The organism is Bacillus sp. BC08 (assembly GCF_054326875.1).
In genome coordinates this window covers 115344-211356 of record NZ_JBTGPA010000028.1, presented here as the reverse complement: position 1 = coordinate 211356, position 96013 = coordinate 115344, and the positions used below count along the sequence as shown (strand labels likewise).

Sequence of the window (96013 nt, the reverse complement as noted above, 5' to 3'; positions counted from 1 at the left end):
GTAGCTCGTCGGGCTCATAACCCGAAGGTCGCAGGTTCAAATCCTGTCCCCGCAACCAAATGGTCCCGTGGTGTAGTGGTTAACATGCCTGCCTGTCACGCAGGAGATCGCCGGTTCGACCCCGGTCGGGACCGCCATTTTAATAAGGCTCGGTAGCTCAGTCGGTAGAGCAGAGGACTGAAAATCCTCGTGTCGGCGGTTCGATTCCGTCCCGAGCCACCATTTATCTTAATAATATACGCCGGCTTAGCTCAATTGGTAGAGCAACTGACTTGTAATCAGTAGGTTGGGGGTTCAAGTCCTCTAGCCGGCACCATGTAAGTTTCGGAGGGGTAGCGAAGTGGCTAAACGCGGCGGACTGTAAATCCGCTCCTTCGGGTTCGGCAGTTCGAATCTGCCCCCCTCCACCATTTACATAGGGGCATAGTTTAAAGGTAGAACTGAGGTCTCCAAAACCTCCAGTGTGGGTTCGATTCCTACTGCCCCTGCCAAATATATTTACACAACATGGCGGTTGTGGCGAAGTGGTTAACGCACCGGATTGTGGCTCCGGCATTCGTGGGTTCGATTCCCATCAGTCGCCCCATTTTTATTTTAAAAATTACAAATAATCTAATGGATACTTACATATAATTAAGTAAGAAATCGATGGGCTATAGCCAAGCGGTAAGGCAACGGACTTTGACTCCGTCATGCGCTGGTTCGAATCCAGCTAGCCCAGCCATTTTTGCGGAAGTAGTTCAGTGGTAGAATACAACCTTGCCAAGGTTGGGGTCGCGGGTTCGAATCCCGTCTTCCGCTCCAATAAAATTTCATATGGCGGCATAGCCAAGTGGTAAGGCAGAGGTCTGCAAAACCTTTATCACCGGTTCAAATCCGGTTGCCGCCTTTTCTTTTGTGCCGATGTGGCGGAATTGGCAGACGCGCACGACTCAAAATCGTGTTCCTTCGGGAGTGTCGGTTCGACCCCGACCATCGGTATCATGAACGGCATAAAAAAACTCTATACTAACTGTATAGAGTTTTTTTATATTTTCTTCGCGTGACAAAATAAGCACAAAAAGTGTGCGAATCCAGCTTGTTTACATTTTAAAAGATAAGTATAAAATTTTTCTCTATCAAAGCCCATGTGATAAAGTTGGAGTAAATTGCGAAACAATAAGAGGATAAAAATGTCAGCAGAATATTGTATATACAATATTCTCTTTAAGCACTCTAGAGAGAACCTCTCCAGCCTGGTGACATGAAGTTAAATCCGACACCACCAGTAGATATTAGGACATTATCAGCTGTTAATTTTGTAATTTCTAAAAACTTCTTTTCAAACTTTTCTCTGTTGTACTTATACATAGTTGAGTGGCACGCCCACATTTGCGTTGAAGTACTTAACCAGTCTCCTAATTCCTTTAATTCAGGAAACGACTCAAATTGAATTGGTTCATCTAATTTCATAAATCTTACTTGATAGATAGTTGGGTTTAACTTCTCTCCGATTCCTTTAAGCCCATGTGCTTTTTTCTCATTTGAATGTGTCATAATTCTCCCCTATCTTCCCTTCAAATTTTTTCCTATTTTAATTATACAACGATAGAAAGTAATTATGGGAATATTATGGAAGAAACGTGGGGATCGATATCGTCTTTTTTGTTAAATTATACTATGTGCTTCTAAAATTCGTAATAAACGTAGGAATTCATGTATAATATAACTTGTCGAAAGAACAAAATGATAGTGATTTATATTATGTCTGTAATATGAATCAAAAATGAACTTTTTATATTTCTTTTAAAAATGTGTTGAATACACATTATATTTCATATTAATATTTTTATGTAGATTTAAAACGGGAAAGAGAGTGGAAAGTATGGGTCGTAAATGGAATAATATTAAGGATAAAAAAGCATCAAAAGATGCAAATACAAGCCGTATATACGCGAAATTTGGACGTGAAATTTATGTGGCAGCAAAACAAGGTGAGCCAGATCCAGAATCAAACCAAGCGCTTAGAGTCGTATTAGAACGTGCGAAAACATACAATGTGCCAAGAACAATTATTGATCGTGCAGTTGAAAAAGCAAAAGGCGGTTCAGAAGAAAATTATGACGAGCTTCGTTATGAAGGATTCGGACCAAATGGATCTATGGTAATTGTAGATACACTTACAAATAACGTAAATCGTACTGCAGCAGATGTACGAGCTGCATTTAGCAAAAACAGTGGTAACATGGGTGTAAACGGTTCTGTAGCTTACATGTTTGATGCGACAGCTGTTATCGGTCTTGAAGGTAAAACATCAGATGAAGTTCTTGAAATTTTAATGGAAGCAGATGTAGATGCACGTGATATTCTTGAAGAAGAAGATGCTGTTATCGTGTATGCTGAACCTGATCAATTCCATTCTGTACAATCTGCACTTAAAGATGCTGGTGTTGAAGAATTCACAGTTGCAGAATTAACAATGCTTGCACAAAGCGATGTAGAACTTCCTGAAGATGCTCAAGTACAATTTGAAAAAATGGTTGATGCATTAGAAGATCTAGAAGATGTGCAACAAGTTTACCACAACGTAGACTTAGGAGAATAATACGATAGAAGCCCCCTGTTCGTTTAACGGATAAGGGGCTTTTTTTATGCGGTTAATTAAGTTGATGAATGAGTAAAGGGATTTTGTTGTAGACAGGGAATATGCTTATAGGGATATATGAAATAATCATTATTTCTAGGAGGTTTAATATGGAACATAGAACACCGAAGCATATCGTTGCCGTAGCGGGCTATTTAACAAATGAAAAAGGTGAAGTGTTATTGGCTAAAGTACATTGGCGAGCGGATACGTGGGAGTTACCAGGAGGACAGGTGGAAGAAGGAGAAGCGCTCGATCAAGCAGTTTGTAGGGAAATGTTTGAGGAAACCGGTTTAACTGTGAAGCCTATCGGTATTACAGGAGTTTATTATAATGCTTCCATGCATATTTTATCTGTTGTTTTTAAAGTCGCATATGTGAGCGGTGAAATACAAATTCAGCCTGAAGAAATACAAGAGGCTAAATTTGTTGCTTTAAATGAAGGGAACATAGATGAGTACATAACGCGTCCTCATATGAAATCTAGAACGCTTGATGCGATGAGAGCAACACATTTTATTCCATACGAAACGTGGGAAGTGCAGCCATATAATTTAATAGGTAGATTGTAAAGAAAAGAGTAGGTGGTTTGAGATACAATCAAATCACTACTCTTTTTTGTATACTGTTTAAGAAAAAGGTCAAAATAATAATAGTGCTAATATTGATTTTAGGAACATTTGTTCTGTATAATGTATGATATATTGTATACATTTAGATTACTAGATACTTACAAATATATATATTTGTAGATGATATAATGAAAATAGGGTGTTTTAATAGGGTAGTATAGGCTTAAGGTATACTCTACTATTGGTTTAGCATACTCTATATTCAATATTTCAGATGAATAGTAGATAAAAAAAGACTGTGATACAATACTTTTTTACCCCGTTATTTGCCGGACAGCCTGATTGGGGAGGGCTGATTCAAGTTTCACTTTATACCTTACAATGATGTAAGGTACGTGTAAGAGAAATCGATGGGATGTTTTTTTACAACAAGGTATTCTTAAAGTAAGAGTTATACGCTGTGTGGAAAAGAGGTGTTCAAGATGAAAGAACGAGTATTATCTAGGGTGAACTATCATCAAAAAGTTGCATTAAATCCAATGACTAAATTCTTTTATAAAGCCATTATTTTATTATTATTGTTAAGTTGTACGTTATTATTCGTTGGAAATGTAATGATTGAGCAAAGTGATATTAGTAAATTACATGTACCGGCTAAGTTAGAGGTGCCAGAATCATTAACACATGCATTTATTGCGACAGAAGATAAAAGGTTTTATCATCATAACGGTTTAGATTATATAGCGATTGTCAGAGCGTCTGTTGAGAATATAAAGGCTGGTGGTGTTGTGCAAGGCGGAAGCACAATTACACAGCAGTTATCCAAAAATGCTTTTTTAACAAATGAACGTACATTTTCTCGTAAGTGGAAAGAGATTTTCTATACGAAAAAAATTGAACGCACATTTACGAAGGATGAAATTTTAAAATTGTATGTAAGCAATATTTATTACGGAGAAGGAGCATGGGGAATTGAAAAAGCGGCAAACCTTTACTTCGGTAAAAAAGTAAGCCAATTAACGCTGGCTGAAAGTGCGATGATGGCTGCTGTAGTAAAAGCACCTGCTTATTACTCACCTGCACAAAATTATGATAAGGCCGTAGAGAGACGAAATGTCGTTTTGAGATTGATGGAGAAAGAAGGCTATATCAATCATGATGAGTATGTGCAAGCAGTTAGTGAGAAATTAGTCATTCGTCATGATATAAAAACAGAGCAATCGATGTTAAATAATGCGCGTGAAAAAGCAGTAAGCTAAAGGAAGTTCCTACATAGGTGCTTCTTTTTTTTGAATAAATTGTGACAAATTGTGACACAATATCGTCACAATTATTGTATTTTTGTAATTTATGTGAGCGTGTTCATTGCGTGACGTATATAAGTGTTGATATTATGTGTATTGTGTACAATGCTGTATACAGAATATGAATTTAAAGAGGAATGTATATGAAATCAAATAAACTCATGGCTCTTGGTATAGTTTTTTCTATCGCAGTATTGATTGTAATCGGAACAATTGCGTATAGCATCATAAATGACAAAAAAGATAAAGGGAATGAGATGTTTGCTTATTCTACACAACAATCTTTAGGGAAAGATGATGCACCAGTTAAGGTAGTTGAATTTGGAGACTTCAAATGTCCTGCTTGTCGTACTTGGGATGTAACAGTATTACCACGATTAAAAGAAGAGTATATTGATAAAGGTAAAGTGCAGTTATATTTTATTAACTTCCCGTTTATCGGAAAAGACTCTGATTTAGGCGCAGCGGCTGGTGAAGCAATTTATAAACAAGATCAAGATTCATTCTGGACGTTCTATGATGAGATTTATCAAAGTCAAAAGAAAGACACGGAAGAGTGGATTACAGAAGAATTACTTCTTAACATTGTGAAAGAGAAGCTTCCGAAAGTTGATGTAGAACAATTTAAGAAGGATTTACACAGTAAAGAAATAAAAGAAAAAGTACGTAAAGATTCAGATCGTGCTCAAAAATTAAAAGTTCAAGGTGCTCCTTCAGTATATGTAAACGGAAATCTTGCAAACCCTGATTTCGATAGTATGAAGAAGGCGATTGATAAAGAATTGAAAAAGTGATGAGTTACTCATCACTTTTTCGACTTTTTTCGATAAAATTCTTGCTTCCGTTTTTTTAACATGCTATACTATTTTACATAAGTTATTCTAATATCTTATATTTATTTCATATTTGCGGGTGTAGTTTAGTGGTAAAACAAGAGCCTTCCAAGCTCTGGTCGAGAGTTCGATTCTCTTCACCCGCTCCAAATTTTATTAAATGTTTTTCTATAAATTGTGATCAACGCAGTGTTTCGTTTCTAAGATAAACGAGGCATTGCGTTTTTTAATGTTTGAAAAAGATAATTGTATGCGAAAATAGAAGTAAAGAATAGTATTCCAAAAGTGAATTACTAACCAATATAGTCGTTACATAAGGGATGGATTCATCTGAGGAGGCGATTAGGAATGGATTTTGAACAATTAAAGCAAGATGTAATTGCGTATAGTAAAACAATTGGTATAGATAAAATAGGCTTTGCTAGTGCTTCACCATTTGAGGAATTAAAGCAGCGCTTAATTCAGCAGCAACAATTAAATTATCAATCTGGATTCGAAGAGCCTGATATAGAAAAAAGAACGAACCCACAGCTTCTACTACCTGGTGCAAAATCAATTATTGCGATTGCATTAGCGTATCCTTCAAAATTAAAAAATGCACCATTAAGTAAGCGTGGAGAACGCCGCGGGATTTTTTGTCGTGCTTCTTGGGGACAAGATTATCACCTTGTTTTACGAGATCGTTTGCAAAAATTAGAAGCATATTTAATTGAAAAACTTCCCGATATAGAAGTTAAGTCAATGGTTGATACTGGTGAATTAAGTGATCGAGCTGTTTCGGAGCGTGCCGGTATTGGGTGGAGCGGTAAGAATTGCGCTATTATTACACCTGAGTTTGGTTCGTATGTATATTTAGGAGAAATGATTACAAACGTTCCATTCCCACCAGATCAACCAATAGAAGATCAATGTGGAAGCTGCACGAAATGTATTGATATTTGTCCTACAGGTGCTTTAATACAAGGAGGACAGTTAGACTCGAAGAAATGTATTGCATTTTTAACACAGACGAAAGGATTCCTACCGGAAGAATATCGTGACAAAATAGGAAACCGTATATATGGATGTGATACATGTCAGACTGTTTGTCCAAAAAATAAAGGAATGGATTTTCATAACCACCCTGAGATGGAACCAGATCCTGAGTTAGTTAAGCCTTTATTAACACCACTTTTAACAATTAGTAATCGTGATTTTAAAGAGAAATATGGAATTATGTCTGGTTCATGGAGAGGTAAAAAGCCGTTGCAACGAAATGCAATTTTGGCACTTGCTCATTTTAAAGAGGCATCAGCAATTCCTGATTTAATAGGTGTTATGAAAGATGATCCAAGACCAGTACTTCGCGGAACTGCAGCATGGGCACTTGGAAAAATAGGTGGAGATGGCGTGGGCGAAGCCATTGAAAAAGCAATGCAACGTGAGAAAGATGAAGAGGTTCTTCATGAAATGAATCGCGGACTTGAATTGTTAGCGCAGAAAAAAGAGTAGATAATATCTCCCTTTTTCATATTGTAATATGGGAGGGAGACGAAATGGTTGTAAAAATAAATATTGAAAAGCAAGTACAACAATTTTTAGCATATATAACAGAAAAAAGAACAAATGTAGAGGGGATTGCTGAAGATTTATTCCAGGTAGCGCAGAGAAAGAAACAATTGTTCCAAAAGCGTAATGCACATATAGTGAAAGCAACTGCGGACGTTTCTTTCATGAGACAATTAAATAATAGCAATCATCAAGAAATTGATTATCAAATACATTTTAAATATTTAATTAAGCATAAAGAATTATTTTATATCGAAGAGGAACAACTAAAACGAAGAGTTTGTTTAAATAATAGCCGGGTAATAGGTGATTATGCTATTGAAGTGCCAGAAGCAGTTGGAATGAGTGAGACGTTAGAAAGGGAAGTTATAAAAGAGAAGTATGGTTCTTATCAGTATAACCGTTTAGAGGCAGTTAAATATGCAGAGCGTTGGTGGGATGATCGAAACCCTGTATATCGTAATTTCCCTGATAATTGTACGAATTTTATTTCTCAATGTCTTCATACTGGAGAAGTACCAATGAATGGATATCCTAATATTCGTAAAGGATGGTGGCAAAGGGAGAATCAGTGGAGTTGGAGCTGGGCTGTCGCACACTCTTTTTATTGGTATTTGTCAGGTGCTACAACAGGGCTTCGGGCAGAAGCGGTAGAAAGGCCAGAAGACCTTATTCTTGGTGATGTCATCGCTTATGATTTCGAGGATGATGGTAGATGGAATCATACGACGATTGTAGTAGCAAAAGACGCAGATGGTATGCCACTTGTAAATGCACATTCAGCGAATAGCCGTCGGCGTTATTGGAACTATGAAGATTCTAGTAAATATACACCACAAATGAAATATAAATTCTTTCACATTATTAATGGGTAGAGATTTTTCGCTCAAGTGGTATAATACGTAGTAGACAAAAAACAGAGGTGAATATCGCGTGGGAGTACATGTTGTTTTATATCAACCAGAAATTCCAGCAAATACAGGGAATATTGCTCGTACTTGTGCAGCAACTGGAACAGAATTACATTTGATTAGACCGCTTGGATTTTCAACGGATGATAAAATGTTAAAGCGTGCAGGATTAGATTATTGGCAGCACGTGAAAGTTACGTATTATGATTCAATTGAAGAATTTTATGAGAAAAATAAAGATGGTGAATTCTTCTATTTAACAAAGTATGGCGAGAAAGCTCATACAGCGTTTGATTATAGCAAGCGTGAGAAGGATTACTATTTTGTATTTGGAAGAGAAACAAACGGCTTACCAGCTAATGTAATCGAAGAAAATTTCGATCATTGTTTACGTATTCCAATGACTGATAAAGTGCGCTCATTAAATTTATCTAATACAGCAGCTATTTTAATTTATGAAGCATTCCGTCAACAAAATTATCCAGGATTAGATTTAGAAATTGTTTATTAAAAGTCGCCATATGGCGACTTTTTTTCTAAAAATAAAAATAATATGTAATCATACATTTAAAAAAGGGTACATATTCATATAGAATGGGGATATATGAATAAAAATAGATTAGACGGGTTGAGATAAATATGAAGGAACGATATAGTAATCAAAATACCTTTTTAAGTATGATAGATATGGATTTAATAAGAAGAGGATTATTACATGCTATTCAAGATTTAGTATTTATTGTGAAAGTTATGGATGATGAAACCTTTAAATATATTTATGTAAATAAGATAGGTATGGATTATGCGAAGCTAAGCGAAGAATGTTATGGAAAAACGTTCGCTGAAGTATTACAGGAAGATACGGCGGAAATATTACAAGTGCAATATGCAAAAGTAGCGAGCGAAGCGAAAGCACATACCTTTTGTGATGTAGTTAGTTTACCAACTGGTAATTTACATTATGAATCTTCACTTAATCCTGTATTTGATAAAGAAGGAGTATGTCAGTTTATTATTTGTATTACGAGGGATATTACAGCTCAAATTGAGGAGAAGATTGAAATAGAGGAAAAACAAATGTTATTTAAGTCATTACTAGAATATAATAATGACTCCATTATATCTATAGATTCTATAGGTAGAATTACATATGCAAATCCCGCAACGTATGAGATATTTGGATATCGATATGAAGAATTAAACAATAAATTTATTTTTGAATTTATTAAGAAAGAATATGAAAAAGATTTTCAAATTATATTTAAAGGATCCATGCAAGGAAAAGCGAAGCAAATTGTTTCAAAGAAATATGTTCATAAAGAAGGGTACGAGCTCTATATTTCTTTGAGAACTATTCCAATTATTGTGAACGGTGAAATTGTTGGGATATATATTGTTACGAGGGATGTTACAAGGCAAGTATTAAATGAGATGAGAACGGAATATTTAGCTTATTATGACCAGTTAACAGGATTAATGAATAGAATTTCATGTACAAATAAGTTAAATGTTTTGTTAAATGAGAAGATAGATTTTGCGTTTATCTTTATAGATTTAGATGAATTTCATCTTATTAATGATACTTTTGGTCATAAAGAAGGAGATAAAGTATTACAAAAGGTGACAGAATGTTTAAGCAGTATCCAAATAGGCGGTATGCACTTATTTAGAGAACACGATGATCAATTTGTTATGTTAATAGAAAATATAACGAAAGAACGTGTAGAGGTAGTTGCAAAAAGCATACTAAAAAAGATTAGCGAACATTTTGTAATCGAAGAAGAGGACGTGTATTTAAGTGCGTCAATCGGAATTGTAATGGCTCCAACAGATGGAGAGGATGAAAAAATATTATTCCAAAGAGTTGATGCTGCTTTGGAAAAAGCAAAAGAAAAAGGAAAAGGGCATTATCATTTTTATTGCAATGGATTAGATTGTGAGCGTGAACAAAGATTTATAATAGAAAACCAATTACATCGTGCTATAGAAAAAAATGAATTCTTCTTATATTATCAGCCGCAAATGAATATTGAAACAAAAAAAATAGTTAGTATGGAAGCTTTAATAAGATGGGAGAATAAAGAATTAGGATTTGTCTCTCCTAATCAATTTATTCCGTTAGCAGAAAGAACAGGATTTATTATTAAGCTTGATGAATGGGTAGTAAATGAAGTGTGTCAGCAAATACGTGAATGGTTAAATAAAGGATATGAAGTGGTCCCGATTGCAGTTAATATTTCAGCTAGGCACTTTCGTTCTATTACACTAATAGAGATGATTACACGAGCGTTACATAAGTATAATGTACCAGCTCATCTATTAGCGATAGAGGTTACAGAAGGAGCCCTTATACATAAAGACATATCGAAAAGAGTATTGCTACAATTAAAAGAGCAAAATTTAAAGATTCATTTAGATGATTTTGGGACGGGATATTCATCTTTAAGTTATTTAAAAACGTATCCAATTGATACTTTGAAAATCGATCGTTCTTTTATGGAAGGTATACATGTAGATGAACGTGACACGAATATTACGGCTGCGATTATTCATTTAGCTCATACTTTAGAATTGAATGTAATTGCAGAAGGAGTAGAAAAAGCAGAACAAATACAATTTTTGAAGGAAAAGAATGTGAAGTTTGTACAAGGTTATTATTATAGTCCACCTTTATCAAAAGATGATGTGGAAAATGTGTATTATAAATGATAGATAAAAAAAGTGATGTGCTTAGAAGCACATCACTTTTTATTTGTACCAGGTTTATCGTTGTAACCAGATGTAAAAATAGCTGTAAGAAATGTGAGTGATACACCTAAAATTAATAATAATTTCATACTAATATCCCTCCTATTTTTTCAGTTTATGAATCTTAAATATGAATTGAAATGTATGTAAGGTTCTTGGAAGAAAAGAATTTATTTAAAATGAATAGTGGTGTAAAATCTTTAATACCTATATTATACAGAATTTTCTTTGAATTTTGGAGAGAATTTTATTGCACTACTGTATATTTCATTTTGATTTAAAGAATGTTTGAGGACATCCTAGCATACCTTTTATAATAATCCGATTGAACAAGGAGATGGGGGAGGAGCTATAATGGATATTCTTAAAAAAATTGAACAGCATCGAGAAGCAGAAGAACGTTTACAATGGGAAGGTACGTTTGCGGAGTATTTAGAGCTTGTGAAGGAAAGACCATGGGTGGCTCAAACAGCACACTCTCGCATTTACAATATGATAAAAGATGCTGGAATTGAAGAAGTAGATGGTAGAAGAAAGTATAACTTCTTTAGTAATCAGCTATTTGGATTAGAGGATGCTTTAGAACGTCTTGTAGAAGAATATTTTCATCCATCTGCAAAACGATTAGATGTTAGAAAGCGTATTTTATTATTGATGGGTCCTGTTAGTGGGGGGAAATCAACATTAGTTACGATGTTGAAACGCGGATTAGAAACATATTCACGAACAGATCGAGGAGCAATTTTTGCAATTAAAGGCTGCCCAATGCATGAAGATCCACTTCATTTAATTCCGCATCATTTACGAGATGAATTCTTTGATGAGTATGGAGTTAGAATTGAAGGGAATTTATCACCACTAAACGTTATGCGCCTAGAGCAAGAATATGGTTCAAGAATTGAGGATGTAGTTGTAGAGCGTATTTTCTTCTCGGAAGATCGCCGTACAGGGATTGGTACATTTAGCCCGTCTGATCCTAAATCACAAGATATCGCCGATTTAACAGGTAGTCTGGACTTTTCAACAATCGCAGAATATGGTTCAGAATCAGATCCACGAGCGTATCGCTTCGATGGAGAATTGAATAAGGCAAACCGTGGGATGATGGAATTCCAAGAGATGTTAAAATGCGACGAGAAGTTTTTATGGCATTTATTATCGCTTACGCAAGAAGGGAATTTCAAAGCGGGAAGATTTGCGCTTATTTCAGCAGATGAATTAATTGTAGCGCATACGAATGAAACAGAGTATCGTTCTTTCATAGCAAACAAGAAAAATGAAGCATTACACTCAAGAATTATTGTAATGCCAGTTCCATACAATTTACGAGTAAGTGAAGAGGAACATATTTATGAAAAAATGATTCGTGAAAGTGATGTATCCAATGTGCATATTGCACCGCACACACTTCGCGTTGCAGCAATGTTTACGATTTTAACTCGTTTAAAAGATCCGAAGCGTCCGGATATTGATTTAATTAAAAAGATGCGTTTATATGATGGAGAAACGGTAGAGGGTTATAATGCAATTGATGTAGAGGAACTGCAACGTGAATATCAAGATGAAGGTATGAAAGGTATTGACCCTCGTTATGTTATTAACCGAATTTCTTCTACAATTATTCGAAAAGAGGTACCATCTATTAACGCATTAGATGTACTTAGATCGCTAAAAGACGGGTTGGATCAGCATCCGTCAATTAGTAATGAAGATCGAGAACGTTATATGAATTTCATCTCATTAGCGAGAAAAGAATATGATGAAATTGCGAAGAAAGAAGTACAAAAAGCATTCGTATATTCATATGAAGAATCAGCGAAGACACTTATGGATAATTACTTAGATAACGTCGAAGCATATTGCAATAAATCGAAATTACGTGATCCATTAACAGGTGAAGAAATGAGTCCAGATGAAAAGCTAATGCGCTCAATTGAAGAGCAAATTGGAATTTCAGAAAATGCTAAGAAAGCATTCCGTGAAGAAATTTTAATTCGCATTTCTGCTTATGCGCGTAAAGGAAAACGCTTTGATTATAATTCACACGAGCGTCTTCGCGAAGCGATTCAGAAAAAACTATTTGCTGATTTAAAAGATATAGTGAAAATTACAACATCAACGAAAACACCAGACGAAAATCAGCTTAAGAAAATCAATGATGTTGTTGCACGCTTAATTGATGAGCACGGCTATAATTCTTCATCTGCGAATGAATTATTACGCTATGTAGGTAGCCTGCTAAACCGATAGTTTGATAACAAAACGCTGTCTCTTGTATTTTGCGGGACAGCGTTTTATTATCCATTCATATGTGTAAAGTGTCATACCTTGTCCAAATGTAATAAATTAAGATGCAATTTTATGAATTTATTGTCAATTATTTTTACAATATGCATATGATAGAGTAACCAACCATTCATACGAAAAAAGCCAACACAATACAATATGTTGCAAAGCGTAAATGTGTGCAACTATGCATTGTGTTTCTTTCTTATCAACGGCTGAATGTTTCTTTCTAGTATGTGAGTGGCAAAATTTTGTTTAGAATGCTCGGGGTATTATATGAAAAACGTTATATATGTTTATGGGATGAATTTCGATGGGCAGTTACCTTTCATTCTAGCTTGCACAGTATAAAACAAAATTTCTAGCTTGCTGTTCATATAGAAAGACAATTACAGTAAGGAGGGAAAGAAATGGGTGAAGAAAACCAACCAAATTATACGATTTCACAGGAAAACTGGTCCCTCCATCGCAAAGGATATGACGACCAACAACGCCATCAAGAAAAAGTACAAGAGGCAATTAAGAATAATTTACCCGATCTTGTAACAGAAGAAAGTATAGTTATGTCTAATGGCAAGGATGTTGTAAAAATACCAATTCGTTCTCTAGATGAATATAAGATTAGATACAATTATGATAAAAACAAACACGTTGGGCAAGGAAATGGTGACAGCAAAGTTGGTGATGTCGTTGCGAGAGATGGATCAGGTGGTCAAAAGCAAAAAGGACCAGGAAAAGGGCAAGGGGCAGGAGATGCGGCTGGAGAGGATTATTATGAAGCTGAAGTCTCTATTCTAGAATTAGAGCAAGCGTTTTTCAAAGAGTTAGAGCTGCCTAATTTAAAGAGAAAAGAAATGGATGAAAATCGGATTGAACATGTTGAATTTAATGATATTAGAAAAACTGGATTATGGGGAAATATTGATAAGAAACGAACGATGATATCTGCATATAAACGAAATGCAATGCGTGGTAAAGCATCCTTTCATCCAATTCACCAAGAAGATTTAAAGTTCCGCACTTGGAATGAAGTATTAAAACCAGATTCAAAAGCAGTTGTATTAGCGATGATGGATACAAGTGGATCGATGGGAATATGGGAGAAGTATATGGCACGTAGTTTCTTTTTCTGGATGACAAGGTTTCTACGAACGAAGTATGAAACAGTAGATATTGAGTTTATTGCCCATCATACGGAAGCAAAAGTCGTTACAGAGGAAGAGTTTTTCTCAAAAGGAGAAAGTGGCGGAACAATCTGTTCTTCTGTATACAAAAAAGCACTCGAGTTAATCGATAATAAATATTCACCAGACCGCTATAATATTTATCCATTCCATTTTTCAGACGGTGATAATTTAACATCAGATAACGCTAGATGTGTAAAGCTTGTTGAAGAGTTGATGAAGAAGTGTAACATGTTTGGGTACGGAGAAGTGAACCAATACAATCGCCACAGTACCCTCATGTCAGCCTATAAAAATATTAAAGATGAGAATTTCAGATATTATATTTTAAAGCAAAAAGCAGATGTATTCCACGCAATGAAGAGCTTCTTTAGAGAAGAATCAGGAGAGAAAATGGCATAACCCCTTAAAAAAGGGGTTATTTTTTTGTAAACTTTTTATTTTTCTAGTTGATAATGATAATGAAAATCATTATCATTATCATTTATTCGAGGTATGATTACATTTAGATTTATATATTTTAGAGGAGATGTAAAGTTGAAAAAAAATAAAAGAAAACATATAAATGCGATGATTATCGCTGCGGCGTTATCACTTCCATTTGCTGCGTATTCAACACCTGCTTTAGCAGCCGTAGCAATTGAGGCGAATAAAACTGGACAGACTTTAGAAGATGGTACATATGATGCTGTTATGAAAGCATATAAAGATAAAACGAATGAAGAGTCTATGGCAGCTGTCTATATAAAGAATCCTAAGTTAACGATTGAGAATGGAAAGAAAATAGTAACGGCAACATTAAGTGATAGTGATTTTTTCAAATACTTGAAAACAGAGGATATTCACACTTCTGGTGTGTTTCATGATGTAAAAGTCATATCAGAAGACAAAAAGAAAAATGGAACGCAGGTTATTCAATTTGAAGTTGGAGAATTAGGAAAAAGATATAATATGCAAATGCATATTTATATTCCGACAATGGCCTATGATAATAAATATCAAGTGCAGTTTGAAGTAAATGCTTTAAATTTAGAAAATAATGCTCCAGAAAAGCAAAAGGAAAATAAAGAGGACCAACAGGATAAAAGCGGAAATGTAATATTAGATAAGCAATTACAAAGGCATATTAATAAATATAATTTGAATAGAGAGAATCTAAATACGCCAATAACTAAGGAAGATTTATTAAAAGTTAAATCTTTAATAGTCGTCGAGGCTAAAAGTAAAGGAATACAAGAGGTAAGCGGTTTAGAATATATGACGAACTTAGAAACCTTAACATTGGAAGAAGTTAAGGTAGAAAATATCCAATTTATCTCGAGTTTGAGACAATTAAAATCATTAAGTATAACTTATGGTGAACTTAATGATATTGGACCTTTGGCTGATTTAGAACATATTGAAAGTTTAAGCTTGAGAAACAATAAAATCTCGGATTTAAGCCCGTTGAGCCAAATGAAGAAGATTTAAATAGTAATTATATAAAAGATATTAAACCATTATTTACAGTAACGACTTTAAAGACTTTGACTGTAGCAAATAATCAAATTAGTAATGCTAATCTGGCTGGGATTGAGCAATTGAAGAATGTGAAGAGTTTATCTTTAAGTAACAATGGACTTACTAATATTGAACATATTACACCAATGAAAAAGTTAGTAGAGTTAGATCTTTCTAAAAATGAATTAGAAAACATCGAGCCTTTATCAAGATTGTCTACTGTACAATCACTTAATTTAGAAGAAAACTATATCTCAGATATAATGCCACTTAGTCAATTAACAGGTTTATACGATTTAAAGCTAGGGTCAAATGAAATTCGTGATGCTAGACCGGTTCAAGAGTTAGGAAAAAGAATATACATTGATATTCAAAGACAAAAAATCTTTTTAGATGATGTAGAAAAAGATAAGGAAGTTAAAATACCTATCTATAATTTACAAGGAGAGCTACTCGATACTATTCAATTAAAAAATGGAGATGGAATAGTTAATAATGGTTCTGTTAAATGGGGTACTACTGGTGAAAAAACATACGAATTTATGTTGGATATAAAGCCAGAAGAGAATCGTATTAAGTTTAATGGAACAGTAATTCAAAATGTTGTTGAAAGGTTAGATGAAATAAAAGGAAATAATGAACAAAAGGAAAATGTAATTCTCGATAAAACTTTACAACAACATATTAATAAAGAGAATTTAGGTAGAAAGAATTTAAACGCTCCTATCACAAAAGAAGACCTATTGCAGATTAAAAACTTAGAGATACTTAAAGAAAAAGGAAAAGATATAAAAGATATAACAGGTTTAGGGTACATGACGAACTTAGAAAAACTCACTTTAGAAGGAGTAGGTTTGAAGAATATTGAATTTATCTCGAACTTAGAAAAGTTGAACGATGTGAATGTATCTCATAATCAAATTGAAGATATAACACCCATATCTTCATTGAAAAGTTTACAGTGGTTAAATCTTGCTGATAATCAAATTAAAGATGTTTCAGTTCTTAGCCCAATGTTAGACCTACTCAGTTTAAAATTAGCGGGAAATGAGATTCGTGATGTAAGGCCGTTAATACAATTAGGCCAATGGTTTTCAATTGATGCCGGAAGACAGAAAATCTTTTTAGATGAAGCAAAAGTAAATGAAGAAATTCAAGTTCCTGTATATGATTTAGAAGGAGAAATTATTGAGAATATTAAACTGACGAGTGGGGGTGGAACATTTAATAACGGAGTAATAAAATGGAGTACTCCAGGTGAAAAGGTATATAAATTTGATTTAGATTCGGATGAAATTAGTATAAGTTTTAACGGAACAGTAATCCAGAATATAGTTGAAAAAGAAGAAGTAAAAGAACCAACAAAAGAAGTTGAAGAACCGAAAGAAGAAGTAAAAGAACCAACGAAAGAAGTTGAAGAATCAAAAGAAGAAGTAAAAGAACCAACAAAAGAAGTTGAAGAATCAAAAGAAGAAGTAAAAGAACCAACAAAAGAAGTTGAAGAATCGAAAGAAGAAGTAAAAGAGCCAACAACAGGAGTTGAAGGATCGAAAGCGGAGGTAAAAGAATTAGGAAAAGAAATTGAAGGGTCAAAAGACGTAGTCAATCCATCTACAGTAGTTCAAGAACAAAACGTGAATAATCAAGTTGTGAAAGAAAAAGTAGTAGAGAACCAAAGCATGAAAGAAAATAAACCAGTTGTTAATAAAGAAGAAAGTAAGAAATCGCTAGGAGCAACAGGTGGACAAGCGAATACATCAACGTTACTTTCAGGTGTAGCATTAGTTCTTTCAGCACTGAGTATGTTTGTATTTAGAAAGAGATTATTTAAGAAATAAAACGTTTTATCTTATTATAATGTAAAATAATTATAATAGTTTTTGAGAAGACATTATCATCGCGATTTCATTTTGAAATATGCTTATGATGATGTCTTTTTTAGAAGGATATAAATGTAAAAGGTGTAAATATATTAGAGAAGGAGGAGAGGTTATGCATGTCAGTTCTATTTTGAAAATTGAAGAGGTGGCATCATTTATTGCAAGTATGAATAAAGATGCTACTCATTATGTTGGTTATTGTGGAGACGAGAAAGAGGAGTTATTACAGACAATTATCCATGATTTTTCTGATATAGGATGGGAACAATCTTTTGTTGCTACTTATGAGAATAATAATTTAATAGGTGTATTAGGATTTGATGTGGATGAAGTAAAGAAATGTGCAGAGATTTGGGGACCGTTTATTCTTTCAGCGAATTGGGAAGAAGTTGCTTTACCTATGTGGAAGGAACTTATCGAAAAGGTGCCTTTTCATATTGAAAAGTTTTATGGTTTTTATCATGTGGAAAATAATAATTGTGCCCGCTTAATGAAGGTGTTATATGCAAAAGAACAAGATCGACATAGTATTTTCAGTTTAAGCTATAATATTGTGGAAGAACGTAGTATATGTAATGTAGAAGAAGCTTTACCAAAAGTATTTGAGCAGTTTATCTCTTTACACAATAATGCTTTTCCTAATACATATTATGTAGGAAATGAAATTATCGAACGTTTAAGTGATACGAATAAATTATTTGTAAGTATGAAGAATGATAAGTTAGAAGGTTACGTATATGTTGAAGTAAATCCGGAGTTTCAAGAAGCGAATATCGAATTTATTGCAACTGCTGAAAATAGTAGAAGAAAAGGTGTCGGAGAGCGGTTATTACAAGCTGCTATTCAGTATATTTTCTCGTTCCACGGGATGAGAGAGATAGAGTTATGTTTGAATACGAATAATGATCGTGCGATGAAGTTGTACAAGAAAGTAGGTTTTGAGGAGAAAGTATGTTTACAACACTATATAATAGAGTAAAAACCCATTCGTATGAAGATTATAATTCATACGAATGGGTTTTATTTAATTTACTTTGCCGCCCTCAGTAATAACGGATGCAGGACTAATATGAGGACCAAATTCTTCTTTTAGAAGAGGTGCTAATCGTTACATAACCTTTTTTATTTTTTTCGGAACTTCTTTCGTTTGCAAATTAACATCTTCTTTTCGCAGCTCTTTAAAGAGCGAAGTAACCATAAGAACGACTACGATAGAAAATGGTAGTGCTGCGATTATAGCTGCAATTTGTAGTGCATTTAATCCTCCAGCTTGTAATAAAAGTGCTGCAATGATCGCGATTGTTAATCCCCATATAAGTTTTAAACTATTTTTCGGTGATAAGTTTCCGTTACTCGTTTGCATTGAAACAACAAATGTTGCCGAGTCAGCAGAAGTAACGAAAAATGTGGCTACTAAAATTAATCCGATAATCGTTAAAAATGTAGAGAATGGTAGGTGTGAAATAACAGCAAATAATCCAATCTCTGTACCATTTTTTGCAATTTCATCAGCTATCCCAAGCGATTGGAACATTTCCATATGGATAGCGGTACCGCCAAATACTGCAAACCAAAATGTACAGATAAGAGTTGGGACTAATACAACTCCAATAATAAATTCTTTGATTGTGCGCCCTTTAGAAATACGGGCGATGAATGTGCCGACGAATGGAGACCAAGAGATCCACCATCCCCAATAGAAAATAGTCCAGTTTTCAATCCAAGAAGAAGATTTTTCATTAAATGCTCCTAAATTTAATCCCATACTAGGTAAAGCTCCGATATAAGAACCGAGTGTAGATGTGAAATATTTCATAATAAATACAGTTGGTCCTAAAAGTAAAAAGGAGACGAGTAAAATACCTGCAAGAGAGAAATTTAAGTTACTCAAATATTTAATCCCACGATCTAAGCCTGTTTGTGCACTTGTTAAATATAAAACAGCGAAGATGGCGATAAGTACGAGTTGTGTAAGTAAAGTGTTATGAATAGAAGGGAATAAATAGCTTAATCCTCCGGCGATTTGTTGAGCACCAATCCCAACAGATGGCACAATCCCGAATACTGTGGCTAAAACAGCTAAAATATCGACTGTTTTTCCGATAGGAGAATTTTTCGATCGATTAAATAAGGGAGTAACTGTAGCCCCAATTGTGCTACCTTTTTGTTTGCGGAATGTGAAATATGCAATTGTTAAAGCAACCATTGCGTATAGTGACCATGGAAAGAGACCCCAGTGGAAAAATGAATATTGCATAGCAAGCTTGGCGCTTTCCTCTGTACCTGCTTTTCCTGTTAATGGATCTGTAAAATGTGAAATCGGTTCAGCGATTCCATAAAAGAGGAGTCCAATTCCCATTCCTGCTCCAAACAACATGGATAGCCAAGATGGATAACTATACTTTGGTTTTTCTCCATCCTTACCAAGACGAATAGAACCGTACTTAGAAAATGCTAAATAAGTGGCTAAAATAATCATTGCGGTCATAAGTAGAGAGTAAAACCATCCCAATTTATTGAGGATAAATGAGTTTAAAGAAGATGTAACGCTTTGTAAATCATAGCCTTGTATCCAACTTGCCGGGGTAATTCCCCATATGATGAATAACGTTGTTAGCAAGAAGGAGATATAAAATACACTGTTTTCTTTTTTTATCATAGAATCCCACCTTTGTTTAATAAAGTTAACAATTATATTAATCATAACAATTAAAGGTTTAATTGTCAAAAGATTCTCTTTTTGATACGTGTGAAAGGACTGTTTAATCGCTATAGATTCATAACTATTGGAGGTTAGATAAAAGGAAGGTTGTTCACGATATGTACAAAATTTAAGAAGAAATAATATGAAATATTGCATTTTGTATTGTTACATATAGATTTTATGTTAAATTCGTGAATGGAATATTTGAATAGGGGGCAAGGATATGAACAAGAAATCAACAATTAATAAAGTAATGCTTAGCATTAGTACAATGGCTCTATCACTGGGAGCAATTCAAACTCATGCATCAGCAGAAGAAAAGGTGCCGTATAATGTATTGCATTCGAAACCGGTTGGAATTGAAAAGCCAGTAGATGAGATTGGACACGTTTCTAAAGCAGAGGAGACATTATCGTTTAAAGAACGGTTAAAAGTAGGAGACTTTTCACAGCGACCAGCATCTATTATGAAGAGCTCAGAAGTAAAGCAAATGAAAGAAAGCTATTCAATGGCGGATTTGAACAAAATGAATGATCAAGAATTAGTTGAAACGCTAGGAAGTATTAAGTGGAATCAAATTACAGACTTATTCCAGTTCAATGAAGATGCAAAGGCTTTTTATAAAGACAAAGGAAAAATGCAAGTAGTTATAGATGAATTAGCTCATCGAGGTAGTACATTTACGAAAGATGATTCAAAAGGAATTCAAACGTTTACGGAAGTGTTACGTTCAGCTTTTTATCTAGCATTTTACAACAATGAATTAAGCGATTTAAATGAGAGAAGTTTCCAGGATAAATGTTTACCTGCTTTAAAAGCAATCGCAACAAATCCAAACTTTAAGCTCGGTACATATGAGCAAGATTCAGTTGTATCGGCATACGGTAAATTAATCAGTAACGCTTCAAGTGATGTAGAAACGGTTCAATACGCAGCTAATATTTTAAAACAATACAATGATAATCTTCGTACGTATGTAGACGATCGTATGAAAGGACAGGCTGTATACGATCTTATGCAAGGTATTGATTATGATATGCAATCTTATTTATTTGAAACTCGTAAAGAGGCAAAAGATACAATGTGGCATGGGCAAGTAGATGGGTTTATTAATGAAATAAATCGTATCGCTCTTTTAAATGAAATAACACCAGAAAATAAGTGGCTCGTTAATAATGGAATTTATTTCGCTAGTCGTTTAGGAAAGTTTCATAGTAATCCAAATAAAGGATTAGAGGTTGTTACACAAGCAATGCATATGTACCCGCGTTTAAGTGAGCCATATTTTGTTGCAGTAGAACAAATTACAACAAATTATAATGGGAAAGATTATAGCGGGAATACAGTAGATTTAGAGAAAATACGTAAAGAAGGAAAAGAACAGTACTTACCAAAAACATACACATTCGATGATGGATCTATCGTGTTTAAAACTGGAGATAAAGTATCAGAAGAAAAAATTAAGAGACTATACTGGGCTGCGAAGGAAGTAAAAGCGCAGTATCATCGTGTAATTTTAAATGACGAAGCGTTAGAGCCAGGCAATGCAGATGATGTATTAACGATAGTGATTTATAACAGTCCAGAGGAGTATCAGTTAAATAGACAACTGTATGGATATGAAACAAACAACGGTGGAATTTATATTGAAGAAACAGGAACATTCTTTACATATGAGCGTACGCCAGAACAAAGCATTTATAGTTTAGAAGAATTATTCCGTCATGAGTTTACTCATTATCTTCAAGGGAGATTTGAAGTGCCAGGTTTATTTGGAAGAGGAGATATGTATCAAAATGAGAGATTAACTTGGTTCCAAGAAGGGAATGCTGAATTTTTCGCAGGGTCTACTCGTACAAATAATGTAGTACCGAGAAAGAGCATTATTAGTGGATTATCATCTGATCCTGCAAGCCGTTATACAGCAGAGCGCACACTATTTGCTAAATATGGTTCTTGGGATTTCTATAATTACTCGTTCGCATTGCAATCTTATTTATATGCACATCAATTTGAAACATTTGATAAAATTCAAGATTTAATTCGTGCAAATGACGTGAAAAATTATGATGCTTATCGTGAGAATTTAAGTAAAGACTCTAAACTAAATAAAGAGTATCAAGAGTATATGCAGCAGCTAATCGATAATCAAGATAAATATAATGTACCGGAAGTAGCAGATGATTATTTAGCTGAACATGCACCAAAATCGTTAACAGCAGTAGAGAAAGAAATTAGTGATACGTTACCGATGAAAGATGCAAAAGTGACAAAACATAGCTCTCAATTCTTTAATACATTTACACTAGAAGGCACATTTACAGGCAATGTAACAAAAGGTGAGTCAGAAGATTGGAAAGCAATGAGTAAAAGAGTAAATGAAGCTTTAGAACAACTGGCACAAAAAGAGTGGAGTGGCTACAAAACTGTTACAGCATACTTCGTCAATTACCGTGTGAATAGCTCGAAGCAATTTGAATATGATGTAGTCTTCCATGGTATCGCAAAAGATGAAGGAGAGAATAAAGCTCCAACAGTTACTATAAATGGCCCTTATAATGGACTTGTAAAAGAAGGTATTCAATTTAAAAGTGATGGCTCAAAAGATGAAGATGGAACAATCGTTTCTTATTTATGGGACTTTGGAGATGGAAGCACAAGTGCAGAGGTTAATCCAGTACATGCATATGAAAGAGAAGGAACTTACAAAGTTGCGCTAATAGTAAAAGATGACAAAGGTAAAGAGAGCAGAAGCGAAACAACTGCTACGATTAAAGATGGAAGTTTAACAGAATCAGAACCAAATAATCGTCCAGAGGAAGCAAATCGTATCGGGTTAAACACTACTATAAAGGGTAGTCTTATTGGTGGAGATCACACTGATGTTTATACATTTAATGTAGCATCAGCGAAAGATATCGATATTTCCGTTTTAAATAAGTATGGAATTGGGATGACATGGGTACTTCACCATGAATCAGATATGCAAAATTATGCCGCTTACGGTCAAGCTAATGGAAATCATATAGAGGCAAAATTTAATGCGAAATCAGGTAAGTATTATTTGTATGTATATAAATATGATAATGGTGATGGAACGTACGAATTATCAGTAAAATAAGTACTTTTCCAATGTATGTTTAACTTTACTTTTTGTGGAAAATAGTATATTATATAGATATATAATATATCGGTTATTTACTAGGAGGAGCCTGTCACAATAGGTTTCTCCTGTTCTTTTTTAGGGACCTGTCTTACAGGCTTTTCTTTAAAGGGTAAATAACTGAAAATTAAGAACTATAATCTTTGAAAGAGGTGGGGCATACACATAACAAAAAAGGGATTGTTTAAGAGAGGGGGATAAGAAATGGCTTTGTTTGGTTATCCACTTGAAACAATTTATTTATACGGATTTATTATTGCTACTATACTCACTGTTATTTATATCTTTTTTGGAGATATATTTGAATCCATATTTAGTTTTGGAGGCGGATCTGTATCCGTTGTTACTTTATTACTTAGTTTTTTCGCCATGTTATGTGGACTTAGTTATATAGGAGAATATTTATTTTCCTTTAATAGCATTCTTATTTTCGGGTCTGCATTTGCTATATCCTTTATTGGTGTTTTCGTAATGAAAATATTAATTTTAAAGCCGATTGCAGAAGCAGAACAAAACACTGTGCAGCGTATGGATGAATTCATTGGTTGTAAGGGAGAGGTCATTACGACTATTCCTACAGAAGGATTTGGTGAAGTGTTAATTTCCTCCCAATTTGGAAACAATGCAATCCTAGCTAAAACAGTTGGGAAGAAAGATATTTCACAAGGAACTGAAGTTATTATCGAGGGAGTCCAAGATGGTGTTTTGCTTGTACAGAACATCGCTTATTCTTTAAAGAAACCAAAATTATAAGGGGGAATTTACATGACGATTCCATTAATTATAGGTGGAGTATTACTCGCAATTTTAATTCTACTCATTTTAGTATTCATTACAAAGTATCGAACAGTTGGACCAGATGAAGCATTAATTGTTACTGGAAACTGGCTTGGTGGCGGGAAAAATGTAGTTACCACTGATGATGGGAAGAAGATTAAGATTATTCGTGGTGGCGGTACTTTCGTAGTTCCGATTATGCAAAGAGCAGAGCCATTAAGTCTATTAAACTACAAGTTAGAAGTGGGAACACGTGATACGTATACGAAACAAGGTGTACCGATTACAGTAAACGGTGTTTCTATTATTAAAGTAGGATCTACCATTGAAGAAGTTTCTACAGCAGCTGAACAATATTTAGGAAAAGAAACAGAAGAATTGAAAATAGAAGCAAAAGAGGTTTTAGAAGGGCACCTACGTGCTATCTTATCTTCTATGACAGTAGAGGATGCGTATAGTAATAGAGAGCAATTTGCTCAAAAGGTGCATGAAGTAGCTTCTACAGATTTGAAGAAAATGGGTCTTCGCATCGTTTCCTTTACAATTAAAGAAATCATGGATAAGAACGGTTACTTAGATGCACTTGGTCAGCCGCAAATTGCGACAGTTAAGCGTGATGCAACAATTGCGAATGCAGAGCGTGAAAAAGAAGCCCGTATTGAAAAAGCTCGTGCTGAGAAAGAAGCGAAAGAAGCTGAATATCAACGTGATGCCCAAATCGCTGAAGCTGAAAAACATAAAGAGTTAAAAGTACAATCTTATAAGAGAGAGCAAGAACAAGCTCGCGCAGACGCGGATCTTTCTTACGAATTACAACAAGCGAAAGCGCAACAAGGTGTTACAGAAGAGCAAATGCGCGTTAAAATCATTGAGCGTGAAAAACAAATTGAATTAGAAGAAAAAGAGATTGCGCGTCGTGAAAAGCAATACGATGCAGAAGTAAAGAAAAAAGCAGATGCAGATCGCTATGCTGTTGAGCAATCAGCGGAAGCAGAAAAAGTAAAACAAATTAAAAAGGCAGATGCGGATCAATATAAGATTGAAGCTGAAGCGAGAGCTCGTGCAGAAGAAGTACGTGTAGAAGGTTTAGCGAAAGCGGAAATCGAAAAAGCGCAAGGTCAAGCAAAAGCAGAAGTACAAAAAGCACAAGGTACAGCGGAAGCAGATGTTATTAGGTTAAAAGGTTTAGCAGAAGCAGAAGCGAAGCAAAAAATTGCAGAGGCATTTGAGTTATATGGCCAAGCGGCAATTATGGATATGGTTCTTAACATGCTTCCAAGTTATGCGAAGGAAGTTGCAAGCCCACTTAGCAACATTGATAAAATTACAGTTGTCGATACAGGCGGCGGTGGTAAAAATAGCGGCGCTGGAAAAGTTGCAGGTTATGCGACTGATTTAATGGCAACGATGCAAGAAACATTAAAGGCTTCTTCTGGCATTGACTTAAAAGAGTTATTAGAAGGATTTGCTGGAAAAGGAGCAGTACAACAATTATCAAACGATAAACCTGTTGTATCTGTAGTAGAAGATGAGAAAAAAGAAATAGAAAAAGATAAAGAATAGTAAAGTGGTAAGAACCTCTAGTAAGTGAGATACTAGAGGTTCTTCTGCGAATTATAATATTTCGAATAATATACATTTTTATATATTGTTTTAATTATATAAATTATATAGAATGAAAAAGGTATGTATCAAATCTTAAAGAGAGAAAGAGATAAGAAGTCGATTGATACATTTGAATCGTATGATTTATATAAAGAAATTAAATGTAAAACAATTACATTTAAAACGGTATGGAGGGGTAGAAATATGTTTCAAGGGAAATTAAGGAGTAGTAGTTTAAAAGCAAAGTTGCTTGTATCATTTGTTATCATTTTAATTCTTCCAAGTATTGTAATTGGTTGGACGTCTTATCAGCAAGCAAAGACAAACTTTAATGAGACGATTTCACAATCGGCGAAAGATAATATAAAAATTTTGGATAATGTAATTAATAAAGAATTGGATAGTAAAAAAGTAGATGCAGTTTATTTTACGAAATTATTTACACAATCAAGTTACCAAACGGATCAAATACAAAATATCCAAAATAAACTAGAAGAATATAATAAGTTACATCCAGAACTGGAAGCCATTTATACTGGATCGAGCAATGGGCAGTTTATTCAATCACCGTCTATTCAAATGCCAGAAGGATATAATCCTACAGAAAGAGATTGGTATAAAGAGGCAGTGAAAAAAAGTGGAGAAGTAATTATTACAGCTCCATATAAATCAAAAACGACAGGAAATATTGTTATTACAATAGCAAAACAAAATGAGGATAAGAGCGGTGTTCTCGGTATTGATTTAATTATTAATGATATTGTAAACACTTCAAAGATGGTTAATATCGGTAAAAGCGGATATGTAGCAATTTTTGATCAAGATAAAAATGTGGTCGCACATCCAACGAGGAAGCCAGGGGATAAGGTAGAAGAGAAGCTTGAAAAAGAGTTATACAAACAAGAAACAGGTGATTTTAATTTCACATTGGATGGTGAAGAGCGTCATGTCACTTTTAAAACAAATAAGATAACTGGATGGAAAATAGCAGGAATTATGCCTTCAAAAGAAATTATTGAAGCAGCTGAACCTATTTTCTATAAAACGATAACTGTTATTGGTATTTCATTAATAATTGGCGGGATTTTAATTTACTTCATAATTGCTTCTATAATTAATCCGTTAAAACAACTTGTTATATCATCGAAAAAAATTAGTGAAGGCGATTTAACAGAATCCATTACAGTTCATTCTAAAGATGAAATTGGACAGCTAGGAGAAAGCTTTAACGAGATGGCAGCATCATTACAGAAGGTCATTTCTAATATAAATACTTCAGCAAGTCATGTAGCGGCATCTTCAGAAGAATTAACAGCTAGTATGAAGCAGACGAGTGAAGCGACGGAACAAATTACACAAGCGATAGAGCAAGTGTCGAGTGGAGCGGAAATACAAACGAAAGAAGTTGAAGAAGGCGCAACATTATTAGAAGAAGTTACAGAAGGAATTCAGCGTGTTGCAGATAGTTCTTCATTAGTATCCACAGCATCTATGTATACGAAGAAAAAGGCTGAAGATGGTGGGAAATTAGTTGAACAAACTGTGAATCAAATGCAATTAATCCATGAGTCTGTTTCACAATCAGATAAAGTGATTGTGTTGTTAGATGATAAATCGAAACAAATTGGAGCAATCCTTGAGGTGATTCAACATATCGCAGAGCAGACAAATTTACTAGCATTAAATGCTGCAATTGAGGCTGCGAGGGCTGGAGAGCAAGGAAGAGGATTTGCAATTGTAGCAGATGAAGTGCGAAAGTTAGCAGAACAATCCGGACAGTCTTCTACGGAAATTGGAAAACTAGTAAAAGAGATACAATTTGACATAAAAGAGACAGTAAGCTCTATGAAGCAAGTTGGAACAGAAGTACAATCAGGACTTGTAGTTGCAAATGAAACGAAGCAAAGCTTTGCTGAAATATTGAAGTCTACAGATGATACAGTTGTACAAATTGATAGTATGGTAGAAGTAGCGGAACAAATGACAGTAGATGCAAAACAAGTTAGTGCATCTATTAATGAAATTGCAGCTACGATTGAAGAAAATGCAGCAAGCGTTCAAAATATTGCTGGTTCTTCAGAAGAACAATTAGCATCGGTAGATGAAATCAATGCGGCAGCAGTTCATTTATCGCAAATGGCAGAAGAATTACAAGAGATGATTGGAAAGTTTAAAGTATAATAACAATGTTAAGAAACGAGGTAGTAATTGTACTTCGTTTCTTTTTTTGTGAAGATAAAATAAAGAAATATAGAGTACCCGTGTTATGATTAGGTGTAATTATAAAAGACTGTAAATTCTTTAAATTCTATCTTTAATTATGTTAGGGGAATGGTTTTGAAATTTAAAAAGTTAAAACTACAACCGAGAATTACAATAACAATTAGTACACTTATTCTAGTCGTACTTCTATTAACAAGTTATTTATTTTATTACATATTGTCTGAAACGGTAGAAGAGCAAATTGGGAAACGGGCTTTGCATGTTGCGAAAACAGTTGCTGCTATACCTGAAATAACGGAAGCTTTTCAAAAAGAAAATCCAGCTTCTATTATTCAGCCAATTGCAGAAAAAATTCGAATTGATACAGATGCTGATTTTATTGTAGTTGGAAACAAAGAGGGGATTCGCTATGCACATCCTAAGCGAGATAAAATAGGAGAAGAAATGGTTGGTGGAGATAACGAAGGGGTTCTATTAGAAGGGAAATCGTATGTTTCGAGAGCAACTGGATCATTAGGCCCTTCATTACGTGGCAAAGTTCCAATCCGTAATCAGGAAAATGAAATTATTGGCGTGGTGTCTGTTGGATTTTCAATGGATGATATTCATGGAGCGGTAGAAGTGTATGGAAAGCGTGTATTTTGGATTACAATAATCGGTCTTTTAATTGGAATAATTGGCTCTATATATTTAGCGGGAAGTATAAAAAGAATGATGTTTGGGATGGAGCCAGAAGAAATTTCATCTTTATATGAAGAGCATAGTACAGTGATTCAATCTGTACGTGAAGGAATTATTGTTATTGATCAAAATGGCATGATCAGTTTAGTCAATCAAGCGGCTTATGATATTCTTTCACTAGATAAACAACGAAATATTATTGGAGAATTTATTTTAAATGTAATTCCTAATTCAACAATACTAGATATATTTCAAACTGGTGAAGAACAGTTTGATCGTCAATTAAATATAAAAGGACAGGCTGTGATTGCGAACCGTCTACCTATTAAAGTACAGAATAAAGTAACTGGCGTTGTATCGAGTTTACGTTTGAAATCTGAAATGAATCAGTTAACAGCAGAATTATCTCAGACGAGGCAATATACAGAGGCATTACGAGCGCAAACACATGAATATAACAATTTGTTGTATACGCTTTCAGGTCTTATTCAGTTAGAATCATATGAGGATGCTCTAGAGCTTATTCATAAGGAAACAGCGGTATATCAAGATTTTGTTCAATTTATTATGAAGCGAATTCAAAATCCGTGGTTAGGTGGGATTTTAATTGGATTCTATAATAGAGCAAGAGAGTTGAAGATTGATTTTATGCTAGATCGAGAAAGTAGCTTAGACCAATTAAGCCCGCACATTGAGAGTAATTATATCGTTTCTATTTTAGGGAATTTAATTACGAATGCATTTGAAGCGATTGAAAGAAATGAAGAAAATGATAAGAAGATAAGAATGTTTGTAACTGATATCGGAGAAGAAATAGTAATTGAAGTGGAAGATTCAGGACAAGGAATTCATGACGAAATCATTACTAGCATATTCTATAAAGGCTTCTCGACGAAAGAGGATGGGAAGCGAGGATATGGGTTAGCAAAAGTGAAAGAGTTAGTAGAAGATTTAAATGGAAGTATTGCAATCGAAAAAGGGGATTTAGGTGGTGCATTATTTATTATCGCATTACCAAAAGAGAGAGGCGAATTGTAATGGGTGAGGAGATTGAAGTATTGATTGTAGAAGATGATATTCGAATTGCGGACATTCATCGTCGTTTTACTGAAAAGATTGAGGGGTTTAAAGTAATTGGAACAGCAACGACTGGAGAACAAGCGAAAGAATGGCTAGATCTTGTGAAGCCGCAGCTCGTTTTATTAGATGTATATTTACCTGATATGCAAGGAACGGAACTTGTCACATATATTAGGCATAATTTGCATGATACAGATATTATTATGATTACAGCCGCATCTGAAACAGATGTAGTGAGGCACGCCTTACGAGGCGGAGTAACAGATTATATCGTAAAGCCGCTTATGTTTGATCGATTTAAGGCGAGTTTGGAAAGTTATCAAAAAAAGATTGTGCAGCTGAAGAAAAATAATCAATTATCTACAGAACAAATAGAACATTTATGGTCTCAAAGAGGCGTAAAGGGAAATGAAATAGAATATGCTCCAAAAGGTATAGACCCCTTAACTTTAGCAAAAATAAAAAAGCATATGTTAACAGTGAATGAAGAAGGAATTACAGCAGAAGTGTTAAGTACAATGGTAGGAGTAAGCAGGTCAACAGCGAGACGTTATTTAGAGTATTTAATATCAGGAAAGAAAGTTCATGCAGAGCTTACATATGGAAGTGTAGGGAGACCAGAGAGACGGTATTTTCTTGTTTCTTCATAATAAAAAACAGTGGAGGATATGTGTCCTCCACTGTTTTTTTATCTTATATTGGAATAATCCCAATTACAATTCCAGTAATCAACATCACCATTGTCGTTCCAACGGCCCACAATAAAGTGAAGCGTTGATGTTCACCAAAATCAACTTTGGCCATTCCGACTAATAAATAAGTGGATGCGACAAGAGGGCTTAATAAGTGAACAGGTTGACCAAGTAAAGAAGCACGTCCCATTTCGGCTGCACTAATTCCGTAAGCAGCGGCAGCTTTCGTTAAAATAGGTAATACGCCGAAGTAAAATGCATCATTAGACATGAAAAATGTGAACGGCATACTAAGAAGAGCTGTAATAATTGGTAGTTGTGGTCCAAGAGCGTCTGGTATAAGAGTGACTACACTTTGAGCCATTGCATCTACCATTTTTGTTCCTGATAAAATACCAGTGAAAATTCCAGCGGCAAATACGAGAGAAACAACCGCTAATACGTTTCCTGCGTGAGAAGCAATACGTTCTTTCTGTTGTTCTAAGTTCGGATAGTTAAGCATAACAGCAATCGCGAAAGCAATTGTAAATAAAACAGGTAACGGCATAACTTCTAGTATAAGGCAAACAAGCAAGGTAACAGTTAATAAAAAGTTAATCCATAGAAGCTTAGGGCGTTTATGAACGGCAGCTTCTACTGTGGCAGCTTGCTCATCCATCGTTTGCATTTGTTTTAAATATTGTACATTCATAATGCCTAAACGTTTTCTTTCTTTTTTGCCAAGATAGTAAGCAACGAAAACGACCCAAATTGCACCAGCGATCATTCCTGGTATAAGTGGTGTAAAGAGTTCTGATGCGTCTAGTCCAAGAGCACTCATAACCCGAGCCGTCGGTCCGCCCCACGGTGTAAGATTTGTTACTCCTGCCCCCAACATAACAACCCCAGCTAATATAAGTGGATTCATTCCAAGGCGTTTATATAGTGGGTACATTGCAGAAACAGTAATCATATACGTTGTTGTTCCATCCCCATCTAATGAAACGATAATAGTAAGAATTGCTGTACCAACAACAATTTTTAAAGGATCTCCTTTTACAAATTTCAAAATCCTACTAATTACAGGATCGAATAAACCACTATCAATCATAATTCCAAAATACAAAATAGCAAACATAAGCATAATACCAGTAGGCGCTAGTTTTTGAATCCCTTCTAACATCATAGGTCCCATATTTGCATAAAAACCGCCAATTAATGCGAAAGTAATTGGAATTAATATTAATGCTACTAGTGCCGACATACGTTTCGTCATAATTAAAAACATAAAGACAAATACCATCGCAAATCCAAGTAGTGCTAACATGTAATCTCCCCCTCGAAAATGATTACGCTTTCAAAATGTAATGAAAATTCAGATAAAATGTTTTTTGTTTATCATAAAATCAATCATTCAAATGGTAAATAATTTGAAAAATAACATCATTAGAAGCATAATTTTTATTTTGGTCATTTTGTTCACAGGAGTTAATTTGAATTTTTAAAAAGTAAGCTGCTCTCCGTAAGAATGGTAGAATAAGATGAAAATATTGAAGTGTGAAATAGGGAGTAGATTTTATATGAAAACGAGAATGGAAGAGATTTATAGTTCTTATGAAGGAAAAGTAGAAGAGATTTTTGTTAAAGAATCTTCTTACGTATATGAGTGGGAAAAATTAATGATGATCCGAAAAAATAACGGTGAACTTGAAAAAATTGCGATCGGTATCAGTGGAAATATAAGGTTAGTAAATGTAGTTGTTGGACAGCAAATTAATACAGATACATTATTAGTTAAGTTAGAAGATGATTTATTAATTACAGGTTGTGAATGATGAGAGATGTGTAGATATGACTACACATCTTTTTTGTTCCATATATTACAAAAGACACATCGTTTTTTCACAAATCTCACACAAGTTTTTGATATTCTCCTAGTGGAAGATAAGGTTAGGGAGGAAATAAAATGAGAACAAAGTATGTGATGCTTGCTATATGCTTATGTTTTGTCTTTACAATAGTAGGATGTGGTAAGAAACAAGTAGAGGCTGTGGCAATTGATGAGAAACATGATAAATGTGATATTTGCCAAATTGGGGTAATGGATAATCAATTTGCAACAGAAGTTATTTTAGAAAATGGAAAAGCGTTAAAGTTTGATGATATCGGTTGTATGTATAAATGGATGGAGATTAATCCAGGAGAAAAGACGAAAGAAAAATTTGTTCGCGATTATGATTCGAAAGAGTGGATTCCATTAGAAGATGCGACTTACGTATATGATAAAACAATAACGACACCGATGGCTTATAATGTCATTTCATTTGAAAGTAAAAAGGATGCAGAGAATTTTGTGTCTAACTATAAAGGAAAAGTTCTTTCATATAAAGAGCTAGCAGAGCATAAATGGGAAATGAATAAAGAGATGATGGGGAAACCGAAAACGGGAAATCACGGTGGGCATCATTAATAATAGAAAAAGACAACTATATAGTTGTCTTTTTCTATTATTACTCAGGTGCAAATATAGAAAAGGTGTAAAATTTTTAGAAGAACGGTTACAATGGAATATAGTAACCTAAAGCAATCATTTACCCCGTATTAACGGGCAGTAAAACTCCCACCTCAAAATTAGGCAGGAGCAAAGAAGTTAGGTGGGAGATCAACAGCCCGTAAATACCCGATTGGTTCAACTAATAATCAGTGGGGTGAACCCTCCCACTGATTAAAGTTTCACTTTATGTACTTTGTAGAAATGTATACAAATGCAGTAAAATCGTGCTAAACTAATTGCTGCGCTAATATAGGTTGAGAAACTTAGGTATAAGTTTAGATAATCCGATTAAAGAAGGAATATAAAGGGCTTATGGATAAATGTACTCAAGAAGAGTTATTGTATGTGATGGAGGAATGGTTAAGAAAACATTATCTTTCATAGGAGCTGTAGTTGTGAGAAAACAAAAAATTTTATTATGTATGTTATTAGGACTTTTAATGACGGTAGTGGCTTGCGATAAGCAAGAGGAGCCAGAATCGAAACCGGTTCATGTGAAAAACGAAAAGAAAAAAGAAAAGCATAAAGAACAGGAAGAACCTAAAGAAGAAAAAAGTATAAATTTAATGGACAAACAGTTGCTACTTTCTGCGACTCTTGGAGACACAGAAACAGCTATGAAGCTGATTCAAGATGGAGCCAATATAAACGTAGAAGGTGACAACGGAGAAACACCTATCCTTGCAGCAACGTATCAAAACCATGTAGAGACAGTTAAAGCATTAATTGGTGCGGGGGCTAATATTGAAAGTAAAGATGAGAAACAAAGTAATCCATTTCTTTATGCAAGTAGAGAAGGCTATACAGACATTGTAAAGCTACTAATTAATGCAGGGGTTAATACGAAAGAAATTACTAAATCGGGTGGAACAGCACTCATTTCTGCATCTGAACGTGGCCATGTAGAGGTCGTAAAAGAGTTATTAGAGCATACAGATATTGATGTGAATTATAGAAATGCTCGTGGTGGAACGGCTTTAGTAGAAGCAATCGTATTAGGAAATGGTAGTGAAAATCATAAGAAAGTAATTCAAATGCTTATTGACCACGGGGCAGATGTAAATATGGCCAATAAGGAAAATGTTACGCCACTGCAATATGCTGAAAAAAGAGGTTTTAAAGATATTGCAAATATGTTGAGGATAGCTGGAGCGAATGAAGTCGTACAGCCACAACCACAGCCGGTGGAATAACAAGTATGAAACAATCCCATTTAGATAGACAGAATGAAGAAGTCATTTCGTATGATGGATTCAGTAATGTGTATTTGAATGGGATTTTTGTTTGTAAAGAAAACCGTATCCCAAAAGGATACGGCTTTTTTACAAGGAGATAAGGGATCAAAAAAATGAAGAAGTCTTATCTCGTTTATATGAGTAAAGGGTCTAGAATGAATCTTGTCCTTTTCATTATTTGTTTAACTCCATTGCGACTTGTTTGCCGTTTACGAAAACCTCTGCCACCGCTACTACAACTTCCATCACTTTTTTCATTTCTCATCTCTCCTTGTTTTTTGTTTCACTTCTTACTTTTAGTATAAGGAAATATAGCAATTGCAACTATCGAATTGAATGACAAGAGACTTACATTGTTGTAAGGATAATTGCTTTGTTTGTAATAAAAGTGATTCTGAATATGATTTCGGAAATTTCTGTCGTTTTGAACTATAATTATAAAGAGAGTGGTTTAGAAAGAAGGGGATAATATGAAAAGAATTCTTGTTATTAGTGATATTCATGGAGAAATAGAAAAGTTCGAACAGTTACTGGAAGAAGCTCAATACGATGCAAAACAGGATCAATTAATTTTACTGGGAGATTATGTGGATCGTGGTCCAAATGCGCGTGCTGTAATCGAAAAGGTAAAAGATTTAAAAGAAGAAGGTGCCTTTGTTTTAAAAGGAAATCATGAAGATATGATGATTAAGGCGCTAACGACAAATGAGGAACGTTCATGGAACCATTGGGTAAAAAGAAATGGTGGAGATCAGACTTTATATAGTTATGGATTTGTAGAAGAAGATATTGTGGTTAATGAGGGAGATTTCCAAAAACCGATGTTACAATCTCGTGTATTAGATGAACACGTAAAATTTATTCAAGAATTAGATCATTACATTGAAACAGAAGAGTATATATTTGTACATGCTGGTGTTGAACCAATGAAACAAGTTTCTGAATCTGAACCATACACGTTAATGTGGATCCGCAATGAGTTTCATAGTGGGTATAGTGGTGAAAAGGTTGTTGTATTTGGTCATACGGAAACGAAAACGCTTCATGGTAGTGAGGATTGCGGAGTATATTTTGGTAGTAATCGTATTATTGGAATTGATGGTGGAGCTGTGTATGGTGGTCAGCTAAATTGTTTAGAATTGCCGAGTAAAGAGGTATACGTAGTAAAAAGTTGAAAGAGATAAGAGGAATCTTATTTCTTTCAACTTTTTATTAAGCTAATTTTAAGACAATGCTTTTATAATAAAACTTCAAAAAGAAATAGTTAAAAATGAAATTACATAATGTGACTACATTCTTTCGTTATGAAGAGAAGAGAAGAAATGTAATTATAAATAGAATTGAATAACATGGTGGAAGGTGAGAATATGCGCTTACTCGTAGTAGAAGATAATGCTTCTTTATTAGAGTCTATTGTCCAAATATTACGCGATGAATTTGAAGTAGATACAGCATTGAATGGAGAAGATGGATTATTTCTAGCGTTACAAAATATATATGATGCCATTTTACTTGATGTGATGATGCCAGAAATGGATGGTTTTGAAGTGATTCAAAAAATACGTGATGAAAAGATTGAAACACCAGTCCTATTTTTGACAGCGAGAGATTCTTTAGAAGATCGAGTGAAAGGGTTGGATTTTGGCGGGGATGACTATATCGTTAAGCCGTTTCAGGCTCCAGAGTTAAAAGCAAGAATTCGTGCTTTGTTACGACGAAGTGGTAGTTTAACAACAAAGCAGACCATTCGTTATAAAGGGATTGAACTGTTCGGAAAAGATAAAGATGTTCAAGTAGATGGACAAGGTATTAAGCTAACATTAAAACAATATGAGCTTCTAGAGTACCTTGTTCAAAATAGCGGAAAGATTTTAATGCGTGAACAAATTTTTGATCGTGTTTGGGGATTTGATTCAGATACGACAGTAGCAATTGTAGAAGTGTATGTACATCATTTACGTAAAAAATTAGAGCCATTCGGTTATCAGAAAGATATTCAAACCGTTCGAGGTATTGGATATATATTAAAAGAACAATGAAAAAGGGAAGTATGTTTCAGAAGACACGTATTCGATTGACTATATTGAATTCATTAGTATTTATCATTTTGATAGGCGTATTAGGTAGTATTATTTATTCGTACACATATAATCGTATTTATAATGAAGTAGATAAATCGATAGGAAAATCCGTTCAGCATAGAAAGAATGCAGATGATAAAAAACTACCTAAAAAAATTAGGGGATATCCTCCAATTGGGGATCCAAGGATAATGGAGTTAACTTGGCTTGGAAACACAGTGGAGATAGGTATTGAAAACGGCAAACGCCGTTTTATCTTTGAAGATAATTTGGAAAAGTTTTCTCCAAAGAAGTTAGGAGCTTTGCAAGATATAGAAGTGCAAGGGCAATATTTTAGAACGTTTGCATTTCAACAAGATACAAAAATAGTTCAAATTGTAAGGGATATAACAGCTGAAAAAGAAATGTTAAATACTTTATTTTTAATTCTTGTGATAGGTTGTAGCGTAGGAAGTTTATGTGCAATAGGAATTGGCTTTTTCTTAGCTGGCAGGGCACTCGTACCCATTCAAAATTCATGGGAGAAACAGCAGCAGTTCGTTTCGGATGCATCACATGAATTAAGGACACCACTTGCGGTTATTCAATCCAAAACGGATGTGTTATTTCAGTCACCATCTGCGACAATAGAAGAAAAAGCGATGGATATTTCTACGATTTCAAAGGAGTGTAGAAGGTTATCTAAGCTTGTAGCTAATTTATTATTGTTAGCACGTTCGGATTCTAATCAAATTGAGATGGATAAGAAAACATTTGAAATGGATACATTGTTAGAAGAAATAGTAGATCCATATAAAGAGATTGCTTCCTATCAAGAAAAAGAGATGATATTGAAAGTAGAGCATGGCATATCATTTATGGGTGATAGAGAGCGAATCCATCAAATGATGGTCATATTGTTAGATAATGCGATGAAGTATACGAATGAAGGTGGTCATATTCAAATCGATTGTACGCAAACGAACAGTACGATTCGTATACGAGTGAAAGATGATGGGATAGGAGTAAAAGATGAGGACATCCCAAAACTATTTAATCGTTTTTATCAAGGAAATAAAGCGAGAAGTGCGTCAGAAGGAGCGGGATTAGGCCTTTCAATCGCGAACTGGATTGTAGAAAAGCATTATGGGAAAATATCAGTAGAGAGCCAATGTGGAGAGGGTACTTGCTTTGAAGTGATTCTTCCTAAAAACCAAAGAATATAAGTGAGAAGACGATCTTGTTTTTACAAGGTCGTCTTTTTTTAAGGGAAAGTTAAGAAACTATTTTTAACATGTATTATATACAGAAAGTTCGCCCTATGAAGAAGTGATTATAAAAAGATATTTGAGCAGATTATATCAATCAGAATGTTATTTCGATTATGTATAGGGAATGATGGAAAAGAGAGTGTAAGAGGGAGGAATAAATTTTGAAAAAGAAAATGATGACGGTATTCACTATTGGAGTAATGAGTTTAAGTATATTAGGGGGTGCCTCTCCTTCTGAAACATCAAAAGGGAAGACAGATTACAAGCAGCGCAGCAAAGAACAATTAAACAATGGGCAGATACATGCGGTGCATACAGAAGAAAAGGCGGAAAATCTAGGGATTGAAACGGAAGGGAAAGAACAAATTACGCTAGAAAAAGAAATCCATGAAACAGAAGTAGGAAGGGAAGCAGAACAGTTAGGAATTTCGATTGAAGGAAAAGATGTTGGAACTCTTTCAGAAGAAATCTATGAAACAAAAATAAAGCAAGAAGCATTAAAGCTAGGCATATCTATAGAGAATACAACGATTATAAATTTAATTAATCAAATTAATACGATTAAAATTAACGATGAAGCGGATAAATTAGGCATTTCGACAAATGGAAAAGAAATAGAGGACATTGAGGAAGAAATCTATGGAACGAAAGTAAGAGAGGAAGCAGGGAAGTTAGGTATTTCCCAAAAAGGAAAAGAGATGGAAACGTTAGCACAAGAAGTGTATGAACAAAAAGTACAGGAAGAAGCAAAAAAATATCATATTGATTTGTATGGTAAAGATATATATCAAGTATTAAAAGAAATTAATGAACAAAAAGTATTACAAATGGCAGATGAGCTTAATATGGATAAAACGAGTATGAACGTTCAAGAATTAGCCGAAAAAATAAAAAAAGATCAGCCTGAACAAGGCAAAGAACTAAATTTTGTACCGGTGATTCGCACGGATGCTGACGCGTTTTATTCGTATTTAACGAACTAAAAAGGGCGTGAGAGTGATAAGGAGATGGAAGTGGTATATATGTATGGTATTACTAGCTATAGCAGTATGGAATGTATATACAAATGGAATTACAAAGTATGTGGAGAAGTTAACGTTCTTCAATATACAAAGCGGAAAAGAAGCGGAGTTTAGTAAGAATAATGAAAAGGTTATCATATCAAATGTACCTTTAATTCAGCAATTACCAGAGCTAGATAGAGGGTGCGAAGTAACGAGCTTAGCGATGATGTTACAATACGCAGGCATTACAGTGGATAAGATGAAATTAGCAAATGAAATAAAGAAAGTTGATTTTATGAACGATGGTGTTCGTGGAAATCCGAATGAAGGATTTGTAGGAAATATTTATACCTTTTCTGAATCTGGATATGGTGTATATCATGAGCCACTCTTTCAATTAGCGAAAAAATATTTGCCTAATAAATCTGTAGACTTAACAGGGAAGAGTATAGAAGAAACGTATAAGAGTGTAAAATCAGGACAACCGGTAGTTATGATTACAAATGCAACATTTGCGCCATTAGATGAAGATGAATTTACTACATGGGAGACAAATAGTGGAGATGTTTCTATTACGTATAATGAACATTGTGTAGTACTGATTGGATATGATGAAGAATTTGTATATATTCGAGATCCTCTAAGTGATAGTTTAGATGTAAAAGTACCGAGAGAAAACTTTGAAAAGGCCTGGATGCAAATGGGGAGTCAGGCGATTAGTTATGTGAAAAGCAATTAGTAAGGAAAGAGATGTAAGGAATTGTAAGAGGAGTTTTTGTTAAGAAATAAGAGAACTTCAGCTTATTATATAAGCTGAAGTTCTCTTATTTTTTATGATTAAATCTTTAGAAGTAGTGAATATGTAAAAATGCATAATTGACGAAAAAATTACATGTTATCATTATATATTGTTTTATATATGTTTGTTGTATAAAATTACACAAGTATTCACATTACATAAAGGAGGCTTATTATGCAAAAAATATTTAACTGGGTTAAATGTATGAGTATCAAGAAAAAATTAATCATTTCATTCTTTCTTATTTTAACTATACCAGGACTTATTATCGGTGGTGTTTCATATCAAACTGCCAAAACAAATTTTGAACAACAAATCACAGGTAAAGCAAAGGAAAACATTTCGATTTTAAATACTGTTATTTCTCAAAATATAGAAGAGAAATTTGTTGATGCAGCATACTTTGCAGACATCTTAACAGAGGATACATATCCAAACGGGCAAGAAGAAATAGTAAGAACGAAGTTAGCACAATATATAAAACTTCATCCAGAAGTAGAAGGCATTTATATTGGAACGCAGACGGGAAAGTTTATAAGAGAACCATTTATCCAAATGGCTGATGGGTATAATCCAACAGATAGATCTTGGTATAAAGAGGCGCATGAAAATAAAGGAAAAGTAATTGTTACTGCACCATATCAATCAGCATCTACCAAAAATATGGTAGTGACAATTGCTAAAGAAGTAAAAGATGGTAAAGGTGTTATAGGAATTAACTTAAATTTAGATAACATCTTAAAAATTTCCAAAATGATTAATATTGGTGAAAAAGGTTATGCAGTTATTTTAGATCAAAATAAGCAAATTGTTAGTCATCCATCTAGAAAACCAGGTGCAAAAGTTACTGATCCTTGGATTAAACCAATTTATGAAGATAAACAAGGAAATGTGTCTTATACAGAACAAGATGATAAAAAGAATTTAATATTTGCAACAAATGAGAAAACAGGATGGAAAGTAGTAGGAGTTATGTTCGACGAAGAAATTACCCAAGCTGCGAATCCAGTATTTTATAAGACTTTTATTGTCATAGCTATCGCTACTGTATTTGGTAGTGTATTAATTTATTTCATTACACAGTCTATTACGAGACCATTAAGAAAAATAGCTGACTCGGCACATAAAATTAGTAAGGGAGATTTGACAGAGAAAATTACAATCCATTCCAAGGATGACATAGGGAAATTAGGGGATTCCTTCAATGAAATGTCTGCCTCTTTACAAGATGTGATTACTCAAATTAGTTTTTCAGCAGAACATGTTGCTGCATCGGCTGAAGAGTTAACAGCGAGCGTACAGCAAGCAAATGATGCGACAGATCAAATTACAATTGCAATGGAACAAGTATCAGGTGGGGCTGAATCACAAAGTCAAGGTGTTGAAGAAGGTGCGGCTACATTACAACAAGTAAATACAGCAGTTCAAGATGTAAATGGAAGCGCGGAATCAATTTCTATCTCCTCATTACATGCGAAAGAAAGAGCTGAAGAAGGAGAAGAATTGGTTGAACAAACAGCAAAACAAATGCAGTCTATTTCTAGATCGGTATCCGAGTCAGATGCTATTATTAAACTTCTTGATGAGAAATCAAAGCAGGTAGGAGCTATTTCTGAGGCAATTCAAAACATCGCTACTCAAACGAACTTATTAGCTTTAAATGCGGCTATTGAAGCAGCAAGAGCAGGTGAACAGGGCCGAGGGTTTGCTATTGTAGCAGATGAGGTTAGAAAATTAGCGGAGCAATCAGGAGAATCATCTGGAGAGATTGCAAATTTAATTGCAGAAATTAAGGCTGATATTGAACATACAGTTAAGGCGATGGATAATGTGAATGGGGAAGTTCAACAAGGCCTTGATGTTGTAACAAAAACGAAAGTGAGTTTTACGGAAATTTTAAGTTCTACTACACATATTGTTTCTCAAGTGAATCAAATGGTAGAAACAACGAAGAGAATTGCTGGAGATGCAAATGAAGTGACAAATGCTATTGATGAAATTGCAGCGGCTGCAGAAGAAAATACAGCTAGTATGCAAAGTGTTGCTGCTTCAACAGAAGAACAAATGAATTCAATGGAAGAAATTAGTTCAGCTTCGCAAAATTTAGCTGAGATGGCTGAAGAACTACAAGCGATGACTAGTAAATTTAAAGTATAATAACAGCAGATAAGTAAGGTGAAAATAATATCACCTTACTTATTTTTCTATTTAGTAATTAGGGGAGTCATTAACGGGATGAAAAAAAGAAAAAGACTATGGAATTTATGGAAAACGATTACATTGTTAGTTTGTACAGTTGTAATTTTTTCTTTACTTGTGACAGATATATTAATTAGTCATAATGTAGAACGGACGACGGAGGATAGCCAAGCAGAGAAAGCAAAAACAATTGCACACATTGTGGCGAATGATTCGATTGTAATCGATGGTTTGACTGGGAAAGCAGATACTTCTGCAATCCAAACGTATACAAATAGAATATTAAAAAACACAGGTGTTCAATTTATTGTAGTTATGGACATGAATGGAATAAGAAAATCACATCCAAATCCTCAAAAAATAGGTCATCATTTTATTGGAGGAGATGAAGGGCCTGCATTGAAAGGAAAGGAACATGTATCGCTGGCAGAAGGAACTTTAGGTATTTCAATGCGAGTATTTGTACCTGTATTTTCTGAAACAGGTGAACAACTTGGAGCAGTGGCTGTTGGTATTTCAGCAGATAATGTAAAAGAGAGAGTTAAGGAAAGTAGACATATCATTTATATTGGAGTTGGAGTTGGAGTACTAGTCGGAATTATAGGAGCAATATTACTAGCTAGACATATAAAGAAAAGTTTATTTGGTCTTGAACCTCACAGGATAGCGAAAATTCTTGAAGAAAGAAATACGATGCTACAATCTGTAAAGGAAGGTATTATTGCTGTAGATAAAGAGGCCAATGTGACTTTAATAAATAATGAGGCAAAACGATTGTTTAAGAAAAGTGGTCTTGAAGAAGATTTTATTGATAAAGATGTTGAGTTGTATATGCCTAATTCACGTATAAAAGAAGTATTACAAACGGGAGAGGTGCAATTAAACGAAGAACAAAATATTTATGGAATTACGATTGTAACGAATCGTGTTCCTTTATATGTAAAAGGAGAAATAGTTGGTGCGATTGCAACATTTCGTGATAAAACAGAGATTAGAAAATTAGCAGAAGAATTAACTGGTATTAGACTATATGCGGAAGCATTACGGGCACAATCGCATGAATTTATGAATAAAATGCATGTCGTATTAGGGCTTACACACATGAAGCAGTATGAAGAATTGCAGAAGTATATAAGCGGTATGGTATCAGAGCATCAATATGAAATTGGTGGGGTTATGGAAAGAGTAAAAAGTCCAGTATTTGCTGGTTTTTTACTTGGGAAACTTAGCTATGCTAGAGAGAAAAATATAAAATTAATCATAAGTGAAGACTCTTACATGCCGGAAATAGATGATGAAAGTATTATTCATGAACTAATTACGATTGTCGGAAATTTAATTGATAATGCATTAGAGGCAGTGACGAATTGTGAAAAGAAGCAAGTTGAACTTGAGATACAATATGGTGATACATTAATCATTACAGTACAAGATACGGGGAAAGGTATACCAGAAGAAGAAATAGGGGCATTATTTACGAAAGGTTATTCCACAAAGGGAGATAACCGTGGTTATGGTTTGTATCTTGTAAAAGAAAGTATACAGCGAATAAATGGGGAAATTCATATGCATTCATTAGTAGGAAAGGGAACAACGATAACAATTGAAATACCTAAAGGTAGGGATGAGAGGCAAATATGATTAAAGTTTTAATTGTAGAAGATGACCCGATGGTAGCAATGTTAAATACGCATTATTTAGAGCAAGTAGGAGGGTTTGAACTTGTTCAAGCAGTTAACTCCGTAAAATCGGCGATAGAAGTATTAGAGAAATCACGAGTAGATTTAGTATTACTTGATATTTTTATGCCTGAAGAGACTGGATTTGAGCTTTTAATGTATATTCGGAACCAAGAAAAAGAAATCGATATTATAATGATTTCAGCTGTACATGATATGGGGAGTATTAAAAAAGCATTACAATATGGCGTAGTAGATTATTTAATTAAACCATTTACATTTGAACGATTTAAAAAGGCATTAACTATATATCGAGAAAAACTTATTTTCATGAAAGAACAACAAAAAATTAGTCAATCCGAATTAGATTCGTTAATTTTGCAAAAAGAAAAAAAAGAGCCTACTGTCACTAAAGAGCTTCCGAAAGGATTAACGAAGCAAACGATGCAATTAATTTGGCAGAAGATCGAGTCGTTGAATGGACGAGCATTTACAACAGACGAGATGGCACAATTAGTAGGAGTTTCAAGAGTTTCTATTCGAAAGTATGTAATGTTTTTGACTGAAATTGGAGTATTAGAAAACGAAATGGTGTATCAAAATGTGGGAAGACCAGTGAGTAAATTAAGATGTATTGACCAAAATAAAATAGAGTTTTACGTATAAGCGACTTATTATAAGTCGCTTATACTTTTTTTAATTACAAAATCAATTACAAAACTTACAAAAACTATTTTTACTATTGAAAGCGTTTTAATATTGTTATTAAGAAAACAAGGGGGTGCCATATGGGAATTCAAAAGAATGTGGAAGCGGTATCATTTCCTGAAGGAAATGAAGCACAAAGAGAATCGTTCGCTTCTAAAATTATGAATGTAAAAATCGGTGTTATACCTTTACCGTTATATGTAGTATTGGCTGCTATTATTTATGGGGCATCTGTATATAATAAATTGCCAGCAGATATGATTGGTGGATTTGCAGTTATTATGATCATGGGTATTTTCTTAGGCGACATTGGGATGAGAATTCCAATTTTAAAAAATATCGGTGGTCCAGCAATACTTTCGTTATTTATTCCATCATTACTTGTATTTTTTAACTGGATGAATCCAGCTTCAATGGAAGCTGCGACTATGTTAATGAAAAAATCGAACTTTTTATATTTATATATTTCTTGTTTAGTAGTCGGAAGTATTTTAGGAATGAACCGTAAAGTGTTAGTACAAGGTTTCGTTCGTATGTTTATTCCCTTAGTAGTAGGGACATTAGCTTCTGTAGCAGTAGGATTATTGGTCGGTTCACTATTTGGATTTGAAATGAAGCAAACATTCTTCTTTATCATCGTACCAATTGTGAGTGGTGGTATCGGGGAAGGGATTTTACCATTATCATTAGCGTATAGTGATATTTTAAATGAATCATCAGCAACGTTTGTATCGCAGCTTATTCCAGCGGCTATTATTGGAAATATGTTCGCAATCGTGAGTGCAGGGTATATGAAGCGTTTAGGTGAGAAGAAGCCGGAACTTAGTGGTAACGGTGTATTAGTGAAAACAGATAATCAAGCAGAGTTATTAAAAGAACAAAATACAGAGAAGCCAATTGACTTCTCATTAATGGGAGCAGGTTTATTAATTGCGTGTACGTTCTTCATCTTTGGAGGATTTGCTTCTAAGTTCATCGGTATTCCTGGAGCAATCATTATGATTTTTTCAGCAGCACTTGTGAAATATTTTAAATTAATGCCAGCAAAAATGGAGCAAGGGGCATTCCATTTATATAAATTTATTTCGAAGAATTTAACTTGGCCGTTAATGGTCGGATTAGGGTTGCTATATATTCCGCTAAAAGACGTAGCAGCAGTTCTTTCAGTAGGATATGTTGTTGTGTGCGCATCAGTTGTTCTTACAATGGTAGCATCAGGTTTTCTTGTAGGGAAAGTGATGAAAATGTATCCAGTTGAATCAGCAATTGTAACAGGATGTCATAGTGGTTTAGGCGGAACTGGAGATGTTGCTATTTTATCAGCTTCAAATCGTATGGAATTAATGCCGTTTGCGCAAATTTCAACACGTTTAGGCGGGGCAGCAATGGTTGTAACAGCGACAATTTTATTAAAAATGTTTTCATGATCAAACAAGCTAGCTATATTCATATAGCTAGCTTGTCAAATTAAGGGGAGATTATAAGTATGTTAGAGAATCAAATTAATGAAAGATCATTGTTACTGCATAAAGAATTAGTAGGGAAAATTGAAATTACAAGTAAAGTAGAAGTAAATTCAGCGGATGATTTAAGCCTGACATATACACCAGGTGTAGCGGAGTCTTGCAAAGCAATTGCGGCGGATGAAGAAACAGTGTATGACTATACGGCACGCGGTAATATGGTGGCAGTTGTTTCAGATGGAACAGCGGTACTTGGTTTAGGGAATATTGGACCGAAAGCAGCTATGCCTGTTATGGAAGGGAAGAGCATTTTATTTAAGAAGTTTGCGAATGTAGATGCTTTCCCGTTATGTTTAGGTACGACTGATGTGGATGAAATCGTTACCCTTGTGAAAAATTTAGAGCCTACGTTTGCAGGAATTAACTTAGAAGATATTGCGGCACCACGTTGTTTTGAGATTGAAAAGCGATTAAAAGCAGAAACAAATATTCCTGTATTCCATGATGATCAACATGGAACCGCTATTGTCGTCTTGGCAGCTGTTATTAATGCATTAAAAGTTGTTAGCAAACAAATGGATAATGTAAAAATTGTTATTAACGGTGCGGGTTCGGCAGGAATTGCAATTGGAAAATTATTATTAAAGGCTGGTGCAAAGCGCATTACGTTAGTTAGCTTAGAAGGTATTGTTTGTGAAGGTGAATCATGGATGAACGAAGCACAAATTGAAGTTTCTAAAAAGACAAATCGAGAATATGTGCGTGGAACGTTAAAAGAAGCGATTCATCAAGCTGATATTTTTATTGGCGTATCTGCTCCTAACGTATTAACGAAAGAACTTGTACAAACGATGAATGAGAAAGCAATTGTGTTTGCTATGGCGAATCCAATTCCAGAAATCTTCCCAGAGGATGCATTAGAGGCTGGGGCAGCTGTAGTAGGAACCGGGCGCTCGGATTATGCGAATCAAGTAAATAATGTATTGGCGTTCCCAGGGATATTCCGTGGTGCGTTAGATGTGCGCGCGACGGATATTACAGAAGAGATGAAATTAGCGGCAGCATATGGGATCGCTAACATCATTACGGACGAAGAACGTAATGCGAATTATGTAATCCCGAATCCGTTAGATAAAAGAGTTGTTCCAAGTGTTGCGGAAGCAGTAGCGAAGGCAGCTATTGATTCAGGCGTGGCGCAAATTACGACAATACCAAGTTATTAATAGCAAAAAAGCAGTGCCTAAAAAGGCACTGCTTTTTTGAGATAAGAAATCAAAATAATGAAGAAGTGTAGAATTATTTATGTTTCTTCACTATTTATTTAATTCCATTGCAACTTGTTTACCATTTACTAAAACCTCAGTTACTGCTACGATCACTTCTATCACTTTTTTCATCTCTCATCTCTCCTCGTTGCATTTCTTACTTTAAGTATAAGAGAAGAGAGATACTTCAGCTATCGAAGTACATGACGTAGAAATTACATTGTTGTAAGAAAGTGGTTTGTTTTTGTCACTTTACTTAGCGGTGATTACGAATTGCTCATAATATTTTTCATTTATATATATGTTTAATACCCATAATCCAGATGAAGGTAGCGACATAGTGAGTGGGAGTTCGGTTGTAGTAGAATCAATTGTATTTGAAGTAGTCCAAGTTGGTTTAGAATTTTCTTCTTGAAAGAGTACGGGTGTTGGGGTTACTGATCCTTGTTTTAGTGCGATAATAGATAGTTTTCCAGTTGGCATTTCAGGATCTAAAAAGTACCACATTATTTCATTTTGTTCATTTGCGATAATAGGTTTATCAGCCATTGCGACTTTTTCTTCGATGCCTTTTAAAGGTATTTTTTCTTGTATGAAGGAGGGTGTTTCTTCCCAATTTACATCTTTTAAAACGCTAAGATGAAAAAAGGAAGGTGCATTAACTTGAGTGGATGACGTTGCGATGGCTTCTTTTTTAGGTACTTCTGAATCAAGTTGCCCTTGTGTGCATCCAACGATGAGAAAGGAGAAAAGTAACATGGTTCCGATTTTTTTCATGGTGTCACACTCCTAATTTTTATTGTTAGTGTAATTGTATTTGCTAGAAAGCGGGACAATTCCTTTAAAGCGTCAAAAGAGGTCGTAAGTTTTGTACGACCTCTTTTGACATTTTCTATATTTGCTCAGTTGTAAAGGTTGGTTCTCGTTCTTTTTGCGGCATGGTTAAGAAAATAACAGAAAGAACGATACATACGCCGCCTAGTAATTGATATGCTCCAAAGGATTCATTTAGCCAAGCGATTGAAACAATGGCAGCTACAAGTGGTTCAATGCTAGATAAAATGCTTGTTTCTGTTGCTGCTAAATATTTCAGACTACCGATATAAAGAAGGAAAGAAAGGGTGCCACTTATGATGATAAGAATAAGCATAGAAAAAGTTTTTGGTGTGAAAGTTTGTGAAAGCTGACTCCATTCAAACGAGCGATTACAAATAAGCAGGGCAATACCGCCGATTAACATCCCCCAGCCAATTACTACAGTTGTTCCGCATTCTTTAATAAGAGAAGCTGGATGAAGGGTATAAAATGCAAATCCAATTGCTGTTAATAGGCCGAAAATAATGGCTTCTTTCGATAAGACAATATTTTCAATTGAACCGTTTGTAATAATAAAGTACGTTCCTGTTAGTGCTGTTATAATTGCGAGTATTTGCAGAGAAGCAGGGAATTTTCGTTGTTCAAATGCGACATAAATGGTAATAAGAACAGGACCAAGAAACTGAAATAAAGTGGCTGTAACCGCATTACTAATATGAACTGTTTCGATAAAGGCGTATTGTGCACCGAGCATGCCGAGAATAGAGAAAATAATAAGTTGTATAGAATGTTTAGGGTGTTTCCAAATTTGAAATATGTTTTGTTTTTTTATAAGTAAGAAAGATAAAATAAATATTCCCGCAAGCAGCAAGCGTATCGTCAAAAAATCAATTGATGATACGTTAGTATGTTGAAATAGCCACTGAATCATTGGGCCAGATAATCCCCATAAGGTAGCTCCTGTAATAATCATAATGAGTCCAATCCGTCTATTGTTGTTCATGATCATGCATCTCCTCTCGAGTATTTGATTTTTTATGTGTGACATGATAAAAGGAATTATATATAAATTCTGGTACTGTAAAAAGTATCAGATTTCAGTTTTATTAAGGGGTCAGATGTTATGTTAGAATTAACGCCTAATTTGAATACGAATAGTAAAAAGGCATTGTACGTGCAATTGTATGAGTATATAAAAAAAGAAATTAAAGATGGAACGATTCCGGCTTTTACAAAATTACCTGCAAAAAGAAAGCTGGCGAGCTATTTACAAGTGAGTAAGAATACAGTAGAAGCGGCTTACGAACAATTACTTGCCGAAGGCTATATTGAGTCGGTATCGAGAAAAGGTTATTTTGTATGTAAAGTTGAACAAATGATTTATGTAGAAGAAAGCGAAGAGAAAGTAGAAGAAGTACCGTTTCGGGAGGAGAACTATAAATTTGATTTCACCCAAACAGGAGTTGATAAGAATACTTTTCCGTTCACTATGTACCGCAAGCTTATAAATGATGTATGGCAGCCACATAATAATGAGTTGCTTTTTCTTGGACATCCTCAAGGGGAATTGAGCTTAAGGGAGGAAATTGCGAACTATTTGTATGAATCTAGAGGTGTGCGTTGTTCAGCTAGCCAAATCGTATTAGGGGCAGGAACACAAATATTAGTGAAGTTACTTTTTCAATTGTTGAAGGGAAGTAAGTATGCAGTTGAAAACCCAGGTTATCATAGGAAAATGGTTGTTTTTGAACAAGGAGAAAAGAAGGTTCAAATGTTGTCTTTAGATAGGGACGGAATTTGTATGGCAGATTTAGAAAATAGCGATGCAAATGTTGTATTTGTAACGCCTTCTCATCAATTCCCATTTGGAATGATTATGCCTATTACGAGAAGGACACAGCTTTTACAATGGGCGAAGAAAGAAGATAGATATATTATTGAAGATGATTACGATAGTGAATTTCGCTATTCAGGAAAGCCAATTCCGGCACTACAAGGATTAGATACAGATGGGAAAGTTATTTATATGGGGACGCTATCAAAGGCTTTGTTACCCTCATTACGGATGAGCTATATAGTATTACCGAAGAATTTAATTGAAAAATATCAAAAGGAATATTTGTTTTATACGCAAAGTGTTTCGAGAATGGACCAAGAAGTGATTAGAAGGTTTTTAAATGAAGGCTATTGGGAAAAACATATTCATAAAATGCGTGTCGTCTACCGGAAAAAGAGGGATCGACTTGTTTTTGAAATAGAGAAGTATTTCTCTAATCGTGTTGAAGTGATAGGAGAAGATTCTGGATTACACATTTTATTACAAGTGCATAATGGAATGCGAGAAGAAGAGTTAATTAAAGAAGCTGCAAAATATAGTATTAAAATATATCCTGTTTCTACGTACTATAAAGACGGTACTGCACCTGAAAATGTAGTTTTACTTGGGTTTGCGATTTTGTCAGAAGAAGAAATTGCGAAAGCGATTCAACTACTACATAAGGCATGGTATACAAGAAAGTAAAAAAACATCCTCCAAGCATGAGGATGTTTTTTATTATTTATTTTCATCTAAGAATAAGACCATATGCTCTTCGTCCCAATATTGTCCGTTATATTTTAATGAACGTTCTTGTACACCAAATGTTTTAAATCCTAATGATTCATAAAGTTTTTTTGCTCCATCGTTGCCAACAACAACATCAAGCATAACTTGTTCTACTTCTAAAGATTTAGCAAGTTCAAGACATTCTTTAATAAGTGCTTTTCCTGCTCCAAGTCCGCGTGCTTTTGGAGATACATATACAGAACCGATTTTAGCTTTATGTTCTTGTTTTACATATGGTTTCGTTTCCAGTGTTGCAACCCCGATTAATTGTCCATCTTTAAATGCACCTAGCGTATAGTTTTCATCTTGTGCTAATTTTTGTGCTTTATATTCAATCGCACACTCTTTATTAATAATATCTTCATAAGAAGAGCTGAAAGCTTCAGGGTTTTGCTTTAATCCTTCTACACGAAGTTCTAAGTAAATTTCCGCTTCGTCTTTTGTTAATACATGGATATCCAATTATATCACCCTCCAAATCTTTGCAAATGTATCTTTACTCCGCTATTCGCGGGCAATAAGACTCCAACTTTAAAATTCGGCGAATGCGCGGAATTTAGGTGGGAGACAACTGCCCGTAAATACCCGATTGGTTCAACTAATAATCCATGGGTGAACCTTTCCATGGATTAAAGTTTCACTTTATTTTATATTGAAATAAGAATAATTTCAAAAGCTTAGCTTATATGAGCTGATTTTATGAACAAAATAACACCAGTAGTGTTTACTACTACTGGTGTTTTCACACGCATCTTATTCAAAAGGTAGCTCAATTATAAAGTTTGTTCCTGCTCCTAATTGGCTTGTTACTAGAATGGAACCGTTATGCAATTCTACAATTTCTTTTGCAACAGCTAGCCCGATACCTTTTCCGCCAGTAGCTCTCGTTCTGGATTTATCAACACGATAAAAGCGATCAAAAATATGGGGGATATCTTCTTCGGGAATACCTTCTCCTTCATCATCTACACTTATTGCAAAAGAATCTGTTTTCGCGAGTACACGTATCGTAATAGATGTGTTTTCTGGCGAATGCTGATAAGCATTGTGTAATAAATTTAACATAACTTGTTCCATACGTCTTTCGTCTATGCAAACTTCTAAGTCATCTTTGCAATATACATGGAGTTGCATTTGTTTATTTGTTAATGTTGTTTTTGTTTTTTCAATCATTCTTTCTAAAAATGGTTTAAGTAGCACTTTTTGTTTTTTTATAACAAACTGGTGTTGTTCTAATTGTACAAGCATAAATAAATCTTGGACGAGATCGGTGACACTATCTGTTTCATCCTCAATGATTTGCAAGTATTCTTCTCGCTCTTCTTTCGTTAAAGATTCTCTCTTTGCTACCTTCGCATACCCTTTCATATAGGTCAATGGAGTTAATAGTTCATGGGCAACACTAGCGAGAAATTCATTGCGTTCTTTTTTCATATAAGTCAGTTCACTGGATAAATCTTCAATCGTTTTTGCTAAGCTTCCAAGTTCATCATTTCGTTTTATACCTAATTGAATTGGCGTATTTAATTTTGACATTTTTTCTGTTGCCCTCTTCATTTTTATAAGCGGTTCTGTAATAACACGAGAAAAAACGAAGACAGAAATAGTCGTTAAAATAATTGTCACAACACTAATGATAAGAAATTGATTCATGAGTTTAAGTAACATATTTTCTAAGAAAGATGTTTTTAATAACATATATAACTTACCTTGAAATCCTTGAGTTTCCAAAGGGCTTACTGTTGAGATGAATTTTGATTTTTTCCAGTTTTTTTCGACGATCAATCCTTTTTTGGGAATAGTCTCTGTTTTACAAGTAAGTTGTTTTTGCATTTCTTTCGTTACGGGTTCTGAGGTAGAAATAATTTTGTCATTATCGTCCGTTATAATGATAGCTATATCAGAGTTGGCAACTAATTCTGATTTAACTAAGTTTTCAGCTGCATCTGCGATATCGAACTCAGGGTACATAGGACGGTTAGGATTTTTATTGTATTCAGCGCGTTCGGTGTGTTTCTTTTGTTTAGAGTATTCAGCCCACCTTGCGCGTTTTGTAATTTCGTTACTATAGCGATTCCCTTTTTCTAAAAGAGCAAGTGTTTCCTCCTCAATGCGCATGTTTGAAATGCTTTTGTAAAAAGATACGAAAGCAATGGTTTCAATACATAAAGCTAATATTAAAAAGTATGTCCCAATTTTAAGGGAAAGTTTACTCATTTTCTCACCATACCTTATTCATAATAAACGGTCAGTGGTAGGGTATTTCCACTGACCGAAGTAATTATTCACATTTCCATTTATATCCGACTTTATAGACGGTTTCTAAGTGATTTTCAATTGGAAATCCTTTTTTACGTAATTTATCACGGATATTGCGAATATGTGAATCGATTGTTCTATATTCGATGTCTGTTTCATAGCCCCAAATTTTCTCGATTAAATCATCTCGGCTATAAGCACGGTTTGTATTTTGTAAAAATAGTCCAAGTAACGAAAATTCAATAGGAGTTAGTGAGATTTTTTCATCATAAACTGTGACAGTATGTTTCGTTTTATCCCACTCGATACCATTGAAGCTAACGAAGCCGTCTTTCTTTGTACGACGTAATATAGCCTCGATTCTTGCGACTAATACATGCTCATCAAATGGTTTTGTAATATAGTCATCCGCGCCCATAGTGAGGCCTTTCACCATATCGTAATTTTGATTACGAGCTGTTAGCATAATAATTGGAACGTTGGAAATTTGACGGATTTGATAGCAAGTATCCCATCCATCCATATTCGGCATCATAACATCTAACAAAATAATATCGAAGTCTTTTTGTTCTATTAACTTTAGTGCTTCAAGGCCAGAAGTAGCTTTCATACAAAAATAGCCACGAGGACTTAAGAACAGATCTAATAATCGTAACATGCGTTCTTCATCGTCTACTAATAAAATTTTAACCATAATCTTGTGCACCCCAAACTGTTCATTCTACTTGTATAGTTTACATGAAAATAATAAAAAACTCTTTTTATGTGATTGGGTGGAAGAGTTATTTTTCGCTCAGAGTAATTGACATAAAAAATGCACTAGTTTTGCACAACTATTTTTTATAATAGAAAACGTAGCGACACAAAATACCCTATGTTGCGACATAACGTCATGTCATTTTATTTATAAAATGACAATTCCATTCTATTGTGTATGTGAGATAGAGAGGGTTTTCGTATTCACCTCGCATCGGATAAGAAAAATTTCCTATCTCACACTTTTTTTAAAAGGAGATCATACACATGAATCCAAAAGAAGAAATTTCAAAAAAAGAAAAGCAAGATCGTAATACGGTTGTCATGTGCATTGCCGTATCTATGGTTATTATTATAAGTTGTGTAAATAAAATTTTGGGGATTTTATAATATAGAAAAAGCTTATTGCTTCTTAAGAAGCAATAAGCTTTTTTTCGTTATTAGGGGAATATTTCTATATAATAAACCAAGGTAAAATTGCTAACCCAGAAGTTACAATTGCTGTAGTAAATATTAAAAGCATAGCTCGTTTGTTTTGTTTCATGTCACATTCTCCTTTATATATCAATTGAATGCTATACGTTCATTTCATGATTGGTGCCTCACTAATTAAAGTGTCACTTTACCCCGCATTAATGGGCAGTAAGACTTCCATCTAAAGGTTTAGTGGGTGCGAAGAAGTTAGATGGAAGATCAACTGCCCATAAAAGCCCGATTGGTTCAACTAATACTCAGTGGAGGTAAAGCTTTCCACTGAGTAAAGTTTCACTTTATACTTTTAGTATAATGAATGGAAAGGTTTGGTACGATCGATAAAGGTGACATGAAGATTACATTGTTGTAATGAAAAAAGCATCTTTCTTAATAAGAAGATGCTTTTAAAAAACTATATTGAAGTATTAATCATTTAAGAACAGAACCATATGTTCCTCGTCCCAATATTGACCGTTATGCTTTAATGAACGCTCTTGTACGCCGTAAGTTTGGAAACCTAATGATTCATATAATTTTTTGGCACCAGCGTTACCAACTACAACATCGAGCATAAGTTGTTCCACATGTAATTTATCGGCATTTTCAATAATGGCTTTAATTAGAGCTCGTCCTGCTCCAAGGCCACGCGCTTTTGGGGAAACAAAAACGGAACCGATTTTTGCTTTATGTTCTTGTTTAATGAAAGGCTTTGTTTCTAAAGTAGCAATGCCGATTAAATCGTTATCTTTGAAGACCCCTAGAGTATACTTATCCGGATTGCTTAATCGTTTTGCCATAGCAGCTACAGGATCCTCATGTTTCAGAACATCTTCATAAGAAGAGCTAAAAGCTTCCGGGTTTTTCGTTAAACCTTCCATACAAACTTTTAAATATATTTCTGCGTCCTCTGTCGTTAATAAGCGAATTTCCATAGTTGTAACCTCCTTGGTCGATTTCAAATAAAATAAATCCATTACTTTTATAAGATTGTGTATGCGTTTTGTTAGCAGTCTCTTTTAATTTGTAAAAGAATGAAAAGATATATGCTACAATGTTTTGTTTTTAAATATGTAATGAAATTATATATTAACTTTATTAACTATTCAAGTCTTTAGTATATTACATTTTCATAACTAAAATAACTCCTCGGTTGAGGAGTTATTTTAGTTATTCGATTGATAACCATCAATTCGCTTTGGATGGGTGTAAATATTACAAGATTCATTTCTAATAAATCCTACGACTGTAATGCCTAAATCGTGAGCGAGTTGCAATGCTAATTTTGTTGGAGCGGATTTAGATAGAACAATTTCACATCCAATTTTTGAAACTTTGAGTAGAATTTCGGATGAAATGCGCCCGCTAAATGCAATAATTTTTCCTTTAACAGATATATCGTTGCGTAAACAATGACCATATATTTTATCTAATGCATTATGTCTTCCGATATCCATTCTTGATAGGAGGATATTGTTTCGATCACACAGAGCGGTATTGTGAACACCGCCAGTTTGGCGAAATGTAGTGGAAGATTGTTGTAAAGTATTCATTAAGTAAAAACATTCTTCAGGAGTAACTTTCACGTGTATATCATGTAAATCTTTTGCTTTTGCTGCATCGTTAACGAAAATAAAACCTTGTCTACCTTTTCCGCAGCAAGAAGTGATGTATCGCTTATTATATAAAGTTTGATAGAGCGGATTTACTTTTGATGATCTTACATGGACAATTCCGTTATCTTTTTGCACCCATAGCTCTTCAATATCTTTATAAGAAGAAATAATCCCCTCAGAAATTAAAAAACCAATAACCATATCTTCAATATAGGTTGGTGTGCATACGACTGTTACATATTCTTCACCATTTAATTTAATAGTAATAGGAGATTCTGTAACAATCTCATCAAGCTGTTTTGAAAATGTACCAGATTGATAGCGTACAATTGTATAAGTTTCTTGCGTAGGCTCCATATTAAATTCCCCTTTTTTATGTATTTCTCTCCCATAATTATCATAAAACAATGGAAAAAATAAAAACACCTATTAGCAAGAAGATCACAGATTATTTTGGTTATTATTGTATATGTACGATATAATAGAACTGTAGAATAATGATATTTTCAAGCTTTCGTAGTTATACCTTATAACATCTAGAATCGACTTCATAAGAAAGTATTTGGGCAGAGCGTTTCAAAAATATGTACAGTAATGCGATTTTGAAAACGGATTCATAATTGTGTTGTACAGTTGGTTGTAAGGAGAGGGGAAACTATGACAGAACAGACAGTCCGTGTAACCGTGGATGGTAAAGAATTTTCCACATCGGGTGAAAAGACGATACTACAATTATTTAACGAGAGTAATTTGGAACATCCTCAAATTTGTCATGTACCAGAAGTAGATCCAATTCAAACTTGTGATACGTGTATTGTAGAAGTAAATGGGAAGTTAATGCGTGCTTGTTCAACGAAATTAGAGAATGGTATGCATATCGAAAGACAGTCCCGGCGTGCAAAAGAGGCACAGACTGAGGCGATGGATCGTATATTAGAGAATCATTTATTGTATTGTACCGTTTGTGATAACAATAATGGTAACTGTAAAGTCCATAACACTGTACATATGATGGGAATTGAAGAACAGAAATATCCGTATGAGCCGAAAGTAAGTGCTTGTGAAGTGGATATGTCACATCCGTTTTATCGATATGATCCAAATCAATGTATTGCTTGTGGGCAGTGTGTAGAAGTATGTCAAAACTTACAGGTTAATGAAACTATATCGATAGACTGGAACTTAGATCGTCCACGTGTTATATGGGATCATGGTGTAAGTATAAATGACTCATCTTGTGTAAGTTGTGGACAGTGTGTAACAGTATGTCCGTGTAATGCATTAATGGAAAAATCAATGTTAGGTGAAGCTGGGTTTATGACAGGATTAAAACCAGATGTGTTAGATCCGATGATTGATTTTGTAAAGGATGTAGAGCCAGGATATAGTAGTATTTTAGCAGTTTCAGAAGTAGAGGCTGCGATGCGTAAGACGAAAGTTAATAAAACAAAAACAGTTTGTACATTTTGTGGTGTTGGTTGTTCCTTCGAAGTATGGACGAAAGATCGCCATATATTAAAAGTTCAACCTGTTTCAGATGCGCCGGTTAATGGTATTTCCACATGTGTAAAAGGTAAATTTGGATGGGACTTTGTAAATAGTGAAGATCGTATTACGAAGCCATTAATTCGCCAAGGAGATATGTTTGTTGAAGCTTCATGGGAAGAAGCATTAGAAGTTGTTGCTTCTAACATGCAGCATATTAAATCTGAATATGGCAGCGATGCATTTGGATTCATTTCTTCTTCGAAAGTAACAAATGAAGAAAACTACCTTATGCAAAAACTAGCACGACAAATATATGGAACGAATAATGTGGACAATTGTTCTCGTTATTGTCAATCTCCAGCGACAGACGGTTTATTTAAAACTGTCGGTATGGGCGGGGACGCTGGAACAGTGAAAGATATAGCGGAAGCAGGCCTTGTTATTATCGTTGGTGCGAATCCAACTGAAGGACATCCTGTACTTGCGACGAGAGTAAAACGTGCTCATAAATTACACGAGCAAAAACTAATTGTAGCAGACCTTCGTAAACATGAAATGGCAGAGCGTGCGGATTTATTTATTCATCCGCGCCAAGGTACGGATTACGTATGGCTTGCTGGTATTACGAAATATATTATTGATCAAGATTGGCACGATAAAAAGTTTTTAGCTGAAAATGTAAAGAACTTTGATGAATATAGCAAAATGTTAGAAAAGTATACGCTCGATTATACAGAAGAAATTACGGGAATTTCAAAAGGAAATCTGAAAGAAATGGCTCGTATGGTATATGAAGCAGATGGAACTTGTATACTTTGGGGAATGGGTGTAACGCAAAATACAGGAGGAAGTACAACGTCCGCTGCCATTTCAAATTTACTGCTTGTTACGGGTAACTATCGTCGTCCTGGTGCAGGCGCATATCCATTACGAGGGCATAATAACGTACAAGGTGCTTGTGATATGGCAACATTACCAAACTGGCTTCCTGGTTATCAAGCAGTATCAGATGATACGCTTCGTGCGAAGTTTGAAAAAGCATACGGCACAACTATTCCGAAAGCACCAGGATTAAATAATATTGCAATGTTACTTGCGGCAGAAGAAGGAAAACTACGTGGTATGTATGTCATGGGTGAAGAAATGGCTTTAGTTGATTCAAATGCGAACCATGTGCAACATATTTTATCGAATTTAGACTTCCTCGTTGTTCAAGATATGTTCTTATCAAAAACAGCTCGTTTTGCTGATGTTATTTTACCAGCGGCACCAAGCTTAGAAAAAGAAGGAACGTTTACGAATACAGAGCGCCGTATTCAAAGATTATATGAAGTATTGAAACCGCTTGGTGATTCCAAACCAGACTGGTGGATTTTACAAAAGGTTGCTCGTGCACTAGGAGGGGATTGGAATTATGAAAGTCCAAGTGAAATTATGGACGAAATCGCATCACTTGCACCGTTATACTCTCAAGCAACGTACGACCGTCTAGAAGGATGGAATAGTTTATGTTGGGGTAGTCATGATGGTAGCGATACACCGCTATTATATGTAGACGGATTTAACTTCCCAGATAAACTTGCTCGTTTATCATTAGATGAATGGGTGCCACCGGTTGTAGCGCCAGATGAATATGATTTACTTTTAAATAATGGTCGTATGCTAGAACATTTCCATGAAGGGAACATGACGAATAAGTCGGCTGGTATTTTATCTAAAGTATCTGAAGTATTCGTTGAAATTTCACCTGAACTCGCTATAGAGCGCAATGTGAAAGATGGTGGTCTTGTGGAATTAGCATCACCATTTGGGAAAATTAAAGTACAGGCGCTTGTTACGGATCGTGTAACGGGGAAAGAGCTATATTTACCGATGCATGCAACGATAAATGAAGAAGCGATTAATATTTTAACCGGGACGGCAACAGACCTTTATACGTGTACACCAGCATATAAACAAACGATGGTGAAAATGCGTGTATTACGTGAAAGAGGAAATCGTCCGTTACCATCTTCAAACCCGCGAGATAAAAAGCGTAATCCGCAAAATGGTGTTGAAATCGATCAAAAGTGGCAAAGAAAACAATACGTAGCACTTGTGGACTAGGGGGCGGAGATAGTGGCGAAAGAAATTACGTTAATTAAAAAGAAAGTTGTAACAGAGGAAGAACAGAAACAGCAAGTAGCAGATGAACTTCTAAATGAGTTATCTAATAATCGTGAAGCAGTAGAGGAAACGATGCAGCTTTTAGCACAGTTACAGAAGGCTGGGATATTAGATGCGGCGATTAGTTTACTTGCTGCGAAGGAAGATGTTTCAAAAATCGCTGTGGAGCAATTAAATCGTGAACCAGTTAAAAATGCACTCAACAATATGATGGGGGCAGGGGAAGCGCTATCCGCAGTTGATCCAGAGGTAACAAAGCAAATCACATCGAGTTTAGTTACTGGATTGCAATTTGCAACAGATGAATTAAATAGTGGTAAAAAAACTAAAGTGATGGATTTCTTTAAAGTGTTAAAAGATCCAGATATCAATAGAGCCATTACATTCGGTTTTAGCTTCTTGAAAGCATTTGGACAAGGGTTAGAGAAAAAATAGGGTAAATGAAAAAGTGATGGGAAGTAGCCATCACTTTTTTCATTGTATGTATAAGAGTGTTCATGTTATGCGGAATATATTATTATTAAAAAGATGGATTAGAAATGGAAACATGGAATCCATCTCAAATATCGTTTTAGAATGTGGAGGAATATATGCAACACCGTAAAAGACTTTCTATACCAGGAGTAATGAGACATTCCTTTCAAACTGTTAGATTTGCTTTTTGGAATGTGTTAACATTCCAACTCGCTTATAAATTATTAGCAGCGATTGTGTTTATCCCGCTTTTCGGTATTATTTTCAATAAGTTGTTGTACTTTGGTGGGTATGCAAATGCAACAAATGATGAGTTATTAGCATTTTTGAAAACACCATACGGGATTTTGGCGATTGTAATTTTATCTATATTGGCATTGTTTCTTATCTTTACAGAGTTTGCAGTACTTATTATTATTTCGTACTTCGCTCATAAAAGGCAAAAGGTGAGATTACGTCCAATTCTGTATAAAACAGTAACGTATTTACCTTCTCTGTTTACATATTGCTTACCTGGATTTGTTTTGTATGCAGTTGTACTATTACCACTATTAAGCGTGGGGTATAAATCTGCATTGATTCCTGAAATTCAAATTCCTAATTTTATTACAGGTGAACTATTTAAGACAACGATGGGGCAAGTTGGGTATTATACTTTCTTTGCTGTAGTTGCTTATTTAAATCTTCGTTGGATTTTTGTTTTACCTATTATCGTTTTAGAGCAAAAGCCGTTCCGCACGGCAGCACGCAAAAGTGCCAGCTTAGTAAAAGAAAGCTTCTTTAAAGTATTGTTCTTTTTAGTAGGTTTTTTCATATCTGTAGGAATCGTCTTTCTTTTATGTGTAGGAATTTATTTACTTTGTCTGTGGGGAGTATATGAATTTACAAACCCAGAAGGGACATTTGCGCTGCTAGCAGAGTCAACTATTTCAGTCTTCTTAACAAGTACATTGTATCTATTTAGCTTTATTATGACGCCGTTTTACATTATGGCGTTAACAAGATTGTATTTACAAAAGGTTCCAGTTGAAGATGTTTTATTAGAAGAAGGATTAGACTATTCGAAAACAAAAGCAGATAAATGTTTCTTCCAAAAACATCGTTGGAAATTTATTGGTGTATATATTGTAGGAATTATTACTGCGGGAATGGTGGTTGCCTTCATTGTGACCTTTATTACAAACACATATAAAGAACCAATTATTATGGCTCATCGTGGTTATATTTCAAAAGGTGTAGAGAATACGAAAGAAGCTGTGCAGGGAGCTATTGATGCGAAAGCAGATTATGCTGAAATTGATGTACTGCAAACGAAAGACGGTGAACTAGCAGTTATACATGATTTGAAGCTAAAACGTCTTGCTAATGCTAATGTTCACGTGTCAGATTTAACGATGGACGAGTTAAGACAGCTTACCCTAAGTCAAGATGGATTTTCAGGACAAATCAGTACACTTGATGAAATCATTAAGCTGGCAAAGGGGAAAATCAAGCTTAATATTGAAGTGAAGTTACATGGTGGCGAAAAAGACTTCGTAAACAAAGTATTAAAAGCAATTAAAGATAATGAATTTGAGAAACAATGTGTCATTCAAACGTTACATTACCCGCTTATTAAAGAGTTTAAGCGTGCAAATTCAGATATAAAAGTCGGATATATACTGTACGCAAGTAGAGCCAACTTAAAGAATGTGAAAGCTGATTTTTACGTAGCGGAAGAATATATGTTAAATAAGAAGTTAGTAAAAGAAGCAAGGAAGTTAAACAAGCCAATTTACGTATGGACAGTAAATGATATGGAAAGTTTAAAGGGATATTATAAGTTAAACGTAGATGGTATCATTACCGATTATCCTGAAGATGCACGTGAAACAATTAAGATGTTAAAAGAACAAGAAGCGGAAGAAAGTGATGTGTTTGATAAAATTAGTGAAACAACAGATGATTTATTTTCTAAGTTATTTATAAGTTACCCAGCTGCTGGCTAAATGCCTGCAGCTGTTTTTTTAGGAGAAGAATATATCTCTAAAGTATTGTGTAAGGTAATAAGTGTATATGTATACGTCGCTACTTAGGTTTCTTACATTGTTACATTATTGTCGAATAATAAAAGAATACGGTTAGTTTTGAAGGAGTATAATGAAAATAGAGTGATAGATAATGAAATGGAACGAAGAGGCTAATAGAATCAATGTTCCATATATTTACACTATTCTAAATATATAAACTTTAAAAAAATGGTATGTTAGCGTTTTCATAACTTTTAAGTTATGCTAGAATAAGGACATAAGTTATTAATTATTACAAAAAGAAAAAAGAATCTCTTTTTTCTGTTAATTATAAGGGGGCATTTCATTATGCGTATTGGGGTACCAGCAGAAATTAAAAACAACGAAAACCGTGTGGCAATGACACCAGCAGGTGTTGTACATTTAATTCGTAACAATCACGAAGTATTCATTCAAAAGGGTGCAGGTTTAGGATCTGGTTTCACAGATGCTCAGTATGTTGAAGCGGGAGCAAAAATTGTTGATACAGCTGAAGAAGCTTGGAACATGGAAATGGTTATGAAAGTTAAGGAACCAGTTGAAAGCGAATACAAACACTTCAGTGAAGGTTTGATCTTATTCACATACTTACACTTAGCTCCAGAACCAGAATTAACAAAAGCATTAATCGAAAAGAAAGTTGTTTCTATTGCATATGAAACAGTACAATTAGAAAACCGTTCTCTACCATTACTTGCACCTATGAGTGAAGTAGCTGGTCGTATGGCTGCACAAATTGGTGCACAATTCCTTGAGAAAAACAAAGGCGGTAAAGGTATCTTACTTGCAGGTGTTCCAGGGGTTAAACGTGGTAAAGTAACAATCATCGGTGGTGGACAAGCTGGTACAAATGCTGCTAAAATTGCAGTTGGACTAGGTGCGGATGTAACAATCATCGACTTAAGTGCAGAACGTCTTCGTCAATTAGATGACATTTTCGGAAACCAAGTAAAAACTTTAATGTCTAATCCTTACAATATTGCAGAAGCTGTAAAAGAGTCTGATCTTGTAATCGGTGCAGTATTAATCCCAGGTGCAAAAGCGCCAAAACTTGTAACAGAAGAAATGATTCAATCAATGGAACCAGGTTCTGTTGTTGTAGATATCGCGATTGACCAAGGTGGTATTTTCGAAACAACTGACCGTATTACAACTCATGATAACCCAACTTACGAAAAACACGGCGTTGTTCATTATGCAGTTGCAAACATGCCAGGTGCGGTTCCACGTACATCAACTCTTGCATTAACAAACGTAACAGTACCATATGCAGTACAAATTGCTAACAAAGGCTACAAAGAAGCTTGCTTAGGCAACTCTGCATTACTAAAAGGTATTAACACATTAGATGGCTATGTAACATTCGAAGCAGTTGCAGAAGCTCACGGTGTAGAGTACAAAGGTGCTAAAGAATTATTAGAAGCAGAAACAGTATCTTGCTAATAGAAGCATTATACAAAACAAAATCGAACAATATATAAAACAACATGATAAGAGCTAAGAGATAATACCTCTTAGCTCTTCTTGGTAAAAGGGGGCATTCATCGTGGCCAACCTATTTAAAAAGAAATCCGTTACGCAATTGTTAGGGGAAAGTAAAAGTAAAACTTTAACGAAAACGCTAGGGGCATTTGACCTAACAATGCTAGGGATTGGTGCGATAATTGGTACAGGAGTTCTAGTATTAACAGGATTAGTAGCAGCAAGAGATGCTGGTCCAGCAGTTATTTTTTCATTTATGATTGCAGCAATTGTTTGTGGATTTGCAGCTTTATGTTACGCAGAAGTTGCATCGACACTGCCTGTTTCAGGTAGTGTGTACACATATTCGTATGCAACAATTGGTGAGTTTGTTGCCCATTTAATGGGATGGACATTGTTATCCGTATATGTCGTAACGACTGCCGCAGTAGCCGGAGGATGGACGGGTTATTTCCATAACCTAGTGAGTGGATTGGGACTTGAAATTCCAAAAGCATTGCTAACGATTCCAGCACAAGGTGGTATGGTAAACTTACCAGCAGTTATCGTTACGTTAGTGATAACTTGGCTATTATCACGAGGTACGAAAGAAAGTAAGCGTGTGAATAACATAATGGTATTAATTAAAATTGGTATTGTTGTTTTATTCATTGCAGTTGGTGTATTTTACGTGAAACCAGAAAACTGGATACCATTTGCACCGTACGGTTTAAGTGGAGTGTTCGCAGGGGGAGCAGCAGTATTCTTTGCTTTCTTAGGATTTGATGCATTAGCAACTTCTGCTGAAGAAGTAAAAAATCCACAACGTGATCTACCGATTGGTATTATTGCTTCGTTAGTTATTTGTACAATCATTTATGTTGTAGTTTGTCTCGTTATGACAGGTATGGTTTCTTATAAGGAATTAGATGTACCTGAAGCTATGGCATATGTGTTAGAAGTTGTAGGACAAGATAAAGTGGCTGGTGTAATTGCTATTGGAGCTGTAATCGGTATTATGGCTGTAATTTTTGCTTACATTTATGCAACAACTCGTGTATTTTTCGCAATGAGCCGTGACGGTTTATTGCCAAAATCTTTCGCGAAAATTAACAAGAAGACTGAAGCGCCAACATTTTCAGTTTGGTTAACAGGAATTGGTAGTGCTTTAATTGCTGGATTTATCGATTTAAAAGAATTGTCGAATTTAGCGAATATTGGAGCGTTATTAACATTCGCTATGGTTGGTGTAACTGTTATCATTCTTCGTAAAACGCATCCGAAACTGCAACGTGGATTTATGGTACCACTTGTACCAATCTTACCGATTATTTCAGTTGCATGTTGTCTATTCTTAATGGTAAATTTACCATTAAAAACATGGATATACTTCGGTGTTTGGTTAGCAATCGGAGTAGTTGTATACTTTGTTTATTCGAAAAAGCACAGTCATTTAAAAGACGATGGAAGTTCGCAGGATAATTTAGAACAAGCTAATTAACAGCTAATTAAAAGGGATATAAGTATAAGTAAGCCTTGTGCGTCTAGGGAACGCGCAAGGCTTTTTTCTTTTGTGCAAAATGTACATCTTTTTTTGTATGAGAATGTAATGGATGCAGAAAATATGGGTAGATTTTTTTTATGTGAACGAAATGTTCAAAAAAATGTATGAGATTTCATTGACACATATGAATAGACGCTCATATAATAAGAGTATAAGATATATGAATGATTGTTCATATGTTCAAGTGAAGAGGTGAGCTATAATGGCTGGAAATAAAGTAAAAACACCACAAGAGACATGTTCTCAAACGATAATTCATGAAGAAGTTGTTGATCAAGTAAAACAAACAATTCCAACTGATGAAAGTTTAAGCAAAGTAGCAGAATTATTTAAAGTATTAGGTGATCGTACACGTACGAGAATATTACATGCGTTATTTGAAGCTGAAATGTGTGTTTGTGATTTAGCGTATTTGTTAGGAATGACACAATCATCTATTTCACATCAGCTTCGTGTGTTAAAGCAAGCGAAACTTGTAAAGAATCGTAAAGAAGGAAAGGTCGTTTATTATTCGTTAGCTGACCAGCACGTCATTCATATCTTCGAGCAAGCGTTTGAACACGTAAACGAGGAAGAATAAAAAGAACGCGAGGAGGGAGAACGATGGCTGAAGCATTGGTGAAAAAGAAACTGGTGTTAGAAGGTTTAGATTGTGCGAACTGTGCAATGAAAATTGAAAAAGGTGTTGGCAATATAGAAGGAGTAAATTCTTGCTCTGTAAATTTCGCGACAAAAACAATGATTTTAGAAACAGCACAAAATAAAGAAAGCGAAGTTGTTACAGAAGCAAAGCAACTCGTTACAAAATTAGAACCGCATATTAAAGTACAAGAAGAAAAAAACACAAAAGTAGCAAAAGAAGTGTTTATATTAGAAGGTTTAGATTGTGCAAACTGTGCGATGAAGATTGAAAATAAAGTGAAAGAAATGCCGACCGTTTCAGAAGCAACTGTTGATTTCGTATCAAAGAAATTAAGAGTTGAAGTAGCGAATAAAAGAGAATTAGAAGCGACTGTAGCAAATATAACGAATGTTGTTCAAAAGTTAGAACCAGATGTGAAAGTTGTTCGTGAAGAAAAAGGTGGTCATGACCACGGACATAGTCATGACCATGGTGAAGCAAATGTGAAAAAGATGGTAGGACGATTAGTGGTCGGCGGAATTTTGACAGCAATTGCTGCATTAGCTGGCTTACCACAAATGATAACAATTCCGTTATTCGTCCTTGCGTATTTATTAATAGGTGGAGATATTGTTTGGAGAGCGGTAAGGAACATAACTCGCGGCCAAGTGTTCGATGAGAACTTCTTAATGGCAATTGCAACACTAGGAGCTTTTGCGATTCAACAATATTCAGAAGCTGTTGCGGTAATGCTATTCTATCAAGTGGGGGAACTATTCCAAAGTATTGCGGTCAATCGCTCCCGAAAATCAATTACTTCATTAATGGATATCCGTCCTGATTATGCGAATGTGAAGGTTGGAAATGAAACGAAACAAGTATCACCAGAAGATGTACAAATTGGCGATTATATTATCGTGAAGCCTGGTGAGAAAGTACCATTAGACGGAAAAGTAGTTGAAGGAACATCAATGGTAGATACTTCAGCATTGACTGGTGAATCTGTACCACGTGAAGTCGAAGTTGGAAATGATGTATTAAGTGGTTTTGTGAACCAAAATGGTGTATTAACAATTGAAGTTACAAAAGAATTTGGTGAATCAACTGTATCAAAAATTTTAGATTTAGTTCAAAATGCAAGCAGTAAAAAAGCGCCAACAGAAAACTTTATTACGAAGTTCGCGCGTTACTATACTCCAGTTGTAGTTATTACAGCAGCGATCATGGCGTTTATTCCACCACTTATTTTAGAAGGAGCTACATTCTCAGAATGGATTTATAGAGCTTTAGTGTTCTTAGTAATCTCTTGTCCATGTGCGTTAGTTGTATCTATTCCTCTTGGATTCTTTGGAGGAATTGGTGGTGCATCTAAAAGTGGTGTGTTAATAAAAGGAAGTAACTATTTAGAAGCTTTAAATGATGTGAAATATATTGTTTTTGATAAAACGGGAACATTAACAAAAGGTGTCTTCAAAGTTACAAAAATGGAACCGAGCGAAGGTATTACAAATGAAGAATTATTAGAGTATGCAGCATTTGCTGAAGTGTATTCTAATCATCCAATTGCACAATCGATTCGAAAGGCATATGGAAAATCAATTGATGAAAAAATAATCGATGATTATAACGAAATTTCTGGTCACGGTACAGTCGTAAAAGTACAAGGAAAAGAAATTTTTGCAGGTAATGCTAAGTTAATGAGAAAAGAAAATATTACATTTAAGCAACCAGAAACGGTAGGTACATTAGTTCACGTTGCTGTAGATGGGGAATATGCAGGTTATATCGTTATCTCTGATGAGGTAAAAGAAGATTCAAAACAAGCAATTCAAAAATTAAAAGAACTAGGTATTAAGAAGACAGTCATGTTAACTGGTGATGCAAAAGCAGTTGGTGAAGCTGTCGGTAAGGAATTAGGTTTAGATGAAGTTCACGCAGAACTATTACCGCAACAAAAAGTAGAAGAGATTGAAAAAATTGATGCGGCGAAGAACGGAAAAGAAAAAGTTGCTTTCGTTGGTGATGGTATTAATGACACACCGGTATTAGCAAGAGCAGATGTTGGTATTGCGATGGGTGGTTTAGGATCAGATGCAGCGATTGAGGCGGCAGACATCGTTATTATGACTGATGAGCCTTCAAAAATTGCAACAGCCTTAAACATCGCAAAACGTACACGACGCATTGTATGGCAGAATATCATCTTTGCATTAGGAGTAAAAGGGTTAGTTTTATTACTGGGTGCTTTCGGTATTGCAACAATGTGGGAAGCTGTCTTCTCAGATGTTGGTGTGACACTACTTGCAGTGTTAAATGCAATGCGTGTACTACGAGTGAAAGATTTATAAAAAAGAGGACGCAACCTGCGTCCTCTTTTTTAGGTTATTTTGTTGAAATTGACTCAATAAAATAATAGCAAATATTATTTTATAAATAAATAACGTAATATTAAAATTTACAAATAAAAAATATTTGTCTTATTATTTAATATATTGTTCACAAAGATACATATCATATTGAAAAAACAGAGAAGGAGGAGCTTCTCTGTTTTATTTTTGTATATTTTTTTCAACTTGTTCTCGAACAGTTTGAATGTAATTCATTTTATGATCCCAACATTCTTGACTTAAATCGACAGGGTACTCTTCGGGATTTAAAGTTCGCATATACTCTTCCCAAAATAGCGCGAGACTCTGTTCATTATATTTTTGAATATCTAATATACCTGGTAGTTCATATGTTCTTTCGCCGTTAACGAAAATGTCTTTATGCAGTTCGCGAGCTTCAAAGTTTGTTACAAATTTACTTATATACGTGTGAACAGGGTGAAACATTTTTAAGCGTTCTTCTTTTCCAGGTTCTTCAGAATCTAATGCAATATAATCTCCTTCTGCATGATCATTAACTCGATTGATAATGCGATAAATTCGTTTCAGTCCTGGAGTCGTAATTTTTTCAGGGTTAGATGAAATTTTAATTGTATCATTTAACTTTCCATCAGTATCTTCAATCGCAACTAGTTTATAAACAGCCCCTAATGCCGGTTGCTCAAAGGATGTAATCAACTTTGTTCCAACGCCCCATACATCAATTTTTGCTCCTTGAGATTTCAAATGCATAATTGTGTATTCATCTAAATCGCTAGAAGCAATAATTTTTGTATGTGTAAACCCAGCTTCATCTAGTAGTTTTCTTGCTTTTTTTGATAAATAAGCCATATCACCACTATCAAGGCGAATGCCATAAAAATCGATACGATCCCCAAACTCTTTCGCGACGCGAATCGCATTTGGAACACCTGATTTTAAAGTGTCGTATGTATCAACGAGAAAGACGCATTTTTTATGAGTTTCAGCGTACTTCTTAAACGCGACATATTCATCGCGATATGCTTGAACGAAAGAGTGAGCGTGTGTGCCGGCTACGGGTATTCCGAAGCGCTTCCCGGCCCGTACGTTACTCGTAGATGAGAAACCACCAATAAAGGCAGCGCGTGTGCCCCAAAGAGCAGCATCAAACTCGTGGGCACGTCTTGTGCCGAATTCTAAAAGTTCATCGTTATTTGCAGCGTGCTTCATACGAGCTGCTTTTGTTGCAATTAATGTTTGGTAATTCACAATGTTTAACAGGGCAGTTTCAATAATTTGTGCTTCGCCGAGCGGTGCATCCACACGTAATAAAGGCTCGTTATTAAATACAACTTCACCTTCTTGCATACTTCGAACTGTCCCAGTGAATTTCATATTTTGTAAATAATGAAGGAATTCTTCTTCAAATTGTAATTCGGCTAAATAAGCGATATCGCTTTCGGTAAAGCTGAAGTTCTCTATGTACTCTACAATCTTTTCAAGACCGGCAAAAACAGCATAACCGTTCTCGAATGGAAGCTTTCGAAAGTATAAATCAAACACCGAACGGCGATTATGAATACCATCTTTCCAATATGTATAAGCCATATTAATTTGATATAAATCTGTATGTAAGGCATAGCTATCGTCTTTGTAATAAGTCATCGCGAAAACACCTCCATAATTTGGTTATAGTATACCAATTTTTCATCACTCGTAGCAAAGAATGGATATGAAAGTATAGTCAAGAGGGAAAAAAATGAAATATTGCATATTTTTTAGAAAATTAACATTTATCAATTTATATTTCTCAAGATTTTATGTATTATTAGAGTAATGGGGGTAATGAGAATGGAGGAGGACAATGCAACAAACATTAGAAAAAATAGGCAAACAAGTCTTTTATAAACGGCTACAGCAAAAAATGACACAAGAAGAATTATGTCAGGGCATTTGTTCTGTCTCATACTTAAGTAAAATCGAAAATGGAAAGATCGAAGCATCAGAAGAAATTCTACAATTGCTCTGCACAAGGTTAGAAATTGCCGTGACGGATTTGAGAGATGTAGAAGAAGATGTGAAGGGGAAGCTGGAGGATTGGCATAAAGCTATCGTCCATTTAGAAAGAGAACGAATTGAGCAAATATATATTGATTTACAAGAACAAATGGAGCAAGTAACGGATTTTGAAATTATGAATTATTATGAGTTATTATATGTACGTTATCTTATGATTAAGCGTGATATTGACAATGGTGTGGAAAGATTAAATAAATTAAAAAAAGGGTATAAAAAATTATCTCAGTTCCAAAAAATGTTATTCACATATAATGTTTCGTTACTAAATTGTTTACAAAACAAATGGAAGATAGGATTAGAGAGTTTAATTGAAACAGAAAAAATGGCGAAAGAGCTAAATTATCATGAGAATGGAATTTATTATAATTTAGCATTAGCATATAGTCATTTAGAAAATCCGTATAAAGCTCTGCATTTCGCTAACATTGCAATAGAGGGATTCCGCAATGAATATAAATTCCGTAATGTGATAAACTGTCAATTTATTATAGCAATTTGTTTTGTAAGGCAAGGGCAGTACAAAGAGGCTTTGGATATGTACAATAGCATTTTACGTGAAGCGAGTTCGTTTTCTGAAAATGAGGTAATTATGGGTATCGCTTTAAGTAATATTGCCGAAGTCTATGGTAACCAAAAACAATATGAAAAAGCTAAGGAATTTTATTTAAAAAGTTTGCAATATCATCAACATGAAGATGATAATTACTTAGATACTTTATATCATACAGCATTACAGTGTATTCATTTAAAACAAATGGATGAGGCGGACCAGTGGATAGAAAAAGGTATCTCTATTGCTCAGCGAAACGAGAAATATAAAAGGGTATTATATTTATTAATTATTTTACAATATAAATATTTCCGTACATCGGATGAATACAAGAAATTTCTAGAATTAGAGGCTATACCATTTTTTAAAAGTGAAGGCAATTTAGTGTATTTAAAGCAAGTATATTTAGAAATTGCGAATTATTTCGAAGGGATCCGTAATTTCGAAGAGAGTAGTCGTTATTATAAAGAAACTATTTCGCTATTGGAAAAAGGAGAGGAGAAATAATATGAAAAAAGTGATGTTTTTAGGGCTAGTTATTGGAGTTGTATTTTTGACGCAGTTTATTACACAGTATTCGTCAAGACCAGATGTTTTAACGCAAGGAACACAAATAGTTGAAACAATTGAATCGTAATAAAAACCCCTTTCCAACCGGAAAGGGGTTTTTTCAATATTTGTTCCCCAAAATTCTACAACACTTGAGAAAATAATTAATTGAATTTTTAGTATATTAATAGTGGAAACATAGTGCTACGATAAAACTACTCTTTTTCAAAAAAAATTTTTTATTAGGGGGAAGGTTATATGAAAAAGAAAAGTTTAGCATTAGTGTTAGCGACAGGAATGGCAGTTACAACGTTTGGAGGGACAGGCTCTGCATTTGCGGATTCTAAAAATGTGCTCTCTACGAAGAAGTACAATGAGACGGTGCAGTCACCGGAGTTTATTTCTGGTGATTTAACTGGAGCAACTGGCAAGAAAGCAGAATCTGTTGTGTTTGATTACTTAAACGCAGCAAAAGGTGATTACAAGCTAGGGGAAAAGAGTGCGCAAGATTCTTTCAAAGTGAAACAAGTGAAGAAAGATGCTGTAACTGATTCAACAGTAGTACGTATGCAACAAGTTTACGAAGGAGTACCTGTATGGGGTTCTACGCAAGTAGCTCACGTAAGTAAAGATGGTTCTTTAAAAGTATTGTCTGGAACAGTTGCGCCTGATTTAGACAAAAAGGACAAGTTGAAAAATAAAAATAAGATCGAAGGCGCAAAAGCAATTGAAATTGCGCAAAAAGATTTAGGGGTTACACCTAAATATGAGGTAGAACCAAAAGCGGACTTATATGTATATCAAAACGGTGAAGAAACAACATATGCATACGTTGTAAATTTAAACTTCTTAGAGCCAAGCCCAGGAAACTACTACTATTTCATTGAAGCAGACAGCGGTAAAGTATTAAATAAATATAATAAACTTGATCATGTAGCAAATGAAGATAAGTCACCAGTTAAGCAAGATGCTCCTAAACAAGAAGCAAAAGCGGTTGTAAAGCCTGTAACAGGGACAAATAAAGTAGGAACTGGTAAAGGTGTATTAGGGGATACGAAATCACTTAATACAACGTTATCTGGTTCATCTTACTACTTGCAAGATAATACGCGTGGAGCAACGATTTTCACATATGATGCAAAAAATCGTTCAACATTACCAGGAACATTATGGGCAGATGCAGATAATGTTTTCAATGCAGCGTATGATGCAGCGGCAGTAGATGCTCATTACTATGCAGGTAAAACATATGATTATTATAAAGCTACATTTAATAGAAACTCTATTAATGATGCGGGAGCTCCGTTAAAATCGACAGTTCATTACGGAAGTAAGTATAATAATGCGTTCTGGAATGGCTCACAAATGGTATACGGAGATGGTGATGGTGTAACATTTACTTCATTATCTGGTGGAATTGATGTAATTGGTCACGAATTAACGCATGCTGTTACGGAGAATAGCTCGGATTTAATTTATCAAAATGAATCAGGTGCGCTAAATGAAGCGATTTCTGATATTTTTGGTACTTTAGTAGAATTCTATGATAACCGTAACCCAGATTGGGAGATTGGTGAAGATATTTACACGCCTGGTAAAGCGGGAGATGCGCTTCGCTCTATGAGTGATCCAGCGAAATATGGTGACCCAGACCATTACTCTAAGCGTTACACTGGTTCAAGTGATAACGGTGGAGTTCATACGAACAGTGGTATTATTAACAAACAAGCTTATTTATTAGCAAATGGTGGTACGCATTCTGGTGTAACTGTAACTGGTATCGGTAAAGATAAGCTAGGTGCAATTTATTACCGTGCAAACACACAATATTTCACACAATCTACTACATTTAGCCAAGCTCGTGCTGGTGCAGTACAAGCTGCAGCTGATTTATATGGTGCGACTTCTGCGGAAGTAGCAGCAGTTAAGCAATCATTTAGTGCTGTTGGTATAAACTAAGGTTTTAAGAGAGAGCTATTAATAAAATACCTCAAAAATAAAGAAGGAGCATAGGCTCCTTCTTTATTTTTTTCTCCATTTTTTCCACAAATAATACAATCCGATACAACCTGTGATTGTTACAATCCACTTTGCTTCGTTTGTACCGTTTATAACATGGTATGCAGAATATACTTCAATCAATAAGGACGGTATTTTACCTATTGTACTGGCAATACTGAAGGATAGTAATGACATTTTGCCTAGAGCCGCAAATAAAGTCACGATACTGGACGGAATGAATGGAATAAAACGAAAAGAGAGAACGAGTAGAAAGGCCTCTCTACCTTCTACGTAAAGAAGGCGTTCTACCTTAGGGTACTTATTTACTTTATCGTGAGTGAACTTTTGCAGGCCTATACGATAAATATAAAACGAGATAATAGCCCCTAAGGCCTCACCTATGATCGAAATGATTGTACCGTTTACTACGCCAAAGAGCTGTATGTTAATGGCGGTCAAAAAAATACTAGGGATAAAACCTAAAAGACTGATGATGATGTTGATTAAGATACTAAGTGGAATTGCGATTGAATAATAGTCTGTTAAGAAGTTTTGAATTGTTTCAGCCATTGTTTAAAATCCTTTATCTTTTTTTGCATTACACCATATTTTCATTATGTAGGCAAGTGTAAATTTACATAATGTAGAAAATGTTGATAAAACACCTCCTCTATACCTTATAAGGGTATTAGGTATATGAAACAAGGGGTATATTTAATTTTTAAAAAAACACAAATAAAACCCTGTTATTAAAGGGTTTTATTTGTGTTTCAGGGGTGATTTAACTCGGGAAATAATTTTAAAAATATAGGGGTATATTTATTTGAAGGTCAAAAATAGTGGTTTCATGAAAATTGGTGAGGAATTAAAAAAATGTGTATGTTTTTTCGATGTGAAATTGACTTTTAGTGAAGTTACGATAATAATCATGAAAGAGGTGATATGATGAAACGAATAAGTAGTCTTTTCTTGAGTAGTTTATTGGCACTAATGCTGATCTTAAGTGGATGTGCAGGAAAAGAACAAAAAACAGAGAAACAAACAGGAAATCAATCGACATCAGTAGAAAAAATTAGTGATAATATTTTAGATGAAATGGAAGGGCCACCTAAAAATGGTCATACGATTGAAAGACATGTAGGAAAATCAGAAGAGGATTTGAAGAATCGCTTGAAGACAGATAAAGTATCAGCGGCAAGTACATACTATGATAAGGAAACAGCGACGAAAGCTGTAAAAGATAGTTTGAAGCAGCATGATAAGGAAATTCAAGATTGGTTAAAAAACTCTAAAGAGGCTCGTCTCGTATTAAATACAACTCATTCATTCCCAGTTGGAAAAACGGTAATAAAGAAAAATATGAATGTAAAAGACAAGTTAGTGAAAACTGTTACTGTTTTAGCGAGAGATAAGTCAGGAGATTTAGGATATAAGATCATTACCTCTTATCCATCTGACAAATAAGAAGGGGGAGTACATATGTATACGACACTACAATACTTTCTTAAATCGTACTGTACGTTAAGTGTTCATGAAGAGGAAATAGTAGGCGTGATGGAAGAGTTTATAGAGCAAGAAGATGCAGAGATTGTTTTGAAATTACGCGATGAATTATTATATATGAAGAAAAAGGATAATTGGGAAGAGGCGTGCGTATTAGCTGCGAAGCAAGGGAATCGTATGTGGTCGTTAGAAGAAACGAAAGACTATCTTGCAACCTTTTTAGTATTATTGCAAAAGAAAAAGGCGTGAGTAGATCACGCCTTTTTTGTTTTTTGAAATTTGCCCGTTTATTAGCACCTCATTGTTTTGGAGCGCTTTTATATACGCTTTTTGAAATTTGTCCATTTGAGATTACTTCACCGTTTTGTGTTACTTTTTTATACGTTACCGCAGTTATTTTGTCATTAGCTCTACTAACTACTTGAGAAGAAACTTCAACATTTTTACCAGTATTTGTGCCGAAAATACGAGTAGTAATACTACCTCCATTTGAAAATGCTTGAATATAAATATGATTGCCTGTATTGTTTTTAAATTTTAAATCCGGACCATAATCTGCCACTGCTGCATCTTGCCCAAGTGGTAAATAATTTACGGGCATGGAATGATTGCTTCGAGAAACAATTCCTAAATCTGCCCTTAAAGCGGCGCTATATAAAGTACTACTAACTTGGCAAACACCTCCACCTGCACTTTGTATAACTTTACCTTCTGAAAATACTGCTGCGGACTTATAACCATGTGCAGCATCCGTTACGCCAACGCGGCCATTAAAACTAAACGTTTCATCAGGTGCGACAATAACTCCACTTAAAGTATTAGCTGACTTATTTACGTTATAGGATTGGTTTCCATTACGACCAGCCATTGGAGTTGAATATTCAGCAATTACTTCTTTAATCCCCATTTTCTGTATATCTTCTGTAGAACGCTCAGGTTTTAAGAGTGTAACTGGTAACGTAACGTCTGATGTGCCAGAAGTAATGGCCTGTTTCGTTAGATCAGTTAACTTTCCTTTATCAATTTTTTCTCCATTTTGACTTTGGCTAATATTTACTGTAGAGCCTTCAATATTTAATTCTGCATTAACAGGATTTTTTAATGTGTCATTATATTTATCCTTCATAAAGCTTTCATAGGCAGTTGTATTTAATTGAGCTGTTAATTTATAATCACGTTTTAATTCACCGTTTTCAGCCTGCTTCCGCATTTTGTAACGATTCATTGCATTTCCTTCTTGTTCTTTAAAGATTTTGTCGATAATATCTTTTTCCTTATAATTTATCCCTAAATCTTTCCATGTGTATGTTTGTTTATCATTTTGGAATATGTAGGTAAGAGATTTTTGGTCTAATTCAGTTACCTTTTGATTAATAATTGCTTGAATATCTTTTTTGTTTTTTCCATCGAGAGAAATACCTTCAAATGTAGTATTTGGTAATGCAGTAGTATCTAATTGATTATTTAGTTTTGATACATATTGATATCCACCAACACCGCCTACACAAAGTAATATGCCTCCAGTAATTGCAGAACCGATCAGTATTTTACTTAGCTTCATTTATTTCCCCCCAGAAATTTTTGTATAAATATATGTATTACATTTTTTGTATAAAAATGATGAAAATAACATTATATACGTACTAGTATACTATTATTTCCACTATCTGTGTAATGTTTTTATAAAAAATGTTACACTGTTGTAATAATTGTCTCTTTTTGTCACAATATGCACGAGAAATATGTTGAAAATTATAATAAAAAGGCTGTCTAGAAAGATCTAGCAGCCTTTTTATTATAATTTTTTATGTTCATTTTTATTCGTAACACTGAGATGTTCTTGTAATGTTGTCGAAATAGTATTGACGCTTTTTTCGTTTGGAACGTAATAATAAATACCACCTATATATTTATCAGTACCTTCTACTTGCATTTTGTCCATTTTTAAATTGGAATCCATTGAATTTTTGGCAATGGTCATCATATCATCAAAAGTTAAATTTGTTTTTAAGTCTTTATCGACAGCGTCGAGTAGACCACCAATTTTATTAATGGAATTAAGAGATAGTGCTTTTTCAGCAATAGCTTCTAAAACAAGCTGTTGTCGTTGACCGCGCATGTAATCACTATCGATATGACGAGTTCTAGCTAGTGCTAATGCCTCTTCTCCATTTAAATGTTGACGTCCTTTTTTTAGATGAATAGCATCTGCTTCGTCTTTACTATTTTGTTCTGTGAATTCAACTGGAACATCGACAGTAATACCACCAAGGGAGTCGACAATTTTAATAAATGATTTAAAGTTGAATTTTACATAGTAATCAACTGGAACATCTAAAAAGTTCTCTACGGTATCAATTGTGCTATCCACACCACCGAATACGTGTGCATGTGTAATTTTATCGTATTTATCACGTGATTTAATGAAGACACGTGAGTCACGTGGAATACTGACAAGTTTAACAGATTTGTCGTTTTTATTAATTGTTGCAAGTAATAGCGCATCCGTGCGAGTTGCTTTTCCGTAATTCTTATCCCTAATCTCACTTTCATCAACACCCATAATAAGTACGGAAATGTTGTCAGTCATAGGTTTCACGGCTTTTTCACGTTTGCTGGATTTATCCCCGCGGCTCAGTTCAGAATAAGCATTACTTAATACAGACTTTGCTTTACTGTATATATGGAAGGAATACCCTCCTGCTCCAAGTGCTATAATCAGTAATGGAATAAGAAGGAACCAAAGGAGGCGTTTTTTCTTTGAGCGTCCTTTTTTGGCTCGAGTATCTTTGTTCATATCGGATTTCATCATTTTTTCTCCTTTAAAGCTATCAAAGTGTATACATCTAGAAGCACATTCAAACACATAAAAAATATTGTACGCTAAATAAAAGCGATTGTACATGTATAAAAAATAGATGTCTTGATTATTTATAAAGACATCTATTCGTTATTGTATACAAAAGATAGGGATAAGAAAATGATAAAATTTTACCTGATTACAACATAATGCTTACGATAATTGCAGATAAAATGCTAACGAGAGTAGCTCCATATAGTAATTTAAGGCCAAATCTGGCAACGACATTTCCTTGTTCTTCGTTTAATCCTTTTACCGCACCTGAAATAATGCCGATAGAAGAAAAGTTGGCAAAAGAAACGAGGAAAACAGAAATAATACCAACTGTACGAGGAGAAAGGCTATTAGAAATTTTACTAAGGTCCATCATTGCTACAAATTCATTCGTCACAAGCTTCGTTGCCATAATGCTACCAGCCGTGACAATTTCAGAACTTGGTACACCGATAAGGAATGCAATAGGCGCAAAGACGTACCCAATTAATTGCTGGAAAGTAATGCCGAATATAATGAGGAATAGGTCATTTATGCAACTCATTAATGCGACGAATCCGATGAGCATTGCACCGACAACGATTGCTACGCGAAAACCATCTAGAATGTATTCTCCAAGCATTTCAAAAAAGCTTTGCTTTTCTCCTTTAATTTCTAAAATATCCTCGTCATCTTTCACATCGTAAGGGTTAATGATGAGTACGATAATAAACCCGCTAAATAAATTGAGAACGAGTGCGGTTACTACATATTTAGGCTCGATCATTGTCATATAGGCACCTACGATAGACATAGATACGGTTGACATGGCAGAAGCGCAAAGTGTATAAAGGCGGTGTTTTGGAATTTGAGCTAATTGTTTTTTTACCGTAATAAAAACTTCTGATTGGCCGACAATGGCAGAGGCGATAGCGTTGTAAGATTCTAATTTCCCAAGGCCATTTATTTTACTAAGGAAGTAACCAATCCAATGAATAAAAAATGGTAGTATTTTGAAATGTTGTAGTATGCCAATTAAGACGGAAATGAAGACGATTGGTAATAATACAGTAAGGAAAAATGGCATTTCACCTTTATTGGCAAGCCCCCCAAATACGAAGTTTATACCATCAGCGGCATACTCGAGTAGCTTTGTAAACAGACTGGAAATGACCCGAATAAGTATGAGACCGATTTCTGTATTTAATAATAAATAGGTTAAAATTAACTGTATAATAAGCATGATGAAAATTGGTTTAAATTTAATATGTTTCTTATTGTTGCTAGCAATGTAAGCAAGGAAGAAAACAACGATAAGTCCCACGAAAAAAGTAATAAATTTCATAGTAAGCCCCCTAAAAGAGATATTCTGCTATATATGTTTTTCATTTCAAGGGAGAATATGCATCGTTGGTAAAGAAAGGAATAGAGAGAGCATGAATATATGTAGAGTGCACCACGTTGCAATTATTTGTTCGAATTATGAAGTGTCAAAAGATTTTTATACTCGGATATTAGGTTTTAAAGCGATAAATGAAGTATATAGAAAGGAACGAGATTCTTATAAGTTAGATTTATGTGTAGGGGAAGAGTATCAAATTGAATTATTTTCATTTCCAAGTCCGCCTGAGCGCCCAAGTTTCCCGGAAGCGGCTGGACTTAGACATTTAGCATTTGCTGTTACAAATATAGGAGAAGCTGTGAAACATTTAAATGAATGTGGTGTAGAGACTGAATCGATACGTATTGATGAAATAACTGGAAAGAAATTCGTCTTTTTCCAAGACCCTGATGGACTACCTTTAGAATTGTATGAGGTTTGAAATTGGTGAATTTTATATAGGGTTGCTTTTGCGTAAATGAAGAAACTAAAGTGAAACTTCTTTTTTAAAGGAGGTGTAACTTTAGCTAAGAAAGCTAAAGGGTATATGTGGATATTTTAAAATTATTGATGGTAGTCATTCTTATTGCATTAACAGGTTTTTTTGTAGCTGTTGAGTTTGCAATTATTAAGGTGCGTAGCAGTCGTATTGATCAACTCGTTAGTGAAAAACGACGAGGAGCATTGGCAGCTAAAAAAGTAACTTCAAATTTAGATGAGTATTTATCAGCATGTCAGTTAGGTATTACAATTACTGCTTTAGGGCTTGGGTGGTTAGGCGAGCCGACTATAAAACATTTACTCGAGCCGTTGTTTTTAAAACTACACTTATCTCCTGCAATTGCAAGTACAGTTTCGTTTATTATTGCCTTTGCAGTGATTACGTTTTTACATGTTGTCATTGGTGAACTTGCTCCGAAGACGCTCGCTATACAAAGGGCAGAGCAAGTTAGCTTATTATTATCGAAGCCAATTATTTACTTTTACCGAGTAATGTATCCGTTTATTTGGGCTTTAAATGGTTCAGCAAGGCTTGTAACAGGTTTATTCGGATTACATCCGGCTTCTGAACATGAAGTAGCTCATTCGGAGGAAGAATTGCGATTAATCTTATCTGAGAGTTATGAGAGTGGAGAGATTAATCAAAGGGAATTTAAATATGTAAATAATATTTTTGAATTTGATAATAGAGTCGCAAAGGAAATTATGGTACCTCGTACGGAAGTTGTAGGTTTATATGAGGACGAACCATTTGAAACACATATTAAAATAATTGCACAAGAAAAATATACGAGGTATCCCGTATTTGGTGAAGATAAAGATGAAATTATTGGGATGGTTAATGTAAAGGATTTATTTATTCGTTATATGGATGGTAATCGTGATGAGGAGTGCTCGATTACACCGTATACAAGGCCGGTTATTGAAGTACTAGAAAATATTCCTATACATGATTTGCTATTACAAATGCAAAGAAAACGAATCCCATTAGCTGTATTATATGATGAATATGGTGGTACAGCGGGGATTGTTACATTAGAAGATATTTTAGAAGAAATTGTTGGAGAAATCCGAGATGAATACGATGAAGACGAGCACCCGCCTATAGAGCATATAAGTGAAGGGTGTAAAATCGTAGAGGGAAAAGTGCTTATTAGTGAAGTAAATGATTTATTTGGCATACACTTAATCGCTGATGATGTAGATACAATTGGTGGCTGGATTATGGTACAAAAGCAAATCGTTGCTGAAGGAGATGTTATTGAAAAACACGGCTTTTCTTTTAAAGTTCTCGAAAAGGATATGCATCAAATTAAACGAGTGGAAATAAAGAAGGTAGAAGAATGATTTTCTATAAATTGTTATCCCGCTATTCGCCGAGCAGTAAGACCCCTACCTCAAAATTCAGCGAAAGCGAAGAAGTTAGGTGGGGGATGAAAAAAATCCCCACTGATTAAGGTTTCACTTTATAAAAGCTATATATAGAAAAATAAATGTTTGCGCTTTCAAAATAGGTGCTATATAGTGAAGGTGGATACTGAAAAATTCTTCTGAATGATACTCGTATTTTTAGATGGCGAATTTTTTAGATAAGGATTTAGAATGAAAAGCATAGGTGATGAAAATGATAGCAACGAAGGATATACGTATAGAAAAAGATTTTTTAGGTGAAAAGGAAGTACCGAGTGTAGCTTATTATGGTGTACAAACATTACGTGCTGTTGAAAACTTCCCGATTACAGGATATCGCATTCATCCGTCACTCATTACGGCAATGGCAATTGTGAAAAAAGCGGCGGCACTTGCAAATATGGATACTGGTTACTTAGCTAAAGATATTGGACATGAAATTGCAGAGGCAGCGCAAGAAATTGTTGATGGAAAATTCCATGATCAATTTATCGTGGATCCGATTCAAGGCGGTGCTGGAACTTCTATTAATATGAATACAAATGAAGTAATCGCTAATCGAGCGTTAGAACGTATGGGATATGAAAAAGGTGAGTATGCGAAAATTAGTCCAAACACGCATGTGAACATGGCTCAATCAACAAATGATGCGTTTCCAACAGGAATTCATATTGCAACTCTTATGATGTTAGAAGAACTTCTTATTACAATGGAAGAACTTCATGCCGCTTTTCGTGCAAAAGCAAAAGAGTTCGATCACGTCATTAAAATGGGCCGTACACATTTACAAGATGCTGTGCCGATTCGTCTTGGTCAAGAATTTGAAGCGTATAGCCGCGTGCTTGCGCGCGATATAAAAAGAATTAAACAGTCTCGCCAACATTTATATGAAGTGAATATGGGGGCGACGGCTGTTGGTACGGGATTAAATGCAAACCCTACCTACATTGAACAAGTGGTTAAACATTTACGAACATTTAGCGGATTCCCACTTGTTGGTGCAGAGCATTTAGTTGATGCAACGCAAAATACAGATGCATACACAGAAGTATCTGCAGCATTAAAAGTATGTATGATGAATATGTCTAAAATTGCGAATGACCTTCGTATTATGGCATCTGGTCCACGTGTTGGATTGGCGGAAATTCAATTACCAGCTCGTCAACCAGGTTCATCTATTATGCCGGGTAAAGTAAATCCTGTTATGGCAGAAGTAATTAATCAAGTTGCTTTCCAAGTAATTGGTAATGATCATACAATTTGCTTAGCGTCAGAAGCAGGACAACTGGAGCTCAACGTAATGGAGCCTGTGCTTGTATTTAATTTAATTCAATCTATTAGTATTATGAATAACGGATTCCGTGTATTCCGTGAATATTGTATTAAAGGAATTACAGCAAATGAAGAATTGCTAAAGCAATATGTTGAGAAAAGTGTTGGAATTATTACGGCAGTTAACCCTCATATTGGTTATGAAGCAGCATCTCGCATTGCACGTGAAGCGATTGAAACAGGAAAATCTGTTAGGGAGCTATGTTTAGAGCATGGTGTACTGACAGAAGAAGAATTGGATATTATTTTAGATCCATTCGAAATGACGCATCCTGAAATTGCTGGAGCTTCTTTACTAAAGAATAAGAAGATGTAATGTGAAAAAACACCGATCCATTTGGATCGGTGTTTTTTGTTTAAAAGATATTAAATACAGCATTTAATTGAAGTAAGCTAATAATAGCTAAGAAGATTAAACTATATTTCATCACTGTTTTAAATAGAGCAGATTCTTTACCAACTAGTCCAACTGCCGCACAAGCAACTGCTATGGATTGTGGTGAAACCATTTTTGCTATTGTGCCACCAACTACGTTTAATGCAACAAGTGTAGATGGTACGATGTTTAATTGATCGGCAGTTACTGCTTGAAGTGGTGCGAATAGTGAACCACTAGATACTACTGAACCAGTAATGAATACGCCAATCCATCCTAAGATTGGAGAAAGAATAGGGAATGCATTTCCAGTAGAAGAGAATGCAAGTCCAAGTGTAGATGACATACCAGAGTAGTTCTCTACGTAAGCTAAAGCGATAACGCTACAAATTGTATATACTGGAACCTTTAATTCTTTTATTGTTTCAATCATTAATTCTTTAATCATTTTGCCGTTTACACGGTAGACGATAAGTGAAACGATAATTGCTAATACAATCGCAGTAGTTGTAGAAGAGAATACATCTAGTTTGAAAATCGCTGCGAAAGGTGTATCAGCTTTTGTGATCGGTGCAGTTTTAATAACTTGATTATGAAGACCAGGGAATTGAATGTTAAATACTAAGTTTGCTAATGGACCATCCGGAGCAAATAAAGCTTTAATTGGTTTTAAATTAAAGATTGTTACAAATGCAGTTAAGAATACGAATGGAGACCAAGCATATAAAATTTGATTGAATGTATGAGATTCTTTTTCTTCTTGTTTTTCTTCTTTAGCAGAAGATTTTGGTTGCCAAACACGTAAGAATAATGCAAGAGCGACCATACTTACGACTGCTGCGAAAATATTAGTAAGTTCAGCGCCTAAGAAGTAAGTTACAACAAACTGAGTAATTGCGAAAGAAACACCACTTACAAGAATACCTTGCCAAGTCTCTTTAATGCCTTTAAATCCATCTACCATTGAAACAAGTAAGAACGGTAAAACAATGCTAATGAATGGCAAAATGTAAACTGCTTGACGACCGACAGTTAATGCATCTATTCCAGTTAATTGTGCAGGTACTGTAACTGGAATACCCATAGCCCCCATAGCACCACCAGCGATATTAGCTACTAAGCAAATACCCGCTGCTTTTAATGGATTAAAGCCCATACCTACAAGTAATGCAGCTGTAATAGCAACCGGAACACCGAAACCAGCTGCGCCTTCTAAGAAAGCGCCGAAAGAATAAGCGATTAATAATACTTGTAAACGTTGATCATTTGTAATACTTGAAATACTATCACGAATAACATTGAATTGTTCTGTTTTAACAGTTAATTTGTAAAGGAAGATAGCTGCGATAACGATAGTACAAATTGGATAAAATCCAGATAAAACACCAAATCCGGCAGATGCTACTGCTGCAGTTGTAGGCATTTTATAAACAAATATAGCAAGAATAATAGCAACAATTACACTGTAAAGACCAGCCATGTAACCTTTCATTTTGAATCCCACTAAACAAATAATGAAGCAAAAAATTGGAAGTGCTGCGATGAGTGCAGATAACCAAATATTGTTTAATGGGTCATAAATTTGTGTCCAAGTACTCATAATAATGACAACTCCTATCTATTTTATGTGAAGAAATTCACATTATTTGTGAAACTATTCACAATCAACTTACATGCTTAGTATATTCTCCTTCAACACTATTGTCAACGTAAAAAAGTATAATTATTCCATAATAGTGTTAAAAGAAATACTTTGTTCATAAAGTAGACAAAAAACACACTCGAGCCTATTTGAGTGTGCTTTATAAAGTAAAGCTTTATCCCGCATTCGCAAAAATTTGAAATAGGATTCATATTGTCCACTAATAGCAGGATAAATTATTTGCATATTCTTTTCCCTTAGTTGTTTCTATATTATTGATCCTATAGCTCTATAGTAGAGGCCGTCTTTGTGTCGAATATGAAAGGGTGTTGTAATACTTAAGATTTGCTAGTTGTGCATTTAATAGGAAGTAGTTCATCACAGTTCAAGCTATTGAATACGAATTTAAAAAGAAATAAGTTAATTTTTAATGTTACAGTATCTCTTTTTACTGAAAATTCCTTTTAGCATAACAAAGAGGTTAAATATAACCCAAATACGTTACGATAGGTTATCAATTATAGACGGTATTTTACAATATCATTACTATACGTTGCAAAGAGGTGAAAATATAACAAAAAGCCTGATAAAACAACGTTTGCAAGCAAAGTATTTGGAGCCGGTTGTTTTGCTTTTTCGTTATATCATATAGTATAATATTCAAAATCAGCAAGGAATTTTTCCTGAATTCTTTACTGATAAAGGTGGAAAAAATTTTCAGCTTTATAGGTTGATAAAGTTATGTCGTAACAGGAAATATAAGAACAGATATATAAATAAATAAAAAGAAAATAAAAACGAAAATGAGGGGAACTTTATGAGCCAAAATCAATTCGAATGTCGTATTTCAGAAGAAGATGTACAAATGTTAAGAGCGTTAGCGCATCCGTTGCGTCTACGTCTAGTAATGGAACTAATGCAACGTGGAACTTGTAATGTAACACAATTACAGGAAGTATTAGAAATTCCACAATCAACAGTTTCGCAACATTTAACGAAATTAAAACAAAATAAAGTAGTGCGCTTTGAAAGACGAGGATTAGAAGTGTATTATCAAATTCATAATGATAAAGTAAGTGAAGTTGTAAAAACATTATTTTCTTAAAATTTGAATATTATGGAAAAAGACGTGTGGGATATACGTCTTTTTTTATTTGTCAGAAAGGTAATAGAAGAGAAAATGTTAGCGTGTAAGGAAGAAAAGGTTATCAATTAACATGCTGCTATATGGAATATATTCTAAAGAGAAAAGAAAAGATAGAAAGGAGTGTAGTAAGGAAAAGGAGGAATAGTAGTATGGATGTAAAACGTGTGAAACAAATTTTATCTTCTTCAAGTAGAATTGACGTTACATATGAGGGCGTCCCAGTATGGATTGAGAGCTGTGACGAGCAGAGTGGAGTTGCTCAAGTGTATGATGTATCTAATCCTGGAGAAAGCGTTCACGTGAATGTGACGGCTTTAGAGGAGAAATGATAAAAAAGACGCTTCTAATTTTAGAAGCGTCTTTTCGAGTGTTATTCCATCATACTCGCAACTTTTTTAGAGAAGAGAAGGAGTACAAGTCCTAAGACGATAACGATAATACCGATACTTGCAAATACTTCAAGGTAGCCTAATGATTGTGTAAAGGAAGCAAGTTTACCTGCTAACCAGTTAGCCATACCCGTACCAGCTAACCATACCCCCATTAGTAATGATGCTAATTTTACAGGAGCGATTGCACTTACCATTGATAGACCGATTGGTGATAAGAATAACTCACCAATTGTATGGAAGAGATAAGTGATAACGATGAATAATAAGTTCGCTTTTACAGTTATATCTGCTTCACTACTTCCAGTTTTTAGAACTGCTAATGTTAAAACAAGGTAACCTATACCTAGTAAAATCATACCTAATGCCATTTTTGTTGGTACTTTTAAATCACCGCGTTTTGTTTTAGAAAGTTTTAACCATAGCATAGATACGAATGGTGCAAGTAGTACGATGAATGCTGGGTTAACTGATTGGAACCAAGATGTTGGAACTTCCCAACCGAAAATTGTACGATCAACAAATTTATTTGTATAAAGTGTTAGAGAACTACCAGCTTGTTCAAATCCTGCCCAGAAGAACACTACGAAACAAGTTAAAATTACAATTGCCCAAGTACGATTTTTCTCTTGTTTTGTTAAAGGTTTCTTTTCAACTGCAGGTTGATTTTTTGACTTTTTACCGACAACTGTTGTTCCTGCTTTACCAAGGTAACGAGGAGCTAATAAGTTGAAAACAATTTGTCCAATAATCATACCGATACAAGCTGCTAAGAATCCGTATTTATATCCCATTACAATAACGCCATTAGCGCTTGTTTTAAAGAAATCTTCTGCTAAAAATCCACAAATAAGTGGAGCAAAGAAAGCACCTACGTTAATACCCATATAGAAGATAGTAAATGCACTGTCACGACGTGAATCATTTTCACCATACAATTCACCTAACAGTGTGGAAATATTTGGTTTGAAGAATCCATTACCAATAACTAATAGTATTAATCCAAGGAATAGTCCTGTTTTTGTATTCATTGAGAATAGTACAAAGTTACCGATTGCCATAATAATTCCGCCGAGAGTAATGGCATGACGTCTTGTGATATAGTGATCCGTTAGCCATCCGCCTATAATTGGCATGAAATATACTGCCGCTGTAAAAGTACCATATAATTGCACTGCGACTGCCTTATCAAATCCTAACCCACCACTAACAGCAGCAGTTGTTAAATAAAGAACTAAAAGGCCACGCATTCCATAATAACTAAATCTTTCCCACATTTCTGTTAAGAACAACAAGTACAACCCTGGTGGATGTTTTTTTGGTGATTGTTGCTCTCCAGCTTTGTCTAATTTTAAAGCTGCATCCATTTTTGTTTCCCCCTAATCCTGTATAACGGATATTTATGTAATCATTTTAATTTACAAAATATTTAGAAGTCAATAGAATTATATGGAAATAGAAAGAAAATTTCTAAAAAGGTTCTATTTTTCTTCGACCGTTACTGTATTTTGCCCTGAAAATGAGATGATAAGCGTTTTCAAATGTAATAATTGAATTCTAAAAGAAAATAAAATAGTGATTAATCAGAAAATTTAGATTAAAATATTTATTCTGATATAGAGAAAATATATTTTATTTACTTTTATAATATAACATATTGGGAATAAAAATACAAAATGAAATAATGTGACATTTAAGTGAATTGAAAAAACAACTCCCTCTGTTGGAGGGAGTTGTTTTATTTAGCAAAGCGTTTTTCGATATCATCTAATAGTAGGTTAGCAGCCATTACACCACCAGCTGTATTCCAAATAACATCGTCAACTTTGTATGCTTTATTATTTTTCACTGCATTTAAATTTTTAAATAGAGGATCATTGATATATTCTTTTTCTAATTCAGAACCTTTTTTCTCGTTGCCTTTATCGAATGTGAAGTAGAATAATACATCGCCATCCATTGCTGAAATACGTTCTTTAGAAACGTTACGTTCTGCAAAGTCCTCTTTATTTTGATCACCAGGACGTTTAAACCCAAGTTCTTTTAAAATAACACCAGAGAATGTATCACCGTGATAAATACGAACATCACCAGGCATGAAGCGAACCATAGAGATTTCTTGATTTACTTTATCGCCTAGTTTAGCTTTTAATTCTTTCATACTTTTATCGTAATCAGCTAAAACCTTTTGACCTTCTTTTTCTTTATTTAATGCTTTTGCATAAAATTTGAAGTTATCTTTCCATTCACCACGTAGCGTTTCAGAGAACACAGTAGGTGCAATTGCTGTTAGTTGCTCGTACACTTTTTCATGACGCATTTTGTTACCGATAATTAAGTCTGGTTTTAAAGATGCGATTGTTTCCACGTTCACTTGTCCTTCATCACCAACAACTTTTACATCTTTCATTTTATCTTTAATATGTGGATACCAAGGATCACCAGTCCAAGATTTTACAGCCCCAACTGGTTTCACACCTAGTTCAAGTAAAGCTTCAGTTCCTTCATTTGTTAAAATAACTACACGTTTTGGATTCGCAGGAACTTCTGTTTTACCCATTGCATGTTCAACTGTAATCATTTCTTTTTTCGTATCTTCTTTTGTTTCCTCTTTCGTATTTGATTTTCCACAAGCACTTAAAAGTAATGAAAAGGCTAGTAAAAATACAAATACTGTAAACGATTTCTTTCGTGTTAAATTCATTATGTACCCCCTACATACTGAGAATTTTTTTCAATAGCAAGCATGATAATAATACTTCATGGTCCAATTGTCAATGAAAATAATTCTCAATATCGTTGACAATGAGAATTAAGTTGAAATACACTTACAACGTATCATTATACATTGAAGGGGAAACGCTGCATGTTATTAAAAACAAATCAAGCAAAATGGATTGGATTATTTGTTGGAATCGTTGCGGTTGTTATTTGTATTTGGGGAAGTATTATTTTCGGATATACAAATACGAGCTGGAAATTAGCGTTAGATGCTTTTTTTCATTTTAATGGTTCCAATGAACATATTATTATTCAAAATGTGCGTCTACCAAGGGCATTAATTGCAGCTAGTGTTGGTGCTAGTTTAGCCATTGCAGGTTGTCTTATGCAAACTTTAACGAAGAATCCACTTGCCTCTCCAGATTTTATTGGATTAAATTCAGGTGCTGCGTTTTTCATAGTTGTAGCAATTGTTATTTTTTCCGTGACATCATTATCGGCTTTCACGTGGATTGCCTTTTTAGGGGCAGCAGTTGCAGCTGTACTTGTATTTGCTTCTAGTTCTTTAGGAAAAGAAGGGACAACGCCTCTTAAGTTAACATTAGCAGGGGTCGCAATTAGTGCGTTATTTTCATCATTAACACAAGGATTACTTGTGTTAAATGAAAAAGCGCTTGAAGAGGTATTATTTTGGCTTGCCGGATCTGTGCAAGGAAGAAAGTTAGAAATTTTACAATCTGTATTGCCGTATTTATTAGTAGGCTGGGTCGCATCTATTATGATGGCAGGGAAAGTAAATACATTAATGATGGGGGAAGACGTTGCAAAAGGACTTGGACAACGAACGATTTTAATGAAATCATTCGTACTTTTTATTATTGTTCTGTTGTCTGGTGGTTCAGTTGCGGTCGCTGGTCCAATTGGATTTATTGGTATTGTTACTCCGCATTTTGCCAGATTTCTAGTTGGAGTAGATCATAGGTGGAGAGTACCGTATAGCGGGTTGTTAGGTGCAATACTATTAATCTTAGCTGATATAGCAGCAAGATATGTCATTATGCCACAAGAAGTACCAGTAGGGGTTATGACAGCATTTATTGGGGCACCATTCTTTATTTATATTGCACGTAAGAGAGGGCTTAGCAAATGAAGAAGTATATTCCGTTTCGTATAGGAAAAGGCGGGCTCTCGTTTTTAATGTATAAACGAGCTTGTCTCGTCTTATTCAGTTTACTAGTTGTTTTAATAGGATTATTTTTTGCGAGTGCAGGTATGGGAGACATGAAAATTGCTCCTTATGATGTATGGCAAGCGATTACTGGAAATGGCGATGCGATGTCAAATATGGTTGTAAATAAGTTTCGTATGCCGCGTATTTTGATTGCTATCCTTGTAGGAATCGCACTTGCTGTAGCAGGATGTATTTTACAAGGTCTCGTTCGAAATCCACTGGCTTCACCTGATATCATAGGGATTACAGGTGGTGCCAGTGTAGCAGTTGTATTATTTTTAGCTCTATTTAGTGATAAAAATAATGCGCTAACTGTAAGCATTCATTATATGCCGTTAGCAGCCTTTGCTGGGGCTACAATTGTAGCGCTTTTTGTATATTTATTCGCATGGAGAAATGATGGATTATCACCGATTAGTCTTGTTTTAATTGGTGTTGGGTTTTGGGCATTGACGAAAGCAGCAACGACTTTGTTTATGTTGTTAGCGCCAATTTATCAAGCGAGCCAAGCGAATGTATGGATTACAGGTACTGTTTACGGTTCTTCATGGCAAAACGTTATGGTACTTGCGCCGTGGGTTCTCATTTTAACGATAATATCATTTATAGCTGCTAGACATTTAAATGCTCAGGAGCTAGGGGATGATATTGCGGTAGGACTTGGTGTTCCTTTAACGAAGTCACGCGTATTCATGTTATTACTGAGTACAGCTTTAATTGGTGGAGCAGTTGCTTTCGCCGGAGGAATTGGATTTGTCGGTTTAATGGCGCCTCATATTTCACGAAGACTAGTTGGTTCTTTATACGGTGCATTACTCCCAGTTGCGGCGATTGTTGGTGCAATTTTAGTACTTGCTGCAGATTTAATTGGGCGTACAGTTTTCACACCACTTGAAATTCCAGCAGGGGTATTTACATCAGCAATTGGTGCACCTTATTTTATTTATTTACTTTATAAAAGTCGGAACTCATAAAGGGAGATGAATATGCAAAAAGCATTGGAGACGAAACGTTTGACGCTGTCTTATGGTGAAGCAATTATTATTGATGAGCTGAATTTAGAAATTCCAAAAGGCGAAATTACAATCTTTATCGGTTCTAACGGTTGCGGAAAATCAACTTTATTACGTTCACTAGCTAGATTATTAAAGCCAACAACTGGTGATATTTTGTTAGATAATCAAGCAATTCAAAGTATGCAAACGAAGCAAATCGCTCGTCAAATGGCAATTTTACCGCAAGGACCGCAAGCACCAGAAGGGCTTACAGTATTGCAACTTGTAAAACAAGGACGCTATCCATATCAAACGTGGCTGAAGCAATGGTCAGAAAAAGATGAGGAAATGGTACAAAAAGCCCTTGCAGCAACAGGTATGACAGAGTTTGCTGAGCGTGATGTGCATGCTCTTTCAGGTGGACAACGTCAACGTGCTTGGATTGCAATGACGCTTGCACAAGATACAGATATTATTTTACTGGATGAGCCTACTACGTATTTAGATATGACTCACCAAATTGAAGTGCTAGATTTATTATTCGAATTAAATGAAACAGAACAAAGAACAATTGTTATGGTATTACACGATTTAAATTTAGCATGCCGCTATGCAGACAATATTGTAGCCATTCAAGATAAACAAATATATGCACAAGGTAAGCCGGAAGAAGTAGTTGATGAGAAGCTAGTACGTGATGTATTCCGGATGGAGTGTCAAATCAGTACGGATCCACTATTTGGGACGCCACTTTGTATCCCGCATGGAAAAGGAAGACGTGTACGTAAAGAGGTTGTTCAGGCAATGAGATAATGAAAAAAGACGATGAGGATTCATCGTCTTTTTTATTTTCTACAAGAAAATAAGAGGAAGAGGGGAATTCGTAAACGTCGTTCATATTCTTCTTCGCTCTGAAAATAATTTTGATTGGGTGTAGCTTCTTTTATGTTTGTGATTGTAAATCCGGCTTGTTGTAACAATGTAAAATATTCTTCTGTTGTACGATGATATTTAATAACTTCTTGATCAATCCAAGGTTCAACGCGTTTCCCCATTTTAAAATAATCATCGACGAGCCAGCTTGTTCTTTTTCCGCTCGTTTGCAAGCTTTCAAATGAAGAGGTAATAACAGGGTGTTGAACACTAAAAGTAAATGATAGATTTCTTGTAATGAATCATATATAATCTAGAATTGTAAGCGGTTACTTTAAACTATTTTTCTATAATAAATTCTGAAAACGTGTTAAGCTAGTAGAGGGATTATTGGAACTATTAAGACAATAATTCGCTTATATGAACGATGGGAGGCTTCACAATGTCTAGTAAAACACTTGCGAAATTTTTAGAAGAAAATTTAGAGGATTTAAAATCAAAGGGGCTTTATAACGTAATTGATCCGCTTGAGAGTTCAAATGGACCGATCATTACAATTGGCGGAAAAGAATATATTAACTTATCTTCAAACAACTATCTTGGATTAGCAACAGATAGCCGTTTGCAAGAAGCAGCAATTGGTGCTATTCATAAGTACGGCGTTGGAGCAGGAGCTGTTCGTACAATTAACGGTACTTTAGATTTGCATATTAAATTAGAGGAAACAATTGCAAAGTTTAAACATACAGAAGCAGCAATTGCTTACCAATCAGGATTTAACTGTAATATGGCAGCGATTTCAGCCGTTATGGATAAAAATGATGCGATTCTTTCAGACGAATTAAACCATGCTTCTATTATTGATGGTAGTCGTCTATCAAAAGCAAAAATTATTGTTTATAAGCATTCTGATATGGAAGATTTACGCCAAAAAGCAATCGCGGCGAAAGAATCAGGTCTTTACAATAAATTAATGGTAATTACAGACGGTGTCTTCTCAATGGATGGGGATGTTGCAAAACTACCAGAAATTGTTGAGATTGCAGAAGAATTAGATTTAATGACATATGTAGACGATGCACACGGTTCAGGCGTACTTGGAAAAGGTGCAGGAACTGTAAAGCACTTCGGTCTATCTGATAAAGTTGATTTCCAAATTGGTACATTATCAAAAGCAATTGGGGTAATTGGTGGGTATGTAGCAGGGAAACAAAACTTAATTGACTGGTTAAAAGTTCGTTCACGTCCATTCTTATTCTCTACAGCATTAACACCAGCTGATGCAGCTGCATGTATGCGATCCATTGAAATTTTAATGGAAAGCACAGAGCTACATGATCGTTTATGGGAAAATGGCCGTTATTTAAAACAAGGGTTAAAAGAACTTGGCTTTAACATCGGAGAAAGTGAAACGCCAATTACACCTTGTATTATTGGTGACGAAGTGTTAACACAAGAATTTAGTAAACGTCTAAATGAAGAAGGCGTATACGCAAAATCTATCGTGTTCCCAACTGTAGCTAAGGGAACAGGACGCGTTCGTAATATGCCTACAGCAGCTCATACGAAAGAAATGTTAGATGAAGCAATTCGTAAGTATGAAAAAGTAGGAAAAGAAATGGGCATCATTTAAGTAAGGGCATCTTTTGAATAGCTTGCAAATGAGGAGTGGGGAAAATGAAAAAAATTCTAGTAACCGGTTCTTTAGGGCAAATTGGTTCTGAATTAGTAATGAAACTTCGTGATGTATACGGTGCATCAAATGTTATTGCAACAGATATTCGTGAAACAGATAGTGAAGTAGTAACGTCTGGTCCATTTGAAACGTTAGATGTAACAGATGGACAAAAACTACATGATATCGCAAAGCGTAATGAAGTAGATACAATTATTCATTTAGCAGCTTTACTTTCAGCAACAGCAGAAAAAAATCCATTATTTGCATGGAATTTAAATATGGGCGGACTTGTAAATGCATTAGAAGCAGCTCGTGAATTAAACTGTAAATTCTTCACGCCAAGTTCTATCGGTGCATTCGGTCCATCAACGCCGAAAGATAATACGCCACAAGATACAATTCAGCGTCCTACTACGATGTATGGGGTAAACAAAGTAGCAGGAGAATTATTATGTGATTATTATCATCAAAAGTTTGGCGTTGATACGCGCGGTGTACGTTTCCCAGGTTTAATTTCTTATGTAGCTCCTCCAGGAGGCGGAACAACTGATTATGCAGTTGAAATTTATTATGAGGCGATAAAAAAAGGCACATACACCTCATACATTGCAGAAGGAACATACATGGATATGATGTATATGCCAGATGCTCTACAAGCGATCATTTCATTAATGGAAGCTGATCCAAGTAAACTTGTGCATAGAAACGCGTTCAATATTACAGCAATGAGCTTTGAGCCAGAGCAAATCGCGGCATCCATCCGTAAACACATTCCGACGTTTACGATGGATTACGCTGTAGATCCTGCTCGTCAAACAATTGCTGATAGCTGGCCAAACTCTATTGATGCAACAGCAGCAACGAACGAGTGGGGCTTTAAAGCAGAATATGATTTAGACAAAATGACAACGGATATGTTGGCTAAGTTAAAAAAAAAGCTCACAGCTGAGTTAGTGACGAATTAATAGGAAGGGTCGATTCTTAGGAATCGACCCTTTTGTTTGTATTTTAGGAATATACAAATAATTACAAGTGTGATAGAATGAGTTAATTTGTGCATAAAGGGGAGAGATACAATGGAGAAATGGGAGCTAGCAAAGGAAATTTACAATACGTCACGTTTAACGGGAACAATTAAACTTCGATCAGGACAAGTATCAACTCAATACTTTGATAAGTACTTATTTGAATCTAATCCAGTACTGTTATTAGAAATTGCTAAACAGTTGAAAGAGCTCATTCCTCCTGATACAGAAGTACTCGCAGGTTTAGAAATGGGAGGAATTCCAGTAGCAACAGCATTATCTTTACAAACAGGTATACCAGTTGTATTTGTAAGAAAAGAGGCAAAGAAGTACGGTACATGTAAGTTAGCAGAAGGCGTTGCTATTACTGGGAAAAATGTTTGTGTTGTTGAGGATGTTATTACGACAGGTGGTCAAATATTAGTAAGCACGAAAGATTTAAGAGAATTAGGTGCGAAAGTCCATCATGTTCTAGGTGTAATTGAACGAACGAAAGAGGGAAAAGAAAACTTATTAGAAGATGGCTTACAACTACATTCTTTATTTACAATGGATGAGTTAATTGAAGGAGAAAAGGAACATGCAAAGAGTTGACGTCGTATATGCACTCATACATGATGAAGAAGCAGATAGAATATTAATGGTACATAATGCAGAACAAAATGTTTGGTCATTGCCAGGTGGAGCAGTTGAAAAAGGTGAAATATTAGAAGAAGCACTAATAAGAGAAGTGAAAGAAGAGACAGGTTTAACAGCCGTGGCAGGTGGACTTGTTGCGATCAATGAAAAATTCTTTGAAGCATCAGGAAATCATGCGATACTATTTACATTCCGAGCCAATGTAGTAAAAGGTGAACTGATTGCGAAAGATGAAGAAGAAATTTCTGCAATAGAGTGGGTAGATCGAACGATCGCAAATGAACGATTCCCATTCTACGATGGAGGATTCGGGGCATTATTAGAAGTAGCCATTCCATACAAGTTTCAACCAGAAACAAAGTGATTGAAAGAAAAAAACAGGAGCGACAACGCTCCTGTTTTTCTATTCAATCGTCTTCAGTAGTAATTTTTTCAATAGTGGTTTAATCTTCAGGCGTAAATCTTCAGCATGATTTGCAACTAAGAAGTGATGGTTATAAATGTTCTTCATTAATTGATAAGTTGCTTCTTTTGCTTCGCCTTCTTCGATGAAAATTCCGATTACTTCCATACCACTTTTACGAGCAAGTTTGACAGCTTCATGCGTATCTAAAATACCGTCTTGTTGATAGTCTAGCGCAGAAGGCTCACCGTCTGTAAAGACAAGTAAGAATTTATGCTTTTCTGGTCTTTTTGCAAGCTTTTCAGAAACGATACGAATAATATATCCGTCACGGTTATCTTCTTCTTCGCGAAGCTGCATAATTTCTGGACCGACGTTTGGTAACGTTGAGTTTTTATACGTTACAACTTCATGGATAACGTTCGGCTTATCTTCAGGCTTAGCACTAGAAGCATCTTCCCAAAATCCGCTAATAGCGTGCGGGATTTTTAAAGATTTCAACGCTTCATGGAATAGGACCACACTCTTTTTCGTTTCTTCCATTTTGTTATACATAGAACCAGAGCAGTCCACTAGTAGTTGGAATGCAACGTCAAGTTCTTGTGATTCTTGTCCTTTTTTATAAAACATACGCGGCTGCTTTTCAGTATAAATACGAAGGAATTTCTTACGAAGTCTTCCGTAATATTTATCACTATTTGCATTCGTTTTATTTTCAATCGTTTTTTCGATAATTTTCTTTAATTCTTTTACATCTTTATTAACGACTGATTTGATAGCTTGGTAATCTTTTTTCTCATCGGTATTTGCTTTGCGAGCTTCTTTAAATGTATGAGAAGCACCTACATTATACTTGCCGTATGCACCCTCGTTTTGGCTAGAAGCGTGTGAAGCTCTTGCTTCTTCTGTATCAGCGCCATCAAAGTTGGATTGTGTACTCTTTTGAGAAGTACCTTGTACAGAACCAAGTGCTTGGTCACCATCTTCTGATTCACGAGCAGTGTCACCCATCATATTTGTTTTTGTTCCGCTTTCTAATTCAAAGCGTAAAAAGTTCTCGTTTTCATTGTTTTTATTTTCACGATGCCATGTCGAGAAACTTTCATCCATTTTGTTTTTGTTTTCATCGTCATCTATGAGCTGCGTATCATCATTTGCTAAATCTTCAACACGACAGTTCTTTTCGTCTGCAATGACAGATAAATAAAGCGGAGCATGTCCGAAATAATTGTTCAGCATATCACTTTCAAGAAGTCCTTCTAAACGATAGCGAATTTTTTCAACGATATACATAATGTCCTCTGTATTACGAGCTTGGAATGTTTCATGCAAAATTGCTTCAATTTGCTCGAAATATTCATTATTAAACATTTCATATTTATCGCTCGTTAATGAAAGATAGCAGAGACAAAATAGACGATCACCGTGATAGTTACGAACACGATTGATTTCATTTTGTGAACCAAAGTAATTGCGATACATTTCTTTTCTTCTTTTAAAAACATGCTTTGTGCCAGGGCGTAAGTTTTTT

At 34.9% G+C, this 96013-nt stretch carries 75 protein-coding genes, 11 tRNA genes and 3 pseudogenes (1 of these 89 running past the window's edge); 69 read left to right on the top strand and 20 right to left on the bottom strand.

The features are described from left to right. Window positions 1–61 precede the first annotated feature (61 nt). The 10 genes from ACXVYO_RS09645 (at window position 62) to ACXVYO_RS09600 (ending at window position 981) form a co-directional block, all read left to right on the top strand. Window positions 62–137 (top strand) — tRNA-Asp (locus ACXVYO_RS09645). A 9-nt stretch (window positions 138–146) separates the two neighbouring features. Next, window positions 147–222: transfer RNA gene (locus ACXVYO_RS09640), tRNA-Phe, on the top strand. 18 nt (window positions 223–240) lie between these two features. After that, window positions 241–316, top strand: a tRNA-Thr gene (locus ACXVYO_RS09635). A 10-nt stretch (window positions 317–326) separates the two neighbouring features. Continuing rightward, window positions 327–410: transfer RNA gene (locus ACXVYO_RS09630), tRNA-Tyr, on the top strand. 7 nt (window positions 411–417) lie between these two features. After that, window positions 418–491 (top strand) — tRNA-Trp (locus ACXVYO_RS09625). A 19-nt stretch (window positions 492–510) separates the two neighbouring features. Next, window positions 511–586: transfer RNA gene (locus ACXVYO_RS09620), tRNA-His, on the top strand. Window positions 587–649: 63 nt separating this feature from the next. Beyond that, window positions 650–724: transfer RNA gene (locus tag ACXVYO_RS09615), tRNA-Gln, on the top strand. A gap of 5 nt (window positions 725–729) precedes the next feature. Next, window positions 730–804: transfer RNA gene (locus ACXVYO_RS09610), tRNA-Gly, on the top strand. Window positions 805–818: 14 nt separating this feature from the next. After that, a tRNA-Cys gene (locus ACXVYO_RS09605) sits at window positions 819–889 on the top strand. A gap of 10 nt (window positions 890–899) precedes the next feature. After that, window positions 900–981, top strand: a tRNA-Leu gene (locus ACXVYO_RS09600). 234 nt (window positions 982–1215) lie between these two features. Here ACXVYO_RS09600 and ACXVYO_RS09595 read toward each other — a convergent pair. Beyond that, on the bottom strand, window positions 1216–1536 hold the full coding sequence (locus tag ACXVYO_RS09595) for a DUF3884 family protein (RefSeq protein WP_458466836.1): 321 nt from the start codon (window positions 1534–1536) through the stop codon (window positions 1216–1218). 328 nt (window positions 1537–1864) lie between these two features. Between ACXVYO_RS09595 and ACXVYO_RS09590 the strand changes: the two genes are divergently transcribed. The 13 genes and pseudogenes from ACXVYO_RS09590 (at window position 1865) to ACXVYO_RS09530 (ending at window position 18368) form a co-directional block, all read left to right on the top strand. Then, window positions 1865–2584: a YebC/PmpR family DNA-binding transcriptional regulator gene (locus tag ACXVYO_RS09590; RefSeq protein WP_000532956.1), complete on the top strand. Its 720-nt coding sequence runs from the start codon at window positions 1865–1867 to the stop codon at window positions 2582–2584. Window positions 2585–2733: 149 nt separating this feature from the next. Beyond that, window positions 2734–3195 carry an NUDIX hydrolase gene (locus ACXVYO_RS09585; protein ID WP_458466835.1) on the top strand — a complete coding sequence of 154 codons (462 nt, stop codon included), beginning with the start codon at window positions 2734–2736 and terminating at the stop codon, window positions 3193–3195. A gap of 482 nt (window positions 3196–3677) precedes the next feature. Then, entirely contained in the window at window positions 3678–4454 is a 777-nt protein-coding gene (locus ACXVYO_RS09580; RefSeq protein WP_000664703.1) for a transglycosylase domain-containing protein, read from the top strand. 188 nt (window positions 4455–4642) lie between these two features. Continuing rightward, window positions 4643–5293 carry a DsbA family protein gene (locus ACXVYO_RS09575; protein WP_087957264.1) on the top strand — a complete coding sequence of 217 codons (651 nt, stop codon included), beginning with the start codon at window positions 4643–4645 and terminating at the stop codon, window positions 5291–5293. Between the two features lie 114 nt (window positions 5294–5407). Continuing rightward, window positions 5408–5481, top strand: a tRNA-Gly gene (locus ACXVYO_RS09570). A gap of 199 nt (window positions 5482–5680) precedes the next feature. Further along, window positions 5681–6823, top strand: a complete 1143-nt coding sequence (gene queG / locus ACXVYO_RS09565) for a tRNA epoxyqueuosine(34) reductase QueG (RefSeq protein WP_060629454.1) — start codon at window positions 5681–5683, stop codon at window positions 6821–6823. A 44-nt stretch (window positions 6824–6867) separates the two neighbouring features. Next, on the top strand, window positions 6868–7755 hold the full coding sequence (locus ACXVYO_RS09560) for an amidase domain-containing protein (protein ID WP_458466834.1): 888 nt from the start codon (window positions 6868–6870) through the stop codon (window positions 7753–7755). A gap of 58 nt (window positions 7756–7813) precedes the next feature. After that, window positions 7814–8302, top strand: coding sequence for a tRNA (uridine(34)/cytosine(34)/5-carboxymethylaminomethyluridine(34)-2'-O)-methyltransferase TrmL (gene trmL, locus ACXVYO_RS09555; RefSeq protein WP_000538149.1), 489 nt, complete (start codon window positions 7814–7816; stop codon window positions 8300–8302). Window positions 8303–8430: 128 nt separating this feature from the next. Then, complete coding sequence (locus ACXVYO_RS09550; protein ID WP_458466833.1) at window positions 8431–10500, top strand: sensor domain-containing protein; 2070 nt, start codon at window positions 8431–8433, stop codon at window positions 10498–10500. A 393-nt stretch (window positions 10501–10893) separates the two neighbouring features. Continuing rightward, entirely contained in the window at window positions 10894–12789 is a 1896-nt protein-coding gene (locus ACXVYO_RS09545; RefSeq protein ID WP_097818125.1) for a PrkA family serine protein kinase, read from the top strand. A gap of 446 nt (window positions 12790–13235) precedes the next feature. Further along, the gene (gene yhbH, locus ACXVYO_RS09540) at window positions 13236–14411 is read left to right on the top strand and encodes a sporulation protein YhbH (RefSeq protein WP_063263516.1); all 1176 of its coding nucleotides are present in this window, start codon (window positions 13236–13238) and stop codon (window positions 14409–14411) included. A gap of 135 nt (window positions 14412–14546) precedes the next feature. Beyond that, window positions 14547–17347 (top strand): annotated as a pseudogene (locus tag ACXVYO_RS09535) (NEAT domain-containing protein). A gap of 154 nt (window positions 17348–17501) precedes the next feature. Then, window positions 17502–18368: a GNAT family N-acetyltransferase gene (locus ACXVYO_RS09530; protein WP_458466832.1), complete on the top strand. Its 867-nt coding sequence runs from the start codon at window positions 17502–17504 to the stop codon at window positions 18366–18368. Between the two features lie 129 nt (window positions 18369–18497). Here the strand turns inward: ACXVYO_RS09530 and opuD are convergent, their stop codons facing one another. Continuing rightward, a complete protein-coding gene (gene opuD, locus ACXVYO_RS09525; protein WP_458466831.1) occupies window positions 18498–20048 on the bottom strand; it encodes a glycine betaine transporter OpuD in 1551 nt (516 codons plus the stop codon). Window positions 20049–20316: 268 nt separating this feature from the next. Between opuD and colA the strand changes: the two genes are divergently transcribed. The 7 genes and pseudogenes from colA to ACXVYO_RS09490 all read left to right on the top strand — a co-directional run bounded on the left by colA (window position 20317) and on the right by ACXVYO_RS09490 (window position 30272). Beyond that, a complete protein-coding gene (gene colA / locus ACXVYO_RS09520; protein WP_458466830.1) occupies window positions 20317–23214 on the top strand; it encodes a collagenase ColA in 2898 nt (965 codons plus the stop codon). A 246-nt stretch (window positions 23215–23460) separates the two neighbouring features. Further along, a complete protein-coding gene (locus tag ACXVYO_RS09515) occupies window positions 23461–24009 on the top strand; it encodes an NfeD family protein (RefSeq protein WP_458466829.1) in 549 nt (182 codons plus the stop codon). Between the two features lie 12 nt (window positions 24010–24021). Continuing rightward, window positions 24022–25596, top strand: coding sequence for a flotillin family protein (locus ACXVYO_RS09510; protein WP_458466828.1), 1575 nt, complete (start codon window positions 24022–24024; stop codon window positions 25594–25596). Window positions 25597–25719: 123 nt separating this feature from the next. Further along, window positions 25720–26877 (top strand): annotated as a pseudogene (locus ACXVYO_RS09505) (HAMP domain-containing protein); the annotation flags it as partial. Continuing rightward, the gene (locus tag ACXVYO_RS09500; protein ID WP_371915237.1) at window positions 26872–27819 is read left to right on the top strand and encodes a methyl-accepting chemotaxis protein; all 948 of its coding nucleotides are present in this window, start codon (window positions 26872–26874) and stop codon (window positions 27817–27819) included. The pseudogene ACXVYO_RS09505 and the gene ACXVYO_RS09500, both read left to right, overlap by 6 nt. A 150-nt stretch (window positions 27820–27969) precedes the next feature. Beyond that, complete coding sequence (locus tag ACXVYO_RS09495; RefSeq protein WP_458466827.1) at window positions 27970–29580, top strand: ATP-binding protein; 1611 nt, start codon at window positions 27970–27972, stop codon at window positions 29578–29580. Continuing rightward, window positions 29580–30272, top strand: coding sequence for a response regulator (locus ACXVYO_RS09490; RefSeq protein WP_458466826.1), 693 nt, complete (start codon window positions 29580–29582; stop codon window positions 30270–30272). Before ACXVYO_RS09495 ends, ACXVYO_RS09490 begins: the two co-directional genes overlap by 1 nt. 43 nt (window positions 30273–30315) lie before the next feature. On the opposite strand, the gene ACXVYO_RS09485 is transcribed toward ACXVYO_RS09490, so the two are convergent. Next, on the bottom strand, window positions 30316–31620 hold the full coding sequence (locus tag ACXVYO_RS09485) for a CitMHS family transporter (protein WP_063261633.1): 1305 nt from the start codon (window positions 31618–31620) through the stop codon (window positions 30316–30318). 253 nt (window positions 31621–31873) lie between these two features. Between ACXVYO_RS09485 and ACXVYO_RS09480 the strand changes: the two genes are divergently transcribed. From ACXVYO_RS09480 to ACXVYO_RS09420, 13 genes are all read left to right on the top strand, one after another. Next, window positions 31874–32128, top strand: a complete 255-nt coding sequence (locus ACXVYO_RS09480; RefSeq protein WP_458466825.1) for a hypothetical protein — start codon at window positions 31874–31876, stop codon at window positions 32126–32128. A gap of 131 nt (window positions 32129–32259) precedes the next feature. Continuing rightward, the gene (locus ACXVYO_RS09475) at window positions 32260–32763 is read left to right on the top strand and encodes a nitrous oxide reductase accessory protein NosL (RefSeq protein ID WP_458466824.1); all 504 of its coding nucleotides are present in this window, start codon (window positions 32260–32262) and stop codon (window positions 32761–32763) included. Window positions 32764–33167: 404 nt separating this feature from the next. Beyond that, window positions 33168–34040 (top strand): ankyrin repeat domain-containing protein, encoded by an 873-nt coding sequence (locus tag ACXVYO_RS09470; RefSeq protein ID WP_458466823.1) that lies wholly within the window; start codon window positions 33168–33170, stop codon window positions 34038–34040. 512 nt (window positions 34041–34552) lie between these two features. Further along, window positions 34553–35257 carry a metallophosphoesterase family protein gene (locus tag ACXVYO_RS09465; RefSeq protein ID WP_458466822.1) on the top strand — a complete coding sequence of 235 codons (705 nt, stop codon included), beginning with the start codon at window positions 34553–34555 and terminating at the stop codon, window positions 35255–35257. Between the two features lie 192 nt (window positions 35258–35449). Continuing rightward, window positions 35450–36121: a response regulator transcription factor gene (locus ACXVYO_RS09460; protein WP_063261630.1), complete on the top strand. Its 672-nt coding sequence runs from the start codon at window positions 35450–35452 to the stop codon at window positions 36119–36121. Then, complete coding sequence (locus ACXVYO_RS09455; protein WP_458466821.1) at window positions 36118–37368, top strand: sensor histidine kinase; 1251 nt, start codon at window positions 36118–36120, stop codon at window positions 37366–37368. The genes ACXVYO_RS09460 and ACXVYO_RS09455 overlap by 4 nt, the downstream gene beginning before the upstream one ends. A gap of 206 nt (window positions 37369–37574) precedes the next feature. After that, window positions 37575–38396: a transporter gene (locus ACXVYO_RS09450; protein WP_458466820.1), complete on the top strand. Its 822-nt coding sequence runs from the start codon at window positions 37575–37577 to the stop codon at window positions 38394–38396. A 13-nt stretch (window positions 38397–38409) separates the two neighbouring features. Beyond that, on the top strand, window positions 38410–39156 hold the full coding sequence (locus tag ACXVYO_RS09445; protein WP_458466819.1) for a C39 family peptidase: 747 nt from the start codon (window positions 38410–38412) through the stop codon (window positions 39154–39156). Window positions 39157–39390: 234 nt separating this feature from the next. Continuing rightward, the gene (locus ACXVYO_RS09440) at window positions 39391–41373 is read left to right on the top strand and encodes a methyl-accepting chemotaxis protein (RefSeq protein WP_458466818.1); all 1983 of its coding nucleotides are present in this window, start codon (window positions 39391–39393) and stop codon (window positions 41371–41373) included. Between the two features lie 78 nt (window positions 41374–41451). After that, on the top strand, window positions 41452–43056 hold the full coding sequence (locus tag ACXVYO_RS09435; protein WP_458466817.1) for a sensor histidine kinase: 1605 nt from the start codon (window positions 41452–41454) through the stop codon (window positions 43054–43056). Further along, on the top strand, window positions 43053–43760 hold the full coding sequence (locus ACXVYO_RS09430; protein WP_458466816.1) for a response regulator: 708 nt from the start codon (window positions 43053–43055) through the stop codon (window positions 43758–43760). Before ACXVYO_RS09435 ends, ACXVYO_RS09430 begins: the two co-directional genes overlap by 4 nt. Window positions 43761–43882: 122 nt before the next feature. After that, complete coding sequence (locus ACXVYO_RS09425; protein ID WP_073517335.1) at window positions 43883–45229, top strand: 2-hydroxycarboxylate transporter family protein; 1347 nt, start codon at window positions 43883–43885, stop codon at window positions 45227–45229. Window positions 45230–45288: 59 nt separating this feature from the next. Further along, window positions 45289–46488 (top strand): NAD(P)-dependent malic enzyme, encoded by a 1200-nt coding sequence (locus ACXVYO_RS09420; RefSeq protein ID WP_242242631.1) that lies wholly within the window; start codon window positions 45289–45291, stop codon window positions 46486–46488. A gap of 294 nt (window positions 46489–46782) precedes the next feature. Here ACXVYO_RS09420 and ACXVYO_RS09415 read toward each other — a convergent pair whose 3' ends face one another. Together ACXVYO_RS09415 and ACXVYO_RS09410 are read right to left on the bottom strand one after the other, a co-directional pair. Continuing rightward, the gene (locus ACXVYO_RS09415; RefSeq protein ID WP_458466815.1) at window positions 46783–47307 is read right to left on the bottom strand and encodes a DUF4871 domain-containing protein; all 525 of its coding nucleotides are present in this window, start codon (window positions 47305–47307) and stop codon (window positions 46783–46785) included. Between the two features lie 115 nt (window positions 47308–47422). After that, entirely contained in the window at window positions 47423–48349 is a 927-nt protein-coding gene (locus tag ACXVYO_RS09410; protein ID WP_458466814.1) for a DMT family transporter, read from the bottom strand. 120 nt (window positions 48350–48469) lie between these two features. Between ACXVYO_RS09410 and pdxR the strand changes: the two genes are divergently transcribed. After that, on the top strand, window positions 48470–49867 hold the full coding sequence (gene pdxR / locus ACXVYO_RS09405) for a MocR-like pyridoxine biosynthesis transcription factor PdxR (RefSeq protein WP_458466813.1): 1398 nt from the start codon (window positions 48470–48472) through the stop codon (window positions 49865–49867). 33 nt (window positions 49868–49900) lie between these two features. Here pdxR and ACXVYO_RS09400 read toward each other — a convergent pair whose 3' ends face one another. The 3 genes from ACXVYO_RS09400 to ACXVYO_RS09390 form a co-directional block, all read right to left on the bottom strand. Next, window positions 49901–50413: a GNAT family N-acetyltransferase gene (locus ACXVYO_RS09400; RefSeq protein WP_000351216.1), complete on the bottom strand. Its 513-nt coding sequence runs from the start codon at window positions 50411–50413 to the stop codon at window positions 49901–49903. A 291-nt stretch (window positions 50414–50704) separates the two neighbouring features. Beyond that, window positions 50705–52168 (bottom strand): HAMP domain-containing sensor histidine kinase, encoded by a 1464-nt coding sequence (locus ACXVYO_RS09395; RefSeq protein ID WP_458466812.1) that lies wholly within the window; start codon window positions 52166–52168, stop codon window positions 50705–50707. Window positions 52169–52232: 64 nt separating this feature from the next. Next, complete coding sequence (locus ACXVYO_RS09390) at window positions 52233–52904, bottom strand: response regulator transcription factor (protein ID WP_458466811.1); 672 nt, start codon at window positions 52902–52904, stop codon at window positions 52233–52235. Between the two features lie 329 nt (window positions 52905–53233). On the opposite strand from ACXVYO_RS09390, the gene ACXVYO_RS09385 reads away from it, so the two are divergent. Next, entirely contained in the window at window positions 53234–53356 is a 123-nt protein-coding gene (locus tag ACXVYO_RS09385; protein ID WP_001068388.1) for a hypothetical protein, read from the top strand. Window positions 53357–53865: 509 nt separating this feature from the next. Here the strand turns inward: ACXVYO_RS09385 and ACXVYO_RS09380 are convergent. After that, window positions 53866–54372: a GNAT family N-acetyltransferase gene (locus tag ACXVYO_RS09380; RefSeq protein ID WP_000405874.1), complete on the bottom strand. Its 507-nt coding sequence runs from the start codon at window positions 54370–54372 to the stop codon at window positions 53866–53868. A 231-nt stretch (window positions 54373–54603) separates the two neighbouring features. After that, entirely contained in the window at window positions 54604–55410 is an 807-nt protein-coding gene (gene fdhD, locus ACXVYO_RS09375) for a formate dehydrogenase accessory sulfurtransferase FdhD (RefSeq protein WP_458466810.1), read from the bottom strand. A gap of 300 nt (window positions 55411–55710) precedes the next feature. Here fdhD and fdhF point away from each other — a divergent pair, with 300 nt between their 5' ends. The 7 genes from fdhF (at window position 55711) to ACXVYO_RS09340 (ending at window position 67224) form a co-directional block, all read left to right on the top strand. Next, entirely contained in the window at window positions 55711–58647 is a 2937-nt protein-coding gene (gene fdhF, locus ACXVYO_RS09370; RefSeq protein WP_458466809.1) for a formate dehydrogenase subunit alpha, read from the top strand. Between the two features lie 12 nt (window positions 58648–58659). Beyond that, window positions 58660–59142 carry a helical membrane plugin domain-containing protein gene (locus ACXVYO_RS09365; RefSeq protein WP_001040525.1) on the top strand — a complete coding sequence of 161 codons (483 nt, stop codon included), beginning with the start codon at window positions 58660–58662 and terminating at the stop codon, window positions 59140–59142. 155 nt (window positions 59143–59297) lie between these two features. Beyond that, the gene (locus ACXVYO_RS09360; RefSeq protein ID WP_458466808.1) at window positions 59298–61169 is read left to right on the top strand and encodes a glycerophosphoryl diester phosphodiesterase membrane domain-containing protein; all 1872 of its coding nucleotides are present in this window, start codon (window positions 59298–59300) and stop codon (window positions 61167–61169) included. Between the two features lie 369 nt (window positions 61170–61538). Beyond that, a complete protein-coding gene (gene ald / locus ACXVYO_RS09355) occupies window positions 61539–62672 on the top strand; it encodes an alanine dehydrogenase (RefSeq protein WP_088061799.1) in 1134 nt (377 codons plus the stop codon). A gap of 103 nt (window positions 62673–62775) precedes the next feature. After that, complete coding sequence (locus tag ACXVYO_RS09350; protein WP_001284886.1) at window positions 62776–64191, top strand: amino acid permease; 1416 nt, start codon at window positions 62776–62778, stop codon at window positions 64189–64191. 265 nt (window positions 64192–64456) lie between these two features. Continuing rightward, complete coding sequence (locus ACXVYO_RS09345; RefSeq protein WP_458466807.1) at window positions 64457–64834, top strand: ArsR/SmtB family transcription factor; 378 nt, start codon at window positions 64457–64459, stop codon at window positions 64832–64834. Between the two features lie 23 nt (window positions 64835–64857). Next, window positions 64858–67224: a heavy metal translocating P-type ATPase gene (locus ACXVYO_RS09340; protein WP_458466806.1), complete on the top strand. Its 2367-nt coding sequence runs from the start codon at window positions 64858–64860 to the stop codon at window positions 67222–67224. A 201-nt stretch (window positions 67225–67425) separates the two neighbouring features. Here the strand turns inward: ACXVYO_RS09340 and ACXVYO_RS09335 are convergent, their stop codons facing one another. Next, window positions 67426–68889, bottom strand: coding sequence for a nicotinate phosphoribosyltransferase (locus ACXVYO_RS09335; RefSeq protein ID WP_064477123.1), 1464 nt, complete (start codon window positions 68887–68889; stop codon window positions 67426–67428). Between the two features lie 199 nt (window positions 68890–69088). Between ACXVYO_RS09335 and ACXVYO_RS09330 the strand changes: the two genes are divergently transcribed. The 3 genes from ACXVYO_RS09330 to ACXVYO_RS09320 all read left to right on the top strand — a co-directional run bounded on the left by ACXVYO_RS09330 (window position 69089) and on the right by ACXVYO_RS09320 (window position 72361). Further along, a complete protein-coding gene (locus ACXVYO_RS09330) occupies window positions 69089–70360 on the top strand; it encodes a tetratricopeptide repeat protein (protein ID WP_458466805.1) in 1272 nt (423 codons plus the stop codon). Window position 70361: 1 nt separating this feature from the next. Next, complete coding sequence (locus ACXVYO_RS09325) at window positions 70362–70490, top strand: NprX family peptide pheromone (protein ID WP_458466804.1); 129 nt, start codon at window positions 70362–70364, stop codon at window positions 70488–70490. Window positions 70491–70660: 170 nt separating this feature from the next. Further along, window positions 70661–72361: a M4 family metallopeptidase gene (locus tag ACXVYO_RS09320; RefSeq protein ID WP_458466803.1), complete on the top strand. Its 1701-nt coding sequence runs from the start codon at window positions 70661–70663 to the stop codon at window positions 72359–72361. A 63-nt stretch (window positions 72362–72424) separates the two neighbouring features. Here the strand turns inward: ACXVYO_RS09320 and ACXVYO_RS09315 are convergent, their stop codons facing one another. Beyond that, window positions 72425–72973: a TVP38/TMEM64 family protein gene (locus ACXVYO_RS09315; RefSeq protein WP_458466802.1), complete on the bottom strand. Its 549-nt coding sequence runs from the start codon at window positions 72971–72973 to the stop codon at window positions 72425–72427. Between the two features lie 375 nt (window positions 72974–73348). Between ACXVYO_RS09315 and ACXVYO_RS09310 the strand changes: the two genes are divergently transcribed. Both ACXVYO_RS09310 and ACXVYO_RS09305 read left to right on the top strand, forming a co-directional pair. Continuing rightward, complete coding sequence (locus ACXVYO_RS09310) at window positions 73349–73867, top strand: RNase A-like domain-containing lipoprotein (RefSeq protein WP_000822712.1); 519 nt, start codon at window positions 73349–73351, stop codon at window positions 73865–73867. A 15-nt stretch (window positions 73868–73882) separates the two neighbouring features. Further along, entirely contained in the window at window positions 73883–74155 is a 273-nt protein-coding gene (locus ACXVYO_RS09305; protein ID WP_458466801.1) for a hypothetical protein, read from the top strand. 49 nt (window positions 74156–74204) lie between these two features. Here ACXVYO_RS09305 and ACXVYO_RS09300 read toward each other — a convergent pair whose 3' ends face one another. From ACXVYO_RS09300 to ACXVYO_RS09290, 3 genes are all read right to left on the bottom strand, one after another. Further along, complete coding sequence (locus ACXVYO_RS09300) at window positions 74205–75467, bottom strand: VanW family protein (protein WP_458466800.1); 1263 nt, start codon at window positions 75465–75467, stop codon at window positions 74205–74207. A 234-nt stretch (window positions 75468–75701) separates the two neighbouring features. Beyond that, window positions 75702–76718: an LCP family protein gene (locus ACXVYO_RS09295; protein ID WP_458466799.1), complete on the bottom strand. Its 1017-nt coding sequence runs from the start codon at window positions 76716–76718 to the stop codon at window positions 75702–75704. Between the two features lie 187 nt (window positions 76719–76905). After that, window positions 76906–78084 (bottom strand): NupC/NupG family nucleoside CNT transporter, encoded by a 1179-nt coding sequence (locus ACXVYO_RS09290; protein ID WP_063261605.1) that lies wholly within the window; start codon window positions 78082–78084, stop codon window positions 76906–76908. 91 nt (window positions 78085–78175) lie between these two features. Between ACXVYO_RS09290 and gloA2 the strand changes: the two genes are divergently transcribed. From gloA2 to aspA, 3 genes are all read left to right on the top strand, one after another. Beyond that, window positions 78176–78562, top strand: a complete 387-nt coding sequence (gloA2, locus tag ACXVYO_RS09285) for an SMU1112c/YaeR family gloxylase I-like metalloprotein (RefSeq protein ID WP_097820157.1) — start codon at window positions 78176–78178, stop codon at window positions 78560–78562. A 107-nt stretch (window positions 78563–78669) separates the two neighbouring features. Then, window positions 78670–79968: a hemolysin family protein gene (locus ACXVYO_RS09280; RefSeq protein WP_458466798.1), complete on the top strand. Its 1299-nt coding sequence runs from the start codon at window positions 78670–78672 to the stop codon at window positions 79966–79968. Window positions 79969–80245: 277 nt separating this feature from the next. Further along, entirely contained in the window at window positions 80246–81679 is a 1434-nt protein-coding gene (gene aspA / locus ACXVYO_RS09275) for an aspartate ammonia-lyase (protein ID WP_458466797.1), read from the top strand. Window positions 81680–81719: 40 nt separating this feature from the next. Here the strand turns inward: aspA and ACXVYO_RS09270 are convergent, their stop codons facing one another. Continuing rightward, the gene (locus ACXVYO_RS09270; protein ID WP_458466796.1) at window positions 81720–83339 is read right to left on the bottom strand and encodes a lactate permease LctP family transporter; all 1620 of its coding nucleotides are present in this window, start codon (window positions 83337–83339) and stop codon (window positions 81720–81722) included. Window positions 83340–84198: 859 nt separating this feature from the next. Between ACXVYO_RS09270 and ACXVYO_RS09265 the strand changes: the two genes are divergently transcribed. Both ACXVYO_RS09265 and ACXVYO_RS09260 read left to right on the top strand, forming a co-directional pair. Beyond that, complete coding sequence (locus tag ACXVYO_RS09265; RefSeq protein ID WP_000081429.1) at window positions 84199–84486, top strand: ArsR/SmtB family transcription factor; 288 nt, start codon at window positions 84199–84201, stop codon at window positions 84484–84486. Between the two features lie 191 nt (window positions 84487–84677). Then, complete coding sequence (locus ACXVYO_RS09260; protein WP_000382683.1) at window positions 84678–84857, top strand: acid-soluble spore protein H; 180 nt, start codon at window positions 84678–84680, stop codon at window positions 84855–84857. Between the two features lie 41 nt (window positions 84858–84898). On the opposite strand, the gene ACXVYO_RS09255 is transcribed toward ACXVYO_RS09260, so the two are convergent. Further along, window positions 84899–86284 (bottom strand): peptide MFS transporter, encoded by a 1386-nt coding sequence (locus tag ACXVYO_RS09255; RefSeq protein ID WP_097820153.1) that lies wholly within the window; start codon window positions 86282–86284, stop codon window positions 84899–84901. Between the two features lie 371 nt (window positions 86285–86655). After that, a complete protein-coding gene (locus ACXVYO_RS09250) occupies window positions 86656–87621 on the bottom strand; it encodes an ABC transporter substrate-binding protein (protein WP_270341959.1) in 966 nt (321 codons plus the stop codon). A 162-nt stretch (window positions 87622–87783) separates the two neighbouring features. On the opposite strand from ACXVYO_RS09250, the gene ACXVYO_RS09245 reads away from it, so the two are divergent. From ACXVYO_RS09245 to ACXVYO_RS09235, 3 genes are read left to right on the top strand one after another with little or no spacing between them, the layout of a single operon-like run. Continuing rightward, window positions 87784–88788, top strand: coding sequence for a FecCD family ABC transporter permease (locus ACXVYO_RS09245; RefSeq protein ID WP_458466795.1), 1005 nt, complete (start codon window positions 87784–87786; stop codon window positions 88786–88788). Next, a complete protein-coding gene (locus tag ACXVYO_RS09240; protein WP_063261597.1) occupies window positions 88785–89843 on the top strand; it encodes a FecCD family ABC transporter permease in 1059 nt (352 codons plus the stop codon). The genes ACXVYO_RS09245 and ACXVYO_RS09240 overlap by 4 nt, the downstream gene beginning before the upstream one ends. 12 nt (window positions 89844–89855) lie before the next feature. Further along, window positions 89856–90677: an ABC transporter ATP-binding protein gene (locus ACXVYO_RS09235; RefSeq protein WP_048562869.1), complete on the top strand. Its 822-nt coding sequence runs from the start codon at window positions 89856–89858 to the stop codon at window positions 90675–90677. A gap of 32 nt (window positions 90678–90709) precedes the next feature. On the opposite strand, the pseudogene ACXVYO_RS09230 reads toward ACXVYO_RS09235, so the two are convergent. Further along, window positions 90710–91027, bottom strand: a pseudogene (locus tag ACXVYO_RS09230) (SAM-dependent methyltransferase); the annotation flags it as partial. A 152-nt stretch (window positions 91028–91179) separates the two neighbouring features. Between ACXVYO_RS09230 and ACXVYO_RS09225 the strand changes: the two are divergent. The 4 genes from ACXVYO_RS09225 to ACXVYO_RS09210 all read left to right on the top strand — a co-directional run bounded on the left by ACXVYO_RS09225 (window position 91180) and on the right by ACXVYO_RS09210 (window position 94443). Continuing rightward, a complete protein-coding gene (locus ACXVYO_RS09225) occupies window positions 91180–92370 on the top strand; it encodes a glycine C-acetyltransferase (protein WP_000095906.1) in 1191 nt (396 codons plus the stop codon). 44 nt (window positions 92371–92414) lie between these two features. Further along, window positions 92415–93380, top strand: a complete 966-nt coding sequence (locus tag ACXVYO_RS09220; RefSeq protein WP_458466794.1) for an L-threonine 3-dehydrogenase — start codon at window positions 92415–92417, stop codon at window positions 93378–93380. Between the two features lie 111 nt (window positions 93381–93491). Next, window positions 93492–94034, top strand: a complete 543-nt coding sequence (pyrE, locus tag ACXVYO_RS09215; RefSeq protein ID WP_458466793.1) for an orotate phosphoribosyltransferase — start codon at window positions 93492–93494, stop codon at window positions 94032–94034. Next, on the top strand, window positions 94021–94443 hold the full coding sequence (locus tag ACXVYO_RS09210; RefSeq protein ID WP_458466792.1) for an NUDIX hydrolase: 423 nt from the start codon (window positions 94021–94023) through the stop codon (window positions 94441–94443). Before pyrE ends, ACXVYO_RS09210 begins: the two co-directional genes overlap by 14 nt. A gap of 39 nt (window positions 94444–94482) precedes the next feature. Here ACXVYO_RS09210 and ACXVYO_RS09205 read toward each other — a convergent pair whose 3' ends face one another. Then, on the bottom strand, window positions 94483–96013 hold the 3' portion of the coding sequence (locus ACXVYO_RS09205; RefSeq protein ID WP_242242611.1) for a vWA domain-containing protein. Its footprint extends 353 nt past the window's final position; 1531 of the gene's 1884 nt are visible here — the last part of the coding sequence; its start codon lies off the right edge, out of view; the stop codon is at window positions 94483–94485.

Bases quoted from the DNA above. Each gene is read 5' to 3' on its own strand.
- ACXVYO_RS09595 (WP_458466836.1), bottom strand. From the start codon at position 1,536: ATGACACATTCAAATGAGAAAAAAGCACATGGGCTTAAAGGAATCGGA.
- ACXVYO_RS09590 (WP_000532956.1), top strand. From the start codon at position 1,865: ATGGGTCGTAAATGGAATAATATTAAGGATAAAAAAGCATCAAAAGAT.
- ACXVYO_RS09585 (WP_458466835.1), top strand. From the start codon at position 2,734: ATGGAACATAGAACACCGAAGCATATCGTTGCCGTAGCGGGCTATTTA.
- ACXVYO_RS09580 (WP_000664703.1), top strand. From the start codon at position 3,678: ATGAAAGAACGAGTATTATCTAGGGTGAACTATCATCAAAAAGTTGCA.
- ACXVYO_RS09575 (WP_087957264.1), top strand. From the start codon at position 4,643: ATGAAATCAAATAAACTCATGGCTCTTGGTATAGTTTTTTCTATCGCA.
- queG (WP_060629454.1), top strand. From the start codon at position 5,681: ATGGATTTTGAACAATTAAAGCAAGATGTAATTGCGTATAGTAAAACA.
- ACXVYO_RS09560 (WP_458466834.1), top strand. From the start codon at position 6,868: ATGGTTGTAAAAATAAATATTGAAAAGCAAGTACAACAATTTTTAGCA.
- ACXVYO_RS09550 (WP_458466833.1), top strand. From the start codon at position 8,431: ATGAAGGAACGATATAGTAATCAAAATACCTTTTTAAGTATGATAGAT.
- ACXVYO_RS09545 (WP_097818125.1), top strand. From the start codon at position 10,894: ATGGATATTCTTAAAAAAATTGAACAGCATCGAGAAGCAGAAGAACGT.
- yhbH (WP_063263516.1), top strand. From the start codon at position 13,236: ATGGGTGAAGAAAACCAACCAAATTATACGATTTCACAGGAAAACTGG.
- ACXVYO_RS09530 (WP_458466832.1), top strand. From the start codon at position 17,502: ATGCATGTCAGTTCTATTTTGAAAATTGAAGAGGTGGCATCATTTATT.
- opuD (WP_458466831.1), bottom strand. From the start codon at position 20,048: ATGATAAAAAAAGAAAACAGTGTATTTTATATCTCCTTCTTGCTAACA.
- colA (WP_458466830.1), top strand. From the start codon at position 20,317: ATGAACAAGAAATCAACAATTAATAAAGTAATGCTTAGCATTAGTACA.
- ACXVYO_RS09515 (WP_458466829.1), top strand. From the start codon at position 23,461: ATGGCTTTGTTTGGTTATCCACTTGAAACAATTTATTTATACGGATTT.
- ACXVYO_RS09510 (WP_458466828.1), top strand. From the start codon at position 24,022: ATGACGATTCCATTAATTATAGGTGGAGTATTACTCGCAATTTTAATT.
- ACXVYO_RS09500 (WP_371915237.1), top strand. From the start codon at position 26,872: ATGGCAGCATCATTACAGAAGGTCATTTCTAATATAAATACTTCAGCA.
- ACXVYO_RS09495 (WP_458466827.1), top strand. From the start codon at position 27,970: ATGGTTTTGAAATTTAAAAAGTTAAAACTACAACCGAGAATTACAATA.
- ACXVYO_RS09490 (WP_458466826.1), top strand. From the start codon at position 29,580: ATGGGTGAGGAGATTGAAGTATTGATTGTAGAAGATGATATTCGAATT.
- ACXVYO_RS09485 (WP_063261633.1), bottom strand. From the start codon at position 31,620: ATGTTAGCACTACTTGGATTTGCGATGGTATTTGTCTTTATGTTTTTA.
- ACXVYO_RS09480 (WP_458466825.1), top strand. From the start codon at position 31,874: ATGAAAACGAGAATGGAAGAGATTTATAGTTCTTATGAAGGAAAAGTA.
- ACXVYO_RS09475 (WP_458466824.1), top strand. From the start codon at position 32,260: ATGAGAACAAAGTATGTGATGCTTGCTATATGCTTATGTTTTGTCTTT.
- ACXVYO_RS09470 (WP_458466823.1), top strand. From the start codon at position 33,168: ATGTACTCAAGAAGAGTTATTGTATGTGATGGAGGAATGGTTAAGAAA.
- ACXVYO_RS09465 (WP_458466822.1), top strand. From the start codon at position 34,553: ATGAAAAGAATTCTTGTTATTAGTGATATTCATGGAGAAATAGAAAAG.
- ACXVYO_RS09460 (WP_063261630.1), top strand. From the start codon at position 35,450: ATGCGCTTACTCGTAGTAGAAGATAATGCTTCTTTATTAGAGTCTATT.
- ACXVYO_RS09455 (WP_458466821.1), top strand. From the start codon at position 36,118: ATGAAAAAGGGAAGTATGTTTCAGAAGACACGTATTCGATTGACTATA.
- ACXVYO_RS09440 (WP_458466818.1), top strand. From the start codon at position 39,391: ATGCAAAAAATATTTAACTGGGTTAAATGTATGAGTATCAAGAAAAAA.
- ACXVYO_RS09435 (WP_458466817.1), top strand. From the start codon at position 41,452: ATGAAAAAAAGAAAAAGACTATGGAATTTATGGAAAACGATTACATTG.
- ACXVYO_RS09430 (WP_458466816.1), top strand. From the start codon at position 43,053: ATGATTAAAGTTTTAATTGTAGAAGATGACCCGATGGTAGCAATGTTA.
- ACXVYO_RS09425 (WP_073517335.1), top strand. From the start codon at position 43,883: ATGGGAATTCAAAAGAATGTGGAAGCGGTATCATTTCCTGAAGGAAAT.
- ACXVYO_RS09420 (WP_242242631.1), top strand. From the start codon at position 45,289: ATGTTAGAGAATCAAATTAATGAAAGATCATTGTTACTGCATAAAGAA.
- ACXVYO_RS09415 (WP_458466815.1), bottom strand. From the start codon at position 47,307: ATGAAAAAAATCGGAACCATGTTACTTTTCTCCTTTCTCATCGTTGGA.
- ACXVYO_RS09410 (WP_458466814.1), bottom strand. From the start codon at position 48,349: ATGAACAACAATAGACGGATTGGACTCATTATGATTATTACAGGAGCT.
- pdxR (WP_458466813.1), top strand. From the start codon at position 48,470: ATGTTAGAATTAACGCCTAATTTGAATACGAATAGTAAAAAGGCATTG.
- ACXVYO_RS09395 (WP_458466812.1), bottom strand. From the start codon at position 52,168: ATGAGTAAACTTTCCCTTAAAATTGGGACATACTTTTTAATATTAGCT.
- ACXVYO_RS09390 (WP_458466811.1), bottom strand. From the start codon at position 52,904: ATGGTTAAAATTTTATTAGTAGACGATGAAGAACGCATGTTACGATTA.
- ACXVYO_RS09385 (WP_001068388.1), top strand. From the start codon at position 53,234: ATGAATCCAAAAGAAGAAATTTCAAAAAAAGAAAAGCAAGATCGTAAT.
- ACXVYO_RS09380 (WP_000405874.1), bottom strand. From the start codon at position 54,372: ATGGAAATTCGCTTATTAACGACAGAGGACGCAGAAATATATTTAAAA.
- fdhD (WP_458466810.1), bottom strand. From the start codon at position 55,410: ATGGAGCCTACGCAAGAAACTTATACAATTGTACGCTATCAATCTGGT.
- fdhF (WP_458466809.1), top strand. From the start codon at position 55,711: ATGACAGAACAGACAGTCCGTGTAACCGTGGATGGTAAAGAATTTTCC.
- ACXVYO_RS09360 (WP_458466808.1), top strand. From the start codon at position 59,298: ATGCAACACCGTAAAAGACTTTCTATACCAGGAGTAATGAGACATTCC.
- ald (WP_088061799.1), top strand. From the start codon at position 61,539: ATGCGTATTGGGGTACCAGCAGAAATTAAAAACAACGAAAACCGTGTG.
- ACXVYO_RS09345 (WP_458466807.1), top strand. From the start codon at position 64,457: ATGGCTGGAAATAAAGTAAAAACACCACAAGAGACATGTTCTCAAACG.
- ACXVYO_RS09340 (WP_458466806.1), top strand. From the start codon at position 64,858: ATGGCTGAAGCATTGGTGAAAAAGAAACTGGTGTTAGAAGGTTTAGAT.
- ACXVYO_RS09335 (WP_064477123.1), bottom strand. From the start codon at position 68,889: ATGACTTATTACAAAGACGATAGCTATGCCTTACATACAGATTTATAT.
- ACXVYO_RS09330 (WP_458466805.1), top strand. From the start codon at position 69,089: ATGCAACAAACATTAGAAAAAATAGGCAAACAAGTCTTTTATAAACGG.
- ACXVYO_RS09325 (WP_458466804.1), top strand. From the start codon at position 70,362: ATGAAAAAAGTGATGTTTTTAGGGCTAGTTATTGGAGTTGTATTTTTG.
- ACXVYO_RS09320 (WP_458466803.1), top strand. From the start codon at position 70,661: ATGAAAAAGAAAAGTTTAGCATTAGTGTTAGCGACAGGAATGGCAGTT.
- ACXVYO_RS09315 (WP_458466802.1), bottom strand. From the start codon at position 72,973: ATGGCTGAAACAATTCAAAACTTCTTAACAGACTATTATTCAATCGCA.
- ACXVYO_RS09310 (WP_000822712.1), top strand. From the start codon at position 73,349: ATGAAACGAATAAGTAGTCTTTTCTTGAGTAGTTTATTGGCACTAATG.
- ACXVYO_RS09305 (WP_458466801.1), top strand. From the start codon at position 73,883: ATGTATACGACACTACAATACTTTCTTAAATCGTACTGTACGTTAAGT.
- ACXVYO_RS09300 (WP_458466800.1), bottom strand. From the start codon at position 75,467: ATGAAGCTAAGTAAAATACTGATCGGTTCTGCAATTACTGGAGGCATA.
- ACXVYO_RS09295 (WP_458466799.1), bottom strand. From the start codon at position 76,718: ATGATGAAATCCGATATGAACAAAGATACTCGAGCCAAAAAAGGACGC.
- ACXVYO_RS09290 (WP_063261605.1), bottom strand. From the start codon at position 78,084: ATGAAATTTATTACTTTTTTCGTGGGACTTATCGTTGTTTTCTTCCTT.
- gloA2 (WP_097820157.1), top strand. From the start codon at position 78,176: ATGAATATATGTAGAGTGCACCACGTTGCAATTATTTGTTCGAATTAT.
- aspA (WP_458466797.1), top strand. From the start codon at position 80,246: ATGATAGCAACGAAGGATATACGTATAGAAAAAGATTTTTTAGGTGAA.
- ACXVYO_RS09270 (WP_458466796.1), bottom strand. From the start codon at position 83,339: ATGAGTACTTGGACACAAATTTATGACCCATTAAACAATATTTGGTTA.
- ACXVYO_RS09265 (WP_000081429.1), top strand. From the start codon at position 84,199: ATGAGCCAAAATCAATTCGAATGTCGTATTTCAGAAGAAGATGTACAA.
- ACXVYO_RS09260 (WP_000382683.1), top strand. From the start codon at position 84,678: ATGGATGTAAAACGTGTGAAACAAATTTTATCTTCTTCAAGTAGAATT.
- ACXVYO_RS09255 (WP_097820153.1), bottom strand. From the start codon at position 86,284: ATGGATGCAGCTTTAAAATTAGACAAAGCTGGAGAGCAACAATCACCA.
- ACXVYO_RS09250 (WP_270341959.1), bottom strand. From the start codon at position 87,621: ATGAATTTAACACGAAAGAAATCGTTTACAGTATTTGTATTTTTACTA.
- ACXVYO_RS09245 (WP_458466795.1), top strand. From the start codon at position 87,784: ATGTTATTAAAAACAAATCAAGCAAAATGGATTGGATTATTTGTTGGA.
- ACXVYO_RS09240 (WP_063261597.1), top strand. From the start codon at position 88,785: ATGAAGAAGTATATTCCGTTTCGTATAGGAAAAGGCGGGCTCTCGTTT.
- ACXVYO_RS09235 (WP_048562869.1), top strand. From the start codon at position 89,856: ATGCAAAAAGCATTGGAGACGAAACGTTTGACGCTGTCTTATGGTGAA.
- ACXVYO_RS09225 (WP_000095906.1), top strand. From the start codon at position 91,180: ATGTCTAGTAAAACACTTGCGAAATTTTTAGAAGAAAATTTAGAGGAT.
- ACXVYO_RS09220 (WP_458466794.1), top strand. From the start codon at position 92,415: ATGAAAAAAATTCTAGTAACCGGTTCTTTAGGGCAAATTGGTTCTGAA.
- pyrE (WP_458466793.1), top strand. From the start codon at position 93,492: ATGGAGAAATGGGAGCTAGCAAAGGAAATTTACAATACGTCACGTTTA.
- ACXVYO_RS09210 (WP_458466792.1), top strand. From the start codon at position 94,021: ATGCAAAGAGTTGACGTCGTATATGCACTCATACATGATGAAGAAGCA.